This window comes from Kitasatospora paranensis (genome assembly GCF_039544005.1).
Classification (GTDB): domain Bacteria; phylum Actinomycetota; class Actinomycetes; order Streptomycetales; family Streptomycetaceae; genus Kitasatospora; species Kitasatospora paranensis.
The window spans coordinates 6,717,147-6,831,007 of sequence record NZ_BAABKV010000001.1 but is presented as its reverse complement, the minus strand read 5'-3'; the positions used below and the strand labels follow the sequence as shown (position 1 = coordinate 6,831,007).

Annotated in this window: 88 protein-coding genes, 1 tRNA gene, 16 pseudogenes and 1 riboswitch (2 of these 106 cut by a window edge); of the genes and pseudogenes, 49 read left to right on the top strand and 56 right to left on the bottom strand. The window is 74.0% G+C overall.

All coding sequences use genetic code 11. The features are described 5' to 3' along the window. The 3 genes from ABEB13_RS32430 to arc form a co-directional block, all read right to left on the bottom strand. On the bottom strand, positions 1–160 hold the 5' portion of the coding sequence (locus tag ABEB13_RS32430; RefSeq protein WP_100887536.1) for a ubiquitin-like protein Pup. Its footprint begins 59 nt before the window's first position; 160 of the gene's 219 nt are visible here — the first part of the coding sequence; its start codon is at positions 158–160; the stop codon falls past the left edge of the window. 136 nt (positions 161–296) lie between these two features. Further along, positions 297–1,808 carry a depupylase/deamidase Dop gene (gene dop / locus ABEB13_RS32425; protein WP_345708328.1) on the bottom strand — a complete coding sequence of 504 codons (1,512 nt, stop codon included), beginning with the start codon at positions 1,806–1,808 and terminating at the stop codon, positions 297–299. A gap of 91 nt (positions 1,809–1,899) precedes the next feature. Beyond that, entirely contained in the window at positions 1,900–3,666 is a 1,767-nt protein-coding gene (arc, locus tag ABEB13_RS32420; protein WP_345708327.1) for a proteasome ATPase, read from the bottom strand. A gap of 245 nt (positions 3,667–3,911) precedes the next feature. Here arc and ABEB13_RS32415 point away from each other — a divergent pair, with 245 nt between their 5' ends. Next, a complete protein-coding gene (locus ABEB13_RS32415) occupies positions 3,912–4,199 on the top strand; it encodes a ferredoxin (RefSeq protein ID WP_345708326.1) in 288 nt (95 codons plus the stop codon). Positions 4,200–4,223: 24 nt separating this feature from the next. On the opposite strand, the gene ABEB13_RS32410 is transcribed toward ABEB13_RS32415, so the two are convergent. From ABEB13_RS32410 to ABEB13_RS32400, 3 genes are all read right to left on the bottom strand, one after another. Then, positions 4,224–4,850: a hypothetical protein gene (locus tag ABEB13_RS32410; protein WP_345708325.1), complete on the bottom strand. Its 627-nt coding sequence runs from the start codon at positions 4,848–4,850 to the stop codon at positions 4,224–4,226. A 189-nt stretch (positions 4,851–5,039) separates the two neighbouring features. Beyond that, positions 5,040–6,002 carry a tRNA (adenine-N1)-methyltransferase gene (locus tag ABEB13_RS32405; protein ID WP_345708324.1) on the bottom strand — a complete coding sequence of 321 codons (963 nt, stop codon included), beginning with the start codon at positions 6,000–6,002 and terminating at the stop codon, positions 5,040–5,042. Positions 6,003–6,094: 92 nt separating this feature from the next. After that, a complete protein-coding gene (locus ABEB13_RS32400; RefSeq protein ID WP_345708323.1) occupies positions 6,095–7,291 on the bottom strand; it encodes a site-2 protease family protein in 1,197 nt (398 codons plus the stop codon). Positions 7,292–7,479: 188 nt separating this feature from the next. Here ABEB13_RS32400 and ABEB13_RS32395 point away from each other — a divergent pair. Next, positions 7,480–8,375 (top strand): annotated as a pseudogene (locus ABEB13_RS32395) (RecB family exonuclease). Beyond that, positions 8,376–9,047, top strand: a complete 672-nt coding sequence (locus tag ABEB13_RS32390) for a response regulator (RefSeq protein WP_100887543.1) — start codon at positions 8,376–8,378, stop codon at positions 9,045–9,047. A 63-nt stretch (positions 9,048–9,110) separates the two neighbouring features. Here the strand turns inward: ABEB13_RS32390 and ABEB13_RS32385 are convergent, their stop codons facing one another. The 3 genes from ABEB13_RS32385 to metH all read right to left on the bottom strand — a co-directional run bounded on the left by ABEB13_RS32385 (position 9,111) and on the right by metH (position 15,391). Continuing rightward, positions 9,111–10,718 carry an ABC transporter substrate-binding protein gene (locus tag ABEB13_RS32385; RefSeq protein WP_345708322.1) on the bottom strand — a complete coding sequence of 536 codons (1,608 nt, stop codon included), beginning with the start codon at positions 10,716–10,718 and terminating at the stop codon, positions 9,111–9,113. Positions 10,719–11,044: 326 nt separating this feature from the next. Further along, positions 11,045–11,746 carry an HAD family hydrolase gene (locus ABEB13_RS32380; RefSeq protein WP_100887545.1) on the bottom strand — a complete coding sequence of 234 codons (702 nt, stop codon included), beginning with the start codon at positions 11,744–11,746 and terminating at the stop codon, positions 11,045–11,047. Between the two features lie 138 nt (positions 11,747–11,884). Further along, a complete protein-coding gene (gene metH, locus ABEB13_RS32375) occupies positions 11,885–15,391 on the bottom strand; it encodes a methionine synthase (RefSeq protein WP_345708321.1) in 3,507 nt (1,168 codons plus the stop codon). Positions 15,392–15,550: 159 nt separating this feature from the next. Between metH and ABEB13_RS32370 the strand changes: the two genes are divergently transcribed. Then, complete coding sequence (locus ABEB13_RS32370; RefSeq protein WP_345708320.1) at positions 15,551–16,633, top strand: hypothetical protein; 1,083 nt, start codon at positions 15,551–15,553, stop codon at positions 16,631–16,633. 3 nt (positions 16,634–16,636) lie between these two features. On the opposite strand, the gene ABEB13_RS32365 is transcribed toward ABEB13_RS32370, so the two are convergent. The 8 genes from ABEB13_RS32365 to ABEB13_RS32330 form a co-directional block, all read right to left on the bottom strand. After that, a complete protein-coding gene (locus ABEB13_RS32365; RefSeq protein WP_345708319.1) occupies positions 16,637–17,194 on the bottom strand; it encodes a TetR/AcrR family transcriptional regulator in 558 nt (185 codons plus the stop codon). Then, entirely contained in the window at positions 17,191–17,553 is a 363-nt protein-coding gene (locus ABEB13_RS32360; RefSeq protein WP_345708318.1) for a DUF1304 domain-containing protein, read from the bottom strand. The genes ABEB13_RS32365 and ABEB13_RS32360 overlap by 4 nt, the downstream gene beginning before the upstream one ends. 34 nt (positions 17,554–17,587) lie before the next feature. Then, positions 17,588–19,201 carry a glycoside hydrolase family 13 protein gene (locus ABEB13_RS32355; RefSeq protein ID WP_345708317.1) on the bottom strand — a complete coding sequence of 538 codons (1,614 nt, stop codon included), beginning with the start codon at positions 19,199–19,201 and terminating at the stop codon, positions 17,588–17,590. Positions 19,202–19,233: 32 nt separating this feature from the next. After that, positions 19,234–20,118, bottom strand: a complete 885-nt coding sequence (locus ABEB13_RS32350; protein WP_345708316.1) for a carbohydrate ABC transporter permease — start codon at positions 20,116–20,118, stop codon at positions 19,234–19,236. 13 nt (positions 20,119–20,131) lie between these two features. Further along, positions 20,132–21,076 carry a carbohydrate ABC transporter permease gene (locus ABEB13_RS32345; protein WP_345708315.1) on the bottom strand — a complete coding sequence of 315 codons (945 nt, stop codon included), beginning with the start codon at positions 21,074–21,076 and terminating at the stop codon, positions 20,132–20,134. 79 nt (positions 21,077–21,155) lie between these two features. Beyond that, positions 21,156–22,559, bottom strand: a complete 1,404-nt coding sequence (locus ABEB13_RS32340; protein WP_345708314.1) for an extracellular solute-binding protein — start codon at positions 22,557–22,559, stop codon at positions 21,156–21,158. Between the two features lie 548 nt (positions 22,560–23,107). Further along, on the bottom strand, positions 23,108–27,403 hold the full coding sequence (locus tag ABEB13_RS32335; RefSeq protein WP_345708313.1) for a discoidin domain-containing protein: 4,296 nt from the start codon (positions 27,401–27,403) through the stop codon (positions 23,108–23,110). Positions 27,404–27,936: 533 nt separating this feature from the next. Then, positions 27,937–28,950 carry a LacI family DNA-binding transcriptional regulator gene (locus ABEB13_RS32330; RefSeq protein ID WP_100887553.1) on the bottom strand — a complete coding sequence of 338 codons (1,014 nt, stop codon included), beginning with the start codon at positions 28,948–28,950 and terminating at the stop codon, positions 27,937–27,939. 91 nt (positions 28,951–29,041) lie between these two features. Here ABEB13_RS32330 and ABEB13_RS32325 point away from each other — a divergent pair, with 91 nt between their 5' ends. From ABEB13_RS32325 to ABEB13_RS32310, 4 genes are all read left to right on the top strand, one after another. Next, positions 29,042–29,875: an SGNH/GDSL hydrolase family protein gene (locus ABEB13_RS32325; RefSeq protein WP_345708312.1), complete on the top strand. Its 834-nt coding sequence runs from the start codon at positions 29,042–29,044 to the stop codon at positions 29,873–29,875. Between the two features lie 156 nt (positions 29,876–30,031). After that, positions 30,032–31,039 carry a PAC2 family protein gene (locus ABEB13_RS32320; protein ID WP_345708311.1) on the top strand — a complete coding sequence of 336 codons (1,008 nt, stop codon included), beginning with the start codon at positions 30,032–30,034 and terminating at the stop codon, positions 31,037–31,039. 200 nt (positions 31,040–31,239) lie between these two features. Continuing rightward, positions 31,240–31,881, top strand: a complete 642-nt coding sequence (locus tag ABEB13_RS32315; RefSeq protein ID WP_345708310.1) for a hypothetical protein — start codon at positions 31,240–31,242, stop codon at positions 31,879–31,881. Continuing rightward, entirely contained in the window at positions 31,836–32,327 is a 492-nt protein-coding gene (locus ABEB13_RS32310; RefSeq protein WP_345708309.1) for a TolB family protein, read from the top strand. Before ABEB13_RS32315 ends, ABEB13_RS32310 begins: the two co-directional genes overlap by 46 nt. Before the next feature lie 93 nt (positions 32,328–32,420). Here ABEB13_RS32310 and mshC read toward each other — a convergent pair whose 3' ends face one another. The 4 genes from mshC to ABEB13_RS32290 all read right to left on the bottom strand — a co-directional run bounded on the left by mshC (position 32,421) and on the right by ABEB13_RS32290 (position 35,947). Continuing rightward, positions 32,421–33,650, bottom strand: coding sequence for a cysteine--1-D-myo-inosityl 2-amino-2-deoxy-alpha-D-glucopyranoside ligase (mshC, locus tag ABEB13_RS32305; RefSeq protein WP_345708308.1), 1,230 nt, complete (start codon positions 33,648–33,650; stop codon positions 32,421–32,423). A 108-nt stretch (positions 33,651–33,758) separates the two neighbouring features. Continuing rightward, positions 33,759–34,556: an SCO1664 family protein gene (locus tag ABEB13_RS32300; protein WP_345709899.1), complete on the bottom strand. Its 798-nt coding sequence runs from the start codon at positions 34,554–34,556 to the stop codon at positions 33,759–33,761. Positions 34,557–34,612: 56 nt separating this feature from the next. Then, a complete protein-coding gene (locus tag ABEB13_RS32295) occupies positions 34,613–35,179 on the bottom strand; it encodes a DUF3090 domain-containing protein (protein ID WP_345708307.1) in 567 nt (188 codons plus the stop codon). Positions 35,180–35,257: 78 nt separating this feature from the next. Then, positions 35,258–35,947: a histidine phosphatase family protein gene (locus ABEB13_RS32290; RefSeq protein ID WP_345708306.1), complete on the bottom strand. Its 690-nt coding sequence runs from the start codon at positions 35,945–35,947 to the stop codon at positions 35,258–35,260. 132 nt (positions 35,948–36,079) lie between these two features. Between ABEB13_RS32290 and ABEB13_RS32285 the strand changes: the two genes are divergently transcribed. Next, the gene (locus ABEB13_RS32285; RefSeq protein WP_345708305.1) at positions 36,080–37,069 is read left to right on the top strand and encodes a magnesium and cobalt transport protein CorA; all 990 of its coding nucleotides are present in this window, start codon (positions 36,080–36,082) and stop codon (positions 37,067–37,069) included. 78 nt (positions 37,070–37,147) lie between these two features. On the opposite strand, the gene ABEB13_RS32280 is transcribed toward ABEB13_RS32285, so the two are convergent. Continuing rightward, complete coding sequence (locus tag ABEB13_RS32280) at positions 37,148–38,194, bottom strand: LLM class F420-dependent oxidoreductase (protein ID WP_345708304.1); 1,047 nt, start codon at positions 38,192–38,194, stop codon at positions 37,148–37,150. Positions 38,195–38,392: 198 nt separating this feature from the next. On the opposite strand from ABEB13_RS32280, the gene ABEB13_RS32275 reads away from it, so the two are divergent. Both ABEB13_RS32275 and ABEB13_RS32270 read left to right on the top strand, forming a co-directional pair. Then, complete coding sequence (locus ABEB13_RS32275) at positions 38,393–39,373, top strand: aldo/keto reductase (RefSeq protein ID WP_345708303.1); 981 nt, start codon at positions 38,393–38,395, stop codon at positions 39,371–39,373. Positions 39,374–39,699: 326 nt separating this feature from the next. Next, positions 39,700–41,460 carry an ATP-binding domain-containing protein gene (locus tag ABEB13_RS32270; RefSeq protein WP_345708302.1) on the top strand — a complete coding sequence of 587 codons (1,761 nt, stop codon included), beginning with the start codon at positions 39,700–39,702 and terminating at the stop codon, positions 41,458–41,460. A gap of 87 nt (positions 41,461–41,547) precedes the next feature. Here ABEB13_RS32270 and ABEB13_RS32265 read toward each other — a convergent pair. Then, positions 41,548–42,164, bottom strand: a pseudogene (locus ABEB13_RS32265) (hypothetical protein). Between the two features lie 336 nt (positions 42,165–42,500). On the opposite strand from ABEB13_RS32265, the gene ABEB13_RS32260 reads away from it, so the two are divergent. Further along, positions 42,501–42,695 (top strand): DUF5703 family protein, encoded by a 195-nt coding sequence (locus ABEB13_RS32260; RefSeq protein WP_100892454.1) that lies wholly within the window; start codon positions 42,501–42,503, stop codon positions 42,693–42,695. Positions 42,696–42,820: 125 nt separating this feature from the next. On the opposite strand, the gene ABEB13_RS32255 is transcribed toward ABEB13_RS32260, so the two are convergent. The 3 genes and pseudogenes from ABEB13_RS32255 to ABEB13_RS32250 all read right to left on the bottom strand — a co-directional run bounded on the left by ABEB13_RS32255 (position 42,821) and on the right by ABEB13_RS32250 (position 44,097). Then, complete coding sequence (locus ABEB13_RS32255) at positions 42,821–43,399, bottom strand: chaplin (RefSeq protein ID WP_425559924.1); 579 nt, start codon at positions 43,397–43,399, stop codon at positions 42,821–42,823. Positions 43,400–43,449: 50 nt separating this feature from the next. Beyond that, positions 43,450–43,629: pseudogene (locus tag ABEB13_RS40825) on the bottom strand (chaplin); the annotation flags it as partial. Positions 43,630–43,854: 225 nt separating this feature from the next. Continuing rightward, positions 43,855–44,097 carry a chaplin gene (locus ABEB13_RS32250; RefSeq protein ID WP_345708301.1) on the bottom strand — a complete coding sequence of 81 codons (243 nt, stop codon included), beginning with the start codon at positions 44,095–44,097 and terminating at the stop codon, positions 43,855–43,857. A gap of 488 nt (positions 44,098–44,585) precedes the next feature. Here ABEB13_RS32250 and ABEB13_RS32245 point away from each other — a divergent pair, with 488 nt between their 5' ends. Together ABEB13_RS32245 and ABEB13_RS32240 are read left to right on the top strand one after the other, a co-directional pair. After that, the gene (locus ABEB13_RS32245; RefSeq protein ID WP_345708300.1) at positions 44,586–45,572 is read left to right on the top strand and encodes a sensor histidine kinase; all 987 of its coding nucleotides are present in this window, start codon (positions 44,586–44,588) and stop codon (positions 45,570–45,572) included. After that, on the top strand, positions 45,569–46,237 hold the full coding sequence (locus ABEB13_RS32240) for a response regulator (RefSeq protein ID WP_345708299.1): 669 nt from the start codon (positions 45,569–45,571) through the stop codon (positions 46,235–46,237). Before ABEB13_RS32245 ends, ABEB13_RS32240 begins: the two co-directional genes overlap by 4 nt. 87 nt (positions 46,238–46,324) lie before the next feature. Here the strand turns inward: ABEB13_RS32240 and ABEB13_RS32235 are convergent. After that, a pseudogene (locus ABEB13_RS32235) lies at positions 46,325–47,658 on the bottom strand (M20/M25/M40 family metallo-hydrolase). 261 nt (positions 47,659–47,919) lie between these two features. Between ABEB13_RS32235 and ABEB13_RS32230 the strand changes: the two are divergent. The 3 genes from ABEB13_RS32230 (at position 47,920) to ABEB13_RS32220 (ending at position 50,152) form a co-directional block, all read left to right on the top strand. After that, positions 47,920–48,005: transfer RNA gene (locus ABEB13_RS32230), tRNA-Leu, on the top strand. 224 nt (positions 48,006–48,229) lie between these two features. Next, entirely contained in the window at positions 48,230–49,285 is a 1,056-nt protein-coding gene (locus tag ABEB13_RS32225) for a GlxA family transcriptional regulator (protein ID WP_345708298.1), read from the top strand. Between the two features lie 120 nt (positions 49,286–49,405). Next, the gene (locus tag ABEB13_RS32220; protein WP_345708297.1) at positions 49,406–50,152 is read left to right on the top strand and encodes an MBL fold metallo-hydrolase; all 747 of its coding nucleotides are present in this window, start codon (positions 49,406–49,408) and stop codon (positions 50,150–50,152) included. 144 nt (positions 50,153–50,296) lie between these two features. Here ABEB13_RS32220 and ABEB13_RS32215 read toward each other — a convergent pair whose 3' ends face one another. The 6 genes from ABEB13_RS32215 to ABEB13_RS32190 form a co-directional block, all read right to left on the bottom strand. Beyond that, complete coding sequence (locus ABEB13_RS32215) at positions 50,297–51,118, bottom strand: hypothetical protein (RefSeq protein ID WP_345708296.1); 822 nt, start codon at positions 51,116–51,118, stop codon at positions 50,297–50,299. Between the two features lie 241 nt (positions 51,119–51,359). Beyond that, on the bottom strand, positions 51,360–52,748 hold the full coding sequence (locus ABEB13_RS32210; protein WP_345708295.1) for a cytochrome P450: 1,389 nt from the start codon (positions 52,746–52,748) through the stop codon (positions 51,360–51,362). Between the two features lie 144 nt (positions 52,749–52,892). Beyond that, a complete protein-coding gene (locus ABEB13_RS32205; protein WP_345708294.1) occupies positions 52,893–53,531 on the bottom strand; it encodes a GTP-binding protein in 639 nt (212 codons plus the stop codon). After that, positions 53,512–53,871, bottom strand: coding sequence for a DUF742 domain-containing protein (locus tag ABEB13_RS32200; protein WP_100887572.1), 360 nt, complete (start codon positions 53,869–53,871; stop codon positions 53,512–53,514). Before ABEB13_RS32200 ends, ABEB13_RS32205 begins: the two co-directional genes overlap by 20 nt. Further along, a complete protein-coding gene (locus ABEB13_RS32195; RefSeq protein WP_100887573.1) occupies positions 53,868–54,275 on the bottom strand; it encodes a roadblock/LC7 domain-containing protein in 408 nt (135 codons plus the stop codon). Before ABEB13_RS32195 ends, ABEB13_RS32200 begins: the two co-directional genes overlap by 4 nt. A 53-nt stretch (positions 54,276–54,328) precedes the next feature. Further along, complete coding sequence (locus ABEB13_RS32190) at positions 54,329–55,780, bottom strand: sensor histidine kinase (protein WP_345708293.1); 1,452 nt, start codon at positions 55,778–55,780, stop codon at positions 54,329–54,331. A gap of 461 nt (positions 55,781–56,241) precedes the next feature. Between ABEB13_RS32190 and ABEB13_RS32185 the strand changes: the two genes are divergently transcribed. The 8 genes and pseudogenes from ABEB13_RS32185 (at position 56,242) to ABEB13_RS32145 (ending at position 67,367) form a co-directional block, all read left to right on the top strand. Then, positions 56,242–56,796 carry an NUDIX domain-containing protein gene (locus tag ABEB13_RS32185; protein ID WP_425559923.1) on the top strand — a complete coding sequence of 185 codons (555 nt, stop codon included), beginning with the start codon at positions 56,242–56,244 and terminating at the stop codon, positions 56,794–56,796. Next, a complete protein-coding gene (locus ABEB13_RS32180; protein WP_345708291.1) occupies positions 56,793–57,371 on the top strand; it encodes a polyprenyl synthetase family protein in 579 nt (192 codons plus the stop codon). The genes ABEB13_RS32185 and ABEB13_RS32180 overlap by 4 nt, the downstream gene beginning before the upstream one ends. After that, on the top strand, positions 57,368–57,877 hold the full coding sequence (locus ABEB13_RS32175) for a polyprenyl synthetase family protein (protein ID WP_345708290.1): 510 nt from the start codon (positions 57,368–57,370) through the stop codon (positions 57,875–57,877). Before ABEB13_RS32180 ends, ABEB13_RS32175 begins: the two co-directional genes overlap by 4 nt. Before the next feature lie 204 nt (positions 57,878–58,081). Further along, positions 58,082–61,954 carry a Pls/PosA family non-ribosomal peptide synthetase gene (locus tag ABEB13_RS32170; protein ID WP_345708289.1) on the top strand — a complete coding sequence of 1,291 codons (3,873 nt, stop codon included), beginning with the start codon at positions 58,082–58,084 and terminating at the stop codon, positions 61,952–61,954. Between the two features lie 2 nt (positions 61,955–61,956). Next, positions 61,957–63,312 carry a M1 family metallopeptidase gene (locus ABEB13_RS32165; protein WP_380230674.1) on the top strand — a complete coding sequence of 452 codons (1,356 nt, stop codon included), beginning with the start codon at positions 61,957–61,959 and terminating at the stop codon, positions 63,310–63,312. A gap of 97 nt (positions 63,313–63,409) precedes the next feature. Beyond that, positions 63,410–64,956 (top strand): annotated as a pseudogene (locus ABEB13_RS32155) (MFS transporter). A 216-nt stretch (positions 64,957–65,172) separates the two neighbouring features. Beyond that, positions 65,173–66,231, top strand: coding sequence for a right-handed parallel beta-helix repeat-containing protein (locus tag ABEB13_RS32150; protein ID WP_345708286.1), 1,059 nt, complete (start codon positions 65,173–65,175; stop codon positions 66,229–66,231). A 59-nt stretch (positions 66,232–66,290) separates the two neighbouring features. After that, positions 66,291–67,367 (top strand): methyltransferase, encoded by a 1,077-nt coding sequence (locus tag ABEB13_RS32145; protein WP_380230671.1) that lies wholly within the window; start codon positions 66,291–66,293, stop codon positions 67,365–67,367. A gap of 190 nt (positions 67,368–67,557) precedes the next feature. Here ABEB13_RS32145 and ABEB13_RS32140 read toward each other — a convergent pair whose 3' ends face one another. The 7 genes and pseudogenes from ABEB13_RS32140 to ABEB13_RS32110 form a co-directional block, all read right to left on the bottom strand. Then, entirely contained in the window at positions 67,558–67,887 is a 330-nt protein-coding gene (locus tag ABEB13_RS32140; RefSeq protein ID WP_100887580.1) for a TcmI family type II polyketide cyclase, read from the bottom strand. Positions 67,888–67,892: 5 nt separating this feature from the next. Beyond that, on the bottom strand, positions 67,893–68,348 hold the full coding sequence (locus ABEB13_RS32135) for an SRPBCC family protein (RefSeq protein WP_100887581.1): 456 nt from the start codon (positions 68,346–68,348) through the stop codon (positions 67,893–67,895). 3 nt (positions 68,349–68,351) lie between these two features. Next, positions 68,352–68,606 (bottom strand): acyl carrier protein, encoded by a 255-nt coding sequence (locus ABEB13_RS32130; RefSeq protein WP_345708285.1) that lies wholly within the window; start codon positions 68,604–68,606, stop codon positions 68,352–68,354. Between the two features lie 58 nt (positions 68,607–68,664). Next, positions 68,665–69,912: a beta-ketoacyl synthase N-terminal-like domain-containing protein gene (locus tag ABEB13_RS32125; protein ID WP_345708284.1), complete on the bottom strand. Its 1,248-nt coding sequence runs from the start codon at positions 69,910–69,912 to the stop codon at positions 68,665–68,667. Next, entirely contained in the window at positions 69,909–71,174 is a 1,266-nt protein-coding gene (locus ABEB13_RS32120) for a beta-ketoacyl-[acyl-carrier-protein] synthase family protein (protein ID WP_345708283.1), read from the bottom strand. The genes ABEB13_RS32125 and ABEB13_RS32120 overlap by 4 nt, the downstream gene beginning before the upstream one ends. Before the next feature lie 151 nt (positions 71,175–71,325). Then, positions 71,326–71,475: pseudogene (locus ABEB13_RS40820) on the bottom strand (cupin domain-containing protein); the annotation flags it as partial. 188 nt (positions 71,476–71,663) lie between these two features. Next, positions 71,664–72,758: a SchA/CurD-like domain-containing protein gene (locus ABEB13_RS32110; RefSeq protein WP_100887586.1), complete on the bottom strand. Its 1,095-nt coding sequence runs from the start codon at positions 72,756–72,758 to the stop codon at positions 71,664–71,666. A 335-nt stretch (positions 72,759–73,093) separates the two neighbouring features. On the opposite strand from ABEB13_RS32110, the gene ABEB13_RS32105 reads away from it, so the two are divergent. After that, positions 73,094–74,722: an FAD-dependent oxidoreductase gene (locus ABEB13_RS32105; protein WP_345708281.1), complete on the top strand. Its 1,629-nt coding sequence runs from the start codon at positions 73,094–73,096 to the stop codon at positions 74,720–74,722. Between the two features lie 96 nt (positions 74,723–74,818). Here ABEB13_RS32105 and ABEB13_RS32100 read toward each other — a convergent pair whose 3' ends face one another. The 3 genes and pseudogenes from ABEB13_RS32100 to ABEB13_RS32090 form a co-directional block, all read right to left on the bottom strand. Then, positions 74,819–75,721, bottom strand: a complete 903-nt coding sequence (locus tag ABEB13_RS32100) for a metallophosphoesterase (RefSeq protein WP_345709896.1) — start codon at positions 75,719–75,721, stop codon at positions 74,819–74,821. A 272-nt stretch (positions 75,722–75,993) separates the two neighbouring features. Further along, a pseudogene (locus ABEB13_RS32095) lies at positions 75,994–76,146 on the bottom strand (fibronectin type III domain-containing protein); the annotation flags it as partial. 308 nt (positions 76,147–76,454) lie between these two features. Beyond that, positions 76,455–78,557 (bottom strand): MMPL family transporter, encoded by a 2,103-nt coding sequence (locus ABEB13_RS32090; RefSeq protein WP_345708280.1) that lies wholly within the window; start codon positions 78,555–78,557, stop codon positions 76,455–76,457. A 166-nt stretch (positions 78,558–78,723) separates the two neighbouring features. On the opposite strand from ABEB13_RS32090, the gene lpdA reads away from it, so the two are divergent. The 4 genes and pseudogenes from lpdA to ABEB13_RS32070 all read left to right on the top strand — a co-directional run bounded on the left by lpdA (position 78,724) and on the right by ABEB13_RS32070 (position 83,669). Continuing rightward, positions 78,724–80,130, top strand: coding sequence for a dihydrolipoyl dehydrogenase (gene lpdA / locus ABEB13_RS32085; protein ID WP_345708279.1), 1,407 nt, complete (start codon positions 78,724–78,726; stop codon positions 80,128–80,130). Between the two features lie 148 nt (positions 80,131–80,278). Next, positions 80,279–80,773: pseudogene (locus ABEB13_RS32080) on the top strand (carboxyl transferase domain-containing protein); the annotation flags it as partial. A 251-nt stretch (positions 80,774–81,024) separates the two neighbouring features. Next, positions 81,025–81,780: a carboxyl transferase domain-containing protein gene (locus tag ABEB13_RS32075; protein WP_345708278.1), complete on the top strand. Its 756-nt coding sequence runs from the start codon at positions 81,025–81,027 to the stop codon at positions 81,778–81,780. 68 nt (positions 81,781–81,848) lie between these two features. Next, the gene (locus ABEB13_RS32070; protein ID WP_345708277.1) at positions 81,849–83,669 is read left to right on the top strand and encodes an alkyl/aryl-sulfatase; all 1,821 of its coding nucleotides are present in this window, start codon (positions 81,849–81,851) and stop codon (positions 83,667–83,669) included. Here the strand turns inward: ABEB13_RS32070 and ABEB13_RS32065 are convergent. The 3 genes and pseudogenes from ABEB13_RS32065 to ABEB13_RS32055 form a co-directional block, all read right to left on the bottom strand. Beyond that, on the bottom strand, positions 83,659–84,369 hold the full coding sequence (locus ABEB13_RS32065; RefSeq protein WP_345708276.1) for an ABC transporter ATP-binding protein: 711 nt from the start codon (positions 84,367–84,369) through the stop codon (positions 83,659–83,661). The genes ABEB13_RS32070 and ABEB13_RS32065 overlap by 11 nt on opposite strands. Further along, positions 84,366–87,081 (bottom strand): annotated as a pseudogene (locus tag ABEB13_RS32060) (ABC transporter permease subunit). Before ABEB13_RS32060 ends, ABEB13_RS32065 begins: the two are co-directional and overlap by 4 nt. After that, entirely contained in the window at positions 87,078–87,611 is a 534-nt protein-coding gene (locus tag ABEB13_RS32055; RefSeq protein ID WP_345708275.1) for a hypothetical protein, read from the bottom strand. Before ABEB13_RS32055 ends, ABEB13_RS32060 begins: the two are co-directional and overlap by 4 nt. Before the next feature lie 204 nt (positions 87,612–87,815). Between ABEB13_RS32055 and ABEB13_RS32050 the strand changes: the two genes are divergently transcribed. From ABEB13_RS32050 to ABEB13_RS32035, 4 genes and pseudogenes are all read left to right on the top strand, one after another. Next, the gene (locus ABEB13_RS32050; RefSeq protein ID WP_345709895.1) at positions 87,816–88,406 is read left to right on the top strand and encodes an MTB12 C-terminal domain-containing protein; all 591 of its coding nucleotides are present in this window, start codon (positions 87,816–87,818) and stop codon (positions 88,404–88,406) included. After that, positions 88,397–88,894, top strand: a pseudogene (locus ABEB13_RS32045) (ABC transporter substrate-binding protein); the annotation flags it as partial. The gene ABEB13_RS32050 and the pseudogene ABEB13_RS32045, both read left to right, overlap by 10 nt. Positions 88,895–88,947: 53 nt before the next feature. Further along, a complete protein-coding gene (locus ABEB13_RS32040) occupies positions 88,948–89,490 on the top strand; it encodes an ABC transporter substrate-binding protein (protein ID WP_345708274.1) in 543 nt (180 codons plus the stop codon). Further along, the gene (locus ABEB13_RS32035; protein ID WP_345708273.1) at positions 89,391–89,756 is read left to right on the top strand and encodes an ABC transporter substrate-binding protein; all 366 of its coding nucleotides are present in this window, start codon (positions 89,391–89,393) and stop codon (positions 89,754–89,756) included. Before ABEB13_RS32040 ends, ABEB13_RS32035 begins: the two co-directional genes overlap by 100 nt. On the opposite strand, the gene ABEB13_RS32030 is transcribed toward ABEB13_RS32035, so the two are convergent. Together ABEB13_RS32030 and ABEB13_RS32025 are read right to left on the bottom strand one after the other, a co-directional pair. After that, positions 89,744–90,565, bottom strand: coding sequence for a hypothetical protein (locus ABEB13_RS32030; RefSeq protein ID WP_345708272.1), 822 nt, complete (start codon positions 90,563–90,565; stop codon positions 89,744–89,746). The two genes, ABEB13_RS32035 and ABEB13_RS32030, sit on opposite strands and share 13 nt — an antisense overlap. Positions 90,566–90,663: 98 nt before the next feature. Beyond that, positions 90,664–91,077: a hypothetical protein gene (locus ABEB13_RS32025; protein ID WP_345708271.1), complete on the bottom strand. Its 414-nt coding sequence runs from the start codon at positions 91,075–91,077 to the stop codon at positions 90,664–90,666. Positions 91,078–91,243: 166 nt separating this feature from the next. Between ABEB13_RS32025 and cbiE the strand changes: the two are divergent. Both cbiE and cobM read left to right on the top strand, forming a co-directional pair. Beyond that, positions 91,244–92,460: pseudogene (gene cbiE, locus ABEB13_RS32020) on the top strand (precorrin-6y C5,15-methyltransferase (decarboxylating) subunit CbiE). After that, positions 92,457–93,214, top strand: a pseudogene (gene cobM, locus ABEB13_RS32015) (precorrin-4 C(11)-methyltransferase). Before cbiE ends, cobM begins: the two co-directional pseudogenes overlap by 4 nt. Positions 93,215–93,235: 21 nt before the next feature. Here cobM and ABEB13_RS32010 read toward each other — a convergent pair. Genes ABEB13_RS32010 through ABEB13_RS32000 form a run of 3 tightly spaced genes read right to left on the bottom strand, consistent with a single transcriptional unit; the run spans position 93,236 to position 95,525 of the window. Beyond that, on the bottom strand, positions 93,236–93,757 hold the full coding sequence (locus tag ABEB13_RS32010; RefSeq protein ID WP_345709894.1) for a bifunctional 4-hydroxy-2-oxoglutarate aldolase/2-dehydro-3-deoxy-phosphogluconate aldolase: 522 nt from the start codon (positions 93,755–93,757) through the stop codon (positions 93,236–93,238). Further along, a complete protein-coding gene (locus ABEB13_RS32005) occupies positions 93,718–93,927 on the bottom strand; it encodes a hypothetical protein (RefSeq protein ID WP_345708270.1) in 210 nt (69 codons plus the stop codon). Before ABEB13_RS32005 ends, ABEB13_RS32010 begins: the two co-directional genes overlap by 40 nt. Further along, positions 93,927–95,525, bottom strand: a complete 1,599-nt coding sequence (locus tag ABEB13_RS32000; RefSeq protein ID WP_345708269.1) for an N-acyl-D-amino-acid deacylase family protein — start codon at positions 95,523–95,525, stop codon at positions 93,927–93,929. Before ABEB13_RS32000 ends, ABEB13_RS32005 begins: the two co-directional genes overlap by 1 nt. 145 nt (positions 95,526–95,670) lie before the next feature. Between ABEB13_RS32000 and ABEB13_RS31995 the strand changes: the two genes are divergently transcribed. From ABEB13_RS31995 to ABEB13_RS31975, 5 genes and pseudogenes are all read left to right on the top strand, one after another. Beyond that, the gene (locus ABEB13_RS31995) at positions 95,671–96,126 is read left to right on the top strand and encodes a PfkB family carbohydrate kinase (RefSeq protein WP_345708268.1); all 456 of its coding nucleotides are present in this window, start codon (positions 95,671–95,673) and stop codon (positions 96,124–96,126) included. 107 nt (positions 96,127–96,233) lie between these two features. Then, positions 96,234–96,419, top strand: a complete 186-nt coding sequence (locus tag ABEB13_RS31990) for a hypothetical protein (protein ID WP_345708267.1) — start codon at positions 96,234–96,236, stop codon at positions 96,417–96,419. Further along, positions 96,383–96,532, top strand: a pseudogene (locus ABEB13_RS31985) (PfkB family carbohydrate kinase); the annotation flags it as partial. The gene ABEB13_RS31990 and the pseudogene ABEB13_RS31985, both read left to right, overlap by 37 nt. A 208-nt stretch (positions 96,533–96,740) precedes the next feature. Further along, positions 96,741–97,487 carry an IclR family transcriptional regulator gene (locus tag ABEB13_RS31980; protein WP_345708266.1) on the top strand — a complete coding sequence of 249 codons (747 nt, stop codon included), beginning with the start codon at positions 96,741–96,743 and terminating at the stop codon, positions 97,485–97,487. Between the two features lie 26 nt (positions 97,488–97,513). Continuing rightward, a complete protein-coding gene (locus ABEB13_RS31975) occupies positions 97,514–97,912 on the top strand; it encodes a RidA family protein (protein WP_345708265.1) in 399 nt (132 codons plus the stop codon). On the opposite strand, the gene ABEB13_RS31970 is transcribed toward ABEB13_RS31975, so the two are convergent. Beyond that, the gene (locus ABEB13_RS31970; protein WP_345708264.1) at positions 97,902–99,032 is read right to left on the bottom strand and encodes a cobalt-precorrin-5B (C(1))-methyltransferase; all 1,131 of its coding nucleotides are present in this window, start codon (positions 99,030–99,032) and stop codon (positions 97,902–97,904) included. The genes ABEB13_RS31975 and ABEB13_RS31970 overlap by 11 nt on opposite strands. A 20-nt stretch (positions 99,033–99,052) precedes the next feature. Here ABEB13_RS31970 and ABEB13_RS31965 point away from each other — a divergent pair, with 20 nt between their 5' ends. Together ABEB13_RS31965 and nadE are read left to right on the top strand one after the other, a co-directional pair. After that, positions 99,053–99,787 carry a cobalt-precorrin-6A reductase gene (locus ABEB13_RS31965; protein WP_345708263.1) on the top strand — a complete coding sequence of 245 codons (735 nt, stop codon included), beginning with the start codon at positions 99,053–99,055 and terminating at the stop codon, positions 99,785–99,787. Between the two features lie 85 nt (positions 99,788–99,872). After that, positions 99,873–100,700, top strand: a pseudogene (nadE, locus tag ABEB13_RS31960) (ammonia-dependent NAD(+) synthetase); the annotation flags it as partial. A gap of 23 nt (positions 100,701–100,723) precedes the next feature. Here the strand turns inward: nadE and polX are convergent. Then, on the bottom strand, positions 100,724–102,448 hold the full coding sequence (gene polX / locus ABEB13_RS31955) for a DNA polymerase/3'-5' exonuclease PolX (protein WP_345708262.1): 1,725 nt from the start codon (positions 102,446–102,448) through the stop codon (positions 100,724–100,726). A gap of 56 nt (positions 102,449–102,504) precedes the next feature. Here polX and ABEB13_RS31950 point away from each other — a divergent pair, with 56 nt between their 5' ends. The 4 genes and pseudogenes from ABEB13_RS31950 to thrS form a co-directional block, all read left to right on the top strand. Continuing rightward, positions 102,505–103,101, top strand: a complete 597-nt coding sequence (locus tag ABEB13_RS31950; RefSeq protein WP_345708261.1) for a TetR/AcrR family transcriptional regulator — start codon at positions 102,505–102,507, stop codon at positions 103,099–103,101. Further along, positions 103,098–103,310, top strand: a pseudogene (locus ABEB13_RS31945) (SDR family NAD(P)-dependent oxidoreductase); the annotation flags it as partial. The gene ABEB13_RS31950 and the pseudogene ABEB13_RS31945, both read left to right, overlap by 4 nt. A 104-nt stretch (positions 103,311–103,414) precedes the next feature. Beyond that, positions 103,415–103,936, top strand: a complete 522-nt coding sequence (locus tag ABEB13_RS31940; RefSeq protein ID WP_345708260.1) for an SDR family NAD(P)-dependent oxidoreductase — start codon at positions 103,415–103,417, stop codon at positions 103,934–103,936. Between the two features lie 128 nt (positions 103,937–104,064). After that, a pseudogene (gene thrS / locus ABEB13_RS31935) lies at positions 104,065–105,354 on the top strand (threonine--tRNA ligase); the annotation flags it as partial. Positions 105,355–105,361: 7 nt separating this feature from the next. Here the strand turns inward: thrS and ABEB13_RS31930 are convergent. From ABEB13_RS31930 to ABEB13_RS31920, 3 genes are read right to left on the bottom strand one after another with little or no spacing between them, the layout of a single operon-like run. Continuing rightward, entirely contained in the window at positions 105,362–106,891 is a 1,530-nt protein-coding gene (locus tag ABEB13_RS31930; protein ID WP_345708259.1) for a precorrin-2 C(20)-methyltransferase, read from the bottom strand. After that, positions 106,888–107,514, bottom strand: coding sequence for a precorrin-8X methylmutase (locus ABEB13_RS31925; protein WP_345708258.1), 627 nt, complete (start codon positions 107,512–107,514; stop codon positions 106,888–106,890). The genes ABEB13_RS31930 and ABEB13_RS31925 overlap by 4 nt, the downstream gene beginning before the upstream one ends. Next, complete coding sequence (locus tag ABEB13_RS31920; RefSeq protein ID WP_345708257.1) at positions 107,511–108,722, bottom strand: cobalamin biosynthesis protein CobG; 1,212 nt, start codon at positions 108,720–108,722, stop codon at positions 107,511–107,513. The genes ABEB13_RS31925 and ABEB13_RS31920 overlap by 4 nt, the downstream gene beginning before the upstream one ends. Before the next feature lie 141 nt (positions 108,723–108,863). Beyond that, positions 108,864–108,935, top strand: a riboswitch (cobalamin riboswitch). A gap of 229 nt (positions 108,936–109,164) precedes the next feature. On the opposite strand from ABEB13_RS31920, the gene cobN reads away from it, so the two are divergent. Further along, positions 109,165–112,911 carry a cobaltochelatase subunit CobN gene (gene cobN / locus ABEB13_RS31915; protein ID WP_345708256.1) on the top strand — a complete coding sequence of 1,249 codons (3,747 nt, stop codon included), beginning with the start codon at positions 109,165–109,167 and terminating at the stop codon, positions 112,909–112,911. A gap of 161 nt (positions 112,912–113,072) precedes the next feature. Then, positions 113,073–113,861, top strand: partial view of an apolipoprotein N-acyltransferase gene (gene lnt / locus ABEB13_RS31910; RefSeq protein ID WP_345708255.1) — the 5' portion only. 756 nt of this gene lie beyond the right edge of the window; 789 of the gene's 1,545 nt are visible here — the first part of the coding sequence; it begins with the start codon at positions 113,073–113,075; its stop codon lies off the right edge, out of view.

Below are 113,861 nucleotides of genomic sequence, written 5' to 3'. Positions count from 1 at the left end.
CCTCGTCGATTTCGTCCAATACCGCGTCGACGTCGTCGCTGAGCTTTTCCTGGCGCTCCTTGAGGTCGTCGGAGGCCTGTGCTTCCGCGCCCTGCTCCTCGACCTCCTCCGAGGAGCGGTTCGCCCGCTGCTGGCCACCGCCGGTGTCGTTGCCCGCCATTTCCCTCACCCCGCTCGCTCTGTTGGTCAGACCCTATCCGCCGGGTACGGCATTCGCGCCCGGTTCTGCTTCAACGCTCGGCGCTCACCCGAATGATTCCCTCTTGAGCAGGGATTCACCCCAAGTGATCGAAAAATTACCCTCCGGACAGTACACGAACCAGGTCCTCCGCGGTCCGGCACCGGTCCAGCAGCTCCTTGACGTGCTCGCGCGTGCCGCGCAGCGGCTCCATGGTGGGCACCCGCTGGAGCGAGTCGTGCCCGGGCAGGTCGAAGATGACCGAGTCCCAGGAGGCCGCGGCGACGTCGTCGGCGTACTGCTCCAGGCAGCGCCCGCGGAAGTACGCCCGGGTGTCCTCCGGCGGCTTGCCGACCGCCCGGAGCACCTCCTCCTCGGAGAGCAGCCGATCGAACCGGCCACGCGCCACGAGGCGGTTGTAGAGGCCCTTGTCGGGCCGTACGTCGCTGTACTGGAGGTCCACCAGCTGCAGCCGGGGGTTGTCCCACTCCAGGCCGTCGCGCTGGCGGTAGCCCTCCAGCAGCTCCTTCTTGGCGACCCAGTCGAGCTGCTTCGACAGGCTCATCGGGTCGCGCTCCAGCCGGCCGAGCACGTCCTCCCAGCGGGCCAGCACGTCCATGGTCTGGTCGTCGGCGTCCTGCCCCCAGCGGTCCTCGACGTACTTGCGGGCCAGCTCGCAGTACTCCATCTGGAGCTGGACGGCGGTCAGCTTGCGGCCGCTGCGCAGCTGGATCCGGTAGTCCAGCCCGGGGTCGTGGGAGACCCGGTGCAGGGTGCGCACCGGCTGGTCGACGGCCAGGTCGACGGCGATGAAGCCGTCCTCGATCATGGCCAGGACCAGCGAGGTGGTGCCGAGCTTGAGGTAGGTGGAGATCTCGGAGAGGTTGGCGTCGCCGATGATCACGTGCAGCCGGCGGTACTTCTCGGCGTCGGCGTGCGGCTCGTCGCGGGTGTTGATGATCGGGCGCTTGAGGGTCGTCTCCAGGCCGACCTCGACCTCGAAGAAGTCGGCGCGCTGGCTGAGCTGGAAGCCGTGGGCGTTGCCCTCCTGGCCCAGCCCCACCCGGCCGGCGCCGGTCACCACGGGGCGGGAGACGAAGAACGGGGTGAGGTGGCGGACGATGTCGGCGAACGGCGTCGCCCGCTTCATCAGGTAGTTCTCGTGGGTGCCGTAGGAGGCGCCCTTGTTGTCGGTGTTGTTCTTGTACAGGTTGATCCGCTGCCCGTTGGGCAGCTCCAGGGCGCGGGCGGCCGCCTCGGCCATGATCCGCTCGCCCGCCTTGTCCCAGAGCACCGCGTCGCGCGGGTTGGTGACCTCGGGCGAGCTGTACTCGGGGTGGGCGTGGTCCACGTAGAAGCGGGCGCCGTTGGTGAGGATGATGTTGGCGAGGCCGATGTCCTCGTCGGTGAGCTGGCTGGCATCGGCGACCTCGCGCGCGAGGTCGAATCCCCGGGCGTCGCGCAGCGGGTTCTCCTCCTCGAAGTCCCAGCGGGCCCGGCGGGCCCGGTGCATCGCCGCGGCGTACGCGTTGACGATCTGGGACGAGGTGAGCATGGCGTTGGCGTTCGGGTGCCCGGGAACGGAGATCCCGTACTCGGTCTCGATGCCCATCACGCGCCGTACGGTCATGCGGCCCTCCTTGCCCGAAGTGATGCCTGTGGAGACGCGCCGTCCGGCTGCGGGCGGGTGGGCACCGCAGCCGGACGGAGGGTACGGCGTCCTACAGGTACTGCCCCGTGTTGGCGACGGTGTCGATGGAGCGGCCGGACTCGGCGCCCTGCTTGCCGGTGACCAGCGTGCGGATGAAGACGATCCGCTCGCCCTTCTTGCCCGAGATCCGGGCCCAGTCGTCCGGGTTGGTGGTGTTGGGCAGGTCCTCGTTCTCCTTGAACTCGTCGACGCAGGCCGCGAGCAGGTGGGAGACGCGCAGGCCGCGCTGGCCGTGGTCGAGGAAGTCCTTGATGGCCATCTTCTTGGCACGGTCGACGATGTTCTGGATCATGGCGCCGGAGTTGAAGTCCTTGAAGTACAGGACCTCCTTGTCGCCGTTGGCGTACGTGACCTCCAGGAAGCGGTTGTCCTCGGTCTCCGAGTACATCCGCTCGACCACCGACTGGATCATGGCGTCGACCGTGGCCGGCAGGGATCCGTCGTGCTCCTTGACGTCGTCCGGGTGGAAAGGCAGCGACTCCTTGAGGTACTTGGAGAAGATGTCCTTGGCCGCCTCGGCGTCCGGCCGCTCGATCTTGATCTTGACGTCCAGGCGGCCGGGCCGCAGGATCGCCGGGTCGATCATGTCCTCGCGGTTGGAGGCGCCGATGACGATGACGTTCTCCAGGCCCTCCACGCCGTCGATCTCGGCGAGCAGCTGCGGGACGATGGTGTTCTCCACGTCCGAGCTGACACCCGAGCCACGGGTGCGGAAGAGCGACTCCATCTCGTCGAAGAAGACGATGACGGGCGTGCCCTCGCTGGCCTTCTCACGGGCCCGCTGGAAGACCAGGCGGATCTGCCGCTCGGTCTCGCCGACGTACTTGTTCAGGAGCTCGGGGCCCTTGATGTTGAGGAAGTAGCTCTTGCCCTGGGGCCGGCCGGTGACCTCGGCGACCTTCTTGGCCAGCGAGTTCGCGACCGCCTTGGCGATCAGCGTCTTGCCGCAGCCGGGAGGGCCGTAGAGCAGGACGCCCTTGGGCGGGCGGAGCTCGTACTCCTTGAAGAGGTCGGCGTGCAGGTAGGGCAGCTCGACCGCGTCGCGGATCTGCTCGATCTGGCCGGCGAGGCCGCCGATCTGCCGGTAGTCGATGTCCGGGACCTCCTCGAGGACCAGCTCCTCGACCTCGGACTTCGGCACGACCTCGTAGACGTAGCCGGAGCGGGGCTCCAGCAGGAGGGCGTCCCCGCTGCGGAGGGTCAGCTCGCGCAGCGGCTCGGCGAGCCGGACGACGCGCTCCTCGTCCGTGTGGCCGATCACCAGCGCACGCTCGCCGTCCTCGAGGACCTCCTTGAGGGTGACGATGTCGCCGATGCTCTCGAAGGCCATCGCGTCCACGATGTTGAGTGCCTCGTTGAGCATGACCTCCTGCCCGCGGCGCAGTTCCTCCAGCTCGACGCCGGGGCTGACGTTCACGCGCAGCTTGCGGCCGCCGGTGAAGATGTCGGCGGTGCCGTCCTCGTTGGCGGTGAGGAAGGTGCCGAATCCGGCCGGAGGCTGGGCCAGGCGGTCGACCTCCTCCTTGAGGGCCACGATCTGGTCGCGGGCCTCGCGGAGGGTGCTTGCGAGCCGCTCGTTCTGGGCGGTCACACCGGCCAGGTTGGTCTGGAGCTCGACGACGCGCTCTTCGAGGATTCTCGAGTTGCGCGGCGACTCGGCGAGCTTGCGACGCAGAACGGCGATCTCCTGCTCGAGGTACGAGACCTGCGCGGCCTCGTCGGAACCACGAGCGGGCCGGCCGGCGCTGCGGTTGTAGTCGTCATCGTGGGCTGCCACGGTCCTCACCTCCTCCTGGGGGAGCTGGACGACCCAAACCTACCTGGACCCAGGGGTCTGTAAACCCCTAGATCAGAAAGATGGATCGGGCGTGTCCGATCTTCGCCCTTGCGTTGCTTCCCCTCTGGTAGTGGATGTGCCCACCGCTCATCGGTTCAAAGCAGACCAGGGGTAAGGTCGACCCAGGATCGAGGGCGGAAATGCCACGCAAAGCGGGGCGTTCCGGGACAGAAACGGCAGGAGACATGGCGGCGACCGGCGAAGAGCTTGAGGTCTGGATCGACCAGGATCTGTGCACCGGTGACGGCATCTGTGTGCAGTACGCGCCCGAGGTCTTCGAGCTGGACATCGACGGCCTGGCGTACGTGAAGGGCGACGACGACGAGCTGCGCCAGCAGCCGGGCGAGACCGCGCCGGTGCCGCTGACGCTGCTTCAGGACGTGGTGGACTCCGCCAAGGAGTGCCCGGGCGACTGCATCCACGTGCGCCGCGTCCGCGACCGGGTCGAGGTCTACGGACCCGACGCGGAGTGAGCCCCCGACGGGCCTGAGCGGGGCTCAGGCCCGGATCGCGGGCGCCGCGCTCTCGGCCCGCACCCAGCGGTCGCCGCGCCGGCTCCAGTTCAGTTCCAGCGAGCGGTCGGGGCAGCAGCGCGGCACGTCCACCGAGGAGTAGCCGCGGGCGAGGCCGTGCACCGTGCCGTCGCTGCGCACCGTCAGCACCGTGACGGTCAGGTTGTCCTTGAGCGGGTCCAGCAGGGTCGCCGCCACCACCGGGCGGCCGCCCAGGCCGGCGGTCAGCACGAAGACGCCGTCCGGCGGCGTGCCGTTGTCCGCGGCGCAGTGCGCGGCGACGATCGTGGCCGGGGTGCCGTCACCCAGGTCGGCGGTCACCTTCAGGGCGACGGAGACCGGGAACGGTCCGCAGTCAAGGGGAAGTTCGGCCTTCGCCGGATCGGGCGCGGCGGCCGGCGGCGCGGCCTTCGCGGTGGGGTGGACCGGCGTCGGGCTGCCCTCGGCCGGATCGGCGGCTATCGCGCCGCCGACCACCGCGGCACAGCCTGCGGCGACCAGCGCCCAGTGCCGGAGCCCGCCTCGGGCGTGCGCCGGGGCTTTCGCCCCGGCCTCCGCGGCCTTCGCGCCCTCGGCGCCGACCAGCACGGGGGTGTCGCTCGCAGCATCCACCAGGCAGTCCCCTCCACGGTTCCGGGGCCGCCGCGGCAGGCGCGGCGGGTGTCGTGAGCGAGCATCGTCCCACAGGCCGGACGGCCCGGACCCACCGGGTCGGACGGAAAACCGGCAGGCAGCACAGAGGGGCGGCACGCCGGTTCGTCGTCCGGTGCGCCGCCCCTCGGCGGTGCTGCTGTCGCGGTGTCAGGGCAGGTCGACGCCGTCGGCCGCGGCCGACTCGCGCGAGGCCCGGCGGGCCGCGGCCCGCTCGGCCAGCGAGGGCTCGGGGGCCCCGTTGTCGTACTCCTCGCCGTAGGCGCCCTTGGCCGGACGGCGACGGCGCAGCGGCGGCTCGACACCGTCGGCGAGGCGCCGGGCGGTGAGCAGGAAGCCGGTGTGGCCGATCATCCGGTGGTCCGGGCGGACGGCCAGGCCCTCCAGGTGCCAGGTGCGGACCATGGTCTCCCAGGCCTGCGGCTCGGTGAAGGTGCCGTGGTCGCGCAGCGCCTCGACGGTCTTCGACATCTGGGTGGTGGTCGCCACGTAGCAGCAGATCAGACCACCGGGGACGAGCGCCTTGGAGGCGACGTCCAGGCACTCCCAGGGGGCGAGCATGTCGAGGATGACGCGGTCGACGTCGGCCTCCACCAGGTTGTCCTGGAGGTCGCCGATGGTGAGCTTCCACGCCGGGTGCGGGCCGCCGAAGTAGCGCTCGACGTTGCCCTTGGCGATCTCGGCGAAGTCCTCGCGGCGCTCGTACGAGGCCAGCATGCCGGTGTCGCCGACGGCTCGCAGCAGGTAGGTGGAGAGCGCGCCGGAGCCGACGCCGGCCTCGACCACGCGGGCGCCCGCGAAGATGTCCGCCATGGCCAGGATCTGGCCGGCGTCCTTCGGGTAGATCACGGCTGCGCCGCGGGGCATGGACAGGACGTAGTCGGGGAGCAGGGGGCGCAGCGCGAGGTACGGGACGTTGCCCGTGGTGCGTACGACCGTGCCCTCGGGGGCGCCGATCAGCTCGTCGTGCGGGAACGCACCCTTGTGGGTGTGGAACTGGTTCCCGGCCTGGAGCGTGAACGTGTAGTGGCGGCCCTTGGGGTCGGTCAGCTGGACCTGGTCCCCGACCTGGAAGGGCCCGCGTCGGCGGGTGGCACCGGTCGGTTCGGACATGCCGACAATCCTAAGGGAACAGCGGCCCTCCCCGACCAGCCGGCCCCGCCGCCCGCCCGGGGGCGGTGGGCGGCGGCGCCGGGCGGCCGGGATCAGCGCCTGCCGAGCGCCGAGCTGAGCCGGCGCTCCAGGTCCGCGAGGGCCAGCACCCCGTACGAGGTGCCGTCCGGGCGGACGATCAGGTACTCGCTGGACGGCGTGCGGCGCAGCGCGTTCAGCAGGTCCTCGCCGGCCAGGGCCACGTCCAGGCGCAGCCCGGGCTCCAGGTCGCGGGCGGCGGCGCCGACCGCGACCCAGGGGCGGCGGTGCTCGGGCACCGCGGAGACGGCGGCCTCCTTGACCAGGCCGATCGGGTCGCCGCGGCCGTCGACCACGACGATCGCGCCGGCCTGCGCCTCGCGGGCGCGGCGCAGGGCCTCGCCGAGCGGGGTGTCGGAGGGCACCTCGATCGAGCGGCGGGCCAGCTCCTTCACCGTGATGCCGGGCAGTACCTCGCGCAGCCGGGCGTTGCGGACGCTGGCGGTCGCCCCGTTCCAGATGATCACGGCCAGCACGGCGGCGAGGACACCGTCGATCAGGCTGTCGCCGGTGGACTGCCCGGGGTTCTGCGCGGCGCTGAACAGCGGCAGGCCGAAGAGCACGACGAGGGCCAGCCCGCGGCCGACCCAGGCCGCGGCGACGGTGCCGGCCATCGGACGGCCGGTGACCGCCCAGACGACGGCCCGCAGCATCCGGCCGCCGTCCAGCGGCAGGCCGGGCAGCAGGTTGAAGGCGGCGACGACCAGGTTGCTGACCATCAGCCCGGCCAGCAGGACGCCGGGCACGGTGTCGGACTCGACGCCGTCCAGGGCCAGGTAGAAGACACCGCCGAGCAGCAGCGACAGCAGCGGTCCGACGAAGGCGAGCCAGAACTCCCGCGCCGGGGTCGAGGCCTCCCGCTCGATCTCCGAGACGCCGCCGAAGAAGTGCAGCTGGATGCGGCGCACCGGGAGCTTGTACCGCAGGGCGACCACGGTGTGGGCCAGTTCGTGCACCAGCACCGAGGCGTAGAAGGCCACCGCGAACGAGAACGACACCAGGTACCGGGAGGCCCCGAGGTCGGGCAGCACGTCGGAGAGCCGGCCGCCGAAGATCCAGGTGATCAGGGCCGCGATGACGAACCAGGACGGGGTGACGTAGATCGGCACGCCGAACGGCCGGCCGACCAGGATGCCGCCGCGCGGGTCACCGTCCTGCGGCCCTCCCGTCGACGGCTGCTCGGAGGTCTGCTGCCCCCTGGTGTCGGTCACCGCTGCCCCTTCGCCGTGGTCCGCCCCTGCCGTCCGGCCCGGGCGGGTGCGGCCCACGCTACGTGATCTCCGCGGGGAATCCCCGCGCGCCCCTCGTACCGTGGTCCCGCACAGGAGTCATACCCGCGCGGCGGGTTTGTGAGCGGCCCGGCAGCGAGATGTGAGCGGCGGGCAATAGGGTCGAGGGCATGCACCAGAACGAGACCGTGCCGGCGCCCCGGCGGGCCGCCGCGCCGACCGGCCTGTCGCCGTCGCGGGCGGGGGACTTCATGACCTGCCCGCTGCTCTACCGGCTGCGGGTGATCGACCGGCTGCCGGAGCCGCCGAGCCCGGCGGCGACCCGGGGCACCGTGGTGCACGCGGTGCTGGAGCGGTTGTTCGACCACCCGCCGACGGAGCGCACGGCGGAGCTCGCCCGGTCGCTGCTGCGCCCGCAGTGGGAGCGGCTGCTGGGCGAGCGGCCCGAGCTCGCGGAGCTGTTCCCGGACGACCCCGGGGCGCGGCGCTGGCCGGCTGGCTGGGCGACGCAGAGAAACTGGTGGACCGGTGGTTCCGGCTGGAGGACCCGACCAGGCTGCACCCGGCGGAGCGCGAGCTGTACGTCGAGACGTCGCTGGAGTCGGGCCTGCTGCTGCGCGGCTACATCGACCGGGTGGACGTCGCGCCGAGCGGCGACGTCCGGCTGGTGGACTACAAGACCGGCCGGGCGCCCTCGCGGGACTTCGAGGGCAAGGCCATGTTCCAGATGAAGTTCTACGCCCTGGTGGTGTGGCGCTGGAAGGGCGTGATCCCCAGGCGCCTGCAACTGGTGTACCTGGGCGGCGGCGGCGACGTGGTCACGTACGACCCGGACGAGGCGGATCTGCTGGCCGTGGAGCGCAAGCTCCTGGCGCTGTGGGAGACGATCTCGCGGGCGGTGGAGACGGGCGACTTCCCGGCGACCCGCAACCGGCTCTGCGACTGGTGCGACCACCGGGCGAGCTGCCCGGAGTTCGGCGGCACTCCCCCGCCGTACCCGCTGCCGTCGGCGAGACGGTCCGAGGACGATCCCGCGGGGGATCCCATGCTGAGCAAGGAGTCGTAGGTGACGATCCGAGTGCTGCTGGTGGACGACCAGCCGCTCCTGCGCACCGGTTTCCGGATGATCCTGGAGGCCGAGTCCGACCTGGTGGTGGTCGGCGAGGCGGGCGACGGTCAGCAGGCGCTGGAGCAGGTCCGGGCGCTCCAGCCGGACGTGGTGCTGATGGACATCCGGATGCCGCGGATGGACGGGGTGGAGGCGACCCGGCGGATCGCGGGCCCCGGCCGGGACGGTCCGGCGAAGGTGCTGGTACTGACCACGTTCGACCTGGACGAGTACGTGGTCGAGGCGCTGCGCGCCGGGGCCAGCGGCTTCCTGCTCAAGGACGTGCCCGCCGAGGAGCTGGTGCAGGCGATCCGGGTGGTCGCGGACGGCGCGGCGATGCTCGCGCCGTCGGTGACGCGCCGGCTGCTGGACATGTACGCCACCAAGCTGCCGTCCGGCGACGAGGCCCCGCCGCAGGCGCTGGGGGCGCTGACCGAGCGCGAGCTGGAGGTGCTGCGGCTGGTCGCCCGCGGGCTGTCGAACGCGGAGATCGCCGCGGAGCTGTTCGTCAGCGAGACGACGGTGAAGACCCACGTCGGCCACGTACTGACCAAGCTCCAGCTGCGCGACCGGGTGCAGGCCGCCGTGTACGCGTACGAGTCCGGTCTGGTCCGCCCCGGCGCGCTCTGACCCCGGACACGCCGACGGCCCGTCCCCCCACCGCTGAGCGGGGGACGGGCCGTCGGCGTACGGTCAGTTCTTGGCGGCGCGGCCGATCGCCCACAGGCGGACGACGCCGGTGGTGTCGACGGTGGACTCGACGCCCGTGATGTCGTTGCGCGAGGCGTAGAACGACTTCGCCTGGAAGATCGGGATCACCGGCGCGGCCTCCGCGACCAGGTTCTGGATCTGCGCGTAGGCGCCACCGGCCGAGCGGTCGGTCAGCTTGATGCTGTCCGGCACCAGCTTGCCGCTGATCCGCGGGTCGTCCCAGCTGTTGTGGAAGGCGCCGCCGTCGACCACGATCGGGCTGACGAAGTCGTCCGGGTCGGCGTAGTCCGGGGTCCAGCCGACGGTGTAGGCCTGGTAGCTGCCGGCCTTCCAGCCCGCCTGGTACTTCTTCCAGTCGGGCTCCTGCTTGACCGTGACGTCGAACAGGCCGCTGGCGTCGAGCTCCTTCTTGAACTCGTTCATCTCGGCCGCACCGGCGCGCGCCCGGGACCAGGTCAGGGTCAGCTTGACCGGGGTCTGCACCTTGGCGTTGCCGAGGAGCTTCTTCGCCTTCGCCACGTCCGGGTCGCCGTAGCGGTCGGCGAACGCGGTGTTGTGGCCGGTGATGCCGACCGGCACCAGCGAGTACAGCGGCTGGACGGTGCCGGCGTACACCGAGCGGGCCAGCGTCTTGCGGTCGATCAGCTGGGCGATCGCCTGGCGGACGGCGGGGTTGCCGGTGACCGCGTCCTTGGTGTTGAACACCAGGTAGCGGGTCTCGGCGCTCTCGCCCTCGGCGACCTTGAGGTCGCCCTTGCCGGACAGCTGGTCGTCCTTGATCTTGGCGGCGGCGGTGGGTTCGAGGCTGTTGTCGGCGAGGTCGACCTGGCCGCCCTCCAGCGCGCTCTTCAGCTCGTCCGGGGTGTTGAAGTACCGGATGTCGACCTTGTTGGTCTGCGGCTTCGCGTCACCGGTGTACTGCGAGTTGGCCGACAGGCTGATCTTGCCCGGGGTGCCGTTCCCGCCGTCCATCTCCGCGATGCTGTCGATCTTGTACGGACCGGAGCCGACCAGCTTGTCGTTGGCGAGCAGGCCGTCCGCCGGGAAGACGGTGTGGTCGACGATCGAGCCGGCCGCCGAGGCCAGCTTGGCCGGGAGCACCGCGTCCGGGGCGTTGAGGCGGAAGACCACCTGGGAGTCGCTCTTGGCCTGCACCGACTTGATCGTCGACAGCAGCGACGCAGGGCCGCTCGGGTCGTTGATCTTCAGCATGCGGTCGATCGAGAAGACCACGTCCTGCGCGGTCATCGCGTGACCGTTGGAGAACTTCAGGCCGCTGCGCAGCGTGCACTCGTAGGTCTTGGCGTCGGTGCCGGTGAAGCCGCAGGACTGCGCGGCGTCGGGCTGCGGGACGCTGGCACCGGGCGGGAAGCTCAGCAGCGACTGGAAGGTGTTGTTCAGCACCAGCCAGGACCCCGCGTCGTACGCGCCGGCCGGGTCCAGCACGCTGGTCACGTTGACCGTGCCCATGGTGAGCGTGGAGGGCGAGTCCCCGCCCGTGACGACCTTGGTAGCGGAGGCGCAGCCGGCGGCCGTGGTGGCCACGACGGCGGCGCAGCCGAGCGCGGCCAGGCGGTTGGCAGAAGACATGCGGGATGGGTTCCTTCTCCGTACGGCAGGCCTGTGGGAGGGCGCCGGTGGGCCGCCGTTCGGCTGGGCACGGGTGGTGCACGCCGCTGCGGACGGTCCGTTCGACCCCGTTTCGGGGACTTACCGGAGAAGCCTGTCACGAGCGGACGCCCCGCTCCGCTGGCCGGACGGAGGCCCGCCGCGGGCGGACCGGCGGAGCGGGCCCCGCAACCCGACGATCTGTCAGCCGTTGTCCGCTTTGTCGCTCGCGTCCCGTACGGACCGTTACGACCACACTGCTGTCCGGAAACATCCCGTGCCGGAAGAGAGACCGATCTCACACCGCGTCACACCCGTGCCGCCACCACCGAGCGCAGCAGCTCCAGGTCGACGAGCTCCAGCGAGGGCAGCACGGTACGGCCGGGGGCGGGCTCGATCGGCGCCACCGACGGCACCGCGATCACCGGGCAGCCGGCCGCCTCCGCGGCCCGCACACCGGTCGGCGCGTCCTCGATCACCACGCAGCGCGCCGGGTCGGCGCCGAGCCGGGCGGCGGCCGCGAGGTAGGGGTCGGGGTGCGGCTTGGTCCGCGGCACCTCGTCGCCGGCCACCGAGAACGCGAAGTGCTCGGCACCGAGGCTGCGCAGCACGATGTCGATGATGTGCCGGTGCGAGGCGGAGACCAGCGCGGCCGGGACGCCGTGCGCGTCGAGGGTGTTGAGCAGCCGCTCGGCCCCCGGCATCAGCGGCACCCCGTCGGCCAGCAGGTCGACGAACCGCTGGTTGATCAGAACGGTCAGCTCCGCGGGGGCGAGCGGGACATCGGTGCGGGCGAGCAGGTAGTCGATCACCCTGGTCATCGGCCCGCCGACCACGTGCGCCCGGTCGGCCTCGTCCAGGACGTGGCCGAACTCCGCGAAGAGCGACCGCTCGGCCTGCCACCAGAAGTCCTCGGTGTCGACCAGCGTGCCGTCCATGTCGAGCAGAACGGCCTGGAGGCCTCCGCCGGTGCCTTCGAGACTCGTGGTGGGGGTCGAGATGGTCGTCATGGCTGTCCTTTCGCCTGGTGGCCGGACATGTCCGGGGATGGCACAGGCCGGCCCGCTGGTGAGCGGACCGGCCCGTTCAGGATCATCAAGAATACGCCCGCCCCGCCGGATCCTGCCGAACGGAGCGCAGCGGACGGGTTACCTCGCGTTGAAGTACTTCGCCTCGGGGTGGTGGATCACGATGGCGTCGGTGGACTGCTCCGGGTGGAGCTGGTACTCCTCGGAGAGCACCACGCCGATCCGCTCGGGCTTCAGCAGCTCGGCGATCTTGGCGCGGTCCTCCAGCTCCGGGCAGGCGCCGTAGCCGAGCGAGAAGCGCGCACCGCGGTACTTGAGGGCGAACATGTCGCGGACGTCCTGCGGGTCCTCGTCGCCGAAGCCCAGCTCGAAGCGGACCCGGGCGTGCCAGAACTCGGCCAGCGCCTCGGCCAGTTGGACGGACAGGCCGTGCAGCTCCAGGTAGTCGCGGTAGGCGTTCGCGGCGAACAGCTCGTTCGCGGCCTCGGAGATCCGGTTGCCCATGGTGACGACCTGCAGGGCCACCACGTCGCGCTCGCCGGACTCCTCCGGGCGGAAGAAGTCCGCCAGGCAGAGCCGGCGCCCCCGGCGCTGCCGCGGGAAGGTGAACCGGGTGCGCTCGGAGCCGTCGTCGTTGAAGACGACGAGGTCGTCGCCCTTGGAGTTGGCCGGGTAGTAGCCGTAGATCACGGCCGGCTCCAGCCAGCCCTCGGTCTGCAGGCGGTCCAGCCACATCCGCAGCCGCGGCCGGCCCTCGGTCTCCACCAGCTCCTCGTACGACGGGCCGTCCCCGCTGCGCGAGGCCTTCAGGCCCCACTGACCCTTGAACAGCGCGTCCTCGTCCAGCCAGGAGGAGTAGTCCGCGAACGGGATGCCCTTGACGATCCGGTCGCCCCAGAACGGCGGGGTCGGCACCCGGTTGTCGACGGACACGTCGGAGCGGACCTGGCCGAGGTCGACCTCCTCGGGCTCCTGCACCTCGACCCGGGCGTGGCGGCGCTGCCGCAGCTCGGGCAGGGCGGCGCCGGGGACGCCGCGCTTGACGGCGACCAGCGCGTCCATCAGCTTCAGGCCCTCGAAGGCGTCCCGGGCGTAGCGGACCTCGCCCTGGTAGATCGCGTGGAGGTCCTGCTCGACGTAGGCCCGGGTGAGGGCGGCGCCGCCGAGGATCACCGGGAAGTCCGCCGCCAGGCCGCGCTGGTTCAGCTCCTCCAGGTTCTCCTTCATGATCACCGTGGACTTCACCAGGAGGCCGGACATGCCGATCACGTCGGCCTTGTGCTCCTGCGCGGCGTCCAGGATCGCCGACACCGGCTGCTTGATGCCGAGGTTGACGACGGTGTAGCCGTTGTTGGACAGGATGATGTCGACCAGGTTCTTGCCGATGTCGTGGACGTCGCCCTTGACGGTGGCCAGCACGATCGTGCCCTTGCCCTCGTCGTCGGACTTCTCCATGTGCGGCTCCAGGTGCGCCACCGCGGTCTTCATCACCTCGGCGGACTGCAGCACGAACGGCAGCTGCATCTGGCCGGAGCCGAACAGCTCGCCGACCACCTTCATCCCGGCCAGCAGCGTGCTGTTGACGATCTCCAGCGCCGGACGGGACGTCAGCGCCTCGTCCAGGTCCGCCTCCAGGCCGTTGCGCTCGCCGTCGATGATCCGCCGCTGCAGCCGCTCCTCCAGCGGCAGCGCCGCCAGCTCCTCCGCCTTCGAGGCACGGGTGGACGACGCGGTGACACCCTCGAACAGCTGCAGCAGCTTCTGCAGCGGGTCGTAGTCCTCCGTGCGCCGGTCGTAGACCAGGTCCAGCGCCACCTCGCGCTGCTCCTCGGGGATGCGCGCGATCGGCACGATCTTCGCCGCGTGCACGATCGCCGAGTCCAGGCCGGCCTCCACGCACTCGTGGAGGAAGACCGAGTTGATGACCACCCGGGCCGCCGGGCTGAGGCCGAAGGAGATGTTGGACAGGCCGAGCGTGGTCTGCACCGCCGGGTGGCGGCGCTTCAGCTCGCGGATCGCCTCGATCGTCTCGATGCCGTCCCGGCGGGACTCCTCCTGTCCCGTGCCCAGCGTGAACGCCAGGCAGTCCACCAGGATCGAGCCCTCGTCGACGCCGTACTCGCCGGTCAGCTGACCGATCAGCCGCTCCGCGATCGCGACCTTCTTGTCCGCGGTGCGCGCCTGGCCCTCCTCGTCGATGGTCAGCGCGATCAGGCCGGCACCGTGCTCGCGCGCCAGCGACGCGATCCGCCCGAACCGGGTCTCGGGGCCGTCGCCGTCCTCGTAGTTCACCGAGTTCAGCACCGCACGGCCGCCCAGCAGCTCCAGACCCGCGCGCAGCACCTCCGGCTCGGTGGAGTCCAGCACGATCGGCAGCGTCGAGGCCGTCGCCAGCCGCCCCGCCACCTCCCGCATGTCCGTCACACCGTCCCGGCCGACGTAGTCCACGCAGAGGTCCAGCAGGTGCGCGCCCTCGCGGATCTGCTCCCGCGCGATCTCCACGCAGGCCTGCCAGTCCTCGGCGAGCATCGCCTCGCGGAACTTCTTCGACCCGTTCGCGTTCGTCCGCTCACCGATCGCCAGGTACGACAGGTCCTGCCGGAACGGCACCGACTGGTACAGCGACGCCGCCGCCGACTCCGGCCGCGGGTCGCGCACCGTCACCGGACGGCCCTGCACCCGCTCCACCACATGCCGCAGGTGCTCCGGCGTCGTCCCGCAGCAGCCGCCCACCAGCGACAGCCCGTACTCCGTCACGAACGTCTCGTGCGCGTCCGCCAGCTCCGCCGGCGAGAGCGGATAGTGCGCGCCGTCCTTGCCGAGGACGGGCAGGCCGGCGTTCGGCATGCAGGAGAGCCCCACCTTGGCGTTCTTCGCCAGGTACCGCAGGTGCTCGCTGTACTGCTCCGGGCCGGTGGCGCAGTTCAGGCCGATGTAGTCGATGCCCAGCGGCTCCAGCGCGGTCAGCGCCGCGCCGATCTCCGAGCCGAGCAGCATGGTGCCGGTCGTCTCGACGGTCACCTGGACGAGCAGTGGCAGGTCGAGCCCGGCCTCCGCCAGCGCCCGCTTCACGCCCAGCACCGCGGCCTTGGTCTGCAGCAGGTCCTGGCTGGTCTCGATCAGCAGCGCGTCCGCACCGCCCGCGATCAGGCCCGCCGCATTGCGCTCGAACCCGTCCCGGAGCAGCTCGAAGGGGGCGTGGCCCAGCGTCGGGAGCTTGGTGCCCGGGCCGATCGAGCCCAGCACCCAGCGGGTGCGGCCGTCGCCGGCCGTGAACGCGTCCGCGACCTCGCGGGCGATCCGCGCGCCCGCCTCCGACAGCTCGAACACCCGCTCCGGGATGTCGTACTCCCCCAGCGCCGCGTGGTTCGCACCGAAGGTGTTCGTCTCCACGCAGTCCACGCCCACCGCGAAGTACGCCTCGTGCACCGACCGGACGATGTCCGGCCGCGTCACGTTCAGCACCTCGTTGCAGCCCTCCAGCTGCTGGAAGTCCTCCATCGACGGGTCCTGCGCCTGGAGCATCGTGCCCATCGCACCGTCCGCCACCACCACCCGGGAGGCGAGGGCCTCGCGCAGGGCGTTCGCGCGGTCTTGCGATGTGGACGAGGGGACGGCTGTGGCCATGGGGCTACTCCCTGGGTGCGACGGCTGTCGGCTATGCGTCCCCATCCGGACAGGGGAGGCACCTCGCCAGGGTATCCGGACACCCGTCCGGGTACGGAACCCGTTCCGCATCCTGGGCGTCTTCTCCACCTGAACGGAGGCGACGGGAGGGGTGTCGGGGTGCGCTTTCGCCGGATCGGTGCCGCCGGCCTGCGGGCCCGGTGGCGCGGCCTGCGGGGCCGGTGGCGCGGCCTGCCCGTTCGGCGGCCCGCGGTGCGGGCCGCCGCCGCCGTCCTGGCGGCAGCCGTGGTGGCGGCCCTGCTGGCGGTGGCCGGCTGCGCCGCCGCCCTGCGCCTGGAGTACGCCGGGGACCCGTCCGCCGAGGCCCGGACGAGGGGGCGGGACGCCGTCTGGCTCGGCCACGCCTGGGTGGACGGCCGCAGGGGCGAGGCCGACCTGACGGCCCTGGCCGCCCGCCTCGACGGCACCGGCGTCCACGACCTGTACGTGCACACCGGGCCGCTGGAGCACGACGGCTCGCTGCGGGCCGGCCTCGCCCCGCGGGCCGCCCGGTTCGTCGCGGACGTCCACCGGCGGCTGCCCGGCATACGGGTGCAGGCCTGGCTCGGCGACGAGGTCGAACCGGAGAAGGACGCACTCGACCTGGACCGCGCGGACGTCCGGGAGCGCGTGGCTGGCTCGGCCCGGCAGACCCTCGCGCTGGGCTTCGACGGCGTGCACCTGGACCTCGAACCCGTCCGGTCCGGCTCCGCGGGGTTCCTCGCGCTGCTCGACGGGGTGCACGCGGTGACCGCCGCCGCCGGGGTGCCGCTCTCGGTCGCCGCCCCGCAGATCGACCCGCTGCCCGGCCTGCACCGGGTGGGCGTCGTCGCCGCCGGCCACGGCAAGTGGTGGTCGCAGGCGTACTTCGGCCGGGTCGCCGCCCGGGTCGAGCAGATCGCCGTGATGACGTACGACACCGCGATGCCCGTCGAGGCGCTGTACGGCGGGTACGTCGCGCAGCAGACCGGGCTGGCGCTGGCCGCCACGCCGGCCGGCGTGGACCTGCTGATCGGCCTGCCCGCCTACCGGGAGGACACCTTCTCCCACCGCGGCTCGGCCGAGACGGTGGCGGCGGCGGTGCGCGGCGCCCGGCTCGCGCTCGGGGGCCGCGACCGGCAGGCGTTCGGCCTCGCCCTGTACGTGGACTACACCGCCACGCCCGCCGACTGGGCGGCGTACCGCGGCGGCTGGTGCGCCTGACGCTCAGCCGTCCAGCGGGACCCGGTGGAGGGCGACCAGCAGCCGCCAGGCGCGGGCCGCCAGGGTGGCCGGGTCGGCGTCGATGAGACCGTGCAGCCAGTCGGCCAGCAGCCCGGTGAAGGCGGCGGCGACCGCGGAGGCCACCGTGTCCGGGTGCGGCGCGCCGGCCCGCAGGCGCTCCGTCCGGCTGCGCTCGCGCAGTTGACGGTGCATCAGGTCGCCGAGTGGTCCGCCGCCGCCGGGCGTGAGCAGGGTGCGGTAGAGCGCGGCGTGCTCGGCTGCCGCCGCGAGGAAGGCGGCGAGTGCGTCGGGCGGCCGCGCCGGGTCGACCGGGCCGCGCCAGTCGTGCAGGGCTTCCACCGCGTCCCGGACGACCTCGCCGCAGGCGTCGACGGCGAGCGCCTGGAGGTCCTCGTAGTGGAGGTAGAAGGTGGCCCGGCCGAGCCCGGCCCGGCGGACCACGGCCGATACGCTCACCTCGGCGAGCTGCCGCTCGCGGCATTCGGCGACCAGGGCCGCCCGCAGCCGCGCCCTGGTGCGCTCGGCGCGCGGGTCGGTCATCCGGCGGCCAGCACGGCGGCGAGGGCGAGGGCGCCGGGCAGCGCCTGGGCGAAGAGGATCCGCCGGTTGGCGGTGGCGGCGCCGTAGAGCCCGGCCACCACCACGCAGGACAGGAAGAACACCTGGGCGTCGTGGCCGACCGGGTCCGCGGCGATCAGGCCCCAGACCAGGCCGGCCGCCAGGAACCCGTTGTAGAGGCCCTGGTTGGCGGCGAGCGGGGCGGTGGTGCGGGCGAGCTCCGCGTCGAAGCCGGAGAGCGACCGCCCTGGGGAGCGCTCCCAGAGGAACATCTCCAGGACCAGGATGTACGCGTGCAGTGCGGCCACCAGGCCGACCAGGACGTTCGCCACCGCTTGCATGATCACTCCGAGTTCGTGGACAACTGTCCAGTAATCATAGACGACTGTCCAGGAACTCCAGCCACACGGCCGTGTCCGACGGCAGGCCGTCCTCCGCCAGCGGACCACTGGCGAGCACCGGCCGCGCCCCCTCAGGCAGCGGCACCGGGGCTTCGCCCAGGTTGACCAGGCAGCCGAAGCCGTCCGCGCGGCGAAAGGCCAGCACGTCCGGCGCGGACGGCAGCCAGCCGAACTCCCCGGTGATCCGCTCCCGGCGGATCCGCAGCGCCGCCCGGTACAGCTCGAGCATCGAGTGCGCGTCGCCGGTCTGCGCCTCCACCGTCAGCGGCGCCCAGTCCGCGGGCTGCGGCAGCCACGGCTCCACGCCCGCGGGTGCGAAGCCGTACGGCGTCTCCCGGCCGGACCAGGGCAGCGGGACCCGGCAGCCGTCCCGGCCGGGGACGGTGCCGCCCGAACGGAAGTGCATCGGGTCCTGCATGCGGTCCAGCGGCAGGTCCTCGACCTCCGGCAGACCGAGCTCCTCGCCCTGGTACAGGTAGAGCGAACCGGGCAGCGCCATCGACAGCAGCGCCGCCGCACGGGCCCGGCGCAGGCCGAGCGCGAGGTCGGTGGGGGTGCCGAACGCCTTGGTGGCGAACTGGAACCGGCTGTCCTCCCGGCCGTACCGGGTGACCGTCCGGGTCACGTCGTGGTTGCACAGCACCCAGGTGGCCGGCGCACCGACCGGGGCGTGCGCGGCGAGCGTGCCGTCGATCGAGGACCGCAGCTCCGCGGCGGCCCAGGGCCGGGCCAGGAAGTCGAAGTTGAACGCGGTGTGCAGCTCGTCCGGGCGCAGGTAACGGGCGAACCGCTCGGTGTCGGGCACCCAGATCTCACCGATCAGGACGCGCGGCTGCTCGTAGGAGTCGGCGATCGCACGCCACGAGCGGTAGATCTCGTGCAGGTCGTCGCGGTCCACGAACGGGTGGACGTCGACGCCGAGTTCGAAGTCCGGCAGGCCCGGCTCCTTGGTGAGCAGGCCGGCCGAGTCGATCCGGACGCCGGCGGCGCCGCGGTCGAACCAGAACCGCAGGATCTCCTCGTGCTCCCGGCGGACCTGCGGGTGGGCCCAGTTGAGGTCGGGCTGCTCGGTCGCGAACAGGTGCAGGTACCACTGCCCGTCCTCGATCCGCGTCCACGGGCAGCCACCGAACTCCGACTGCCAGTCGTTGGGCGGTAGTTCACCGTTCTCGCCGCGGCCCTCGGTGAAGTGGAAGAGGTCGCGCTCGGGGCTGCCGATGCCGGCCGCCAGCGCCGCCCGGAACCACGGGTGCTGGTCCGACACGTGGTTGGGCACGATGTCCACGATGGTGCGGATGCCGAGGTCGGACGCCTCGGCGATCAGCTTCTCGGCCTCCTCCAGCGAGCCGAAGACCGGGTCGATGGCGCGGTAGTCCGCGACGTCGTAGCCGCCGTCCTTGAGCGGCGACGGATACCACGGGTTGAACCAGACGGCTTCGACGCCGAGTTCGGCGAGGTACGGGAGCCGGGTGCGGATTCCCGCCAGGTCACCGGTGCCGTCGCCGTTGCCGTCGGCGAAACTGCGCGGGTAGACCTGGTAGATCGCCGCGTCTCGCCACCAGTCAGGGCGGTCGGGCTGCTGTACCACGGTACGTAGTCCTTTCGGAAAGGGGTGGGCCGTCAGCCCTTGAGCCCGCCGGAAGTGAGGCCGGCCATGATGTTGCGCTGGAAGATCAGGAAGAACACGATCGTCGGCAGCGAGGCGATCGCCAGTGCCGCGATGACGACGTTCTGCGGGACACCGATCGACAGCGAGTTGATCCCGATGTTGAGCGGCTGGTTCCGCGGGTCCGGCTGCACCAGCATCGGCCACAGGAAGTCCTTCCAGACGTTCACCACGGCGAAGATGGACACCACGCCCAGGATCGGCCGGGACATCGGCAGGACGATCGACCACAGAGCCCGCGTCGGCGATGCGCCGTCGATGGCCGCGGCCGCCATCAGCTCCTCCGGAACGGAGTCGAAGAACCGCTTCAGCAGGAAGATGTTGAAGGCGTTCGCCACGGTCGGCAACCAGATCGCCCAGGGGGTGTTGATCAGGTTGACGTGCAGCAGCGGCAGGTCCAGCACGGTGAGGTACTGCGGCACGATCAGCACGGTCGACGGGATCATCAGCGTCGCCAGCATCATGCCGAGGATGGCGTTGCCGAGCACCGGCCGGAGCTTGGACAGCGAGTAGGCCGCCGCCACGTCGAAGACCAGCTGGAAGGCCAGCGCCCCGAAGGCGTAGTACAGCGTGTTGAACAGCAGCCGCCCCATGTTGAGCTTGGACCACGCCTCACTGTACGTGTCGGTGTGGATGTGGGACGGGAAGAAGGTCGGCGGGTTCTGGATGACCTCCTGGGTGGACTTCAGGCCGCCGGTCACCAGCCAGTACAGCGGGCCGAGGAAGACCAGGGTGAAGCCGAGCACCACCAGGGTGAGGACCGTCCAGTACACGGCCTTGCCGAGCGGGCGGCTCAGCTGAGTCTCGGAGATCAGCGTCCGGGTCGAGGTGTCTGCCATGGCGGGCTCCGTCCTAGTCGGTGGTGCGGCTCAGGCGCACGTACAGCGCGGAGAAGCCGGCGAGTACGAGCAGCATGACCAGGCCGAGCGCGGAGGCGCTGCCGTAGTTGTTGAAGCTGAAGGCGTACTGGTAGATGAGGTTGACGACGGTCAGCGTCGAGTTCTGCGGGCCGTTGCCGCCGGTCAGCAGGTAGGGCTCGACGAAGACCTGCATGGTGGCCACGACCTGGAGGAGCAGGAGCAGCGAGAGGATCAGCCGGGTCTGCGGGATGGTGACGTGCCAGATCCTGCGCAGCAGGCTCGCGCCGTCGAGTTCGGCGGCCTCGTACAGCTCGCCGGGGATGCCCTGCAGGGCGGCGAGGTAGATCAGGGTGGCGCCGCCCATGTTCATCCAGGTGGCCGCGATGACGACCGAGAGCATGGCCATGTCCGGCGAGTTGAGCCAGGCCGAGGTCGGCAGGTGCAGCGCGTGCAGCACGTTGTTGAACAGGCCGTAGCTGGGGTTGTAGAAGTACTTGAAGAGCAGGACCGAGGCCACCGGCGGCATCATCACCGGCAGGTAGACCAGCACCCGCAGGTAGGACTTGGCGTGGCGGAGCTCGTTCAGCAGCACGGCGACGGCGAACGGGACGGCGAAGCCGAGCACCAGGGCGAGCACCGTGAACAGCAGGGTGTTGCGCCACGCGTGCCAGAAGTCGGGGTCCTGGAAGATGCGGTCCAGGTTGTCCATGCCGACCCAGGTGGTCTTGCCGCGCTTGGTCTTCTGGAAGCTCATGATGACTTCTCGGACCATCGGCCACCACGAGAAGCACGCGAAGCAGAGCAGGGCACCGAGCAGGAAGCCATGGCCGGTGAGATGCCTGCGGAGGCGCTGACGGAGGGCGGCGCGGCCCTGGGAGGGGTTTTCCTGCGCCGGTGGCTCGGTCTTCCGTCGGGCGGAGACACTGATCGCTGCCATGGGGAGTACTCCTGGTCGGTCGGACGGTGTGGCTCGGGCGTGCGTGGGGGCCGGCCCGCCGGCCGGCCCCCACGGGCCGTTACTGGAGGTTCGCCAGCACCTGGTTGACCTGGCTCTCGGCGTCCGAGAGCAGCTTGTCGACGTTGGCGTTCTTGTCCGTCAGGACGGAGGAGACGGCGTTGTCCAGGACCTTGTAGATCTGCTGGGCGTTGGCGGGCTCGGTCTTGCCGGGCACCTGGACGGCCAGGTACGGGGCGTAGTTGGCGACCGGGACGGTGGCGCTGGCGGCCTTGGCCTTGTTGTCGGCGTCCAGGGTGGCGCCGCCGAAGAAGAACGGCTGCGGCAGACCCACCGGGAGGCCGTCGGCCTTGGTGCGGGCGTAGTCGAACTGGCCCTTGCCCATGGTCAGGTACTTGAAGTTGATCCAGGCGATGCCGGCCTTGATCTGGTCCGGGGTCGAACCCTTCTTGAACATGTAGTCGGCGCCGCCGAGCAGGGCCGCCTTCTGGCCGGGCATCGGGCCCATGCCGTAGTCCTCGTAGCTGCCCTTGAGGGTCTGCACCATGTAGGTGATGTCGTCCGGGGCGCCGATGTACATGCCGAGCTTGTTGGTCGACATCTGGGTCATCAGGTCGGGCCACTTGAGGCTCTGGGTGGCGCCCATGGTGTTGTCGGTCCAGCGCATGTCCTTCAGGTTCTGCAGGACCTGCTTGCCCTCGGGCGTGTTGAAGGCGGCCTTCTTGCCGTCCTCGGTGGTCATCGAGCCGCCCAGGCCGTACAGCTCGGCGGTGTAGTGCCAGCCGCCCTGGTTGGTGGCGCTGTAGTCGCCGTAGCCGTTGACGCCGTTGCCGAGCGCGGCGATCTTCTTGGCGTCCTCGCGGATCTCGGCCCAGGTCGTCGGCGGCTTCTCGGGGTCGAGGCCGGCCTGCTTGAAGAGCTTGCGGTTGTACAGCAGGCCCATCTTGTAGTTGGTGGTGGGCAGGCCGTACAGCTTGCCGTCCGACTTCAGGGTGGCCATGACCGAGGGGTCGATGTCCTTGAGGGCCGGCACCGTCTGGTCGTTGACGTAGGCGGAGATGTCCTCGGCCTGGTCGGCGTCCAGGACCTGGCTCAGGTCGGTGAAGTAGGTGTAGAAGGCGTCCGGCTGGGTCTTGCCCTTGAGCTGGGCGGTGAAAGCGGCCGGGTCCTCGCAGGGCGAGGCGTCCTTGGCATTGATCGTGACGTTCGGGTACTGCTTGTTGAACGCCGCGATGTCGTCCGCCCACTCCTTGCGCTCGGCAGGCTTGGTGGTCGGCGGCTGACAGTCGATGCTGATGGTGACCTTGGTGTTCGGGTCGAGCGCGGCGCCGGCGGACGCCTTGCCGGAGTCTCCGGAGTTGCCCGAGCTGCTGCTGCCGGACGACGAGCAGGCGGCCGCGGTGAGCGCGAGACCCGCAGCGGCGGCGAGGGCGACGGTTCTGCGGAGGAGCCGGTCTCTGTTCATTCGGGTGGACCCTTTCAAGCACGGTGGGCTGCGCCGGGGCGCGGGAGAGCCCGTGGGATTTCCGGTGGGGGTCGCCCCTGGAGCCGTCCGGGGGCGGGGAACGTGCGAGGCCGAGTCGCGGACACTGCCTCTCTGGCTGCAGCGCCGGCTGGTGTCGACTACTTAACCAGTCTCGACAGATGTCCACAAGATGTCGACGAGATTTCGCAAAAACTCGACTCATCCTTGCTGTGCCCGCATGGCTGCGCCGACGCCCCGGGCGCCCGGCTGGCCTGCGGAACGACCCCGGAGGCCCGTGGCGGGCCCCTGGTGGGCCGCTGCGGGGCCCGCCCGGCCGGTGCACCCGGGGTGGCCTGGAAACCGGCCCCTGCAGGGCGGTTGGGCCGATTCGGCGACCGCGGGGCCGTGTCCCGACCGTGTCCTGACCGACTCCCGGCCGTGTCCGCCGCGCGGCCCGGCAACGACTGTCAAGAACACCGCAAGCGGCCCCGGAGAACGCCGAAGCAGGACGAGCCCCGAGGGCCCGCCCTGCTTCGTTTGCGCGATCGTTACGGGTTGACGGTGATGTGGAACGTGGACGTGGTGTTCTGGATGTCCTTGTAGTTGTTGCTCAGCGTCAGGTGGTTGAAGGTGACCGAGCCGACCGCCGGGCCCTGGCCCGCCTCGGGCATCTCGTTGGCCCAGATTCCGTAGCCGGACTTGGCGTCGAAGGCGTCACCGCTCTTCTGCGCCCCGGTGATGGAGATGTTGGTGAAGACGGTGTCCGTGACCGGGTTCTGCGGCTGGCCGCCGGAGTAGTTGGTCTGGAACATGATGCCGCTGTACGTCGGGTCGGTGATGTCGACGTCGCTCACCCGGATGCCCTGGAACACCTTGGAGGCCGAGAAGACCCAGATCGCCGGGAAGACCTGCGAGCCCCAGAAGTGGCCGCCGCCGCGGACGATCGAGATGTTCTGCAGGTCGGTGGTCGGCGAGGCGCCGAAGCCGTTCATCGCGTAGCCGAAGTCCAGCGACGAGATGGTGATGCCCGAGTAGCAGAGGGTGTCCGCGATGTAGATGTTGCGGAAGGTGTTGGCGTAGCCGCCGTACACCGCGATGCCGGCCGCGCGCCAGGTCAGCAGCGCGGTGAGGTTCTGGAACACGTTGTTCTTCTCGTCGGCGCCGCCGGCGTCGATCGCGGAGAACAGCGCGAACGAGTCGTCGCCGGTGGCCCGGGCCTCGTTGTTGGAGACCAGGTTGTCCGTGGAGCCGTTGGTCATGTTGATGCCGTCGGCGAAGGTGTCACGGATCCGCGAGTTGGTGATCGTCATGCTGTCGGTGTTGGCACCCCAGTACATGCAGACCATGTGCTCGACCCAGATGTTGTCGATGGTGTCGTTCGCGACGTTCGCGAAGTCGAACACCTTGCCCGGGCCGTCGATGCGCGAGGTGTAGTTGCCGAAGTAGGCGAACCCGGAGAAGGTCGAGCCGTTGGCGGTCGAGTCCGCGCGGAAGCCCACGTCGGTGTTGCTCTGGTCCTGCGGCGCGTAGAAGCGGGTGAACCACGGGCCGGCGCCGACGATCTTGATCGCCTTGCCGTAGACCTGGAACTTGTTCGCGGTCTGGTAGTCGCCCGGGGGCAGGTAGACGCCGACCAGGGTGCCGGTGGTGTCCATCCGGACCTTGTCGAGAGCGGCCTGCACGTCACCCTGCGCGAAGCCGGTCGGCACCACGTACTTGGCCGGGTCCGGGTTGGCGATCTGGGTGGCCTGCTCCAGGCTCACGAAGTCGATCGCGTACTGGCTGGTGTTGGACGAGTCCTTCTGAAGCCTGATCTTGTGGCCGGCCGGCACGTTGGTGCCGAGCAGGAGGTTGGCCTCGTCGTAGATGTGCCGCTGGCCGCCCGAGCTCGGCGAGTTGCCGGGCGCGGTCTCGCTGCCGTACAGCCAGGCGTACTTGGACGACAGGTTGATGGCCTTGAGGAAGGTGCCGTCGACGTAGACGTCGAGGGTGGCACTGGTGCCGTCACCCGCGGCCGAGTCCGGGATGGAGAACCGGGTCACGAGCGAGTCGGTCGGCGCCTTGGTGGTGAACTCCACCGAGGAGCCGGTCGAGTTGAGCGTCACGGCCTTGCGGCCGGAGGCCTCGCCGGCGATGTCGCCGATCGTCCGGTTCGGGCCGACCACGGCCGCCCCGCCGGCCAGCACGCCGTCCTCGGCCTCGTACGTGTCGTACGGCATGTTGGCGCCGCGGCCGATGTACAGCGACTGGTTGGTGGTGTTGTTGGCCTGCTTGACCGGCAGTTCGTTGCTGTCGGTCGCGATGACCGTCTTCACCGTGTACTTGCCGTTGACCGCCGTCCAGCTGCCCAGCGACACCGGGGAGGTGGTGGCGCCCGGGGCGATGGCGCCGCTGTACGAGCCGGTCAGCGTCTTCACGACACTGCCGGTCGTCGCGTCGGTGACCGTCAGGGTGACGCCGTGGCTGCCGGAGGCGGCCGCCGAGGTGCCCTGGTTCTTGATGGCCACCGAGAAGTTGACCGCGTTGCCGGCGGCCGGGTTGGACGGCGACCAGGCCACCGGGGAGGCCACCAGGTCGGAGCTCGCCACCTGGGCGACGACCAGGGCGGACGGGCTCGTCCAGGTGTTGTTGGTCTCGTCCTGCTCGATGACCGCATTGGCCTCGTCGACCTTGGCGGAGAGCTGGTAGCTGCCCGCGTTCTGCGCCGGGACGCCGGCCGTCACGGTGCTGGAGGCACCGGCCGCGAGGGCGCCCACCTGGGCGGTGCCGACCTTGGTCGAGCCCAGGTACAGGTTGACCGAGGTGGCCGCGGCGGCCGCGGTGCCCTGGTTCTTCACCGTGGTGGAGAGGGTCAGGTTGTCGGTCTCGACCGGGTTGGCGGGCGACACCGTGGTGCCGGTGACGGTGAGGTCCGGGTTGGGCGCCGGGGTGCCGACCACCTGGAACTCGGCCACCTGGCCCGCACCGGAACCGGTGTTGCTGGTGATCTTCAGCTGGACGTCGGCGACCCGGGCGGAGACCGGGATGGTGACGGTGTTGCCGGAGGCCGGGTCGAAGGTGTACGCCTTCGCGGCCACCAGGCTGGTGAAGGTCGAGCTGCTCTGCTCGCGGCCCAGCACCTCGATGGTCTGGGTGCGGGCGCCCCAGGCGGAGGCCGGGTTCAGCTTCACGACCACCGAGCCGGTGTCGGCGTTCGAGCCGAGCGCCACCGTGAGGGTGTTCGGGTAGCTGCCGCCCGCGCCCTCCCAGTAGGTGGTGGTGTCGTTGTCGTTGGCGTTGGCCGCCACGAAGGTGTAGATCGACGAGTTGGCCGTGATCGGCTTGCCCGCCGCCAGGTTGGTGCCGGTGCCGCCGGTCTGGCCGGTGCGGATGACCGTGTTGCTGGTGTCCGACTGGTTGCCGGCCGCGTCCTTGGCCTTGACGTAGTACGAGACGGTGGCGGTGTCCGCCTGGCTGTCGGTGTACGTCAGCACACCGGCGCCGACGCTCGCCCGCAGCGATCCGTTGGCGTACACGTCGTAGCCGGTGACGCCGACGTTGTCGCTCGACGCGCCCCAGGTCAGCTTGATCTGGCCGGAGGCCGGCTGGGTGTACGCCAGCGAGGCCGGGGCACTGGGCGCCTGGGTGTCACCGGTGGCACCGGTGCGGGTCACCGTGTTGCTCGCGGTGGACTGGTTGCCCGCGGCGTCCTTCGCCTTGACGTAGTACGAGACGGTGGCCCCGTCCGCCTGGCTGTCGGTGTAGGTCAGCACGTTGCCGGCGACGCTGGTCAGCAGGCTGCCGTTGGCGTAGATGTCGTAGCCGGTGACGCCGACGTTGTCGGTCGCCGCGTTCCAGGTCAGCTTGATCTGGCCGGAGCCCGGCTGGGTGTACGCCAGCGAGGCCGGGGCACTGGGTGCCTGGGTGTCGCCGGTGGCGGGGCCGTAGACCTCGAACTCGGAGAGCTGCGCGGCCGACCACTGGCTGTTCGCGGTGAAGTTGAGGCGCACGTACCGGGCGGTCGCGGTGCTCACGTTGACGGTGACCGAGTTCCCGGTCGCCGGGTCGAACTGGTAGCCGGCGGAGGCGACCAGGTCGGTGAAGTTCGTGCCGTCGGTGGAGCTCTGCACCTTCAGGGTCTCGGTGCGGGACTCCCAGCCGGCGGGCAGCTTCAGGACCAGCTTGTTGAACGGGACCGCGGAGCCGAGGTCGGCCTGGAGCCACTGCGGGAAGGCGTTGTTGGCGCTCTCCCAGTAGCTGCCGGCGTTGCCGTCGGCCGCGTTGCCCGCCGTGTAGGGCGAGTTGGCGCTGCTCGCGGTGACCGAGCGGACGAGGTTGGAGGAGGCGCTGGTCGCCCCGTACACCTCGAGCTCGGAGACCTGGGCGGCCGGCCAGCCGGAGTTGGCGGTCACGTTGACGCGCACGTAACGCGTGCTGGTGGCGGCGAAGTTGAGCTTGACCGTGTTGCCGGAGCCCGGGTCGAACGAGTAGCCCGTGGAACCCAGGATGGTGGAGAAGTTCGAGCCGTCGGTCGAGCCCTGCAGGCTGAGCGTCTCGTTGCGGGAGCCCCAGCCGGCCGGGAGCTTCAGCACGACCTGGTCGATCGCGGTGGCGGAGCCCAGGTCGACCTGGACCCACTGCGGCAGCGCGTTGTTGGTGGACTCCCAGTAGGTGTCCTGGCTGCCGTCGTTGACGAGCGCGACCGCCTGGGCGCCGGTGGCGCTGCTCGCGGTCACGGTCCTGCCGGCCGCGAGGTTCGGACCGCCGGCGGCGTGGGCCGGGACGACCGGCCCGACCACCATCAGCAACAGCCCGGTCGCGACCGTCGCGGCGCTCAGCCGCGGCAGTGTACGCGTGGTTCTCATGACGTCCCTCTGTCTCATCGGTTCATGACGGTGCGCGGCGAGGTGTCCCCCGGCTCCGCCGCGCGCACCCCGCAGGGGTGCGCCGGGGCGTGGGACGGCCCCGGCTCGGACCGCCGGAGTGTGGCGGCGGCCCGAATCCTTCGGCGGCGTGGGCCGACTAGCGGGTGGAGCTCCGGGGGACCGGGGTCGCGGCGGTCCACCGCGTCGACCGGATCCGAGTGGTGACGGTCTGTCGGCGCTGCGCGGTGGGGGGCACGACGGCCGGGCCCGCGCCGGGTGCGGCGGGGGCTGCGGGGAGGTGCGGGCTGCGCGGGTGTCCCATCCCTGGTCCTGCCTCTGTGGGGGAAGTTGCAGTGGGATTGAGCGGAAGGCATCGCGAAAATGACGTTGATCTGTCGAGCATTTGCGCGATGGCAGCCAAGAGTTACAGAGGTGCTACAAGCATGTCAACGGATGGTGCCGAAGGTGGGCATACGAAAAGGGCGGGCACCGAAGTGCCCGCCCTCAGCCGAAGGGTCGTCAGAAGTCCGCGGTCAGCCCCGCGCGCGTGCCGGGGCCGTCGACCCCCGCACCACCAGCTCCGGCTCGAACAGCAGCTCGTCGTGGGTCACCTTGACCCCGGCGATCTCGCCCACCAGCAGCTCCACCGCGGCTCGCCCCATCGCCTCGATGGGCTGGCGCACGGTGGTCAGCGGCGGATCGGTGCACATCATGAACGAGGAGTCGTCGTAGCCGATCACCGACACGTCGTCCGGCACCGAGAGCCCGGCCCGCCGCACCGCGCGCACCGCGCCGAGCGCCAGCGGGTCGCTCGCGCAGACCACGCCGGTGACGCCCTGCCGCAGCAGCCGGGTGGTGGCCGCCTGCCCGCCCTCCAGGCTGAACAGCGCGCGCTCCACGTGGATGTCGGGCAGCTCCAGGCCGACCCGGCCGAGCGCGGCGCGGGCCGCGGCCAGCTTGCGCTGGGACGGCACGTGATCCGCCGGGCCGAGCACCAGACCGATCTTGCTGTGGCCGAGTTGCCGCAGGTGGGAGACGGCCTGCTCGACCGCGACCGCGTCGTCGCAGGAGACCCGCGGGAAGTCGAGGTCCTCGATGGCGCCGTTCAGCAGCACCGTCGGGAGACTGCGCTCGGCGAGCCGGTCGTAGTGCTCGTGCGGGGCGTCGCCCTGGGCGTACAGGCCGCCGAAGAACACCACGCCGGAGACGTGCTGCTCCAGCAGCAGGTCGACGTAGTCCGCCTCGGAGACGCCGCCCGCGGTCTGGGTGCACAGCACCGGGGTGAAGCCCTGGCCGGCCAGCGCGCCGCTGACCACCTCGGCGAAGGCCGGGAAGATCGGGTTCTGCAGCTCGGGCAGGACGAGTCCGACCAGCCGGGCCCGCTCCCCGCGCAGCTGGGTGGGCCGCTCGTAGCCGAGGACGTCGAGCGCGGTGAGCACAGCCGCGCGGGTCGCCTCGGAGACGCCGGGCTTCTCGTTCAGCACTCGGCTGACGGTGGCCTCGCTCACCCCGACCTTCTTGGCCACCTCGGCAAGTCGTCGTGTCATGGGTGCGAGTGTACGGCAAAAAACGCAAACCGCTTGCGTGAATTTGCAGAGCAAGCCGCTCTCTCGTTCCGTGCGCGAACGGCTACGATGCGTGACGATCCGTCCCCGCTCCGACCGGAGATACGACCGTGCGCTCCCCCTGATCGCCGCCCTGACCGCCGCCCCGCTGCTGATCGCCGCGGCCCCAGCCCAGGCCGCCCCCGGGCCCGTCCGGTACGCCGCCCTCGGCGACTCCTTCGCCGCCGGCGCGGGCGCCGGCCAGTACGACCCGGCGAGCGGCGCCTGCCACCGCTCCGCCCGCTCCTACCCGCAGTTGTGGAGCTCCGCGCACGGGCCCGCCGACTTCCTGTTCGCCGCGTGCAGCGGTGCGCTCACCGCGGACGTGCTGCGCGACCAGGTGCCGCGGGTGCCGGCCGACGCCGGCCTGGTCACCCTCACCATCGGCGGCAACGACCTGGCCTTCGGCGACGCGGCCGTGGCGTGCCTCCAGCCCTTCACCACCGACGGCCACTGCGACCGGGCGCTGGACGAGTCGGAGCGGCGGCTGCGCGAGGAACTGCCCGACCGGCTCGCCACGCTGTACCGGGCGCTGGACGCGCAGGCCCCGGCCGCCCGGGTGGTGGTCACCGGCTACCCGCACCTGCTCGGCGCGGGCGCGTCCTGCCCGGTCGCGCCGGAGCCGCGCCGGGCGCGCTTCAACGCCCTCACCGACCGCCTGGACGACCTGATCGAGGCTCAGGCCGCCAAGCAGGGGTTCCACTATGCCGACGTCAGGGCGGCGTTCGACGGCCACGAGGCGTGCAAGGGGGCGGCCGGCGAGTGGATCCACCCGGTCACGCTGCCGCTCTGGGAGTCGTTCCATCCGAAGGCCGAGGGGCAGGTCGGCGGCTACCTGCCGAGCGTGTCCGACGCCGCGCTCGGATAGGCTTCGCACTCCGGCCTGGGAAGGCATCAAAGCCCGTAGGCTGGGCAGGTAGGACCGTGGAACAGGGCGTTCCACGCGAGGTTCGACAGGCCGGCAGCCGGCCACCGGTCCGCGGACCGGGAGGGGGCGGCACCGGTCGACGGAGGGAGACGCTGGGTGATCGAGCTGGAGGACGTCCCCGAGTTGATCGACCCGGTGATGATCTGCGCCTTCGAGGGGTGGAACGACGCCGGCGACGCCGCCTCCGCGGCCGTCGGCCACCTGGACGAGACGTGGGGCGGCAAGGTCTTCGCCGCCCTCGACGCCGAGGACTACTACGACTTCCAGGTCAACCGCCCCACCGTCTGGCTCGACGGCGGGGTGCGCCGGATCACCTGGCCGACCACCCGCCTGTCGGTGGTCCGGGTGAACGAGCCGAAGACCCGGGACCTGGTCCTCGTCCGGGGGATCGAGCCGAGCATGCGCTGGCGCTCGTACTGCAACGAACTGCTCGGATTCGCGCACGAACTCGGCGTGGAACTGGTGGTGATCCTCGGCGCGCTGCTCGGGGACACCCCGCACAGCCGGCCGGTACCGGTCAGCGGGGTCACCTCGGACGCGGCCCTCGCCCGCTCCCTCGACCTGGAGGAGAGCAAGTACGAGGGCCCGACCGGGATCGTCGGCGTGCTCCAGGAGGCGTGCGCGCACGCCGGGGTGCCGGCCGTGACGCTGTGGGCCGCGGTGCCGCACTACGTGGCACAGCCGCCCAACCCCAAGGCCACCCTGGCGCTGATCAACAAGCTGGAGGACCTGCTGGACCTGCGGATCCCGCCGGGCGAGCTCGGCGAGGACTCCCGGGCCTGGCAGCTCGGGGTGGACCAGCTGGCCGCCGAGGACAGCGAGGTGGCCGAGTACGTCCAGCAGCTGGAGGAGGCCCAGGACACCGCGGAGCTCCCGGAGGCGTCCGGCGACGCGATCGCGCGCGAGTTCGAGCGCTACCTGCGGCGCCGGGAGAACCTCGGCCCGACCGGCGAGAAGCCGGTCACCGGCGGCCACGCCACCGAGCGGCCGGAGTCCCGGCCCGACGAGGAGGAGAAGGCCGAGGACGGCGAGGACCCCAAGGACGCCGGGGACGCCGGGGACGCCGAAAAGGACGGGGACGGGGACGGCGGCGCCGAGGAGTAGCGCGCGCACGGAGGGCGTTCCCTGGGGGCTAGTTGACAGCCCGCCAGGCTGTTGCAAGCCGGTGACATCCGACGCACTGTTCGGGGACGTTCGACTGACAGAGTCCTCCCATCGCACGGACGAGGGTCGACCGGGGGGATCCCGGGCACGCACACCGCTCACGGCGTCCAACCGTCACACCACACTCCGGGGAACTCCTCATGTCCGCTCGTGCCCGCCGTCACGCCGCCGCCGCACTCGTCTCCGCCCTCACCGTCGGGAGCACGCTGCTGCTGTCCGCCTGCGACCCGCAGGCCGCCACCGGGGTGGCCGCCGGCAATGCCGCACCGGCCACCGCCGCGAAGCCGTCGGACGCGGCCTCCTCGGCCGCTCCCGCGCTGTCCGGCGCCACCGCTTCCGCCACGCCGTCCGCGCCGCCGAGCCCCACCGCTCCGGTCACCGCGTCCGCCGCCGGCCGGACCACCGCACCTGCCCGGAACGGCGCCGTTCAGGGCCTCACCATCAGCAACGGGACCAACCTGGTCCTGATGAACGGCACCAGCGTCGACTTCCACACCGCGGTCCGCGACCTGGCCTGGTCCCCCGACGGCGGCCGGGCAGCCTTCATCGACGGCGCCGGCGACCTGTCGGTGTCCCGTGCCGACGGCAGCCACCGCGTCGTAGTCGCGCGCAACCCCGGGGGCAGACCTGGTCCCACCCCACCTGGCAGGTCGACGCTGCCGACCCCGTCGGCCTCCCGGCGAAGAACAACATCCTCTTCACCGTCGGACAGGGCACCGGCGCCCGGCTGGTCGGTGTGCCCGCGACCGCCATCGGGGCCACGCCGAAGCCCCTGTCGCTGAAAACCTTCTCCGACGACAACGCGAAGCCGCTGCCGACCACCGGGAACGTCTGGATCAGCGGCGGCGGCATGCAGCACGGCAGCACCGTCTACGCCAACACCACCGACCACGAGGTCTACATCCGCGACGACTACATGCGCCAGCAGGGCGCCGCGATCGCCACCGGCTCCGAGCCGGCGCTCTCCCGGGACGGCGACGAGGTGGTCTTCGTGCGCTCCGTCGCGGGCCACGACCACCTCTTCGTGCAGGATGTGCACAAGGAGAACCCGGTCGCCCGGGACCTCACCCCGCACGCGACCACGGACTACACCGAGCCGGCCTGGTCGCCGGACGGCCGGACGATCGCGGCCCGCACCACCGCCGGCGTGGTCACGCTGCCGGTGGACGGTTCGTCCGCGCCCGTGCTGGTGGTCGCCGGCCCCGGTATGCCCGCCTACCGGCACTGACCGGCACGCCGCTCGCACCGTGGGGCGGCACAGCGACGGCCGGGCACGTCACCGTGCCCGGCCGTCCTGTTCCGTCAGAACCTCAGGTGGTGGTCACAGCGCCACGCCGAGGAGGGCGTCGACCGTCCGGGAGACCAGGCCGGGGGCGCCGATGTCGTCGCCCCCGGCCGCGTTCTGCGCGGCGGCCCAGCGGTCGACCGCGGCGAGCGCGGCCGGTGCGTCCAGGTCGTCGGCGAGTGCCGCACGGACCTCGGCGAGCATGCCCTCGGCGCGCGTCCCGTCCGGGCGGGAGACGGCGGCGCGCCACAGCGCGAGGCGCTCCTGGGCCTGCGCGAGGTCGCGCTCCGTCCACTCCCAGTCGGCCCGGTAGTGGTGCGCCAGCAGGGCCAGCCGGATCGCCGCCGGGTCGACGCCCTCGCGGCGCAGGGCCGACACGAAGACCAGGTTGCCGCGGGACTTGGACATCTTGTGCCCGTCCAGGGCGACCATCCCGGCGTGCACGTACGCCTGCGCGTACGGGTGCTCGCCGGTGGCGACCTGGGCGTGCGCGGCGCCCATCTCGTGGTGCGGGAAGGACAGGTCGCTGCCGCCGCCCTGGATGTCGAAGGACATCCCGAGGAACTGCAGGGCGATCGCCACGCACTCGATGTGCCAGCCGGGCCGGCCGTGGCCGAGCTCGGTGTCCCAGGCGGGCTCGCCCGGCCGGGCGGAGAGCCACAGCAGGGCATCCAGCGGGTGCTTCTTGCCGGGGCGCTGCGGGTCGCCGCCGCGCTCGGCGAAGACCGGCATCATCGCGTCGCGGTCGAGGCCGGAGACCTCGCCGAAGTGCGGGTCGGCGTCGACCGAGAAGTAGATGTCGCCGTCCAGCTCGTAGGCGGCGCCGCTCGCCAGCAGCTTCTTCACCAGCGGGACGATCCACGGGATGGACTCGACGGCGCCGATGTAGTGCGCCGGCGGGAGCATCCGCAGGGCCGTCATGTCCTCGCGGAAGAGCGCGGTCTCACGCTCGGCGAGGGCCGTCCAGTCCTGGCCGGTGGCGACGGCCCGCTCCAGCAGCGGGTCGTCGACGTCGGTGACGTTCTGGACGTAGAGGACGTCGTGACCGGCGTCCTTCCAGACCCGCTGCACCAGATCGAAGGTGTTGTAGGTGGCGGCGTGGCCCAGGTGGGTGGCGTCGTACGGGGTGATGCCGCAGACGTAGAGGCGGGCGGTCGGGCCCTGGGGCACGACCTCCCGGACACTGCTCGTGGCTGTGTCGAAGATACGAAGGGGGAGCCCCTGACCAGGCAGGGCGGGAACCTCGGAGGCGGGCCAGGCATGCATGGTTCCGACTTTAACCTTGCGATCATTTGAAAGGCTAACCAGTCGGCCGGATCGGCCGGAAACCTCCCCGTGCCGGGACGCCCCGGCCGCCGCCGCACCGTGGTCCGCTCAGAGCGGCGGCCAGGGGATCGACGGCCAGTCGGGGGACGGCAGCGGATGGCGTCCGGCGGCCAGCAGCGCGGCCACCCGGGCCCCGGTGGCGGCCAGTTCGGCCGGGGTGAGGTGCGGGGCCAGCCGCTCCCCCAGCGGCCCGGCGAGGTCGCCGGCCAGCCGGCCGAGCACCTCGCGGGCGTCCTCGGGCAGCGGCCGTTCGGCCCAGCCCCACAGCAGGGTGCGCAGTTTGTCCTCGACGTTGAAGGTGACGCCGTGGTCGATGCCGTAGAGCCGGCCGTCGGCGGCCGGTATCCAGTGCCCGCCCTTTCGGTCGGCGTTGTTGATCACCGCGTCGAGGACGGCGAGGCGGCGCAGCCGTCCGTCGTCGCGGTGGACGAGGAGCGCGGTGCGGCCGCCCTCGATCTCGGCGCGGACGATCGGCAGCCAGCCGGCCGCGGGGCCGGCCGGGTCCTGGAGGTCGAGCAGTTCCGGGGCGTCCGGATCGGGCTCGACCCAGAGCTGGACCATGCCGGGGCCGTGCGGCCCGTCCCGCAGCACGGTGGGCGGGATCAGCGCCCACCCGGTGGCGGCGGAGACCTCGTAGGCGGCGACCTCGCGGCCGGCCAGGTTGCCGTCCGGGAAGTCCCACAGCGGCCGCTCGCCGGCGACCGGCTTGTAGACGCAGGGCGCGGTGACGCCGTCCAGCTCGGCGGTGCAGTAGAGCACCGCGTTGGAGGCGTCGGTGAGACGGCCGTGCACGGTGAGCGTGCCCTCGCGCAGCAGGCCGAGGGCGGCGGGGACATCGGCCGCCAGCGCGGCGCTGGTGGCCGGGTCGGTGCCGGGGACGGTGTCCGCGGCCTGGTCCTCGCTCAGCGTCGGTACCCGTTCGCGCGCGGGCACAGGTGGCCCTCCGGGTCGAGCGGCAGGTTGCAGAACGGGCAGGGCCGGCGGCCGGCGGCCACCAGGTCGAGGGCGCGCTTGGCGAAGACCCGGGCCATCGGGCCGGTCAGCCGCACCCGCAGCATGTCGGGGCCGTTCTCGTCCTCGTCGTCGAAGACCGCCGCCTCCTCGCCCTCGGCGTCCTCGACCACGGCCTGCGCCTCGACGACGAGGCGCTCGTCGACGCCGTCCCAGGCGAGGGCCATGGTGCCGACCCGGAACTCCTGCTCCAGCGGGAGGTCCAGCGGGGCGCTGTCGAGCAGCTCGGCGGGGGCGACGGCGGGGATCGCGACGGAGCCGGAGCTGCGCCGCAGGGCCTCGTCGAGCACCTCGTCGACCCGCTCGGCGAGCGCGGCCACCTGGGCCTTCTCCAGCAGCACGCTGGTGATCCGGCCGCGGGCGCTGGCCTGCAGGTAGAAGGCCCGCGATCCGGGCTGGCCGACGGTACCGGCCACGAACCGCTCGGGCTGGTCGTAGAAGAAGACCTGACGGGGCACTCTCTCGCTCCGGATGGTTTCGGACGGGGGCTCACCGGCCACCCTACGACGTGCGCCGCAGCCGTGCGGCGACAGGTGTCAGCTCGCGCCGCCGACCATCGCGTCGCCGGCGGGCACCGGGTGCGGGGCGGCCTTGGGGGCGAGCGAGGCCAGGGCGCCGGTGTCGCCGAGGCGCAGCAGGAACGGGCGGTGCGGGGTGTAGCGGATCGCGGTGACCGAGCAGGGCTCGACGGAGATCCGCTGGAAGTGGTCGAGGTGCAGGCCGAGCGCGTCGGCGACGACCGCCTTCACCACGTCGCCGTGGGTGCAGGCGATCCAGACGGCGTCCTCGCCGTGCTCGGCGGCGATCCGGGCGTTCCAGTCGCGGACGGCGTCGACGGTGCGGTGGCTCAGCTCGCGCAGCGACTCGCCGCCGGGGAAGGCGGCGGCCGAGGCGTGGTCCTGCACCGTCCGCCAGAGCGGCTCCTCGGCGAGCTCGCGCAGCGGACGGCCCGTCCAGTCGCCGTAGTGGCACTCGCCGAGGCGCTCGTCCACGGCCGGCTCCCCGAGTTCGGGGCGCTCGGCGAGCAGCGGGGCCAGGGTCTGCCGGCAGCGCTCCAGCGGGCTGCTGACGGCCCGGGCCAGCGGAATGCCGTCGAGCCGGCCGGGGAGCGCCTTCGCCTGGCCGCGTCCGGTGTCGTCGAGGTCCACGCCGGGTGTCCAGCCGGCCAGGACCCCGGCGGTGTTGGCGGTCGATCGGCCGTGGCGGACGAGCAGCAGCGTGGGCATGGCGCCCAGCCTACGGCCTCGCACCACCCCCGCGGCGGCCCGGATCCGGCCCGGCCGGCCCGGCGCGGGCGCGGTGCCCATCGGGTGTGCTTTCGGCGGAGGTGGCGCGGGCCGCCCGCCGGGCAGGCGAGAATGTCCGGCATGATCGTCGATTGTGCCGTCTACCGGGACGGGCAGCGCACCGAGGGCCCGGCCGACTTCTCGGACGCCCTGGACGCCGCCCGCGCCGACGGGGACGCCTTCGTGTGGATCGGGCTCCATGAACCGACGTCCGAGGAACTCGACCTGGTCGCCTCCGAGTTCGGCCTGCACCCGCTGGCCGTCGAGGATGCGCTGACCGCCGCGCACCAGCGGCCGAAGCTGGAGGTGTACCCGGAGTCGCTCTTCACGGTGGTGAAGACCGCCGGGTACCACGCGGCCGAGCGGGCGGTCGAGGTGGGCGAGGTGCTGGTCTTCATCGGCGACGCGTTCGCGATCACCGTCAGGCACGGGGCGGTGAGCCCGCTGGCCTCGCTGCGCAAGGACCTGGAGGCCCAGCCCGACCTGCTGCGCCACGGCCCGGCGGCGGTGCTCTACGGGGTCTGCGACCGGGTGGTGGACGACTACCTGGATCTCGCCGCCACGCTCCAGGGGGACCTGGACGAGCTGGAGGCCGAGGTGTTCGCCCCTGGGCGCTCGCGCGGCGTCGCCGAGCGGATCTACGGCTTCAAGCGCCAGGTGGTGGCGTTCCGCCGGGGCACGGCGCCGCTCCAGGAGCCGGCGACCCGGCTGGTGCGGGCCGACGTGCCGTACGTGCAGGAGGGGCTGCGCCCCTACCTGCGGGACGTGCTGGACCACCTGACGAAGGTGAACGAGCTGGTCGACGGCCTCGACCGGCTGCTGTCCGACATCCTCAGCGCCAACCTGGCGCAGGTCAGCGTGCAGCAGAACGACGACATGCGGAAGATCTCCGCGTGGGCGGCACTGGCGGCCGTGCCGACGCTGATCGCCGGCATCTACGGCATGAACTTCGACCACATGCCGGAGCTGCACGAGGTCTGGGGCTACCCGGCGGCGGTGGCTCTGATGGTGGGGGTCTGTGCCGTGCTGCACCGGTTCTTCAAGCGGGCCGGCTGGCTCTGAGACGCCGCGGGCGGCCCGGGCGCGCCGGGGCTTGTCGGACAAGCCCCGGGCACCCGGGCCGCCCGGGCGACGGCGCGGTCAGGCCAGTCCGGCGCGCTCCAGCGCCTCCACGCCGGTGCGCAGGGCAGTGATCCGCTCGGCCAGGGTGAAGCCCGCGGGGGCCAGGGTCAGCGTGGTGACGCCGGCGTCGGCGTAGGCCTGCATCCGGTCGGCGATCCGGGCGGTGTCGCCGAGCAGCGAGGTGGCGTCGATCAGCTCGTGCGGGACGGCGGCCGCGGCGCCCGCCTTGTCACGGGCCAGGTACCGCTCCTGGATCTCGTCGGCGGCCTGCTCGAAGCCCATCCGGCGGGTGAGCTGGTTGTAGAAGTTCTTCTCCTTGCTGCCCATGCCGCCGATGTAGAGCGCCGCGTAGTCGCGCTGCAGGTCGGCCGCGGCCTTGACGTCGTCGCCGACCGCGATGGTGACGGTCGGGCACAGGTCGAAGCCGTCCAGGGTGAGCCCGGCCTTGGCGCGGCCGGCCTTCAGCGGGTCGACGGAGAGCGCGGCGTGCTCGGGGGCGAAGAAGATGCCGAGCCAGCCGTCGGCGATCTCGCCGGTCTGCTCCAGGTTCTTCGGGCCGATGGCGGCGATGTAGAGCGGGATGTGCTCGCGCACCGGGTGCACAGTGAGCTTGATCGGCTTGCCCGGGCCGCCGGGCAGCGGCAGCGTCCAGTTGGCGCCCTCGTGGACGAGGCGCTCGCGGGCCATCGCCTTGCGGATGATCTCGACGTACTCGCGGGTGCGGGCCAGCGGCTTGTCGAACTTGACGCCGTACCAGCCCTCGGAGACCTGCGGGCCGGAGACGCCGAGACCGAGCCGGAAGCGGCCGCCGGAGAGGGTGTCCAGTGTGGCCGCGGTCATCGCGGTCATGGTGGGGGTGCGGGCCGGGATCTGGAAGATCGCCGAGCCGACGTCGATCCGCTCGGTCTTGGCCGCGACGTAGCTGAGCACGGTGGCGGCGTCCGAGCCGTACGCCTCGGCCGCCCAGCAGACCGCGTAGCCGAGCCGGTCGGCCTCCTGCGCGACCGCGATGTTGTCGGCGTCCATGCCGAGTCCCCAGTAGCCGAGGTTGATGCCGAGTCGCATAGGGGTGACGCCTTCCAGTCGGTCCGTAGGGCGAGGGTAGCCCCGCCGCCGCCCGCCATGCTACTGGCCGGTAGCTGTGGCCTGCGTCACCCGTACGCGCGGGTCGCGCCTACGCTTCGTGTCGCTGCCGCTACGCTCTGCCGACGTGGGGGCTCCCTGCCCACCTGCGGATTTACCAGCCTTCGGAGGGCCGTCCCGATGGAACAGCGCCACCTCGGCCGGACGGGCCTGAAGGTCTCCCGGCTCGGCCTCGGCACCATGACCTGGGGCCGCGACACGGACGAGCACGAGGCGGCCGAGCAGCTCAAGGCGTTCGTCGACGCCGGCGGCACCCTCGTGGACACCTCCGACGGGTACGCCGACGGCGGCGCCGAGTACCTGCTCTCCCGGCTCACCGACGGCCTGGTCGCCCGCTCCGAACTCGTCATCGCCACCAAGGCCGGCGCGCTGGGCGGCCCCGGCCCCCGGCACGACACCTCCCGCGGCCACCTGCTCGCCGCCCTCGACGCCTCGCTGCGCCGGCTCGGCACCGACCACGTCGACCTCTGGCAGGTGGCCGGGTACGACCCGACGACCCCGATGGAGGAGACCCTGCACGCCCTCGACCTGGCGGTCGGGTCCGGGCGGGCCCGCTACACCGGGTTCTGCGACTACAGCGGCTGGCAGCTCGCCAAGGCCGCCGCCTGGCACCACGGCGACCCCTCCCGGGTGCCGCCGGCCGCCGCCCAGCTCGAGTACTCGCTGCTCCAGCGCGGCCTGGAGCGCGAGGTGCTGCCCGCCGCCCAGGACACCGGCATCGGCCTGCTCGCCTCCTCCCCGCTCGGCCGCGGCGTGCTGACCGGCAAGTACCGGCACGGCGTGCCGCCCGAGTCCCGCGGGGCGTCGACCTACCACGCCGCCGTCGTCCAGCCGTACCTCGGCGAACGCTCCCGGCGGATCGTCGACGCCCTCGCCACCGCCGCCGACGGCCTCGCCAGCAGCCCGCTCAAGGTCGCCCTCGCGTGGGTCAGGGACCGGCCCGGGGTGGCCTCCGCCCTGGTCGGCGCCCGCACGGCCGCCCAGCTGCAGGCGGCGCTGTCGGCGGAGGCCCTTACGCTTCCGGGTGAGATCCGCGGTGCGCTGGACGACGTCTCGGCGCCGGTGCACCGCTACCCGGACCAGGGCTGGACGGAGCTGTGACGCCGGCCGTGAGGAGCTGACATGACGCAAGCGGAGCACACCGCCCCGGACCGGCAGGCCGAGGCGGTCGCCGCGCTCGCCGAGGCGATCCGCGCGGCGGGCTCGTCGTCCGGGCCCGCCGCCCCTGATGCCGGGGCGGCCACCGACGCCGGTGCCGCGGCCGGTGCCGCACCGGCCGGCCCCGCCGGTGACGAGCAGCGCGCGGCCGCCCTGGCCGCCGCCGCCGAGCTCCTGACCGCCGGCGGCGCCCCGCGGCGCTGGCCGAGCCCGCCGTCGCCGCCCTCGGCGAGGGCGCCGCGGAGCAGCTGCGCGAGGACCCGTGGGCCGTGCTGGCGCTGCCGGACGTCCGGCCGGAGCAGGCGGACGGCTTCGCCCGCGGCCTGCTCGGCCCGGCCGCCGGCCCCGGCGACCCGCGCCGCGCCCGGGCCCTGGTGCCCTGGCTGCTGGAGCAGGCCGCGCTGCGCGGGCACTCCGCCCAGGAGATCGGCGAGGTCGCCGCGGGCCTCCAGCGACTCGGCCTGCCCGAGCCGGCCGCGGCCCTCCAGGAGGTCGTCGTGGACGGCCTGGTGATGGCCTTCCAGGAGGAGCTGCCGGGCCACCACGGCTCCGACGAGGAGGAGCCGCCCACCCGGACCCTGCTCGCCCTGGAGCGCCTCGCGCTCGCGGAGGAGAGCCTCGGCGAGGGCCTCGTCCGGGTGCTGTCCACCCTCGTCCCGGGCACGGACGACGACGCGGACACCGTCGAGGGCACCCCCGAGGACGCCGGTACGGACGAGGACGCGGGCACGGCCGACGCTGCGGGGGACGCCGAGGAGGAGGGGGACGCCGCAGGCGGCGTCGAGGACGGCGGGAGCGGGCAGCCGACCGCCGCCCCCGCCTACGTGCCCGTCCGACCCGGCCCGGCCGCCTGGGCAGCCGCCGCCGAGGCCGCGACGTCCTCCTCGGCCACCGCGCTGATCCGCGCCGTCGCCGACAGCGCCCTGGTGGTGCACACCGGCGGCGAGGCCTCCCGCGCCGAGCTCGCCGCGCTGCTCACCGCCGCCGACGGCCTCGGCCTGCAGGCCTGGGCCGCGCCCTGGACGGACCACGGGTGCCGCGCCCTCGCCGCGGCGGCACCGGGCTCCGCCGCCGGGCGGATCGCCGTCCTCGGCGACCTGCTGACCGGCCGTACCGGCCCCGGCCGCGCCGTGGACGGCACCCTCGCTGCGGACCTGCTCGTCGTCCCCGAGGCCCACCTGCTCGACGTCGAACTCGCCGCCACCCTGCTGGAGGCCGTCGCCGACGGCACCCGCCTGGTGCTCAGCGTCGACCCCGGGCAGCTGTGGTCCGCGGGCCCGGGCCGCTTCGCCGCCGACCTGCTGGCCGCCAGGTTCTGCCCGGTGGTCGCCTCCCGCACCCCCGACCCGGGCCCGATCGGCGAGCTGGTCTCCGGCGTCTCGATCGGCGAGCTGCAGCCGGTCGAGGCCCCGGAGAAGGAGGTCGTGGTGCTGGCCGCGCAGACCCCGGACGAGGCCGTCCACCGCGCCGTCCAGCTGCTCGCCGACTCCATCCCGCGGGCTCTCGGCATCCCCGCGGAGGAGGTGGTGCTGGTGACTCCCGGGCACGCCGGCAGCGCCGGCACCCGGGCGCTCAACGCCGCGGCCAAGGCCCGGCTGAACCCGGGCCCCGGCGTCTTCGGCGGCTTCGACCCGGGCGACCGGGTGGCGTGGTCCCCCGCGCCCGGCACCACGCTGCCCGGCCGGGTGCTCGACGGCGACGCCGCCGGTCTCCACCTGGAACTGTCGGACGGCGCCCGGCTGACCCTGTCGCCCGCGCAGACCACCCGGCTGCGGCACGGCTGGGCGCTCACCGCCCACCAGGCCGTCGGCCGCCGCTGGCCCGGCGTGGTCGCCGTCGTCCCCGGGGACGCCGTCGCCGGACTCACCCGGCAGTGGGTGTACACCGCCTTCGGCCGCGCCGAGCGCCACCTGTCGGTGATCCACGGCGGCGGCCCGGCGCTGGCCCAGGCCGTCGCGGAGCGGCCCGCCACGGACCGCACCACCCGGCTGCGAGCGATCCTCGCCGAGCACGCCGGCCAGGAGTTCTGAGCCGCACCCGACAGCCGCACACGGAAACGGCCGGGGGCGGAGGCGCAATGCCTCCGCCCCCGGCCGCGCTGCCGCCGGGCGTCCGGGTCAGGACTCCGGACCGAACGCCTCCGCTTCGTCGTCGTAGACCTCGCTGACGTCGAACCGGCAGATCAGCAGGGAGGGGTCGGCGCCGTCGAAGGGCTCCGGCAGCCACTCCCCGGGTCGGTCGGCTCGGACGCCGACACCCAGAGCGTCGAGTCGCCCTCCTCCAGGCCGAACTCCTCGCAGCGCGCCGCGATCTCGTCCGGCTCGAACTCCCCGAACAGCACGCCGATCGCCGCGTTCACGCCGCCCGCGGTGCCTCCGCCGGGGGTGAGCGAGGCCTCCACCCGCTCGGCCTGGGCCCGCAGCCGCTTCGGGTCGGCGACCAGGTAGTCGCGGCGGATCAGCACGCTGATCGCCTCGGGCTGCTCGGGGCCGTGGTACCCGCCCGAACCCTCGTCGCCGGGCACCTCGAACGGGGTCACCTCGTCGAAGACCTCGTACAGCAGCTGGTCGTAGGTGATCGCCGCCGAGGCGAGCTCCTCGTAGGCGGCCACCACGGCCGGATCGCTCTCCTCGGTGGTGCCGGCGACGGCCTCCAGGTGCCGGTCGATGGCGGCCTTGACCGCCTCGGCGGCGGCCCGTACCTCGTTGATGGTGACCTGCGCGGCATCAGACATGGTGCAGACGCTATCCCCACCCGGTGACGACACGCACAGGGGTTGTCACCTCGGCCCACGAATTCACGACAAGTTCCCCCTGATGTCCGATCCGCGTGGATCTGTGCCATCCGGACGTGTCCGGAACACCCGGTTCCCGCTTCACCCGGCCGACGCGGGGGTATCGCTCCGGCTACCGGAACTGATCGCCCGTCACGCGGCTCCCGGACCGTCCGCACCCGCCGCCACCGGGGCCGGACGGCCCGCCGCCCACCGGGTTCGGCCGTCGGTGGCAGGCCGTAGGCTGGCGTTCAGGCGGATGGCACGAGGCAGGAGGAAGACTTGACCCCACCGAAGCTGGTGCAGCAACCCGAGTACGAGTACCAGTCGCTGCGCCTGCCGCGCGGAACGAGCCGCAATGCGGCCAGGCAGTTGCTGACCGACCACGCCGAGTACGGCAACTGGGAGCTCGACCGCCTGCGGCTCTACCCGGACGGCAGCCGGACCGTCCGGCTGCGCCGCCGCATCATCCGGCAGGTCCGCAGCTGGTGACCGCGGTGCGCTGAGCGCCCGGCCGGTGCCGCCCGCAGCGACGGCGCAGCCGCCCCGGCCGCACGGTGGCGGCCGGGGCGGGCATGCGCGGTGCGGCACGCGTCAGCGGGCGAGGGGGACGGGCGTCAGCGGGCGCCCGCCCGGGAACGCCGGTAGAGCACGCCACCGCCGAGCAGCAGGGCGGCACCGGCCGCGGCGAGACCGCCGATGTCGGAAGCGCCGGTGGAGGCCAGCCGCGCGGCCTGCACGACCGGGACGGCGGGCGCCTGGCCGACCGAGTCACCGGTGCGCCCGGTGCCGGTGGGCGGCGGGGGCGTCTGCTCGCCGGTGGTCGGCGGGACGGGCGGGGTCTCCGAGCAGCCGCAGTGCTCCGGCGGGGTGGTCGGCGGGTGCGCCACGGAGTGGTTGCCGCAGCTGTTGCCGAAGGCCGGGTTGGCGAGACCCACCACGTCCAGGGTGTTGCCGCAGGCGTTGACCGGGGCGTGCACGGGGACGCTCGCGGTGTTGCCGGAGCCGACGCCCGGGGAGCCGTGGCTGCCACCGCTCGCCGAGGAGCCGCCGCCGCGGGTGCCCCCTCGTGGCCGCCGGCCTGGTGGTCGCCGCCGGCGCCCCCGGGGACACCCGCCGCGCCGCCGCCCGGAGCGGTCTGCCCCGACCCGCCCGCGGCGGACCCGCCGTGGTGGCCGGTGGAGACGTTGCCGCACTGGTTGCCGTAGGCGGGGTTGAGCAGCCCGATGACGTTGACGGTGTTGCCGCACGCGTTGACGGGGATGTCCACCGGAACCTGCACCGAGTTCCCGGAGCCGACGCCGGGCGAGTTCGCCGCGCCGCCCTGGGCCTCGCTGCCGGCCGCGTAGGCGTAACCCGAGGCGGAGGCCAGGACACTGCCCGTGGCGACGGCGGTGAGGATCCCTCTCTTTGCGACCTGTCGCATAACTCCCCTGATTCCTCTGATAGTCCGAATTCCTGACGAGATCTTCGCCCGTACACCACTCAACGAATGGAAAGCCCGAAGGTTGAGCCGGACGCAGCATCTTCATCCGATCGAGTGGGCCCGGGAACGGCCGCTGGACGGCGCCCGGACACAGACGTGCCCCCGAGCGGGGATCCACCGCTCGGGGGCACCGTCAGAAGACCGGGATCAACGCCCCGGCACTGCTCAGATGTTCGCGCAGCTGTTGCCGAACGCGGGGTTGAGCAGGCCGATCACGTTGATCGTGTTGCCGCAGACGTTCACCGGGATGTGCACCGGCACCTGGATCAGGTTGCCGGACAGCACGCCCGGGGAGCCGGCCGCGACACCCTCGGCGGCGGCGCCGCCGTGGGCCGAGGCGGCACCCGCGCCGACGAGCACGAGCCCACCGGTGGCGGCGACGACGGCGGCGATCTTCTTGGCCTTCATGAGTCCTCCTGGTCGATTCCGCAGCCCGTTCCCCCGGACTGCACCCGGTTGAACGACACTGCGGCAAACGGGGTACGGCGCGGATCGTCCATTCACCCGCAACGGTGATGCCTCGAACGTCAGATCGGCCCGAAAAATAGGGGAAGAATCGTTTTTCCGGGCGCGATTCCGGCTGTCCCAAATCATTCCCTCGGACAATGCGGACGGCCCGGCTCCGGCCACCGCCCGCGGCCTCCCCGACCGCCCCGTTCCGAACGCACCGACCACCCCGGGTCCTCGTACTTTCGGTCGATCCGCGGCACCGGCCGGCGCTCGTACGATGACCCGATGCGCGAACTTCTGCGGGCCGTGCGGACCGCACGGGCCGAGCCCCGGCCACCCCGCATCCCGCCGCCCGGCCGACGGGATGTGCTGCTCGCCGGGCTGCTGGCACCGGCAGCGGTGCTGGAGGGCGTGCTCCGGCCGGACCTCCCTGGCGGTGGCTCTCGGTGGCCGTCGTGGTCGCGCTGGTGCCCACCCTGGTGTGGCGCCGACAGCAGCCGCTCGCCATGGTGGCCGTCGCCTTCGCCGGCACCGCCCTCGTCCCGCTGATCACCGGCGGCGGCATGCCGGAGCTCTACTCCATGGCCTACCTCGTCGTGCTGCCGTACGCGCTGCTGCGCTGGGGCTCCGGGGCTCAGGCCCTGGCCGGCGCCGCGGTCATGGTCGGCAAGGTCGGCCTGGCGAGTGCCCTCCACTGGACGGGCCCCGGCGACCTGGTGGCACGGTTCGCCGTGCTGCTCGCGGCCGGCGCCCTCGGGGTCGCCGTGCGCTACCGGGCCGGTGCACGACTGCGCGAGCTCGACCGGGTCAGACTCCTCGAACGCGAACGGCTGGCCCGCGAGCTCCACGACACGGTGGCCCACCACGTGTCCGCGATGGCGATCCGCGCCCAGGCCGGCCTGGCCACCTCCGGGCTCCGCCCGGACGCCGCCACCGACGCCCTGCGGGTGATCGAGACCGAGGCCTCGCGGGCCCTCACCGAGATGCGCGGCATGGTCCGGGTGCTGCGCCGGGACCGGCCGGCCGACCTCACGCCCGGCCCCGGACTCGCCGACCTCGAACGGCTCGGCGGGGACGCGCAGCCGGGCCCGCCGGTCGACGTGGAGGTCGACGGTGCCACCGACGGCCTCCCGCCCTCGGTGGCGGCCGCGCTCTACCGGCTGGCCCAGGAGTCGGTCACCAACGCCCGTCGGCACGCCCGGCACGCCACCCGCATCGAGGTCCGGGTCACCGTCGGCGCCGAGCAGGTCCGCCTGCGGGTCAGCGACGACGGCGAGGCGGGCCACGCCCGCCCGGCCGGGTCGCCCGGCTACGGCCTCACCGGCATGGCGGAGCGCGCCGACCTGCTCGGCGGCACCCTCCGGGCCGGGCCCGGGCCGGGCCGGGGATGGACCGTGACCGCGGTGCTGCCGTGCCGTCCGGTGGCGGTATGAGCATCCGGGTGCTGGTCGCCGACGACCAGGAGATCGTCCGCACCGGGCTGGTGATGATCCTCGACGCGCAGCCGGACATCGAGGTGGTCGCGGAGGCCGCCGACGGCCTGCGCGCCGTCGAACTCGCCCGTCGGCTGCGCCCGGACGTATGCCTGTTCGACATCCGGATGCCCGGGCTGGACGGCATCGGCGCGACCCTGGCGCTCGCCGGGCCGACCGTCGGCGACCCGCTCGCCGTCGTCGTCATCACCACGTTCGACCTCGACGAGTACGTGCACGCCGCGCTGCGGGCCGGCGCCCGGGGCTTCCTGCTCAAGGACGCCGGGCCGGCCCTGCTCGCGCAGGCCGTCCGGGCCGCCGCGCACGGCGAGGCGCTGATCGCGCCCAGCGTCACCACCCGCCTGCTGCGGGCCTTCGCCGGCACCGCGCCCGCCGGCGCCCGACGGCAGCCGGTCGACCCGCTCACGGAGCGGGAGGAGCAGGTGCTGCTGACCGTGGCCCGCGGGCGGACCAACCAGGAGATCGCGGGTGAGCTGCACATCGGCCTCAGCACCGTGAAGACCCACCTCGCCAGCCTGATGGGCAAGCTCGGCGCCCGGAACCGGGTGGAGGTCGCGATGTGGGCCTACGAGACGGACCGCGTCCGGTCCGGGCCCCACACCTGAGGAGTTCGTGCCAGCGGACGCCGCGGCACCCCGGCCGTCTGCGGGGCCGGGGTGCCGCGGCGGGGCGGCGGAGGTCCTACGGCGCCGTCAGCAGGCGTCCAGGAAGCGGTCCAGCACCCGCACCCCGAACTTCAGCCCGTCCACCGGCACCCGCTCGTCCACGCCGTGGAACATCCCGGCGAAGTCGAGCTCCGGCGGGAGCTGCAGCGGCGCGAAGCCGAAGCAGCGGATCCCGAGGTCCTGGAAGGACTTGGCGTCCGTGCCGCCGGAGAGGCAGTACGGCACGGCGCGGGCGATCGGGTCCTCGGCGCGCAGCGCGGACTGCATGGCGTCCACCAGGGCCCCGTCGAAGCTCGTCTCGATCGCCCGGTCCGAGTGCACGCTCTCCCGCTTGACCCGCGGGCCGAGCACCGAGTCCAGCTCCGCCAGGAACTCCTCCTCGTAGCCGGGCAGGAAGCGCCCGTCCACGTGGGCGGTGGCCTGGCCGGGGATCACGTTGACCTTGTAGCCCGCGCCCAGCATGGTCGGCTGCGCGGTGTTGCGCAGCGTGGTGCCGATCATCTTGGCGATGCCGCCGAGGACGCGGAGCGTCTCGTCCATGTTCTCCGGGTCGAGCTCGACGCCGAGGGCGTCGGACAGCTCGTCCAGGAAGGCCCGCACGGTCTTGGTGATCCGCAGCGGGAACCGGTGGCGGCCGAGGCGCGCCACGGCCTCGCAGAGCTCGGTGATGGCGTTGTCGTCGTTCTCCATCGAGCCGTGGCCGGCGCGGCCCTCGACGGTGAGCCGCATCCAGTGCATGCCCTTCTCCGCCGTCTCGACCAGGTACAGCCGGACCTGGTCGTTGACGGTGAAGGAGAAGCCCCCGACCTCGCCGATGCCCTCGGTGACGCCCTCGAACAGCTCGGGGTGCTTGTCGACCAGGAAGCGGGCGCCGTAGGTGCCGCCGGCCTCCTCGTCCGCGACGAAGGCGAGGACGAGGTCGCGCGGGGCTTGCGGCCGGTGCGCAGGCGGTCGCGGACGACCGCCAGGGTCATCGCGTCCATGTCCTTCATGTCGACCGCGCCGCGGCCCCAGACGCAGCCGTCGGCGATCTCGCCGCCGAACGGGTCGTACGTCCAGTCGGCGGCGTTGGCCGGCACCACGTCGGTGTGGCCGTGGATCAGCAGGCCGGGGCGCGAACGGTCCTCGCCCTCGATCCGGACGACGGTGGAGGCCCGCCCCTTGGCCGACTCGTAGATCTGCGGTTCGACCCCGAACTCGGCGAGCTGCTCCGCGACGTACTCGGCCGCCTTGCGCTCGCCGGGCCCGGAGCCGTCCCCGTAGTTGCTGGTGTCGATGCGGATCAGGTCACGGCAGATCTCGGCGACCTCCGACTCGGCCGTCACCCGCGGGGTACCCGACCCTGCCTTCGACTCACTCACGGCCACTCCTCGTATCCGGCCCGCCCGGCGTTCCTCGACGCCACCCCCGGCCCGGACCGGGCGTGCGGGCACCGTTCCGCCATCCTCCCCCAGCGGCCGCGCCACCCCAAGCCCCTCCGGCCCCCGGGCACCGTCCGGTCGGCCCGCCGACCCGGCCGATCGAAGCCCGGCGGGCGCCCGGGGGCCGGTTTTGGGATCCGAAGCGGATCTTTGCTACTGTTATCCATGTCAGCGCGGGGACACGCCGCGCGGACGACACCCCGTCCGGGTGGCGGAATGGCAGACGCGCTAGCTTGAGGTGCTAGTGCCCTTTATCGGGCGTGGGGGTTCAAGTCCCCCTCGGACACAGAGCATCTCCCCACGGGGAGATGAAGCAGTGACAAGGTGCGGATCGAGGCAGTCCTCGGTCCGCACCTTTGCATGCCCCGGGCGCGCGGCACCGCAGGGCGGACCGCGCGGTGGCCGCGCGGCGGGGTGCCCTGCGCCGCTCGGATCCATGGCCGGATCCATGGCCGGATCCTGCAGAGTCGCGTCATTGCGGACGGATTCGCGGCAGGCGAGAGTGGCGGGCATGGACGCTTCGCTTCGTGATCCCCACCTCGTGGTGATCGCCGTGTTCCCCGGAATCGACGCGCTGGATGTGGCCGGCCCCGCCGAGGTGTTCGCCACCGCGGACCGGATGCTGCGATCGAACGGGCGGCGTACGGGCTACGACGTGCGCCTGGTCGCCGAGCGACGCGGCCCGGTGCCGACGTTCTCCGGCGTGCAGCTCTACGTCGAGCACGAGTTCGCGGAGTACGGGTTCGCGGAGTACGGGTTCGACGAGCGCGACGTCGCCGGGCAGCCGGACCCGATCGGGACGCTGGTGGTGCCCGGCCGGGTGGACGTCGGCGCGGGCAGCGCGGTGCCGCGCGTCGACCCCGGGGTGGTGAGGTGGCTGCGCGAAGCGGGGCCGGCCGCAGGGCGGGTGGCGTCGGTGTGCGCGGGTGCGCACGTCACCGCGGCCGCCGGGCTGCTCGACGGCCATCGGGCCACCACCCACTGGGCGACGGCCGCGCGGCTCGCCTCGGACCACCCGGCGGTCGAGGTCGACGCCGACCCCATCTTCGTGCGGTCCGGGCGGATGTGGACCAGCGCCGGGATCACCGCGTCGATCGACCTCGCCGTGGCGCTGGTCGCCGCGGACCACGGCGACCAGGTCGCGCTCGACGTCGCCCGCGCGATGGTGATGTACATGCAGCGGCCGGGCGGACAGAGTCAGTTCAGTGTCCCCCTGGCACAGCTCCCCGGCACCCGTGAGGACATCCGCGGCCTGCGGCGCTGGATCGGCGAACACCTCGACGGCGATCTGTCGGTGCCGGCGCTGGCCGGCCGGATGGCGATGAGCGAACGGCACTTCGCCCGCGTGTTCCTCGCCGAGACCGGCAGCACACCCGGTGCCTTCGTCGAGCAGATGCGGCTGGAGGCCGCCCGCCGCCTGCTCGAACGCACCGACCGGCTGACCGCCGACATCGCCAGGACCTGCGGCTCTGGCTCGGTCGAGACCTTGTACCGCGTCGTCCGCGACCGCCTGGGCACGACCCCCGGCGACTACCGGGAGCGCTTCCGGATCTCCGCCCCGGCCTGACACCCGATCCCCGACCCCCGACCCCCGGCCCCCGTCCCCGGTACGGCGCGACCGCGCGCCGCGCCGACCCCCGGCATGCCCGGAGCACCCGGGCACGCCCCGACCAGGAGAACGACCACCATGAAGATCACCGTGACCCACATCGGCACCGCGACCGTCCTGCTGGAGATCGGCGGGTTGCGCCTGCTCACCGACCCCGTCTTCGACCCTGCGCAGTCCACCTACCCGTACGGCCCGGTCGTCCTGCGCAGCACCGCCGGCCCCGCGGTCGCCGCCCGCGACCTACCGCGGATCGACGCCGTCCTGCTCAGCCACGACGAGCACGCCGACAATCTCGATGTCACCGGCCGGACGCTGCTCGCCGGACGCCCGGTCGTCACCACCGTCAGCGGCGCCGAGCGCCTCGGCGACGGCGCGATCGGACTCGCCCCGTGGACCACCCACGAACTCACCGTGGCAGGCACCACCCTCCGCATCACCGGGACGCCCGCCGAGCACATCGGCGACGTCGTCGGCTTCGTCCTGGAGGTACCCGGCGAGAACGATGCCGTCTACATCTCGGGCGACACCGTCCACATCGCCGAACTCGACGAGGTCGGGCGCCGGTTCACCATCGGGACCGCCCTGCTGCACCTCGGCGCCGCCCGCTTCGAGGAGTACCGGGACGGCCGGCTGATCAGCATGGACGGCGACCAGGCCGCCGCGCTCAGCCGCTCCCTCGGCGCGCGCACCGTCGTGCCCGTCCACTACACCTCGTGGCAGCACTTCACCGAGGATCGCGAGGACGTCACCGCCCGCTTCGCCGCGGCCGGGCTCGCCGACCGCCTCCACTGGCTCACTCCCGGCATCCCTGAGGTTCTCGGCTGACGTCCGCAGGAGCGCCGGCCGCCGCACGGCGGGCTCGCCCGGACCGGGCACAGGATCCGCCCGGCCCGACACCCGACGCCCGACCCGCGCCCCGCATCCAGCGCCTGGGGCCCGGGGCCCGGGGCCCGGTACGGTCCGGTCCGGTCAGACGGCGGCGCCGGCCGCTCCGCCGCCGGCCGTCGGCGAGGGCGTCGCGCCGGTCAGCACCTGGGCGGCCTTGTCGGAGGCCTGCCGGTACAGCGCGGCGGCGAGCTGCGAGGACGCGCTGTCGACCTGGAGGTACCAGTAGGTGAGGAAGGCCGGGCCGACGCGCTCCACCGCGAGGTAGCCGTTCAACGCGGTGCCCTGGAGGTCCCCGTCCATGCGGACGGCGGACACCCCGGGCCCACCGAGCCCGGTCGGGGTGAGCGCGAAGGTCACGCTGCCGTCCGAGCCGGTGAAGGTGACCGAGCGGCAGGTGGTGAGGGCCTGCACCGCCTTCCCGTACTCGTCGGTCAGCGCAGCCTCGTCCTCCGTGGTGAGTGTCTCCCCGACGTACGGGGTGGCGTCGGCGGTGGTGAACTCGGTCTCGACGTGCACCCGGCCGGGCCGGCTGTCGTCCCCGCCGCCCAGCAGGTCGCCCAGCGCCGGGCAGCCGGTGGTCGTGGAGCTGCCGCTGCCGGACTGGCCCTCGTCGGGCGGCGCCAGGAACGCGGGGCCCAGGTCGTCGGCGGTGAGCAGCGCAGTGCCGAGCTGTTCGGCCGAGGGCAGCGGCGAGGTCTGCGAGGGCGCCGGCGAGGGGGACCCGGCCGCCGGGCTGCCGGATGCGGACACCCCGGTGGCGGTGGCCGCGGCGGGTGGCGCGGCGGGGCCCGGCGGCCCTCCGCAGGCGGCAGCGCCCGCCACCAGCAGGGCGGCGGCCGGAGCCGCGAGGAGTCTCGGCCCGAGGCGCGCACGTCGGTGGCCGGGGGTCGGTGTGGAACCCATCCTGGTCCCCCTTCCGGGGGTGTCGGGGCTGTCCTGTCCCCGATCGTCGCACCGTGCACCAGGTGCTGCCCCTCGGCGCAGCGCCCGGCGGTACGCCTGCCCCGGCGGCCCGGTCCGGGCGTTCGGCCGGCCGGGTGGGCGGCGCTCCGGACGCGAAGGTGCCCGGGACGACCGAGGTCGTCCCGGGCACCTTCGCAGCGCCGTGGCGCGTTGCCGTGGCGTGTCGGCCCCGGCGGACGCGTCAGCCCCGGCGGAGCAGCCGGGCGAGGAAGCCGCGGCGCTGCGGCGGCACCGGCGCGGCCTGGCCGGCCGCGGCGGGCCGGGCGGCCGGGCCGGGCGTCGGCATCAGGGGCTGGGCCGCGGCCGGTGCGGCCGGGGCCGGTACGGACACCGGCGTCGGCGCCGCGCCGACGGGCGCGGGCGGCTCGGGCGTGGACGGCGCCGGGCGGGCCGGGCGGGCCGGCTGCGGCCGGCCCTCGTCCGGCGACCGGCGGGCGAACGCGACGGGCAGGGCGTTCAGGTGCCGGGCCCAGGACGAGGACGTCCAGCGCAGCTCGTCGTCCGTGACCGCGAGGTGGATGTCCGGCAGTCGGTTGAGGAGGGTCTCCACCGCGGCATCCGTGATGGCCCGGCCGACGTCCTGGCCGGGGCACTCGTGCGGGCCGCGGCTGAACGCCAGGTGCGAGCGGTTGCCGTGCAGGCGGGCGGCGGGGTCGGGCCGCACCGCTGGGTCGACGTTGCCCGCGGCGAGGCCGAGCAGCAGCAGGTCGCCGGCCTTGATCTGCTGGCCGGCCAGCTCGGTGTCGCTGGTCGCCCAGCGGCCCGGGCAGACCATCAGCGGGGGCTCGTCCCACAGGACCTGCTCCACGGCCTCCGCGATGGTCAGCAGGCCACCGGTGAGCGAGGCGTGGAAGCGCGGGTCGGTGAGCACCATCCGGAGCGTGTTGACGATCAGGTTGGTGGTGGTCTCGTTGGTGGCGAGCATGACCAGGCGCAGGTGGTGCTGCACCTCGTCGTCGGTGAGCCCGGCCTGGTGCGAGATCAGCGCGGTGGCGAAGTCCCGGCCCGGTGCGGTCTTCTTGTCCTTCACCAGCTGTTCGAGGGTGTCCAGGATGAACTGGTTGCCGGCGACGGCCTTCTCGGTGCCTTTTATGAGGGCGGCGGCGGCCTCGACCAGGCCCGGTCCGTCCTCCTCCGGCAGGCCGAAGAGGTGGGTCAGGACCAGCATCGGCACGTGCTGGGCGTAGCGGCTGAGCAGTTCCGTGCTGCCGTCCGCGCAGAAGCCGTCGATCAGCTGGTTGGCGTAGCGCTGCACGTGGCGGCGGATGCCGCGGCGGTCGAACTGGGCGAGGCTCTCGGTGAGCGCGGCGCGCAGCCGCTGGTGCTCGGGGCCGTCCGCGGAGACGCAGTCGGGCCGCCAGCCCATCATCGGCAGCAGCGGGGAGTCCTCGGCGATCATGCCCTGCTGCCAGTCGCGCCACAGCCGGGGGTCGCGCGAGAAGCGGCTGGGCGCCCGGGTGACCTCGACGTTCTCGCGGTAGCCGAGCACCAGCCATGCGGGCACCTCGCCGTCGAGCAGGACGGGTGCCACCGGGCCGTGCTGCGCGCGCAGTTGCTCGTACAGGCCCATCGGGTCGGACTCGGCGAGCGGGCCGTAGAGGGGGTCACGCCGAGGCTGCCCGGGGTGGGTGCGGCCGGCGGGCCGCCGGCGTGGGCCGGGCAGCCGGGGGCGGGACGAGCCCGGCTGTGTCCAGGGGGTTGGGGGGCAGGGTGGTCACTTTTGCTCCGGGGAGGCGGCGAGTGAGTGCAGGTAGCGCATCAGGGTGAGCAGGACGTCCCGGCTGGAGCCGCGGTCGCGGGCGTCGCAGTCGACGATCGGCACCGAGTCGGGCAGGTCGAGGGCGGCGCGCAGGTGCGGGACGGGGTGAACGGGCGCCTGCGGGAAGGCGTTGACCGCCACGACGAACGGGACGCCGCGCTCCTCCAGGCGTCCGATCACGTCGAAGCTGACCTCCAGCCGGCGGGTGTCGACCAGGACGACCGCGCCGAGCGCGCCGTGGAACAGGCCGTTCCACAGGAACCAGAAGCGCTCCTGACCGGGGGTGCCGAACAGGTACAGGACCAGCTGCTCGTTGAGGCTGATCCGGCCGAAGTCCATGGCGACGGTGGTGGAGGTCTTGCGCTCGACACCGGCCACGTCGTCCACGCCGACCCCGGCCTGGGTCATCGTCTCCTCGGTGGTGAGCGGCCGGATCTCGCTCAGGGCGCCGACCAGGGTGGTCTTGCCCACGCCGAAGCCGCCGACGATCACCACCTTGACGGCGGCGGTGGTGGTTTCGGCGAGCGCCTGCACCGGGCCGGGCTCCGCGTACGCCCGGGTCCCGGCGTACGTGTCAGAGCTTCTGGAGTCCATGCATCACCGCTTCCAACAGTTCGAGGTCCGGCAGTCTGGCCGCCTGGACGGGGGCTCTGGCCTCGACGCTCTCGGAGGCCAGCAGGTCGGCCAGCAGCACGGCCACCACGCTCATCGGCAAGGAGAGGTGGGCCGAGATCTCGGCCACCGAGAGCGGGGCCTGGCACATCCGCAGGATCGCGACGTGCTCGGGCGGCATGCTCGGCTGGGGTGCGGCACGGGCCACGATCAGCGTCACCAGGTCGACTTCGGCCTCAGCCTCCGGGCGGCTGCGTCCGGCGGTGATGACGTAGAGCCGCTCGGGCCCGCTGTCCTGCCATCGTTGGTCCTTTAACGTCATCCCACCAACCCGTCGACGCGGGGCGGGCTTGTCAGATGGGCGCCGATCCTGGCCACCAGGTCGCGCATCCGCTGCCCGATGAGCCCGGGGTCGACCCCCTCGTCGGCGAGCACGGCCAGGTAGGCGCCGGCACCGGCGGCCATCAGGTAGAAGAAGCCGCCGCCCACCTCGATCACCACCATCCGCATCCGGCCGTCACCGTGCGGGAACTCGCTCGCGACGGCGGTCGACAGGCTCTGCAGGCCGGCGCAGGCGGCGGCCAGGCGGTCCGCGGTGTCGTGGTCGGTGCCGTACTGGGCCATCCGCAGGCCGTCCGCGGACAGCACGACGACGTGCCGGGTCTGCGGGACGCTCTCCGCGAGATCCTTGAGCATCCAGTCGATGTTGGGCCGGTGGTGCATCATTTGCTATTCACCCTTGTCTGACGAGTCGTCGCCGGTGGCGCGGACGTCGACGGTCACCGTGCTCTCGCCGGAGATGGCACTCTGGAAGGCCCCCATCCACAGGCCCGGTTCGACCGCGGGAGCGGCCGGTGCGGGTGTCGCGGGCACGGCCGGCGCGACGCGGGGGCGGTACGGGTGGCCACCGGGGCGGCAGCCAGGTTGCGGCGGCGGCGCTGCGGCAGCCCGTGGGCGTTGCGCTCCACCTCGGCGGCCTCGTCGAGCGGCTCGCCGGCCATCATCGGCTGCGGCGCGGTGAAGCGGCGCGGTGCCGGGACGTTGGTGCCCTGGGCGGGCGTGCTGGGTGCCGGGACGGTGGTGATCAGGTCCGAGGGGATGACCAGCACCGCGCGGACCCCGGCGTACGCGGAAGGGCGCAGCGAGACACGGAAGTTGTTGGCCTGCGCGAGGCGGCCGACCACCGACAGGCCGAGCCGCGGCGCCTCGCCGAGGTCGGCGAGGTCGAGGCCGCTGGGCGCGTCGGAGAGCACGCGCTCGGCCCGCCGCCGGGCCTCCTCGCTGAGGCCGACGCCGCTGTCCTCGATCTCCACCGCGATGCCCGAGGGGATCTCGATGGCGGTGAGGTGGACCCGGGTGTGCGGCGGGGAGTAACGGGTGGCGTTGTCGAGGAGTTCGGCGAGCGCGTGGATCAGCGGTTCGACGGCGGGGCCGACGACGGCGACCTCGGAGACGGAGTGCAGGTCCACCCGCTGGTAGTCGACGATCCGGGACATCGCGCCGCGCAGGACGCTGAACATCGGGACGGCCCGGTGCCACTGGCGGCCGGGGCGGGCGCCGCCGAGGACGGCGATGCTGTCGGCGAGCCGGCCGATCAGGGCGGTGCCGTGGTCGAGGTGCAGGAGGTCGCCGAAGACCTCCGGGTCGCGGCCGTGCCGGTCCTGCATCTGCCGCAGGTCCTGGGCCTGCTGGTGGACGATGGACTGGACGCGGCGGGCGATGTTGACGAAGGAGCGCTGCGCGGAGTCGCGCAGGTCCTCCTCGGCCTGGACGGCGTCCACCACGGCGTGCAGCACGCGCCGGTGCGCGGACTGGAGTTGGGGCTGACCGTCGGCGCCGGGCGCGGAGGAGCGGAGCACCTCGTCGGCGGTGGTGCCGGTCTGCAGGCGGGTGATCGCCTCGGGCAGCACGACATCGGCGAGCCGGGCCGTCTCGGCCTCCTGCTCGATCAGTCTGCGCTGCCACTGGTCGTCCAACGCGGCGAAGCGCTGCTGGAGTTCGGCGGCCCGGGCCAGGGAGCGCGCGTTGGCGCGTGCACGCCGGGTGGCTTCGGCCACGGTGAGGGCGACGACGACGGCCGCGGCGGTTCCGCACCACAGGACGGCGGTGCGGGTCTGGCCGTGCGCGGCGTAGGCCGCAGCGGCGAATCCGGCCAGGACGGCCGGGGGAAGCAGCCAGAGGGCAGCGGTGGCGAGTCGTTCGCTTCCAGGTGGTGATCCAGCGCGAACCATCTGCATCCTTGGGGGTTGACGACGATCGGGGAGGCCTGTCGGCGCAGGTCTCGGGGGTCGACGAGGAGCGGCGCGGCCGCGGGTCGGCCGCCCTGCGGACCCGGGCCGAATGCGGGGACAATACGGCCCAATCGGGACAAGACATAAGCGCCGTAGGGATCATAGCCTGATACGTGCGGCCGGATCCCCCAATCAGCCATGTCCACATCCACTCTGACAAAGAGTCACAAGCGGTGCAGGTGGGAGCCTTTGGAGGTATCACGGCCGTGGCCTCCGCGCGACCGCATGTGGCTTGATCCTTTCGGTTTCGAGCACCTGCGGTCAACTACTGTCCAGTTTCTCTGGTGAGAACTGTTTCTGACATGACGTAATGGGAAACGACTCCGACGATCAAGAACGAAGGGAACCGTCCGATCGTGAACCCGGCCACGCAGGACTCGACTTCACTCGGCGTCAATCTGATGCTCTATCGGGATGACGGCCACGTCCTGCTGGCCCTGCGCTCCGGAACCCGCTGGGCCGACGGCTACTGGAGCGTCCCGGCCGGTCATCTGAAGGGCGGCGAGACGCTCCCCGAGGCCGCGGTGCGCGAGGCCCGCGAGGAACTCGGCATCGGCATCGACCCCGACGACCTCGCGCACGTCGTGACGGTCGACTACCGCGAGGGTACGGAGATCAGGGCACTCACCGCCTTCTTCACCGCCCGGCACTGGACGGGGGCGCCGGACAACCTGGAGCCCGACCTGTGTCGGCGCCTCGCCTGGTTCCCCCGGACGGCCTTCCGCAGCCGATCTCCCCGATCAGCGCCGCCGCCATCGCGGCCCGGGCCGACAGCCGGACCTTCGAGACCTGCTGGCTCGACGGCCCGCTGGCACCCGTCTGACCCGCCCGGGCACCTCTCTCCCGCTCTCCCCCGTACCGCCGCTCCCCCGCGGCATGCATCAGCACGCCCGTCCCCCCGCACCCACAGGTGCCCCTGCCGCCGGTCGTGCACCGGCCACGAGGAGCCACGATGACGCTGTTCCCCACCACGCAGGCCAGGAACATACCGTCCCGAGTCGACGCCGAACTGACCCGCTTCCTGGACCGGAAGATCGCCGAACTCGGCGACCTGCGGGCCGGCGAGGCCGCCCACCTGATCAAGGAGTGCGTCCTGGAGGGCGGCAAGCGGCTCCAGGGCATGTGGGCCTACTGGGGCTGGCAGGCCGGCGGCCGCCCCGACGGCCCCGAGATCATCGCCATCGGCGCCGCCCTCGAACTCTTCCACTGGGCCGCCCTCATCGTCGACGACATCTTCGACCAGAGCGACACCCGCCGCGGCCTGCCCGCCCTCCACCGCAGACTCGCCGACCTGCACCGCGAGCGCGGGTGGCGCGGCGACAGCGACCACTACGCCCTCGTGCAGACCCTCTGCCTCACCGACATCGCCTGGGCCTGGTCGGACGAGCTGATGTTCGCCAGCGGCATGGACCCGAAGCAGCTCGCCACCCGCCGGCTGCCCAACGACCTGCTGCGTTCCGAGGTGTGGCTGGGCCAGTACCTCGACATGGAGGAGCGGGCCCGCCGCTCCCCTCGATCGACCAGGCGATGAACGTCGCCCTCCTCAAGACCGCGCGCTCGAACACCATGTACCCGCTCCAGTTCGGCGCCGCCCTCGCGGACGCCCCCGAGGAGGTCCTCGACGCGTTCAAGCGCTTCGGCGAGGCGGTCGGCGAGGCATACCAGCTCCAGGACGACCTGATGAGCGTGTTCGGCGACGAGCGGGTCACCGGCAAGTCCAGCACCGACGACTTCCGCAACGGGTGCATGACCGTCCTGCTCTCCTGGGCGATGGAGAACGCCACCCCGGCCCAGCTCGCCGTCTTCGAACGCCACCACGGCGACCCCGACCTCGACGAGGCCGGGGCCGCCGCGCTGCGCCGGGCCATCGAGGAGACCGGCGCCCGCACCGCGATCAAGGCGATGCTCGACGCCCGGCGGGCCGAGGCGGTCGCCATCCTGGCGGAGACCGAGCTCACCGACGAGGTCCGCACCGCCCTGACCGAGCTGGCGACCGCCGACCCGGTGCGCGCCGGATCCGTTCCCGCGGCGGCCTGAGCACGCTCCGGAGGGGCGGGGCCGGCCCGCCCGCCCTCGCCCGAGCGGGCGCAACCGGGCCGGCCGAGGCCTTCAGGTCCCGCCCGACGACAACCCCGCCGATAGAATCGGCGGGGTTGTCCTGCTTCGGGTCGACGTGAGCGGCGCCGGTGCGCCGCCTCGTGCGGAGCGGGCCACGCGATGCGGGGACGAGGACGAGGACGGATGGCTGTCACGACGAGGGAAGGTGCGCCGAGCGAAGGCGCCCCGTCCGCAGGCACCGACGCACCCGGGCACGCCGCGCTGTTCCCCGGCCGGGCCGCACCCGCGGCCCGCACCCTGGTGGACATCCTGGCCGCCACCACCGCGGCGCACCCGCACGAGCCCGCCCTCGACGACGGCACGACGGTGCTCAGCTACGCCGCCCTCGCCGCCGAGATCGAGGACCTGCGGGCCCGGCTGGCCGCGGCCGGGGTGGGCCTGGGCGACCGGGTCGGGGTCCGCGTGCCGTCCGGCACCAACGACCTGTACGTGGCCGTGCTGGCGGTGCTCGCGGTCGGCGCCGCCTACGTGCCGGTGGACGCCGAGGACCCGGACGAGCGCGCCGAGCTGGTGTTCGGCGAGGCCGGCGTGAAGGCGGTGCTCACCACCGGCCTGGCCCTCACCGACCTGCGGATCGGGCGGACGGAGCCCGGCCGCCCCACGCCGGGCCACGACGCCTGGATCATCTTCACCTCCGGCTCCACCGGCCGGCCCAAGGGCGTCGCGGTCACCCACCGCAACGCGGCCGCGTTCGTGGACGCCGAGGCGGCGATGTTCCTCCAGGACGAGCCGATCGGGCCCGGCGACCGGGTGATGGCCGGGCTGTCGGTGGCGTTCGACGCCTCCTGCGAGGAGATGTGGCTCGCCTGGCGGTACGGCGCCTGCCTCGTCCCGGTGCCCCGCGCCCAGGTCCGCAGCGGCGCCGACCTCGGCCCCTGGCTGGCCGACCAGGAGATCTCGGTGATCTCCACCGTCCCGACCCTGGCCGCGCTGTGGCCGTCGGAGGCACTGAACGAGGTCCGGCTGCTGATCTTCGGCGGCGAGGCCTGCCCGCCGGAGCTGGTGGAGCGGCTGGTCACCGAGGGCCGCGAGGTCTGGAACACGTACGGCCCCACCGAGGCCACCGTGGTCGCCTGCGGGTCGCTGCTGACCGGGGAGGGCCCGGTCAGGATCGGTCTGCCGCTGGACGGCTGGGAGCTGGCCGTGGTCGACGGCGCGGACGAGCCGGTGCCGATGGGCGGCACCGGGCAGCTGGTGATCGGCGGTGTCGGCCTGGCCCGTTACCTGGACGAGGTGAAGGACGCCGAGAAGTACGCGCCGCTGGCCTCGCTCGGCTGGGAGCGCGCCTACCGCAGCGGCGACATCGTCCGCGCGGAGCCGGAGGGGCTGGTCTTCCTCGGCCGCGGTGACGAGCAGATCAAGCTCGGCGGCCGCCGGATCGAGCTCGGCGAGGTCGATGCCGCCCTCCAGGCGCTGCCCAAGGTGGCGGGCGCGGCCGCCGCGGTGCGCACCGCGCGCAGCGGCAACCAGCTGCTGGTCGGCTACCTGGTCGTCCAGGAGGGCTTCGACCGGGCCGGCGCCGTCGAGCGGCTGCGCGCCGAGCTGCCGGCCGCGCTGGTACCGCTGCTCGCCCCGGTCGACGAGCTGCCGACCCGCACCTCCGGCAAGGTCGACCGCGACGCGCTCCCGTGGCCGCTGCCCGACCTGGAGCAGGACGGCCCCACCGAACAGCTGTACGGCACCGAGGCCTGGCTCGCCGAGCAGTGGGCCGAGATCCTCGGCACCCCGGTGCGCGGCGCGGACGACGACTTCTTCGCGATCGGCGGCGGCAGCCTGGCCGCGGCCCGGCTCACCACGCTGCTGCGCGGCCGCTACCCGTCGGTCTCCGTGATGGACGTCTACCAGCAGCCCACCCTGCGCAAGCTGGCCCGGCTGCTGGAGCGCTCCGGGCCGGAGGACGGCACCGCCCGGGTGATCGCGCCGGTGCCCGCCCGGGCCAAGGCCGTGCAGCTGGCGGCGCTGCTGCCGCTGTTCTCGCTGGTCGGGCTGCGCTGGACGGTGGCCCTGCTGGCGCTCGGCAACGTGCTGGCCGCCGTCGGCGACTACCCGTGGGCGCCGACCGCGTCCTGGTGGGCGGTCGGCGCCGGCGCACTGCTGCTGTTCACCGCACCGGGCCGGCTGGCGATCGCCGCCGGCGGTGCCCAGCTGCTGCTGCGCGGGGTCCGCGCGGGCACCCACCCGCGCGGCGGCTCGGTGCACCTGCGGCTGTGGGCGGCCGAGCGGCTGGCCGAGACCAGTGGCGCGACCGGGCTCTCCGGCGCCTGGCTGATCCGCTACGCCCGGGCGCTGGGGGCCAGGGTCGGCCCGGAGGTGGACCTGCACGCGCTGCCCCCGGTGACCGGCATGCTGCGGCTGGGCAAGGGCTGCGCGGTGGAGAACGAGGTCGATCTGTCGGGCTACTGGCTGGACGGCGACCGGCTGGAGATCGGGGCCGTCCGGATCGGCGCCGGTGCGGTGATCGGCACCCGGTCCACGCTGTTCCCGGGGGCGCGGGTCGGCAAGCGGGCCGAGGTGGCGCCCGGCTCGGGCGTGGCCGGCCAGATCCCGACCGGGCAGCGCTGGGGCGGCGCGCCGGCGGTCAAGCTCGGCAAGGCCGAGCGCGGCTGGCCCAAGCAGCGGCCGCCGCGCACCCCGCGCTGGGCGGCGGTGTACGGGCTGACCGGCTTCGGGCTGAGCACGCTGCCGGTGCTGGCGCTGCTCCCGGCGCTGCTGACCGCGGGCCGGTTCGTCCACCCGGGCGACGGCCTGGGCCAGGCCCTGCGCGGCGCCCTGGTCGCGGTGGTGCCCGCCACGCTGGTGTACGGCCTGGTGTACGCGGCACTGGTGCTGCTCTTCGTGCGGCTCCTGAGCACGGGCCTGCGCACCGGCTACCACCCGCTGCACGGCCGGGTCGGCTGGCAGGCGTGGACGGTCAGCCAGCTGATGGACGCGGCCCGCGAGACGCTCTTCCCGCTGTACGCCGGGCTGATCACCCCGGTGTGGCTGCGGCTGCTCGGCATGCGGGTGGGCCGGCGGGCCGAGGTGTCGACGGTGCTGGCGCTGCCCAGCCTGACGAAGGTCGGCGACGGCGCCTTCCTGGCGGACGACACCCTCATCGCCCCGTACGAGCTGGGCGGCGGCTGGGTGCGGATCGGCAAGGCGGAGATCGGGCGGCAGGCGTTCCTGGGGAACTCCGGCATGACGGCGCCCGGCCGGTCGGTGCCCGACCGGGGGCTGGTCGGAGTGCTGTCCGCGGCCCCGAAGAAGGCCAAGCGCGGCAGCTCGTACCTGGGCATGCCGCCGGTGCGGCTGCCGCGCGCGGCCGACACCGGCGACGTCAGCCTGACGTACGAGCCGCCCGCCCGCCTGCTGTGGGCGCGCGGGCTGGTGGAGCTGGCCCGGCTGGTGCCGGTGCTGGCGTCGTCGGCGCTGGCGGTGCTGACCGCGGCGGCGCTGTGCGCCCTGGACGCCCCGCTGCTGGCGGGGCCGGTGCTGCTCGCCGCCGGGGTGGCGGCCTGCGCGGTGGCGGCAGCCGCGAAGTGGCTGCTGGTCGGCCGGTACCGGGCGGTGGAGCACCCGCTGTGGAGCGGCTTCGTGTGGCGCAACGAGCTGGCGGACACCTTCGTGGAGGTCCTGGCGGTGCCGTGGCTGATCGGCGCGGTGCCGGGCACCGGCGTGATGGACGTCTGGCTGCGGGCGCTGGGGGCGCGAATCGGCCGCGGCGTCTGGTGCGAGAGCTACTGGCTGCCCGAGGCCGACCTGGTCACCCTGGGGGACGGGGTGAGCGTCAACCGGGGCTGCGTGCTGCAGACCCACCTCTTCCACGACCGGATCATGAGGCTGGATACTGTGGTCCTCCGCGAGGGTTCCACGCTGGGCCCGGGCGGAATCGTGCTGCCGGGCAGCACGGTCGGGGAGCGTTCCACGCTGGGGCCGGCGTCGCTGGTGATGCGTGCGGAGACCGTTCCCGCCGACAGCCGCTGGCTGGGCAACCCGATCGAGGCCTGGCAGCAGTGATCATGCCCCAGTCCGCGCAGGGAGTGACCGAGCCGGTGAGCACCAAGCAGGCCGTTGCGACGGACCCGTACTTCCCGAACAACGGGGACGGCCGCTACCGGGTGCACCGCTACGAGCTGACCCTGGACTACCGGCCCGCGCCGAACCGGCTGGCCGGCAGCGCCCGGATCGTGGCCATAGCGGGACCTGCCCCGCTGCGCGAGTTCGCCCTCGACCTCGCCGACTTCAAGATCGGCCGGATCCTGGTCAACGGCAAGGCGCCCCGCTGGTCGCACCGGGCCGGCAAGCTGCGGATCCGCCCCGAGCGCGCTCCGGCGGCGGGCACCGCCTTCACCGTCGAGGTGCACTGGTCGGGCAACCCCAGACCGGTGCGCAGCCCGTGGGGCGGCCTGGGCTGGGAGGAGCTGACCGACGGCGCCCTGGTGGCGAGCCAGCCGGTCGGCGCGCCCTCCTGGTACCCGTGCAACGACCGGCCCGCCGACAAGGCGAGCTACCAGGTGTCGGTGACCGTGCCGTCGGCGTACACGGTGGTGCTGGGCGGCCGGCTGCTGACCCGCACCACCCGCTCCTCCAGCACCACCTGGGTGTACGAGCAGTCCGCGCCGACGGCGAGCTACCTGGTGGGGCTGTCGATCGGCCCGTACCGGGAGGTCAGGCTGCACGAGGCGCTGCCGGGCGGCGTGCCGCAGAGCGCCTACCTGCCGGCCAGGCTGCTGCCGCAGTTCGAGTACGACTTCGGGCGGCAGCCGGAGATGATGCGGCTGTTCGAGACGCTGTTCGGGCCGTACCCGTTCGGTGAGTACGCCGTGGTGGTGGCCGACGAGGAGCTGGACGTCCCGGTGGAGGCCCAGGGGCTGGCCACCTTCGGCACCAACCACCTCGACGGGGTGCGCGGCTCGGAGCGGCTGGTCGCCCACGAGCTGGCCCACCAGTGGTTCGGCAACAGCGTGACGGTCGCCGACTGGCGCCACATCTGGCTGAACGAGGGCTTCGCCAAGTACGCGGAGTGGCTCTGGTCGGAGCGCTCCGGCGGGCCGTCCGCGCAGCACCGCGCGGCGATCGCGCACGGCAAGCTGGCCCGGCAGCCGCAGGACCTGCTCCTGGGCGACCCGGGCCGGCGGCTGATGTTCGACGACCGGCTGTACGACCGGGGCGGGCTGACCGTGCACGCGCTGCGCCGGGAGCTCGGCGACGACGCCTTCTTCCGGATGGTGCGCGGCTGGGTCGCGGCCGGCCGGCACTCGTCGGTGACCACGGCCGACTTCACCGCGCACGCCGGCCGCTACGCGGACCGCCCGCTGGACGGCCTCTTCGACGCCTGGCTGCGCCGGACGGAGCTGCCCGCGCTCCCCGTCTGAGCGGTCCGCCGCGACGCGCCCGCGCTCCGTCCACGGGTCACGGCCCGCGGTCGCCTACGGTCGTAGCGGTGACGACGGACGTGAGCGAGGAGATGCCGTGGAACGCCGGTGGTGGACCCTGCTCACGGTGTCGGTGGCGACCTTCATGCTGCTGCTCGACATCACGGTCGTCAACGTGGCGCTGCCGTCGATCCGCAAGGACCTGAACGCGAGCTTCACCGACCTCCAGTGGGTGTTCGACGCGTACGCCCTGACGCTCGCGGCCCTGGTGCTGACGGCCGGCTCGCTGGCCGACCGGCTCGGGCGGCGGCGGATGTTCGTGTTCGGACTGGTGGTCTTCTCGGTGGCGTCGCTGCTCTGCGCGGTGGCCCCGAACCCGACCTTCCTCAACCTGGCGCGCGCCCTGCAGGGGTCGGCGGCGCGGTGATGTTCGCCGTGTCGCTCTCGCTGATCGCCCAGGAGTTCGCCGCCGGACGCGAGCGCGGCACCGCGATGGGCGTGTACGGGGCGACGATCGGTGTCGCGGTGGCGGTCGGACCGCTGATCGGCGGCGTACTGACCGACTCCCTGGGCTGGGAGTCGATCTTCTACCTGAACGTGCCGATCGGCGCGGCGGCGGTGGTGCTCACCTTCCTGAAGCTGCGGGAGAGCCGCGACCCGAACGCGACCGGGATCGACTGGGCCGGCGTGGCGACCTTCAGCCTCGCGCTCTTCCTGCTGGTGCTGGCCCTCGTCCGGGGCAACGCCGAGGGCTGGGGCAGCGCGCTGATCGTCGGGCTGTTCACCGGCTGCGCGCTGCTGCTCGGCGCGTTCGTCGCCGTCGAGCTGCGCGTCCCGCAGCCGATGCTGCCGCTGGGCCTGTTCCGGCGGCCGGCCTTCACCGGGGTCCAGCTCGCCGCGTTCGCGGTCTCCAGCTCGCTGTTCGCGCTGTTCCTGTACCTGACGCTCTATCTGCAGAACTACCTCGGGCTGTCCCCCTTCCAGGCCGGCCTGCGCTACCTGCCGACCACCGTGCTGAGCTTCGTGGTGGCGCCGCTCGCCGGCGCGCTGCTGACCCGGGTGCAGGCCCGGCTGATGCTGGGCGTCGGCCTCGCCGCGGTCGGCGTCGGCCTGCTGCTGATGGGCGGCATCACCGCGGACGACACCTGGACGACCCTGCTCGGCGGCTTCCTGGTCGCCGGTGCGGGGGTCGGCCTGGTCAACCCGGTGATCGCGGACGTGGCGGTGAGCGTGGTGCCGAAGGAGGCCAGCGGCATGGCGGCGGGCGTCAACGACACCTTCCGGCAGGTCGGCATCGCGGTCGGGATCGCCGTGTGGGGTGCGGTCTTCGTCGGGCGCGGCACCGAGCGGGTCACCGCGCTGACCGCCGGCACCCCGGCCGCCCAGGCGGCGCACCCGCGCCAGCTGGTGGAGGTGGCCTCCTCGGGCAGCCTCCCGGAGGTGCTCGCGGCGGCCCCGGCCGCCTCCCGGCAGGCGCTGTCGGACGCGGCCCGGGCCGGCTTCCTGTCCGGGCTGAACACCGTGCTGCTGATGGGCGCCGTGGTGAGCCTGGCCGGTGCGGCGCTGGCACTCTGGCTCGTCCGGGAGAGCGACATCGACCGCTCCGGCGCGGACACCGCGGTCGAGACCCCCGCCGACGTCTAGGGCTCGTCCGACAGGTTTCGGGCCGCGTCGCGCGCGGCGGGAGGCGGGACATGACGGACCGCCACGGACGCCACCCGCCCGGCCGAGCGGAACGCACCGAACCGGCTACCACCGGTGGCGGCCCACCCGGGGCGCTCCTAGCGTCGACGGGGGCGGGTCGTGCACGTGCCGATCCGCGCCCTCGGACTCCCACCCCGGAAAGCAGGCCACAGCTCCATGCCCATGCGACGGACCCACTACCTCGCGGGCGGCCTCGCCGCCCTGGTCGCGAGCCTCTGCGCGGCCCCGCCCGCCCACGCCGCGACCGTGCTCACCGTCAACCCCGGCGAGTCGATCCAGCAGGCCGTCGACGCGGCGGCCCCCGGCGACACCGTCCAGCTGACCGCCGGCACCTACCACGAGAGCGTGCTGATCACCCGCTCCGACCTGACGCTGCGCGGGGTCGGCGAGCGGACGGTGCTGATGCCGGCCGCCGGCACGGCGGCCGGCGCGTGCGCCGCCGCCGGCCACGGCGTCTGCGTCCGCGGCACCGCCGCCCAGCCGCTCACCGGCGTCCGGATCGCCTCGCTGAGCGTCAACGGCTACCCGAAGAACGGCATCGACGTCTCCGCCACCGACGGCCTGCGGGTGGTCGGCGTCGGCGTCCACGACAACGGCCAGCAGGGCATCAGCGAGGAGCTCTCCGTCCGCTCCGTGCTCTCCGGCAACGACGCCACCGGCAACGGCCAGTCCGGCATCTTCCTGGCCAACTCGGTCGCCAACGAGGGCGGTGCCATCGACACCGGCGGCACCGTCGTCCGCGGCAACCACCTGGAGGGCAACCGGATCGGCGTCACCGTCCGCAGGCTGCGCGACCTCGCCGTCGACGCCAACGACATCACCGGCAACTGCGGCGGTGTCTTCGTGGTCGGCGACGAGGGCGTGCCGCGGGCCGGCGCGCTGACGGTCAGCAACAACAACGTGCACGAGAACAACAAGTACTGCGCGCCCACGCCGCGGCTGGCCGCCATCCAGGGCACCGGGATCCTGTTCACCGGCGCCGAGGACTCCCGGGTGACCGGCAACCGGGTCAGCGACAACCACGGCTCGTCGCCGATGTCGGGCGGCGTGGTGCTGTTCGCCAGCCTGGTCGGCGTGCCCAACTCCGGGATCGCGATCAGCGACAACCTCGTGACCGGCAACGGGCCGGCCGACCTCGCCGACCGCGACACGGGCACCGGCAACACCTGGACCCGCAACACCTGCCAGGTCTCCGAGCCCGCCGGCCGCTGCTGAGCGTCCGCACCCCTCCCCCTCGCCGGGCACATCCCCTGCCCCCGTACGAAAGGCGCCCGATGTCCCTCACCGCACCACCCACCGCGCACTCCGCGGCCGCACCCGCCGCGCCCGCGCCCGCCGCTTCGCCGCCCGCCGTGATGCGGCTGCGCGAACTGGTCTTCGGCGCCGCGTGCGCCGCGGCCATCCGCGCCGCCGCCTCGCTCGGCGTCGCGGACGCGGTCGGCGACTCCCCCACCGCCGTCCGCGACGCGGCCGCCGCCCTCGGGGTCGAGCCGCGGCCGCTGCGCCGCCTGCTGCGCGCGCTCAGCAGCTACGGCATCTTCACCGAGACCGGCGACGACCGCTTCGCGCACACCGACATGTCCCGGATGCTCCGCGAGGACGCGCCCAACAGCCTGCGCAACATCGCCCTGTGGTGCACCGAGCCGTGGACGTGGCAGGTCTGGCCGCAGCTGGACGAGGCCGTCCGCACCGGCCGGAACGTCTTCCCCGAGGTGTTCGGCAAGGAGTTCTTCCCCTACCTGCACGACGACGCCCCGGAGTCCGCCCGGGTCTTCGACAAGGCGATGAGCAGCTCCAGCCGGCAGTCCGCGGCCGACCTGGTCGCCTTCCTGGACGTCACCGGCGTCTCCCGGGTGGTCGACATCGGCGGCGGTCAGGGCCTGGCGCTGGCCGGCCTGCTGGAGAAGCACCCGCAGCTGCACGGCACCCTGCTCGACCTGCCGCAGGTGGTGGCGGGGGCGGACGCCCGGCTGCGCCCCGGCGGCGTGCTGGCCGACCGCGCCCGGCTGGTGCCGGGCGACTGCCGGGTGGACATCCCGGTGGAGGCCGACCTCTACCTGATCAAGAACATCCTGGAGTGGGACGACGAGTCCACCCGCCGCACGCTGGCGAACGTGGTCAAGGCGGCCCGCCCGGGCGCCCGCGTCGTGGTCGTCGAGAACCTGGTCGACGACAGCCCCTCGATGCGCTTCACCACCGCGATGGACCTGCTGCTGCTGCTCAACGTCGGCGGCGCCAAGCACACCCGGGAGAGCATGCTCTCGCTGATGTCGGAGGCCGGCCTGCGGGTCGACGAGGTCCGCCCGGTCAATCCGTACCTGCACGCCTTCGAGAGCGTCGTCGAGGCCTGAGCCCCGATCAGCTCCCGCTCTGCGGCCCGCCGGTCCCCCACCGGCGGGCCGCCGGCCTTCCCGGCCGCACCCGCCCCCACAACCGCATCTCGCATCCCGCACCGGGACGGGACAGGACAGGACGTCGAACAGCCGGCCCCGGTGGGGCCGGCTGTTCGAGTTCCGCGGAGCGCGGCGGGCGGGACGGGGATCAGCCCGCAGCCCGCTCCCAGCGGTAGAACTCCCGCGCCATGGCGTCCTTGGGCTCCCGCCAGGTGTCCGGGTCGTACGCCTGGACATGGGACAGGAGCCGGTCGCTGACCAGGCGGAACTCGGGGTGGCGGACGTGCTCGGCAACGGCCGGGCCGGGCGGGCGCTCGGCCTCGATCAGGTGCAGGTACAGGTCGCCGAACTGGAACAGGCTCCGGCCGGTGACCCCGATCAGTCCGGGCAGCTCACCGCGGTCGGAGTCCGCGAAGATGCCGGCGATGTCCTCGGACGACCCGGGGCGCATCCGGGCGACGATCAGCGAACGGTGCATGCCGCTCACTCCTTGCCCGCCCGCAGCTCGACCTTGTCCCGGATGAGCTCCATCTGGACCCGCGAGTTGCGGTTGATGTGGTTGGTCATCCCGTGGTCGTCGACCGGCGCGGTGGGCTTCATCGCGAAGTCCTGGATCCAGCGCATCAGGGTGCCGCCCGGGTGCTCGGTGTACTCCCAGCGGATGTTCATGAACTCGAACGGACCGGGCTCGACCCGCCGCGCCTTGACCGTCAGGCCCGGGCGGTCGGTCTCCCGCTCGGACACCCAGCTCCAGACCGTGCCGTTCTCGTCCGGGTGCATGGTGAGCCGGAAGGTCGTCTTCGGGCCCACCCGGTCGAGCACCTCGACGGAGGCGTACTCGCTGAACAGCTGCGGCCAGTTCTCCAGGTCGTTGGTGACGTCCCAGACCAGGTCGAGCGGCGCGTTGATGAGGATCTCGTTGTCGGTGTGGCCGGGCATGGGTCAGGCTCCCGTCTTGACGGAGGAGTTGACGGCGTCGAGGAAGTCCTGCGGGGTCTTGGACATCTCCGCGCCGGGGACGATCGGGCTGCCGAACTGGTTCTCCAGTTCGCCGACGATGCCGAGCAGTGCGAGCGAGTCGACGCCGAACTCCTCGAAGGTGGCGTCGGGGCGCTCCAACTGCTCGGGGGCGACCGCGATGCCGGCCCGGGCGCGGATCAGCGCGGCCAGTTCGGCGTGGGTGAGGCGGTGGTTCATGGTTGCTCCTGTGTTCGTGCGGGCTGTCTTCATGAGGCCGGCCGGTCAGGACGGCCGGTCAGGACGGCCGGCCGCCGCCGGCGCGCAGCACCAGGGCCGCGTTCGAGCCCATCAGCCCCCGGCTGAGCACCAGGGCGGTGCGCAGCTCGGCCGTGCGGCCGTAGCCGCAGACCAGGTCGAGGTCGTGGGCCGGGTCGGCGACGTTCGGGGTGGGCGGCACGAAGCCCTGTTCCATGGCGAGCACCGCGGCGGCCGTGTCCAGCAGCGGCGCACCGCAATAGGCCCGGCCCGTCCCGGTCTTGGGGGCCGTGACGGGCACCCGGCCGGCGTGCGCGCCGAGCGCGTCGGCGAGCGCCTGCACCTCGGCGAGGTCGGCCTCCGGGACGCCGAGGGCGTCCGCGAAGACCACGTCGACCTCGTCCGGTGCGCAGCGGGCCTGTTCCAGGGCCTGGCGGATGGCGTGGGCGAGTCCGTGCCGGGACTCCGCCCACCGCGAGGCGCCGGTGAAAGTGGCGGCGTGCCCGGCCACCTCGGCCCTGATCCTGGCGCCGCGCCGGCGTGCCGTCCGCTCGTCCTCCAGGACGAACATGGCGCCGCCCTCCGCCGGGACGAAGCCGTTGGCCTCCCGGGTGAACGGCAGGTAGGCGCGGGCCGGGTCCTCGACGAGGCTGAGCTCGGGGTAGCCGAGCTGGCAGACCATCGAGTACGGGGCCAGGGGCGCCTCGGCGCCGCCGACCACCACGGTGTCCGTGCCGCGGGCGATGCTCCGGGACGCGTGCGCCAGCGCGTCCAGCCCGCCGGCCTCGTCGCTGGCGACGACCCCGCACGGGCCCTTGAAGCCGCCGCGGATGGAGATCTGGCCGGTGCTGGCGGCGTAGAACCAGGCGATCGACTGGTACGGGCCGACGAAGCGCGAGCCCTGGCCCCAGAGGTTCTGGAGCTCGCGCTGGCCGAACTCGCCGCCGCCGGAGCCGGCCGCGGTGACCACGCCGGTGGAGAACGGCGCGTTCTCGTCCGGCCGGTACCGGGCGTCCTCCAGCGCGAGGTCGGCGGCGGCCATCGCGTAGTGGCTGAACCGGTCGGTCTGGACGAGGTAGCGGCCCTCGACCGTCCGCTCCGGGTCGAAGCCGCGGATCTCGCCGGCCACGCGCAGCGGCAGCTGCCCGCAGCCCTCGCGGGTGATCGGACCGAGGACGGCGGCACCCTCGCGGGTGGCCTTCCAGAAGTCGTCGGCTCCGACACCGTTGGGTGCGATCACCCCGATGCCGGTCACCACCGTCCGCCGGTCCGGTCGGGCTCGGGTCATGTCCGTGCCCCCTCTCTGCTGAGCACGACCGCGGACTGGAAGCCGCCGAAGCCGCTGCCGACCGAGAGCACGTGGCGCAGCGGTATCTGGCGGGCCGTCCTGGGCACGTAGTCCAGGTCGCACTCCGGGTCCGGGGTCTCGTAGTTGGCGGTGGGCGGCACCACGCCGTGGGCCAGCGCGAGGGCGCAGGCCACCAGTTCGATCGCTCCGATGGCGCCGAGCGAGTGCCCGACCATCGACTTGATGGAGCTCATCGGTGTCCGGTAGGCGTGGGCGCCCAGCGACCGCTTGACGGCGGCCGTCTCGTGCCGGTCGTTCTGCTTGGTGCCCGAGCCGTGCGCGTTGACGTAGTCGATGTCCGAGGCGTTCAGCCGGGCGTGGGCGAGGGCGCTGTCGATCGCCTCCGACATCTCCCGGCCCTCCTGGGTGAGCCCGGTCATGTGGTACGCGTTGCCGAAGGTGGCGAACCCGCCGATCTCGCAGTGGATCCGCGCCCCGCGGCGGCGGGCGTGCTCGTACTCCTCGAGGAGGAGCACGGCGCCGCCCTCGCCGAGGACGAAGCCGTCCCGGCCGGCGTCGAACGGCCGGGAGGCGTGCTCCGGGTCGTCGTTGCGCTCGGAGGTCGCCTTGATGGCGTCGAAGCAGGCGACCGTGATCGGGGAGATCGGCGAGTCGGAGGCTCCCGCGACGCAGATGTCGACCCGGCCGTCCTCGACCGCCTGCAGGGCGTACCCGACCGCGTCCAGGCCGGAGGTGCAGCCGGTGGAGACGGTCTGCACCGGGCCCTGGGCGCCGGCCTGTTCGGCGACGGCCGAGGCCAGCGTGGCCGGGGTGAACGCCCGGTGCAGGTGCGGATCGGCGGCCCGGTGGTCGACGTCCCAGCGGGCACCGTGCGCGCTGACGCCGACGTAGTCGTGCTCCAGCCGGGTGGTGCCGCCGACGGCGGTGCCGAGCGAGACGCCGATCCGCCACGGGTCCTCGGCGGCGAGGTCGAGGCCGGCGTCGCGGACCGCCTCCGCGGCGGCGGCCAGCGCGAACTGGATGTACCGGTCGGAGCGGGCCACCTGGTCGGCGTCCAGCCCGGCCGCGTACGGGTCGAAGTCGCACTCGCCGGCGATCCGGGAGCGGAACTGCGCGGGGTCGAAGAAGGTGATGCCGCGGGTCGCGGTCCGGCCCGCGGTGAGCAGGTCCCAGAAGGCCGGGACCCCGTTGCCGCCGGGCGCGACCACGCCGAGCCCGGTGACCACCACCCGCCGCGTCACGAGGTGATCCCGGCGGGTTCCGGGGCGCCGGCCAGGGTCTCCTCGGTGTCGACGTGGCCGATCTCGGGCCGGGGGCCAGCGGGCCGAGGTGGAAGACCATCCGGGCCTCGTCGCTGCCGACGTTGCGGAAGCGGTGGCGGACGTTCAGCGGGATCAGCAGGCCCTGGTCCCGGCGGAGCCGGTGCGGTTCGCCGTCGAGGTCGACCTCCAGGTCGCCCGCGACGACGAAGACGAACTCCTCGGAGTACGGGTGGTAGTGCTCGGCGATCCGGTCCCCCGGCTGGATGATGGCCAGGCCCATGAAGCCGCTGGTGGCCCCCACCGTCGCCGGGGTGAGCATGGCGCGCAGATCGCCGCCGCGGCGGACGTTCGGCGGTGCCTCGTCGACGTGCACGATCCGTGGAAACTCCGTGGTCATGGTTGATGCCTCCAAAAGGCTTGGCAAGGAGAGGAAGTGACCGGCGGTCGGACGCCGGGGGCGGATCGGGCTCAGGCGTCCTGGGCCGACCGGTCGGTGACCAGCTGCATGCCGATGTCGGACAGGCAGCGCGTGATCCCCGCCGAGGTGCGCAGGTCGTGGTGCTCGTCCAGCTCGACGAGGCGGGCGAGCACGCCGGCCGCGCGGGGGCCGACCACGCCGAGGGCGAGCGCCGGCTCGGCTTCGGCCGGCACGGCCAGGTCGATCACCCGGACGACCACGTCGTCGCGGTGGAAGACGGTGCTCGCCACCAGCGCGGTGCGCTCCTCGACGGCGAGCCGGTCCTGACGGGCCAGCAGGCCGGCCGCGGCGGCGCCGTGGCCGGGCCGCACCGGGTAGCGCAGCGCGTACCGGTGGACGGCGCCGGAGGGCTTGCCGGAGGACGCGATGTGGTGCACCGCCGGCAGCGCGGCACGCATGAAGAAGGCGCGTGCCGAGTCGGGGTTGTTCAGGTCCCGGGCCTCCTCCAGGTACGGGTTGATGGCCTCCTCGACCGCCCGTACCTCCGGCTGCTGGGCGACGTGGCGCAGCGCCGCCCCGAGGTCGCCGGAGACCTCGACGGCCCGGACGACCCGGTTGCCCTGCATGAACAGCGAGGTGCGCAGGAGCCGGGTGTGCGCGTCGACCCGGGCCTTGGGCGAGGTGTAGCCGGCCAGGATCCGGGCGACCTCGGCCTCGCTGCCGGGCTTCACGGTGAAGGTCAGGGCGTGCCGGACGGTGCCGTCCGCGACCGGGTCCGGGCCGTCGTAGGTGTAGTCGCCCGCGGTCTCCCGCATGATGCTGAAGCGCAGCGAACGGGTGTCGCGCACGCAGCCGTGCAGCGGCTTGACCATCTCGCGGTGCGCCTCGCTGTCCACCCAGGACAGGAACGGCTGGGCGCTCTCCCACTCGCTGGTGATCAGCCACTGGGACGGGTCCTCGATGGACTGGCACAGCTGGTCGCTGACGTGGCCGGGGACGGCGGCGACCTGGTGCCGCAACTGCTCGTAGGCGCGCAGGAAGCGGTCCTGCTCGCCCGCCATGACGTCGCACATCAGGACGACGCGCAGCCGCGGGACGTCGAGGGCGGTGCTCTGGTCGGACACGGGTTCGGTGAGGGTCGTCATCTTCACTCGTTCTTCTCGAGGGGTGAGCGTCGCAGGCCTTCGCACCGCGTTCCGGCGCCCGGGAACCGGGGCCGGGAGGAGGCGGCCGGCGGGGCCGGGGCGGCCGGCCGGCGGTCGTCACTCGCGGCGGTCCGGTGCTGGTGGCAGCGGGCCGTGACCGAGAACGGTCACGAGGACTGAGTCCGAGCGTGGCGGTCCGTCACCGATCGTGCGAGGGCAGGAACCCATCCGGGCGAAAAGGCTGGGCCATGGGCGCCACAGACCGCGCGGGCACGGACGACCGGTGGGGACATTGAGATCGGACCCCGACCTGCTCGACCGACTGGAGTGACCGAATGAACCGAACCGCCGACGGCCGGCTGCCCGTCCTGATCGTGGGCGGCTCCCTGGTGGGCCTGTCCATGTCCCTCTTCCTGGGACGGCTGGGGGTGCCCCACCTGCTGGTGGAGAAGCACTCCGGCACCTCGCACCACCCGCGCGGGCGTGGCAACAACGTCCGGACGATGGAGCTGTTCCGCGTGGCGGGGGTGGAGCCGGCGATCCGCGAGGCCGCGTCCGTGCTCGCCGAGAACCACGGCATCCTGCAGGCCGACACGCTCACCGGCTCCGACCAGGAGTGGCTGTTCAAGGAGATCGACCCGGGCGGCGCGCTGAAGCGCTTCAGCCCGTCCGGCTGGTGCCTGTGCAGCCAGAACGACCTGGAGCCCGTCCTGCTGCAGCACGCGAAGTCGCTCACCGGCGAGCTGCGGTTCTCCACCGAGCTGCTCTCCTTCGAGCAGGACGCCGACGGGGTGACGGCCCTGCTCCGCAACCGGGAGACCGGCGAGGAGCAGACCGTGCGGGCCCAGTACCTGGTGGCGGCCGACGGCCCGCGCAGCCCCGTCCGGGAGCGGCTGGGGATCGGCCAGACCGGCCCCGGCGACCTGTTCCACAACGTGTCGATCACCTTCCGGGCGGAGCGGCTGGCCGAGGTGGTGGGTGAACGGCGCTTCATCGCCTGCTACCTGACGGACCCGCAGGGCGCTGGTGCGCTGCTCCCGGTGGACAACCGGGCGCACTGGGTCTTCCACGCGCCGTGGCACCCGGAGCGGGGCGAGGCGCTGGAGGAGTTCACCGACGAGCGCTGCATCGCGCACATCCGGGCCGCCGCGGGCGTGCCCGACCTGGAGGTGGAGATCACCGGCCGGGCGCCGTGGCACGCGGCGCAGCGGGTCGCCGAGCGGTACCGGGTGGGCCGGGTGTTCCTGGCCGGCGACTCGGCGCACGAGATGTCGCCGACCGGCGCGTTCGGCTCGAACACCGGCATCCAGGACGCGCACAACCTGGCCTGGAAGCTGGCGGCGGTGATCGGCGGCTGGGCCGGACCCGGCCTGCTGGAGTCGTACGGGCGCGAGCGGCGGCCGGTGGCGGTGGCGACCGGCGAGCGGGCGACGGCGCGTTCGGCGGAGCACCGCCACCCGGGGTACGACGTGACGCCGGGCACCGGCCGCCAGCGCGGCGTGCTCGCGGTGGCCCTGGGCTACCGCTACCCGGCGGGCGCGGTCGTGGGCGCGGACCCGGACGGGCCGGCGGTGCCGGAGAACTTCGCGGCGGACGGCTCGCCGGGCGGGCGGGCGCCGCACGTGGCGCTGCGCCGGGCTGGGGTGTCCATCTCCACGCTGGACCTGTTCGAGACGGTGCCGGTGCTGCTGGCCGGCCCGGACGCGCACGCCTGGCACGGTGCGGCGGAGCTGGTCGGCAAGCGGCTCGGTGTGCCGCTGACGGCGTACCGGGTCGGTACCGGGACCGAGCACGAGCTCGCGCCGGAGGCGGACGCGGACTTCACCGCCGCGTACGGGATCGCTGCGGACGGCGCCGTGCTGGTGCGTCCGGACGGGTTCGTCGCCTGGCGGTCGGCGGACGCGGCGCGGGACCCGGAGACGGAGCTGACCCGGGCCCTGGAGGCGGTGCTCTGCCTGCGCTGAGCCGGCACGCGGCGGCGCACCCCGGGCCGTGCCCGGGGTGCGCCGCCGCGTGGTCGACGAGCGGTCAGCTCCGCCGCCCGCGGCCACGCGGCCGGGTCAGGGTGAACCGGTCGACCGGCAGCAGGTCGCCGAACGGCCCGCTGACGGCGTAGTAGGTGACGGCGATGGTGGTGTCGGCCCGGCCGTGGCCCGGGTCGACGGTGAACGCCGCGAAGCCGTAGGAGTGGTCGGCGTCCCGGACGGCCGACCAGGGGCGTCCTCCAGCACGTACTGCGGCGGCCGCTTGCCGGTGGCCGGGTCGGGGGCGCCGACGCCGGTGATGACCCGGGCCCGGGCGGGGCTGAAGAACAGCTGGTTGGACGGGGCCGAGGTGCCGCCGCCGCCGATCACCATGTGGACGGTGCCCCGGGTGGTGTCGATGACGTCCGTGGCGGTGGCGACCGGGATCGGGGTGCGGGTGTCGGTGGGCTGCTGGCCGCGGATGGGGTGGGAGCGCTCGTAGTGGTGCTCGTGCCCGCAGACCACCAGGTCGACCCCGTACCGGTCGAACAGCGGCACCCAGCGTTCGCGGATACCGAGGTCGGCGCCGTTGAAGCGGTCCGCGGTGGAGATCACCACCTGGTGCATGCAGACCACGATCCAGTCGATCCCCGGGTCGGCGTCGGCCGCGGCGAGCTCGCGCTCCAGCCAGCGCTCCTGGGCGCCGCCGGAGTACCCGTGGACGTAGGAGTTGCCGCCGTCCTGGTAGGCGACGTCGTCGTTGTGGAGGCTGATCACCCGGACGGCGCCGGCGGTGAAGGCGTACCAGAGGCCGTGCAGCTGCTCGTCGGCGCCGGCGTCCGGGAGGGTGAAGTAGGCCTGGTAGGCGCCGTAGCCGAGCGGGCCGTTGCCGAGTTCGTTCTCGTGGTTGCCGGCGGCGGGCATCCACGGGCGGTGGCGGGCCGAGCGGGTGTTGTTCTCGAACCAGTCGGACCAGGTGCGGACCCGGTCGTTCGCCAGGTTGGCGTAGCAGAGGTCGCCGTTGAGCAGGTGGAACAGCGGGGCGATCCGCTCGACGCCGGCCGTGGTGTCGCCGGCCGCCGGGCTGCCCAGGTTGTCGTTGACCCAGGTGGTGCCGGAGAGCCGGCCGGTGGTGGGGGTGCCCTGGTCGCCGAAGCTGGTGAAGGTGAAGGCGCCGCGGCCGCGCGGGGCGGTGCGGACGGTGCCGAGCTCGGGGTGGCGCCGTCGTGGACGGCGGCGTAGACGTGGTCGGTGTCCGGGTGCAGTCCGGTGAGGCGCGCGTGGTGGACCCGGACCTCGGTGCCGGACTTGGCGTCGCGGTAGGTGGTGGTGTCGGCGGGGACGGTGCGGCCGAGGCCGCCGGCCGCGGTGCCGTACACCACCCGGGGGCGGGAGACGGAGGCGGTGGTGTGCCAGGAGACCACCACCTCGCGGGAGGCGTCGGCGCCGAACTGCAGGTGGAGCCCGCCCACCCGGGGCGCGCCGAGCCGGCCGGGCCGGTCCTGGAGCAGCGGGCTCGCCGCGGCGGCGGGGGCGGCCCCCGCGAGGAGACGGCGCCGCCGAGCCCGGCGCCGGTGGCGCCGGCCAGCAGGCCGCGCCGGGAGAGGGTTGAACGACCGTCGGAATGCGAAGCGCTCATGGCCCGCCAGCCTGGCGGAGCCCGGCTGAACGGCGCGCCCACCCGGGCGTGAACAGCTCCCGACGCGCGGGCGAGCGCCGACCGGCCCCGGCCTCACGGGTGTTCGGAGCCGACCGCGACCTGCGGCGGGGACTCCGCCCGGGGGCCGACCCGGCTGGGCCACCACATCCGGTGGTCGAGGTCCATGGTGATGGCGGTGACCAGCACCGAGCGCACGACCAGGGTGTCCAGCAGTACGCCGAGGGCCACCGCGAAACCGATCTCGGTGAAGGCGACCACCGGCAGGGTGCCGAGCACCGCGAAGGTGGAGGCGAGGATCAGCCCGGCCGAGGTGATGACGCCGCCGGTGGCGGCCAGGCCGGCGATCGCGCCCGCGCGCGTCCCGCGGTGCGCGGCCTCCTCCCGCACCCGGGTCATCAGGAAGATGTTGTAGTCGATGCCGAGCGCGACCAGGAAGACGAACACGAACAGCGGGAAGGCGTTGTCCTGCCCGGCGAAGTGGAAGAGGTGGGTGAAGACGAAGACGCTGATGCCCAGCGCGGCGGCGTAGGAGAGCACCACGGTGGCGATCAGCACCAACGGTGCCACCACGGCGCGCAGCAGGGCCCCGAGGATCAGCAGGACGACGACCAGCACCAGCGGGATGACCACCCGGTTGTCGTGCGAGGCGGCCCGGCCGGCGTCCAGGATCACCGCGGTGTTGCCGCCCACCCGGGCCTGGGCTCCGGGCACGGCGTGCACGGCGCTGCGGACCCGGTCGACGGTGTCCTTGGCGGCCTGGCTGTCCGGCGGGTCGGTCAGCGTCGCCTGGAAGATCGCCTGGCCGTTCTTGACCAGCGGCGGGGTCGTCCCGGACACGCCGGGGGTGGTGGCGGTGGTGACCCGCACCCGGGCGACGCCGTCGGCGGTGGAGACGATCGTCAGCGGCGCACCGGTGCCGCCCGGGAAGTGCGCGACCAGCACCTGCTGGCCGACCACCGAGTCCGGCTTGTTGGTGAAGGTGTCGGCGGTGGACAGCCCGTTGGCGTTCAGCGAGACCAGGCCGAGGCTGCAGACCGCGAGCGCGAGGCCGGTGCCGATCCAGACCTTGCGGGGGCGTTGCCCGATCCAGCCGCCGATGTGCGCCCAGCGCCCGGTGCGGGTGGGCTCCGCGGTGCCGTACGCCGGGCGGACCGGCCAGAACACCCAGCGGCCGACGATCACCAGCGCGGCGGGCAGCAGGGTGAGCATGGCGGCGAGCGCCACCAGGACGCCGATCGCGCAGACCGGCCCGAGGCCGCTGGTGGAGTTCATCTCGGCGACCAGCAGGCAGAGCATGGAGACGATCACCGTGGCGGAGCTGGCCAGGATCGCCGGGCCGGCCCGGTGCAGGGCGAACGCCATCGCCTCGTGGCGGTCGTGGTGTCTGCGCAGCTCCTCCCGGTAGCGGGCGGTGAGCAGCAGCGCGTAGTCGGTGCCGGCGCCGAGGACCAGGACGATCAGGATGCCGGCGCTCTGCGCGTTGACGGTCAGCCCGGCGTGCGCGGCCAGCAGGTAGATGACCGCCTCGGCGACGAACAGCGCGATGCCGGCCGACAGCAGGGGCAGCAGCCACAGCACCGGGCTGCGGTAGGTGAGCAGCAGCAGGATGATCACCACGGCCACGGTGGCGAACAGCAGGGTGCCGTCGATGCCCGCGAAGGCCTCCGACTCGTCGGCCCCGATGCCGGCCGGGCCGGTGACGTGGGTGGTCATGCCGAGGCTGTTCTCGGCGGCGGTGGCCCGCAACGAGTCGACGGCGGGCTTGAGGTCGTTGAAGCCGCCGGTGCCGATGTCGATCGGGACGACGGTCTGCATCGCCTTGCCGTCGGCCGAGACCTGCGGGCCGATGACGGGGCCGGCCACGTGCGGGGCCTGCGCGAAGGCGGCGGCGTCCCGGACGGCCTCGGCGCGGTCCGCGACGGTGATGCCGCTGTCGCGCTGATAGACCACCACCGCCTGGGCGGTGTCGGTCGGGAAGAAGGCCCGCTGGGCGTCCAGCACCTCGGTCGACTCCGCGTTGCCCGGCAGCCAGCTGGTGGCCTCGTTGTTCTCTGCGCCGGTGAGCTTGCCGGCCAGCGGCACGGCGGCGATCAGCAGCACCAGCCAGACGACCAGCACGATCCACTTGCTGCGGCGGCCGCACGGCAGCGCGGCGAGCTTGGCGGACGGACTCATCGGGCAACCCCTTGCGGACCCTGGAAGCGGCCTGACCTGCGGCGCACCACGACCGGGCGGCGGCACGGCCTCTCCCAGGATGCCACCGCCTCCCGGGCCGCGCGGCCCGGGAGGCGCCGACCGGGGCCCGGCCCGCGGACGGCGGGCGGGGTCTATCGTGTGGCTCATGAGCTCACACTTCGACGTCGTGGTCCTGGGTGCGGGCCCGGGCGGGTACACCGCCGCGGTCCGGTCCGCGCAGCTCGGGCTTCGCACGGCGGTCATCGAGACCAAGTACTGGGGCGGGGTCTGCCTGAACGTCGGCTGCATCCCGTCCAAGGCGCTGCTGCGCAACGCCGAGCTGGCGCACATCTTCACCAAGGAGGCCAAGACCTTCGGCATCAAGGTCGAGGGCTCGGTCAGCTTCGACTACCGCGAGGCGTACCTGCGCAGCCGCAAGGTGGCGGAGGGCCGGGTCGCCGGCATCCACTACCTGACGAAGAAGAACGGGATCACCGAGTTCGACGGCTGGGGCACCTTCGTCGACGACCACACCCTGCAGGTCTCGCTGACCGCGGGCGGCGTCGAGACGGTGACCTTCGACCACTGCATCATCGCGGCCGGTGCCAGCACCCGGCTGCTGCCCGGCACCTCGCTGAGCGAGCGGGTGGTGACGTACGAGGAGCAGATCCTCACCGACACCCTGCCGGAGAGCATCGTCATCGCCGGTGCGGGCGCGATCGGCGTCGAGTTCGCCTACGTGCTGCACAACTACGGCGTGAAGGTCACGATCGTCGAGTTCCTCGACCGGATGGTGCCGCTGGAGGACGCCGAGGTCTCGGCGGAGCTGGCGAAGCGGTACAAGCGCCTGGGCATCGAGGTGCTGACCTCCACCCGGGTGGACGCGATCGACGACTCCGACCCGAACGCCAAGGTGCGGGTGACCGTCACCCAGAAGGGCGAGCAGAAGGTGCTGGAGGCCGACAAGGTCCTCCAGGCGATCGGCTTCGCGCCCCGGACCCAGGGCTACGGCCTGGAGGTGACCGGGGTGAAGCTCACCGAGCGCGGCGCGATCGCGGTGGACGGCCGGAGCCGCACCAACATCCCGCACATCTACGCGATCGGCGACGTCACCGCGAAGCTGATGCTGGCGCACGCCGCCGAGTCGATGGGCGTCATCGCGGCGGAGACCATCGCGGGCGCGGAGACCATGGAGCTGGACTTCGTGATGATTCCGCGCGCCACCTACTGCCAGCCGCAGATCGCCAGCTTCGGCTGGACGGAGGCGCAGGCCCGCGAGCAGGGCTTCGACGTCAAGGTGGTGAAGTTCCCCTTCACCGCGAACGGCAAGGCGCACGGCCTGGGCGACGCCGCGGGCTTCGTGAAGCTGATCAGCGACCGGAAGCACGGCGAACTGCTCGGCGCGCACCTGATCGGCCCCGAGGTCACCGAACTGCTGCCGGAGCTGACGCTCGCCCAGCAGTGGGACCTCACCGTCCACGAGGTGGCCCGCAACGTGCACGCGCACCCGACGCTGGGCGAGGCGGTCAAGGAGGCCGTGCACGGCCTGGCCGGACACATGATCAACTTCTGACCGCAGGGCGCCGCGGCACCTCCGCGGCACTCCCCGCAGCCGGCGGTGACGGCCCACCGGGCCGCCACCGCCGGCCGGTTCCGCGGCCCGTACCCTGGGCGCACAGCGGGTGCCGGGCAGCAGCACCCGCCGGAGCACGGGGGTGCGCATGGGCGAGGAACGCGGTCCGACGGCGGGCCGGCTGATCGAGCTGGTGGCCGACCCGGGCACCTTCCGGTGCTGGGACGAGCCGGTGGCGCACCCCGGCGCCGACCCGGCGTACACGGCCTCGCTGGCCCGTGCCCGCGCCCGGACGGGCCTCGACGAGGCGGTCACCACGGGCCGGGCCCTGATCGACGGGGTGCCGGTCGCCCTGATCGCCTCGGAGTTCGGCTTCCTCGGCGGCTCGATCGGGGTGGCGACCGCGGAACGGATCACCCGGGCCGTCGAGCGCGCCACCGCCGCCCGGCTGCCGGTGCTCGCCCTGCCGGTCTCCGGCGGCACCCGGATGCAGGAGGGCGCCGCCGCCTTCCTCTGCATGGTCCGGGTGACCGCGGCCGTCCAGGCCCACCAGGCCGCCGGGCTGCCCTATCTGACGTATCTGCGCAACCCCACCATGGGCGGGGTGTTCGCCTCCTGGGGCACGCTCGGCCATGTCGTCCTGGCCGAGCCCGGCGCCCGGCTCGGCTTCCTCGGCCCCCGGGTGTACGAGGAGCTGCGCGGCGTCCGGCTGCCGCCCGGCGTCCAGCGGGCCGAGACGCTCGCCGCCCGCGGGCTGGTGGACGCGGTCGTCCCGCCGGAGCAGCTGCGCGGGCAGCTGCGGCGGGTGCTGTCGGTGCTCGGCACCCGGCCCGTCCCCAGCCGGCGCCGGCCCCCGGCCGGCCGGCCGGCACCGCCACCGACGCCTGGGACTCGGTGCGGCGCACCCGCCGCGAGGACCGGCCCGGCGTGCGCGAGCTGCTGGAGGCCGGCGCCGACGAGTACGTGCTGCTCGGCGCACCCGGTGGCGAGCGCGGCGCGCTGCTGCGCGCTCTCGCGGTGTTCGGCCGCTGCCCGGCCGTGGTGGTCGGCCAGCAGCGCGGCGGGGACCGCCCGTTCACCGCCGCCGACCTGCGGGCCGTGCGGCGGACCGCCCGGCTCGCCGAGCAGCTGCGGCTGCCGCTGGTGACGGTGGTCGACACGGCCGGCGCCGAACTCTCCGTGCAGGCCGAACTCGACGGCGTGGCGGTGGAGATCGCGCACTGCCTGAACCTGCTCACCGCGCTGCGCACGCCGGTGCTGGCGGTGCTGCTGGGCCAGGGCTCCGGCGGGGGCGCGCTGGCCCTGCTGCCCGCCGACCGGGTGATCGCGGCGGAGCACGCCTGGCTGTCGCCGCTGCCGCCGGAGGGCGCCTCCGCGATCGTCCACCGGGACGGCGGGCACGCGGCCGAGATGGCCCGCGCCCAGGGCATCGGGGCGTACGACCTGGCGGCGGTGGGCCTGGTGGACCAGGTGGTCACCGAGCGGCCGGACGCCGCGGACGAGCCCGCACCGTTCTGCTCCCGGGTCGGCCAGGCCGTCGCACTCGCCCTCGGCGCGCTGACCGGCACCTCCGCCGAGCAGCGGCTGCGGGACCGCGCGGCCCGCAACCGGCGGCTCGGCGACCGCACGCAGGAGCCCCCGGCGGGCTGAGGCCCGGGAGGGGGCCGGGCGGGTGCACCGAACGCCCGGAATGCCCGGGTTCCGCTTATCGTGCCGATATGACCGAACTGCCCTTCGAGGACACCCGGGACTTCGACAACGCGGACCGCGGCTTCGTCGCGGGCGCCCCGGCGGGGCCGGTGACCGGCGCCGACGGCGCGCCGGTGTGGGACGCCGCCGCCTACGGCTTCCTCGCCGAGGAGTGCCCGCCGACCGCGCACCCCGGTCTGTGGCGGCAGAGCCGGCTCTGCGCCCGGCACGGGCTGTACGAGGTCGCCGACGGCATCTTCCAGGTCCGCGGGATGGACCTGTCCAACATGACGCTGATCGAGGGCGACACCGGCGTCGTCGTGGTCGACCCGCTGATCTCCGTCGAGACCGCCGCGGCCGCGCTCGCCCTCTACCGTGAGCACCGCGGGCCCCGCCCGGTCACCGCCATGGTCTACACGCACTCGCACGGCGACCACTTCGGCGGCTCCCGGGCGATCGTCCCGCACGGCTCCGCGCCCGTCCCGGTGCTCGCGCCCACCGGCTTCCTCGCGCACGCGGTCAGCGAGAACGTCTACGCCGGCGCGGCCATGACGCGCCGTGCGGTCTACATGTACGGCTCCGCACTGCCCAAGGGCCCGGCGGGCCAGATCGGCTGCGGGCTGGGCACCACCACCTCCACCGGCACGATCAGCCTGGTGCCGCCGACCCTCGACATCACCCGCACCGGGCAGGAGGAGACCGTCGACGGTGTGCGGATGGTCTTCCAGCTCACCCCGGGCACCGAGGCGCCGGCGGAGATGAACTTCCTGCTCCCCGACCGGCGGGCACTGTGCATGGCGGAGAACGCCACCCACACCCTGCACAACATCCTGACGCTGCGCGGCGCCGAGGTCCGCGACCCGCGGATCTGGGCGCACTACCTGGACGAGACGACGGTCCTGTTCGGCGGCCAGGCCGACGTCGCCTTCGCCTCGCACCACTGGCCGACCTGGGGCGCCGCGGAGATCCACGACTTCCTCACCGGCCAGCGCGACCTGTACGCCTACCTGCACGACCAGACGCTGCGGCTGCTCAACCAGGGCCTCACCGGCCCCGAGATCGCCGAACAGTTCGCCCTGCCGCCCGCCCTGGAGCGGACCTGGGCCGCCCGCGGCTACTACGGCTCGGTCAGCCACAACGTGAAGGCCGTCTACCAGCGGTACCTGGGCTGGTTCGACGGCAACCCCGCCCACCTGTGGGAGCACCCGCCCACCGCGCTCGCCACCCGCTACGTCGACCTCGCCGGCGGCCGGGACGCCGCCCTGGTCAAGGCGCTGGGCTACGCCGAGGACGGCGACCTGCGCTTCGCGGCCACCCTGCTCAACCACCTCGTCTTCGCCGACCCGGACGACGCCGACGCGAAGGCGGCGCTGGCCGCCGTCTACGACCGGCTCGGGCACGGCGCGGAGAACGGCACCTGGCGGAACTTCTACCTGACCGCCGCGATGGAACTGCGCGGGACCCACGCCGAGGTGGCGGTGGACACCGCCAACCCCGAGATGACCGCGGCGCTCACCGTCGACCAGCTGATCGACTCGCTGGCGATCCGGATCGACGGGCCGCGCGCCTGGGACACCCGGCTCACCATGGACTGGCACCTGACCGACGAGGACCGGATCTGGCGGCTCACCCTCTCCAACGGCGCGCTCACCCACCGGTCGGCCCCCGCCGGCGAGCCGCACCCGGGCCCGGCCGACACCACGCTGACCCTCACCCGGCCGCAGCTGATCGGACTGCTCGCCGGCGGCTCTCCGAGCGGGGTCACGGTCGGCGGTGACCCCGGCAACCTGCCGCGGCTGGTCGGGCTGCTCGACGACCCCGACCCGGGATTCGCCGTCGTCACCCCGTGACCGGCCCGCCGGGTGCGTCGGCTGCGGCCGGGCCGGCCGTCCCGGCGAACTCGGCCGGCTCCCCGGCGAACGCCACCCGCCCCCGGCGCAGCACGTACACCACGGCGGCGCCGGCCAGCGTCGGCGGCAGCGACCCGGCGGACAGCACGACGGCCGGGCCGCCGGTCGCCGCCGCGGCCAGCAGCCGGGCGTGGATCCGGGCGGCCACGGCCGGGGCGAGGCCGCGGTCCGGCTCGTCGAGCAGCAGCAGCTCCGGCCGGGCCGCGAGCCCGCGGCCGAGCGCGACCATCTGCTGCTGACCGCCGGAGAGGGTGCCGGCCCGGCGTTCCAGCAGCGGACCCAGCTCGGGCAGGTACGTCCGCCACTCCCGCTCGTCCGCGCCGCGGCCGAGCCCGGCGGCGAGGTTCTCGGCGACGGTCAGCGCACCGAACACCGCCTGCTCGGAGGGGACCAGGGCGACGCCCAGGCGGGCCCGGCGGTGGCCGCCCAGGGCGGTGACGTCCCGTCCGCGCCAGGTGACCCGGCCGGCGGACGGCCGGAGCTCACCGGCCAGGGTGCGCAGCACGGTGGTGCGGCCGGAGCCGTTGCGGCCGAGCAGGACGGTCACCCGGCCCGCCGGGAAGGCCAGGTCGACCCCGTGCAGCGCCTCCAGCAGGCCGTACCGGACACGGACGCCGATCAGCTCGGCGGCGACGGTCACGATCCGCCCCAGGCTGCCCTGACCCGGCGGTCGGCGAGGACGGCGGCCGTCGGTCCGCGGGCCAGGATCCGCCCGTCCGCCATCACGTACACCGCGTCGGCCAGCGCGCCGACCAGCTGGACGTCGTGCTCCACCAGCAGCAGTGCCATGCCGTCGGCGGCCAGCGCCCGCAGCACCGCGGCCAGCCGCTCGGTCTGGGCCAGGTCGAGCCCGGCCGCGGGCTCGTCCAGCAGCAGGACCCGGGGGCGGCGGCGAGCGCCCGGGCGAGTTCCAGCATGCGCAGGGCGCCGGTGGGCAGCCGGTCCGCGGGCCAGTCCCGGACGGCCTCCAGCCCGAACAGCCGCAGCGCCCGGTCGGCGGCCGCGCGGCTCGCGGCCCGGCCCGGGGCGGGCAGGCCGAGCAGCCCGCGGACGGTGCCGCGGCGGCCGGGGTCGGCGCCGATCCGGACGTTCTGGCCGACCGTCAGCCCGGGGAAGACGGCGATCTGCTGGAAGGTCCTGGTCAGGCCGAGCCCGGCCCTGGCGTGGTCCGGCAGCCGGGTGACGTCCCGGCCGGCCAGCAGGACCCGGCCGGTGTCCGGCCGGGCGGCGCCGCTGAGGCAGTCGAACAGGGTGCTCTTGCCGGCGCCGTTCGGGCCGACCAGCGCGGTGATCCGGCCCGGCGGCACGGCCAGGTCGACGCCGTCCACCGCGGCGATCCCGCCGAAGCGCCGGACGAGCCCGCGGGCGGTCAGACCGGCGCTCACGAGGGCGGCTCCGAGCCTGCCGCACTGTCGACATGACGACTGGTCGACTGCGTGCCGTGCGCCCCGCCCGCCGCGAGGCCGCGGCGCACCCGCTCGCCGAGCGGGGTCAGCCGGGGCCCGGCGGCCGGACGGCCGGTCAGCCGCCGAACGCCACCGGCCAGGCCGCCCGGGATCCGGCCGATCCCGGTGGCCAGGGCGCCGACCACCACGGCGGAGACGCCCGCCGCCGTCCCGCTGTCCAGGCCGACCAGCAGCGCGGCGGCGAGCACCGCGCCCGCCGCGCTGTCCGCCCCCGCCACGACCACGGTGGCGAACCAGAGCAGGCCCTGGACGGGATCGAAGGCGTCCGCCGAGAACGCCCGTCCGCCGAGCGTCAGCAGGCCGCCGCCGAGCGCCGCCAGGCCCGCCCCGGCCATGAAGACCAGCAGTTTGAGCCGGGGCACGTCGACCCCGGCGGCCGACGCCCCCGCCTGGTGGTCGCGCATCGCGGTGAGCGAGCGGCCCAGGATGCCGCGGTGCAGGTTGCGGACGAGCAGCAGCCCGAGCCCCAGCAGGACGAGCTCCGCGGCGTAGAAGGCGCCGTCACCGGCCAGGAACGCGGGCCGGTCGACCGCCAGGCCGTCCGTCGCGTAGGGCTGTTCGAAGACCAGCCGGCTCAGCGCCGTGCCGACCGCGAACGTCACCAGGGCGAGCGCCAGCCCGCGGCGGCGGATCGCCGGACCGCCGGTGAGCAGGCCCAGCGGCACGGTGGCGGCGACGGCGAGCAGCAGCGCGGGGGCGGCGGGCAGCGCGGGCAGGCCCGGGATCCGCCCCGACATCAGCAGCGCGGTACCGAGGCCGCCGAGCCCCGCGTACCCCGCCTGGCCCAACGAGACCTGCCCGCCGTACCCGGTGACCACGACCACCGAGAGCAGCACCAAGGCCAGGGCGGGCACCGTCAGGGCGTGCCGCAGGTCGTCGCTGCGGAAGCCGAACGGCAGCAGCAGGAGCACCGCGCACAGCGCGCGCACCGCCGTGGAGCCGCGCGCGCCCGGTGGTCCGCCCGCGGCGGCCAGCCCGGTGTCGGGCGGCGCCGGGCGCCACGGCAGCAGCGCGGCGACCAGCAGCGCCACCGTGAACAGGTTGGCCTGCACGGCCTGCACCAGCGGCAGCAGCTGCCCGGCCGGGCGGAACCGGGTGAGCTCGCTCTGGGCGACGCCGAGCGCCAGCCCGGTCGCCACCGCCACCGGCAGGCTGCGCAGCCGGGCCGCGACGGCGACCGCCATGGTCGCCATCACCAGCAGCGGCAGCCCGTACGGGTCGAGGAGCAGGAAGGGTGCGAGCAGCACGCCCACCAGACCGGCCGTGAACGAGCCGAAGGCCCAGCCGGCGGCCGAGACCCGGTCGGCGTCGATGCCGGACAGGGCGGCCAGGGCGGGGTTGTCGACGACGGCGCGCAGCCCGGCGCCGAACGGGGTGTACCGGGTGACCGCGCCGACCGCGCCGGCCAGCAGCAGGACGCTGGCCAGCTGCACCGCGGTGTCCAGCCGCAGCACGTGCCCGCCGAGGTCGGCGAGCCGGTCGGCGGGCACCAGGGCGGGGGCGTCGCCGTGCGGCTCGCTGCCCAGCAGCAGCACGACGGCCCCGATCAGCAGCACGAACACGCCGATGCCGGCGACCATGGTCTCGCCGGCCCCGGCACCCCGGCGCCGCAGCGGGCGGAACACCGCGCGGTCCAGCAGCACCCCGAAGGCGGGCGCGACGACCAGCAGGCAGCAGACGGCTGCCGCCCACAGCGGCCAGCCGTCCACCACGACGAGCTCGCGCAGCAGGTAGGCCACGGCCATCGCCTGGGCGCCCTGGGCGAGGTTGAGCACGCCGGTGGCGCGGTGGGTGACGACCAGGCCGACACCGCTGAGCGCCGCCGCGCTGCCGACCGACAGCCCGGCCAGCGCAAGGTCGGCGGTCAGGCCGGCGGCGCCGGTCACGGCCCCGGGCCTGGGGCCGGCGTGGGCCCGGCGGCCGGCGGCGGGCCCGCTCCGGCGGGCGGCTCCGGGTCGCAGACGGGGCAGGGAGCCAGCCCGCGCGCCCGGACGGCCGCCGCGTCGACCGGTGCGGCACCGGGCTTGCCCGCCGCCAGCGGGCAGTCCGGCCGGTGGTAGAGCGTGCCGTCCGGCAGGCCGACCGGAGGCCCGGCCGCGACCCGGCCGGGCTCCGCGGCCGGCGCCTCGGTGACCAGCAGCGCGTACAGCTGGTCCAGCCGGCGGTCGGCCGGCGCGCCGCCGGCACCCCGGCCCGGGCGACCGGCGATCAGCACCGCACCGGCGACGATCAGGGCCGCCCCCGGTGCGGTCGCCGAGGCCAGGTACGGCAGCTGACGGGCGGCCTGGCTCTCCCCCGACACGCCGTACCAGCCGAGGACGCAGAGCACGGCGCCGCCCGCGAGCGTGAACCAGCCGGGCCACTCGCGCAGGGCGCGGAGCAGGCCCGAGGCACTCGGCCTGGGCAGCCGGTTCATCGCGATGTCCCCGCCTTCTCCTGTCCAGCGCCGCCGCCGACCGTTTCGTTCGGTTTGACGGTGATTCGTCCGCTGATCGGCCTTCACAGTGTGACGTGCGGCGCACGGCGTCGCAGCATGGACACAGAGCGGTTTCGGGACGAGTGACCGGGCCCGACAGCGGGAGGGCCGGCCCTCCGGTCGGAGGAGAACGCGGTGAGCGAGATGCAGACCACCCAGAGCGAGTCCACGCAGGCGGCCGACCGGCACCCGGACGGGCGCCCGCCGGTGCGGTACCGGGCACGGGCGGGCACCGCCGCCCGGATCGGTGCGGTGCTCGCCGCCCTGGTCCTGGCGGCGGCGTGCAGTTCGTCCTCGTCGTCGTCCTCCTCCTCGCCGTCGGCCTCGGCCCCGGCGTCGAGTGCCGCCCCGGCGTCACCGAGCGGCAGCGCCCCTGCCGACCCGGCCGCCGCGAAGGCGGAGATCACGACGAACTGGCAGAAGTTCTTCGACCCGGCGACCTCCATCCAGGACAAGGCGGCGCTGCTGCAGAACGGCCAGGCACTGTCACCGGCCCTGCAGGGCTTCGCCGCCGACCCGCGGGTCGGCCAGGTCAAGGCCGAGGTGAAGGGCGTCGAGTTCACCTCCCCGACCACCGCCACCGTCACCTACACGCTCTCCCTGCAGGGCAACGTGGTCGAGCCCTCGGCCACCGGCCAGGCCGTGCTCGACGGCGGGACGTGGAAGGTCTCCACGAGCACCCTGTGCGGGCTGGTCGCCCAGGCCGGCAGCAGCGCCGTACCGGGATGCAGCTGACCGGGCCGGCACGGGCGGCCCGGCGCGCACGCCGCGCCGGGGCCGCCCTCGGCGCCGCGCTGCTGCTGACCGTCGCGGGCTGCGGCACCCGGCTGCCGCCGAGCGCGTTCGGCGGCCCCGCCGCCGCGGGCAGCGGCGGGGCCGCCGACACCGGCGTGACCCGCGGCAGCATCAAGGTCGGCGTCATCACGTCGCTGACCAGCCCGGTCGGGTCGGAGACCTTCGCCGGGCCGCGGTACGGCGCACTGGCGTTCTTCCGGGCGCTGAACGACGCCGGCGGGCTGCACGGCCGCAGCGTCCAGGTGGTGACCTGCGACGACGGTGGCAGCGGCATCGGGAACCAGGACTGCGTGCACCGGCTGATCGACCGCGAGCAGGTGTTCGCCCTGGTCTCGGGCAGCGTGCTGGACTACGCGGGCGCCCCCTACGTCAGCTCCAAGGGGTCCCGGACGTCGGCGGCCAGCCGATCGGCACCGAGTACGAGCGCTGGCCCCACCTGTACGGCATCTACGGCAGCAGCGCCCCGCGCGACGGCCGCGCGGTGGGCTGGGACGGCACGCTGTACCAGAGCACCGAGGTGTACCGCTTCTTCAAGGAGCGGCTCGGCGCGCGCAGCGCCGCCGTGGTCTCCTACGACCAGGCCGACTCGGCGCGCTACGCCCGGCAGATCGCGGACGGCCTGCGGGCCGAGGGGTACCGGGTGCTCACCCAGACCGTCGACCTCGCGGTGCCCGGCTTCCAGGCCGTGGCGGCCGCGATGAAGGCCGACGGCAGCGAACTGCTCTTCGACGCGATGGACACCCGCGGGAACGCGGCGCTCTGCCAGGCCCTGGACGCCGCCGGGGTGAAACTGAAGGCCAAGGTCACCAACGTGCAGAACTGGACGGCGACGGTGGGCACCGACTACCGGGCCTCCCCGGCTGCCGGAACGCGCTGTGGGCCACCTCGGCGAGCCGCAACTACGAGGACGTCCGCTACCCGGCCGTGCAGGCCTTCCGCAACGCGATGGCCCGGTACTACCCCGAGCGACAGGGGCTGCTCTCCGCCTGGGAGTTGGAGGGGTGGGCCGGCGCCCAGTGGCTGACCGACGCGATGGACCCGTGCGGCAGCGACCTGACCCGGGCCTGCGTGGAGCACTTCATGAACAGCGGCACCCCGTACGACGCGCACGGGCTGCTGCTGCCCGCCGCGTTCACGCACGCGCCGCGCCCGAGCGGCCCCACCCGCGCCTGCCTGGACGCGGCCCGCTGGGATGACTCCGCGAACGACGGCCGCGGCGGTTGGGTGACCCAGGTGCCCGACATGACGACCACCTGCTTCGAGGTGCCGCAACTGCCCTACCGGCCGTAGGCGGCGAACTCCCGTCGGGCGGCGGTCACCGCCCGGAGGCGGCCGACGGTGACCTGGAGGGCCAGGGTGCAGACGACGGCGACCCCGAAGGCCTGGCCACCACCGAGGGGTTCGACGAGTTCGGCCACGAGGAAGCAGAAGGCGGCGAAGCCCCACAGGCCCAGCAGCACGCCGCGCAGCGTCGCCATGGCGACCGTTGCTCCGCCCTGGGCCAGCGCGAAGGCGGCGACCACGCTGGTGCCGATCGGGAAGGGCGCGAGGACACCGGTCAGGTCGGGGCCGAGATGCGCCGCCGCCGTGGTCACCGCGGTGACCAGCAACGCCGTGGCCGCGGCCCGCGCCGGCAGGTCCCACCACGGGGTCCGCCGGGCCGCCGACCCGGTCACCCCGGCCGCCGCTCCGGCCGCCGATCCGCTCCGCGTGCGGGCGAGGGCCTTCGCGCCGGCGACCGTCGCGGCGAGGGACAGGCACAGCGCGACGACGGGCGGCACCGGGAGCCGCGACAGCGCGAGATCCGCGATCAGGCAGACGAGCCACGCCAGCGGCAGCGCGACAGCCCAGTGGCCGGTGCGCGGCGCCCGGGCCAGCAGGGCGAAGACGACCGCGAACAGGGCGAGCGTGACCAGGCCCAGCAGCGAGGCCGCCGCGGCCCGCGCGGCGAACACCCGGCCGTGCTCCAGGCAGGTGATGGCGAGGATGGGGCCGGCCACGATCGGCAGTGCGACCAGGGTGCCGGCCAGCGCGGGGCCCCAGCGCCGACCGGCCAGGGACGAGGCGACCACGAGCGCGGGCGCGAGAAGCAGCTTCACGATCAACATCGACACTGGCGGCATTCTCGCACGATCCCCTGCCGCCCCGTCAGGCCCGGCCCGGAGGCCCGGCGTGCCCACGATCCGCGCCCGGAGCATCAGGGCAGCACCTCCGTCCACCACCGCTCACGGCCGTTGTGCCGCGGGTCGGGGCGGAGCCGGGCGAGGTACTCCGCGTCCAACGGGGCGAGGACGGCGCGCAGTTCGCGGACGGCCCGGCCGGGGAGGGCGTGCAGGGCCCGCTGCAGCAGCACGCGCTCCGCCCCGGTGTCGCAGCAGGGCAGGTCGTCCGGCGGGCCCGGCTCGTGCACCCGGCGGCCGTGCACCCACGCGGCCCAGCGGGCCACTGCGAGCGCCACCGAGCCGGGGCCCGGGCCGGTGCGTTCGAAGTCCGCGACCTGGCGCCGGGCCGGTGCGGAGAGGCCGGGCACCACCCGGCGCGGTGCGGTGTCGTACGGGCGCGGAGCCCGGGCGAGGCCCGCGCGGACGCGGGCGGGCGGCCTACGCGCCATGGGCCTTTCGAAGGTTCGTCATGGCGGCAGTGTGGCGAACGTCGCAGGTCGCGGGCAACGGGTTTGCCGCTCGGGACAGCCCCCGGCCCGGGGTGGGCCGGTAGGCTGCCGCTGCCCGTCCGAGCTGCAAGGAGTCCCGTTGACCGCCCTCGTCCCCGCGTCCGAGATCGCCGTCGTCGGGGTCGGTGCCGACGGCTGGGCGGGCCTGGCCCCGGCGGCCCGGGAGGCGCTGGCCGCGGCCGAGGTCGTGATCGGCGGCCCGCGGCAGCTGGCGCTGCTGCCCGCCGGGGTGACCGCCGAGCGCGTCCCCTGGCCCTCGCCGCTGCGGCCCGCGGTACCCGGCCTGATCGCCGCCCACGCGGGCCGCCGGATCGCGGTGCTGGCGAGCGGCGACCCGCTCTTCCACGGCATCGGGCGCACCCTCGCCGAGACGGTCGGCGCCGACCGGCTGCGGATCCTGCCCCACCCCTCCTCGGTGTCGTACGCGTGCGCCCGGCTGGGCTGGCCGCTGGAGGACACCGAGGTGGTGAGCCTGGTCGGGCGACCGCTCGCCGGGCTGACCGCGGCGCTGTCCGACGGCCGCCGGCTGCTGGTGCTGAGTGCCGACGCCGACGGCCCGGCCCAGGTGGCGGCCCTGCTCGCCGACCGCGGCTTCGGCGCCAGCCGGCTGCGGGTGCTGGAGCAGCTCGGCGCCGACCGGGAGCGGATCGTCGAGGGCACCGCCGCCGCCTGGTCGCACCCGGCCGGGGACCCGCTGAACATCGTCGCCGTGGAGTGCGCCGGGCCGCGCTCCCCCTCGTGCCCGGCCTGCCGGACGACGCGTACGAGAGCGACGGACAGCTGACCAAGCGTCACGTCCGGGCCGCGACCCTGGCCGCGCTGGCGCCCGCCCCCGGCGAACTGCTGTGGGACGTCGGCGGCGGCTCCGGCTCCATCGCGATCGAGTGGCTGCGGGCGCACCGCAGCTGCCGGGCCGTCAGCGTGGAGCGCGACCCGGCGCGCGCCGCGCGGATCGGGCGCAACGCCGACACCCTGGGGGTGCCGCGGCTCCGCGTGGTGACCGGCCCCGCGCCTGCGGCGCTGGCCGGACTGCCGGTGCCCGACGCGGTGTTCGTCGGCGGCGGGCTGACCGCGCCGGGCCTGCTGGAGGCCTGCTGGCAGGCGCTCGCGCCGGGCGGCCGCCTGGTCGCGAACACCGTGACCCTGGAGTCCGAGGCGCTGCTGTTGACCTGGTACCGCCGCCACGGCGGGGAGCTGGTCAGGCTGGCCGTGGCACACGCCGTCCCGGTGGGCGGCTTCACCGGCTGGCGCCAGGCCATGCCGGTGACGCAGTGGTCGGCCGTCAAGCCGGCGGCGGAGTCGATCGAGGAGGAAGTGCAGTGACCGTCTACTTCATCGGGGCCGGCCCCGGTGCCGCCGATCTGATCACCGTGCGCGGCCAGCGCACGCTGGCCGCCTGCGGCGTCTGCCTGTACGCGGGCAGCCTGGTGCCCCGCGAACTGCTCGCCGAGTGCCCGCCCGGCGCCCGGCTGGTGGACACCGCCGAGCTGAACCTCGACCAGATCACCGCCGAGTTCGTCCGCGCCCGGGACGAGGGCCTGGACGTGGCCCGGCTGCACTCCGGCGACCCGTCGGTGTTCAGTGCGGTCGCCGAGCAGATGCGGCGGCTGGACGCGGCCGGCATCCCGTACGAGGTGGTGCCCGGCGTGCCGGCGTTCGCCGCCGCGGCCGCCGCCCTCAAGCGGGAGCTGACCGTACCGACGGTCGGCCAGACCGTCATCCTCACCCGGGTCGCCCGGCAGGCCACCCCGATGCCCGAGGGCGAGGACCTCGCCACCCTCGGGCGCAGCGGCGCCCTGCTGGTGCTGCACCTGGCCGCCCGTTACGTGGACGGCGTGGTCGAGGAGTTGCTGCCGCACTACGGCGCCGACTGCCCGGCCGCGGTGGTCGCGATGGCGAGCCGCCCCGAGGAGCTGGTGCTGCGCGGCACGCTCGGCGACATCGCCGGGCAGGTGAAGGAGGCCGGGTGCTGCGCACCGCCGTCATCCTGGTCGGCCGCACCCTGGGCGCCGAGCAGTTCCGCGACAGCCACCTGTACTCGTCCGAGCGCGAGCGGCCGCACGAGCCCTGCGGCTGAGCCGCGGGCCCGGCACCGGGCCTACGCCGCGGGGCGGCGGCAGGCGGCGGTGAAGGCGGCGGCCAGCCGGGTGATCCGGGCCCAGTCGCCCGCCGCCACGGCATCGGCCGGCACCACGTCGCTGCCGGCGCAGACCGCGAGGGCGCCGTGCGCGAGGAAGTCGGCGGCGTTGCCCGCGTTGACCCCGCCGGAGGCCACCAGCGGGACGTCCGGGTACGGGCCGTGCAGATCCCGGAAGTAGCCGGGACCGAACGCCCGCGCCGGGAAGACCTTCACGGCCGCCGCGCCGAGGTCGACGGCCTCGGCGACCTCGGTGGGGGTGAGCGCCCCGAGGACGGCCGGGACGCCGGCGGCTTGGGCCGCCGCCGCGACGGCGGGCCGGCAGCCGGGTGTGACCAGGAACGCCGCGCCGGCGGCGACCGCCCGCTCGGCCTGGTCGGCGGTCAGCACCGTCCCCACGCCGACCCGGTGCCCGGCGGCCGCGGCCGCGGCCAGGTGGACGGTCACCTCCGGTGTGGTGAAGGTGAGTTCGACCCGGTGGATGCCGCCCTCGGCGAGCGCCGCGCAGAGCGCGGCGGCGTCGGGTATCCGGGGGCGCGCACGACGGCGATCACCGGGTCGGCGGCGAGGTCGGCGCGGAGCGCGGCGGTGGCGGAGGCAGGGGCGGTGGCGGTGGCGGTGGCGGTGGCGGTGACATTGGCAGAGACGGTCATCAGGCGGTGGTCCCTCGGTCGGTGCGGCGCAGGGCGCGGCCGGGCAGCGCCCCGGTGGTGCGGCCGCGGTCGATCACCGCGGTCCCGTTGACGTAGACGTCGGCGATGCCGGCGGCGGGCCGCCGGGGGTGGTCGTAGGTGGCGGTGTCCCGGACCGTCCCGGGGTCGAACAGCACCAGGTCGGCGTGGTGGCCCGGCCTGATCAGCCCGCGGCGCTCCAGCCGCAGCCGGCGGGCGGGCCGCCCGGTCATCCGGGTGACCGCCTGCTCCAGCGTGAGGACGCCCTCCTCGCGGCCGTAGTGGCCCAGGTAGCGGGGGAAGGTGCCCCAGGCCCGCGGGTGGGGGCGCGCGCCGACGAGCAGCCCGTCGCTGCCTGCGGTGTGCACGCGGTGGCGCATGATGGCGCGGACGTTCTCCTCGTCGCCGACGTGCTGCAGGACGGTGGTGGCGAGCCGGTCGCGGACGAGCAGGTCGAGGAAGACCTCGGTGCCGCCGGTCCCGGCGGCGGCCGCGAGGTCGGCGACCGTCCGGCCGACCCGGTCCGCGAGGGCCGGGTCGCCGACACCGGAGATCTGCACGGTGGCCCAGTCGGCGACGACGCCGTGGCAGCCGTCGCTGCCGTGCACCTCCAGGTCGGCGCGGATCCGTTCGCGGGCGGCCGGGTCGGCGAGCCGGGCGAGCGCGGCGTCCGGCCCGCCCTCGAAGGCCCAGCCGGGCAGCAGCGCCGCCAGGGTGGTGGAGCCGGGCAGGTACGGGTAGCTGTCCAGGCTGACGTCGAGGCCCTCGGCGAGCGCGGCGTCGACGAGGGCCAGCAGTTCGCCGGCCCGGCCGCGGTTGAGGTCGAAGTTCATGGTGGCGTGGGTGAGGTGCAGCGGGCAGCCGGAGCGGCGGCTGATCTCGACCATCTCCGCGTACCCCTCCAGGGCGCCCCTGCCGTAGGAGCGCTGGTGCGGCGCGTGGAAGCCGCCGTGGGCGGCTACCACGGCGCACAGGGCGGCGAGTTCGGCGGTGTCGGCGTACATCCCGGGGGTGTAGCTGAGCCCGCTGGAGAGGCCGACGGCGCCCTCGCGCAGGCCCTGGGCGAGCAGGGCGCGCATCCGGTCCAGTTCGGCGGGGGTGGGCGGGCGGTCGTCCCAGCCGGTCACCAGCATCCGCAGACTGCCGTGCGGCACCAGGTAGCAGGCGTTGACCCCGATGCCGGCGTCGAGCCGGTCCAGGTACTGGCCGACGGTGCGCCAGCTCCAGTCGAAGCCCGCCGGGTCACCGTTCCAGCCGGCGAGCTGGCGGCGCAGCGCGGGCAGCGTGGTGTCGTCGACGGGCGCGTAGGAGAGTCCGTCCTGGCCGAGGACCTCACAGGTGACGCCCTGGGTGACCCGGGACGGGTGTGCCGGATCCACCAGCAGGCGCAGGTCGGAGTGGGCGTGCATGTCGATGAATCCGGGGGCGAGGACGAGGCCGTCGGCGTCGACGGTGCGGGCGGCGCGCAGGCCGCGGCCGATGCCGTCGATGACGCCGTCGGTGACGGTCACATCGGCGCGGTAGCGGTCGGCGCCGGTGCCGTCGACGACGGTGGCACCGCGGAAGAGCAGATCGGCCATCGGTCCGTCCCTCGATCCGCAGAACACTCATGAGCTGCGGAGTTGCGACATACGCAACCCCTGTTGCGCATCCTGGTGGCACGGTTCTAACATTCCCGGCGGACGGCGGTCAACGACGCCACCCACGACCGGAGGAGAGCGGCGGATGGCGGAGCAGGACGGCACGGCCACCCCGCACGCGGTCTGTCTCGGCGAGTCGATGGCCGCGCTGCTGCCCGACCGGGCCGGGCCGCCGGAGACGGTCGGCGGCTACCGCCCCGCGGTGGGCGGCGCGGAGTCCAACACGGCCTGCGCGCTCGCCGCGCTCGGTGTGCCGACCGCCTGGATCGGCCGGGTCGGCGACGACGGCTTCGGCCGCCGCCTCACCGCCGAGCTCGCCGGCCACGGGGTGGACGTCTCCGCGGTCGCCGTCGACCCGCACCGACCCACCGGTCTCTTCGTCAAGGAGACCGGCGGCTCGGCCCTGCCGCACGACCTCGGCGCGGGCCGCAGCCGGCTGCACTACTACCGCACCGGATCCGCCGCCTCCACCCTCTCCCCGCCCTGCTGGCCGATCCGGCGGCGGCCCGGCTGCTCGACGGCGCCCGGCTGCTGCACCTGACCGGCATCACCCCGGCGCTCTCGGACGGCTGCCTGGCCCTCGTCCGCGCCCTGCTCGCGGACCGCCGGCCGGGCCGGCTGGTCAGCGTCGACCTCAACTGGCGCCCGGTGCTGTGGCGCGGGCGCGACGCGGGTGTGCTGCCCGCCCTGCTGGACGCGGCCGACGTGCTGCTGCTCGGCGCGGACGAGGCCGAGGCCGCGTTCGGCACCGGCGACCCGGCGGCGCTGCGGGCCCGCTTCCCTCCCCCGCCACGATCGTGGTCAAGGACGCCGAGCACCGGGCGACCGCGCTGACCCGGGGCGGGCCGGTGGTCGAGCCCGCGCTCGCCGTCGACGTGGTCGAGCCGACCGGGGCCGGCGACGCGTTCGCCGCCGGATACCTCGCGGGCACCCTGCGCGGGCTGGACGAGCGGCGCCGGCTGCGGCTCGGCCACCTGTGCGCGGCGGTCGCGCTCACCGCGGCGGCCGACCAGGGCCGGCCCCCGCGCCGGCCGTCGTCGAGGCCCTGCTCGCCGCGTCGCCGCGCGAGTGGGCGGCGACCCGGGTGTCCGCGGACGGCATCATGTCCCCGGTACTCGGCCGACCGGCCGCACCGCTCGGAGCACCAGGAGCACCATGAGCCAGACCGTCACCCGCGCCCTGCGCCTGCTGGCCGAACTCGGCGAGGGCGAACGCTCGCTGGACCAGCTGGCCGAGCTGCTCGGGGTGCACAAGACCACCGTGCTGCGGCTGCTGCAGTCGCTGGAGGAGGAGCGGTTCGTCCACCGGGACTCCGCGTTCCGCTACCACCTGGGCGCCGGCCTGTTCGCGCTGGCCGGCCTCGCCCTGGAGCAGCGCGGCATCCGCCGCATCGCGGCGCCGCACCTGGCCGAGCTGAACGCCGCGACCGGCCAGACCGTGCACCTGGCGGCCTACGAGGGCGGCGAGGTGGTCTACATCGACAAGTACGACTCCCGCCAGCCCGTCCGGATGTACTCGCGGATCGGGCTGCGCGCCGCGCTGCACTCCGCCGCCGTCGCCAAGGTGCTGCTGGCGGACCTGCCGCCGGCCGAGCGCCGGCGGGTGGCGGCCGGGATCGAGTACACCCCGTACACCGCCCGCACGCTCACCGGGCCGAAGGCCCTGCTGGCCGAGCTGGAGCAGGTCGCCGCCCAGGGCTGGGCGCAGGACCACGCCGAGCACGAGTCGTTCATCAACTGTGTCGCGGCGCCCGTCCGGGACGCCACCGGGCGGGTCGTGGCGGCGGTGTCGATATCCGTCCCGGACGTCGTGCTGCCCTACGAACAGGTGCTGGAGCTGCTGCCGCGGCTGCTCGCCACCGCCCGGGCGGTCTCCGGCGACGCCGGGGCACCCGCCATCTGACCGACCGTCACCACTGAGGAGAGACCGTGGACAAGACCGAGATCCGTACCGAGGGCGCGCCCGCCCCGGCCTGGATGTTCTCGCAGGGCGTGCGCAAGGGCCCGATCCTGCAGGTCTCCGGGCAGGGCCCGCAGGACCCGGCGACCGGCGCGTACGTGCACCACGGCGACGTCCGGGCGCAGACCCGCCGCACGCTGGAGAACGTCAAGGCGATCATCGAGGCCGGCGGCGGCACCGTGGAGGACGTGGTGATGTTCCGCGTCTACCTGACCAAGCGGTCCGACTTCGCGTTGATGAACGAGGTCTACGCCGCGTTCATCGAGGAGAACGTCAAGGGCGTGAAGCCCTGCCGGACGACCGTCTTCGTCGAACTCCCGCAGGAGCCGATGCTGGTGGAGATCGACGCGCAGGCCGTCATCGGCTGACGCCGGGCCCGGCGGGAGCGGCCCGGCCGACGACCGTGCCGGCCCGGTCGATGCACAGGACGTCCACCGCGACCGGCGAGCCGGTCAGCACGCCGAGCGCGGTGGCCCGCGCCTCCTCGGCCACCAGATCGCCCAGCGGCACCCCGGCGGCGGCGCACAGCTGCAGCGCCTCCAGGCCGGTGTTGGCGGTCGCGACCGCCGCGGCCAGCGCGTCGTCGGCGCCGCCGCGGCGGGCCAGCGCGGCGAGTCGGCCCTTGTCGACCTGCGAGCGCGCCGAGTGCAGGTCGAGGTGGCCGGCCGCCAGCTTCGACAGCTTGGCGAAGCCCCCGGCGATGGTCAGCCTCGGCACCGGGTGGCGCTTGAGGTACTTGAGCACCGCGCCCGCGAAGTCGCCCATGTCGAGCAGCGCGTCCTCGGGCAGCCCGTGTTCGGCCACCGCGACCTTCTCCGAGGTCGAGCCGGTGCACCCGGCGACGTGGGTGTGCCCGGCGGCCCGGGCCACGTCCACCCCGCGCCGGATCGAGTCGATCCACGCGGAGCACGAGTACGGGACGACGATCCCGGTGGTGCCGAGGATGGACAGGCCGCCGAGGATGCCCAGGCGCGGGTTCCAGGTGGAGCGGGCGATCTCCTCGCCGTCGTCCACCGACACCTCCACCACCACGTCTCCGCTGCCGCCGTACCGGGCCGCGACCCCGGCGACGGCGTCGCGCATCATCTGCCGCGGCACCGGGTTGATCGCGGGCTCGCCGACCGCCAGCGGCAGGCCGGCCTTGGTGACGGTGCCGACGCCGGGCCCGGCCCGGAAGACCACCCCCGTACCCGGTTCGCCCGGCGAGACGGTGGCGCGGACGAGCGCGCCGTGCGTCACGTCGGGGTCGTCGCCGGCGTCCTTGACCACGCCGGCCGTCGCCCGGCCGCCGGCCAGCTCCTCGACGGCCAGCGCGAACGCCGGCTGCTGCCCCTTCGGGAGCGTGATCGTCACCGGGTCGGGGAACTCGCCGGTGAGCAGCGCGGTGTACGCGGCGGTGGTGGCCGCGGTGGCGCAGGCACCCGTCGTCCAGCCGTGCCGCAGCCCGCTACTCTTCAGCTGCGCCGCCCGGCCGCCCGCCTCAGCCACGTCCGCCTCCTGGAGTCCCCATGCACGTCCTGATCCTCGGCGGCACCACCGAGGCCCGGCGGCTGGCCGCCGACCTGGCCGCGGACGGGACGCACCGGGTGACCAGCTCGCTGGCGGGCCGGGTCGCCGAGCCGCGGCTGCCCGTCGGCGAGGTGCGGATCGGCGGCTTCGGCGGCCCCGCGGGGCTCGCCGCCTGGCTGCGCGAGCAGCACGTGGACGCACTCATCGACGCCACCCATCCCTTCGCCGAGCGGATCAGCCGGAACGCGGCCGCGGCGGCCGCCGAGGTCCATGTTCCCCTGCTCGCGCTGCGGCGTCCCGGTTGGGGGCCGGTCGACGGGGACGACTGGCACTTGGTGGGCTCGCTGGCGGAGGCGGCACGGGCGCTGGACGGGCTCGGCGAACGGGTCTTCCTGACGACCGGACGGCAGGGGCTGGGCGCCTTCGCCCACCTGGAGCAGCACTGGTTCCTGGCCCGCTCGGTGGACGCGCCGGACACCCCGCTGCCGCCGCGGACGGAGCTCCTGCTCGACCGCGGCCCGTTCACGCTGGAGGGCGAGCGCGCGGTGCTGCGCGCGCACCGGATCGACGTGCTGGTGACCAAGGACAGCGGCGGCGCCGCCACCGCGCCCAAACTCACCGCCGCCCGCGAGCTCGGGCTGCCGGTGGTGGTCGTCCGCCGGCCCCCGGCCCCGGCGGGCGTGCCGGTCGCCGCCGACGTGGCCGCCGCCGCGGCCTGGCTGGCCGTCCTCTAGAGTGCTTCCGTCCCCCGCACGCGCCCGTGGCCCCGGCCCGGCGGCGCGTGCCGATTGTGCCCACGGGCCCGGCTGAGGAGCAAGCGTGACCGACGTGGCGTCCACATCCCTGCAGCAGGAGATCGCCCGCGATCTCCAGGTGAGCGCGTCGTTCGACGCACGGCAGGAGATCGAGCGCCGGGTGGCCTTCCTCGCCGACCGGCTGACCTCCACCGGCCTGCGCTCGCTGGTGCTGGGCATCAGCGGCGGCGTCGACTCCACGACGACGGGCCGGCTGTGCCAGCTCGCGGTCGAGCGGGTCCGCGCCGGGGGCGGCGAGGCGACCTTCTTCGCCATGCGGCTGCCGTACGGTGTCCAGGCCGACGAGAAGGACGCGCAGCTCGCGCTGGAGTTCATCCGGGCCGACCGGGTCCTGACCGTCGACGTGAAGCCGGCCGCCGATGCCGCGCTGGAGGCGGCGCTGGCCGGCGGCACGGAGTTCCGCGACGCGCGCCACCAGGACTTCGTGCACGGCAACATCAAGGCCCGCCAGCGCATGGTCGCCCAGTACGCGGTGGCCGGCGCGCAGGACGGCCTGGTCGTGGGCACCGACCACGCGGCCGAGGCGGTGTCGGGCTTCTTCACCAAGTTCGGCGACGGCGCGGCCGACGTCGTCCCGCTCACCGGCCTCACCAAGCGCCGGGTGCGCGCGGTGGCGGAGCTGCTGGGCGCGCCGGCCGAGCTGGTCCACAAGACCCCGACCGCGGACCTGGAGACGCTGAACCCCGGCCTGCCGGACGAGGACGCGCTCGGCGTCAGCTACGACGAGATCGACGACTTCCTGGAGGGCCGGCCGGTCGGCGAGGCCGCCTTCGGGGCGATCGTCCGCCGCTACCGGGTCACCGAGCACAAGCGGCAGCTCCCGGTCGCTCCTGACGGCCGCCCGCCCGGCGCGCGTCAGCGGGCCTTCGCCCGCAGGAAGGCGCGCAGCCGGGTCAGCGGCCAGGTGTTGACCACCTCGTCCGCCGTCAGCCCGCCGCGTCTGGCGGTGGCGACGCCGTAGCGCAGGTTGCCGAGGTGGCCGACGGCGTGCGCGTCGCTGTCGATCGCGAACCGGACCCCGTGCCGGCGGGCCGCCGCGATCCGTTCGTCGCCCAGGTCGAGGCGCTCGGGCGAGCCGTTGACCTCCAGGGCGGTGCCGGTACGGGCGCAGGCCGCGTACACCGCCTCCCAGTCGGCGTCGATGCCGTCGCGCCGCCCGAGCAGCCGGGTGGCGGGGTGCCCGATGACGTGGACGTACGGGTTCTCGCAGGCCCGCAGCAGACGGCGGGTCTGGGCGTCGCGGTCGAGGCCGAAGTGCGAGTGGATCGACGCCACGCAGATGTCGAAGCCGGCGAGGAAGGCGGCCGGCCAGTCGACGCCGCCGTCCGGCCCGATGTTCAGCTCGGTGCCGTGCAGCAGTCGCATCCGCCCGTGGCGGCCGGCCTGTGACCGCAGCTGCTCGCGCTGGGCGAGCATCTTGGCGTCGGTCATGCGCTGCATGCTGAGGTCCGGCGCGTGGTCGGTGACCGCGTAGTAGGCATGGCCGCGGGCGTGCGCGGCGGCCAGCATCTCCTCCAGCGGGGCCAGGCCGTCGGTCAGGTCGGTGTGCGTGTGCAGGTCGCCGCGGAGGTCGGACTCCTCGACCAGGACGGGGAGTCCGCCGGCCAGGGCGGCCTCGATCTCGCCGCGGTCCTCGCGCAGTTCGGGCGGGATCCAGGGCAGGCCGAGCGCCGCGTAGACCTCCTCCTCCGTCCGGGAGGCGATCCGGCGGCCGTCGCCGGCGTCGAAGAGCCCGTACTCGGACAGCTTGAGGCCGGCCTTGACCGCCCTGCCGCGCAGCTTGATGTTGTGGGCCTTGGAGCCGGTGAAGTAGACCATGGCGGCGCCCCAGTCCTCGGGCGGCACGACCCGCAGGTCGACCTGGACGCCGGTGGTGGTGCGGACCGAGGTCTTGGTCGGCCCGCCGACCAGCACCTCGGCGGTCAGCGGGAGTCCGGTGAGCGCGGCCATCAGCGGGGCGGAGTCGTGCGCGGCGGCCAGGATGTCGACGTCGCCGACGCTCTCCCGCATCCGGCGCAGCGAGCCGGCGTGGGCGCAGCGCTCGCAGCCGGGGGCGGCCCGGACGGCGGCGGCGATCTCGGCGGCGAGCGCGAGGGCCGCGTCGAGCAGGCTGCGCCCGGCGCCGCTGCGGAGGACCTGGATGCCGCGCACGATGTTCCCGGCGGTGCGGGCGCCGAGACCGGGGAGGTCGTCGAGGCGGCCGGTGCGGGCCGCGTCGAGGAGTTCGTCGACGGTGGAGACGCCCAGTTCGCGGTGGATCAGGGCGGCCTTCTTGGGGCCGACGGTCGGGATGCCCATGATCTCGCGGACGCCGGGCGGGATGTCGGCCCGCAGCGCTTCCAGGGCCTGGATCCGGCCGGTGCCGAGGTACTCGGCGATCTTGCCGGCGGTGGACTTCCCGACCCCGGGAATGGTCTGGAGGCCCTTGGCGTCGAGGCCGTCGAGATCCCCGGCGTGGCCGGCCACGGAGCGGGCGGCCTTCTCGTAGGACCGCGCCCGGTAGGCGTCGCCGCCGGTCAGCAGGAGGAGGTCGGCGTACTCCTGGAGCAGCGCGCCGACCTGGTCGTTGAGCCGCGCCATGGCCCCAGTCTAGGAGTCGCTTGACATCCGCGTCGCGCGGAATGAACATTCATTCCGTGACACCACGCAAGCCCGACCTCGCCCGGCAGCTGCTGGACGCCGCGACCGCCCTGTTCGCCGAGCGCACCTACGAGGGCACCCAGATGCCCGCGGTCGCCCAGCGCGCCGGGGTCGGCGTCGGCAGCATCTACCGGTACTTCCCGAGCAAGGAGGCGCTCGGCAACGCCGCCTTCCAGCACGCCAAGCGCGGCCTGCTGGACGAGCTCGCCGACGCGCTCGGCGACGGCGGCCCGGGCGCTTCCACCCGCGAGGAGTTCGGCCGCTTCTGGTGCGGCTTCACCCGCTTCGCGAGCAGCCGTCCGGACGCGTTCGTCTTCCTGGAGCACCAGCAGCACGACACCTTCCTCGATCCCGAGAGCCTGGCGCTCGCCGCCGAGATCGACCGGATCGCGGCCGACTTCATCGCGCGCGGCCAGCAGGCCGGCGCGATCCGCGACGGCTCGGCCGAGCAGCTGGTCGCCCTCGCCATCGGCGCCTTCACCGGCCTGGTCAAACTGCACCGCACCGAGGGGCTCGGCGGCATCTCCCCCGACGCCCTGGCCCAGGCGGAAGAGGCCGTCTGGGATCTCCTGCACCGAAAGGCCCCGCGATGACCACCCCCAGGACCGTCCTGATCACCGGCTGCTCCTCCGGCATGGGCCGGGAGGCCGCCCTCGCGCTGCACGCCGCGGGCCACCGCGTGTACGCCTCCGCCCGGCGCCCCGAGACGCTCGCCGACCTCGCCGCCCGGGGCATCGCCACCCTGGCGCTGGACGTCACCGACGAGCAGTCGATGGCGGCGGCGGTGGCCGCCGTCGAGGAGGCGCACGGGCAGGTCGACGTACTGATCAACAACGCCGCCTACGGGCTGCACCAGCCGGTGGAGCTGGCCTCCCCGCCGAGGTCCGCACCCAGTTCGACACCAATGTGTTCGGGCTCGTCCGGATGGCCCAGCTGGTGCTGCCCGGCATGCGCCGCGCCGGCCGCGGACGGATCGTCAACATCTCGTCCATGGGCGGGCGCTTCTCCCCGCCCGGCGGCGCCTTCTACCACGCCAGCAAGCACGCGGTGGAGGCGATCAGCGACTCGCTGCGCCTGGAGGTCGCGCCGTTCGGCGTCGAGGTCGTGGTGGTGCAGCCGGGCCCCACCATCACCGGCTTCGGCGGCACCGCGGTCGCGACCATGCCGGACGGCTCCGGCCCGTACGGCTCGTTCACCACCGCACTCGCCGACATGTACGCCAACAAGGCCTTCACCCGGCGCAGCGGCGCCGTGACGGCCGAGGCGGCCACCAAGGTGATCGTCCGGGCCGCGACGGTGCGCCGGCCGCGGGCCCGCTACGCGATCGGGGCGATGGCCCGCGGCACGATGATCGCCAAGCGGCTCCTCCCGGACGCCGCCTTCGACGCGGTGATGCGGGCCAACTTCCCGCTGCCGAAGGCCGGTTGAGGACGGCCGGGCAAACCGGATGCGGACGTCTCCCGTCCCGGGTTAGCCTGGCGCCATGAAGCCTGTCTGCGCAGCCGCGACGACGACGCCGGAGAGAGTCCCGGCGCGCTGACACCTGCTGTCGAAAGCCCCGGGGCGAGTGCCCCGGGGCTTCGTGCTGTGCGGTCACTCGTCCCTCCCCCGTTCAGGAGACCGAGGAGACCGCGATGCACGACCACCGCAGGCTGGGCCGCGAACTGGACCTGTTCGACACCGATCCGCTGATCGGCGCCGGGCTGCCGTACTGGCTGCCGGACGGCGCCGCCGTGCGGCACGCCCTGGAGGAGTACGTCCGGGAGGCCGAACGCCGCGCCGGGTACCGGCACGTGTACTCGCCGGTGCTGGGCAAGCGCGAGCTGTACGAGATCTCCGGGCACTGGGCGCACTACGCCGAGGACATGTTCCCGCCGATGGACCTCGGCGGGGAGCAGTTGGTGCTGCGGCCCAGCCTCTGCCCGCACCACGCGGTGGTGTTCCGCTCCCGGCCGCACAGTCACCGCGACCTTCCGCTGCGGATGGCCGAGCTCGGCGGCATGTACCGCTCCGAACTCTCCGGGGTGCTCGGCGGGCTGACCCGGGTCCGGGCGATCCAGCTGAACGACGCGCACATCTTCTGCCGCCCCGACCAGGTCGCCGACGAGGTGCGGGCGGCGCTCGCGCTGATCCGCGAGGCGTACGCGGCACTCGGCATCGAGGCGTCGCGGTACCGGCTGTCGCTGCCGGGCGACGGCGGCAAGTACGTCGCCGACCCCGCCCTGTGGCGGCGCGCGAACGCCGTGCTCACCGAGGTCCTCGACGACGCCGGGGTGCCGTACGAGGAGGGTTCGGGCGAGGCCGCGTTCTACGGTCCGAAGATCGATGTGCAGATCGCGGACGCCGCCGGGCGCGAGGCGACCCTGTCCACCGTCCAGGTGGACTTCCACCAGCCCGAGCGGTTCGACCTCGGGTACACCGGGCCGGACGGCGCCCGGCACCGGCCGGTGATGGTGCACCGGGCGGTGATCGGCAGCGTGGAACGCGCCGTGGCCCACCTGATCGAGGTCCACGGCGGGGCGTTCCCGGCCTGGCTGGCGCCCGTCCAGCTGGTCGCGCTGCCGGTCTCGGACGCCCAACTGCCCGAGGCCCGTGCGCTGGTACGGCGGTGCACCGAGGCCGGGCTGCGGGCCGAGCTGGCCGGCCCCGAGCACGGCACCCTGGGGGCCAGGGTGCGGGCCGCCCGGCTGGTGCCGTACCAGGCGGTGATCGGCGCGGCCGAGGCGGCCGACGGCCGGGTGGCGCTCCGGCTGCGCGACGGTCACCGGCCGGACGCGCTGCCGGCGGCGGCCGCGGTCGAGCGGGTGCTCGCCGCGGTCGCCGCCCGGAGTGCCGAGCTGTGGTGAGCGGCCGTCAGTCCTCGGGGTAGCGCCGCGGCGTCCAGACCACCTCGGTGCCGTTGTCCCGGGCGACCACCCGGGTCTGCGAGGAGCCGATCAGCAGCAGGGTGCGCATGTCGACCTCGGCCGGGTCGAGGTCGACCAGCCGCACGGTGCGCACCCGCTCCGTCGGGCCGCCGACGTCGCGGGCCATCACCACGGGGGTGTCCGCGGCGCGGTACTCCAGCATCAGGTCGCGGGCCAGCCCGACCTGGGTCGTCCGGGACTTGGAGCCGGGGTTGTAGAGGGCGAGCACCAGGTCCGCCTCGGCGGCGGCGCGCAGCCGCCGGGCGATGACCTCCCAGGGCTTGAGCCGGTCGGAGAGCGAGACCACCGCGTAGTCGTGGCCGAGCGGCGCGCCGGCCCGGGAGGCCGCGGCGTGCGCGGCCGTCATGCCCGGCAGCACCCGCACCGGCACCGAGCGGTACGGGTCGGCGCCGGCCGCCTCCAGGACGGCGGTGGCCATCGCGAAGACGCCCGGGTCGCCGGAGGAGACCACGGCGACCCGGCGGCCGCGCCGGGCGAGGTCGAGCGCGAACTCGGCCCGCTCCGCCTCGACCTTGTTGTCCGAGCCGTGCCGGATCTGGCCGGGGCGGACGGGCACCCGGTCCAGGTAGGTGGTGTATCCGACCAGGTCAGTGGCAGCGGCGAGGGCGCCTCGCGCCTCCGGGGTGAGCCAGAGCGGCCCGGCGGGGCCGGTGCCGACGACGACGACCTCGCCCCGGCCGGCCGCGGCGGACCCGGCGGGCTCAACGGGCTCGGCGGCCTGCAGCGGCGCGACCTTGCTGGGCAGCACGGCCACCGAGAAGTACGGCACCGAGTCGGCGTCGACCTCGGCGAGCGGCAGGGTGCGCTCGCCGTCCATGAAGGCCCGCTCGACGTACTGGGCGTCGGCGAGGCGCCCGGCCCGCTCCAGGGCGCGGCGCACCGCGGGGAAGGTCCGGCCGAGCTTCATGATCACGGCGGAGTCGGCGGCGGCGAGGCGGGCCGTCAGCTCCTCCTCCGGCAGGGTGCCGGGGATGATCGTCAGCGTCTCCTCGGCCTCCACCAGCGCGCTGCCGAGCCGGGCCGCGGCGGCGCTGACCGAGGTCACCCCGGGCACCACCTCGGTCGGGTAGCGGTGCGCGAGCCGCTTGTGCATGTGCTGGTACGACCCGTAGAACAGCGGGTCGCCCTCGGCGAGCACGACGACGTCGCGGCCGGCGTCCAGGTGGGCGGCGAGCCGGGCGGACGCCTCCTCGTAGAAGTCGTCGAGCGCGCCGCGGTAGCCGCCGGGGTGGTCGGTGGGCTCCACGGTGATCGGGTAGACCAGCTTCTCCTCGATCTGACCACCCGTCAGGTAGCGGTCGGCGATGGAGCGGGCGATGGACCGGCCGTGCCGGGCGCTGTGGTAGGCCACCACGTCGGCCTTGCCGATGAGTTCGGCGGCCCGCACGGTGAGCAGCGACGGGTCGCCGGGGCCGAGCCCGACACCGTACAGTCGGCCGGTCTGACGTTCCGTCACTCTTCTTCACTCGCAATCGCGTTGATGGCTGCGGCGGCGATGGCGCTGCCGCCCCGGCGGCCGCGGACGACCAGGTGCTCCAGGGCCGCCGGGTGCTCGGCCAGCGCCTGCTTGGACTCGGCGGCGCCGATGAACCCGACCGGGACGCCGATCACCGCGGCCGGCCGGGGCGCGCCGGCCTCGACCATCTCCAGCAGTCGGAACAGCGAGGTCGGCGCGTTGCCGACGGCGACCACCGCGCCCTCCAGGCGGGGCAGCCACAGCTCCATGGCAGCGGCCGAGCGGGTGGTGCCCAGCTCCTTCGCCAGCCCGGGGACCGCCGGGTCGGTGAGGGTGCAGAGCACCTCGTTGTCGGCGGGCAGCCGCTTGCGGGTCACCCCGCTGGCCACCATGTTGACGTCGCAGAGGATCGGCGCCCCGGCGTGCAGGGCGGCGCGCGCCGCGGCCACCACGCCGGGCGAGTACAGCAGGTCCGCGACCAGATCGGTCATCCCGCAGGCGTGGATCATCCGCACCGCGACCTGCGAGACGTCGGCCGGCAGGTCGGCCAGGTCGGCCTCGGCCCGGATGGTGGCAAAGGACTGGCGGTAGATGGCCGCGCCGTCCTTCTCGTACTCGATCACGTGGTCCTCCGGGCCTCGGCGACCGCCTCGGCCATCTCGTCCGTCGTCACTTCCACAGGGGGCGCCGGTGTCCCGACCGGCGTCACCCGATAGCCCTGCCCGGTTGCCAGCACATCCACCCACCGGCCGGCGGGGTGACCGCAGCGCCGCTCGCAGCCCGACCAGTGCACCGGCAGTCCGGCATCCTCCGCACGTCCCAGCGCGAGCACGGCGTCCGTGCGCACGTCGGCGAGCGACCGGGCGCAGCCGGGCAGCCCGGTGCAGGCGGTGGCCCGGTCCCAGGCGGTGCCGGGCCGGGTGAGGAACCCGGCGCGGGCGAGCTCCGGCAGCAGTCCGGGGGCCGCACCGGGCAGCACGGCGCCGCGCCACGGGGTCAGCCGTACGCCGTCGGGTGCGGCGGCGGCCAGCGTCCGCCACCGGTCGGCGTCCGCGCGGCCGAAGCGCAGGCCGACGGAGAGTCCGCCCGGCAGGACGCCGGGCGCGGGGTGGGTGCCCGGCAGGTCGGGCAGTTCCTCGCCGCCGGGCGGCAGCAGGTCGGGCACCTCGCGCAGGTGCCAGGCGGCGAGGCCGCGCTCGCGCAGGGCGGCCAGGAAGTGGCGGGCGGCGTCGAGGGCCGCGGTCACGGCCTGCCCGGCGGGGACGGCCCGGGCGGTGGCGGACCGGCCGAGCCGCAGCAGGGCGGTGCCGCCGGGCCTTGCGATCAATGTCACATCGGCGTCGAGGGCGGCGACGTCGCCGCGGCCGTCGTCGAGCGCGAACAGGAACTTGCCGGACAGGCCAGGCGCCCAGTCGGCGCGGCACAGCCGTGCGTCGAGCTCGCGCACCCAGGCCTGGACGTCGGCGTACCCGGCGCCGTCGAGGCCGGCGAGCGGCGAGGCGACGATGTTGCGGACCCGCTCGTGGGTCTCCGAGGGCAGCAGGGCGACCGACCGCAGGCGCTCGGCGAGCTCGGCGCCGCAGTCGGAACGAAGGCCCCGCAGCTGGACGTTGCCCCGCGAGGTGATCTCCGGCGCGCCGTCGCCGAGCAGCTCGGCCGCGTCGGCCAGCGCCGTTACCTGACGGCTCGTCAGCAGACCGCCGGGCAGCCGGATGCGGGCCAGGGCGCCGTCGTCGGCCGGATGCAGACGAAGGGCCCCTGGGCAGGCGTCCGCACGGCCCCGGTCGGGCCCGGCGGAGCCCGGCGCGGCGGCGTCGGGTGTCGAGGGCATGGCGGCGAGCATACAGATTGTCCGACCGCCCGCCCCGTCTCGTAGATCACAGTCCGCAGGCCGCCCCGCCGCCCGACGGCACCCCGTACGATGCTGCCCGGGCGGTCCGTGCGGGCCGCCCGACGCCAGCGACGGCAAGCGGAGGAAACCGGTGCAAATCCGGTGCGGTCCCGCCACTGTAACCACGGCTCAGCGCCGTGGAGCCAGGAACTCCCGCCGACGCCCGCCCTCCCCGGCCACCGCCGGGGGACGACCGCCACGGGGCGCGGACCCCGAGGAAGGCCAGACCTGTGCGCTGCCGCATGCCCGGCTCCGCCGTCCGAACCGGACGCGCCGAGCCCGCGCCCGCCGTCCCCGCGACGCTGCCGACGGCCCCCCGCCGCACGACCCTCCTCGCAGCCCGTACGCCACGGAACACCGACCCGGCCGGGAGGCCCTCCGCATGATCCTGCTGCTGTCGACCTCCGACACCGACCTGCTCAGCGCCCGCGCCGCGCAGGGCCCGGTGCCCTTCCGGCTGGGCAACCCGGCCCGGCTCGCCGCCGAGGACCTGCCCGCCCTGGTCGAGGGCACCGACCTGGTGATCGTCCGCCTCCTCGGCGGGCGCCGCGCCTGGGAGGACGGCCTGGACGCCCTGCTGGCCGGGCCCCGCCCGGTGATCGTGCTGACGGGCGAGCAGGCCCCGGATGCCCAGCTGATGGAGCTCTCCACCGTCCCGGCCGGCATCGCCGCCGAGGCGCACGCCTACCTCGCGCACGGCGGCCCGGCCAACCTGGCCGAACTCGGCGCGTTCCTCTCCGACACCGTGCTGCTCACCGGCCACGGCTTCGCGCCGCCCGCCTCCGCGCCCGCCTGGGGCCGCCTGGAGCGCTCCGCCGCACCGACGGACGGCCCGCTGATCGCGGTGCTGTACTACCGCGCCCACCACATGAGCGGCAACACCGCCTTCGTCGAGACGCTCTGCCGGGCCGTCGAGGCGCACGGCGCGCGGGCCCTGCCGCTGTACTGCTCCTCGCTGCGCGGCGCCGAGCCGGAGCTGCTGGCCGAGCTGGCGCAGGCCGATGCGATCGTCACCACCGTGCTCGCCGCCGGCGGCACCCGCCCGGCCGACGCCCAGGCCGGCGGCGACGAGGAGGCCTGGGACGCCGGTGCGCTCGCCGCCCTCGACCGCCCGATCCTGCAGGCGCTCTGCCTGACCTCCTCGCGCGCCCAGTGGGAGGCCAGCGACGACGGGCTGTCCCCGCTCGACACCGCCACCCAGATCGCCGTGCCGGAGTTCGACGGCCGGCTGATCACCGTGCCGTTCTCCTTCAAGGAGCTCGACGAGGACGGCCTCACCGTCTACCGCGCCGACCCCGAGCGGGCCGCCCGGGTGGCTGGCATCGCGGTGCGGCACGCCCGGCTGCGGTACACGCCCGCCGCCGAGCGCCGGCTCGCGCTGGTCCTCTCCGCCTACCCGACCAAGCACGCCCGGGTCGGCAACGCGGTGGGCCTGGACACCCCGGCCAGCGCGATGCGGCTGCTGCACCGGCTGCGCGCGGAGGGCATGGACCTGGGCACCGACCTGCCGGGGTTGGACGGCCCGGAGGCGAACGGGCGGGCCGTACCGCCCCGAGCCGAAGGGCCCGCCGGTGCCGAAAGGGAGGCGCGAGGGAGCGACGCAGGAGCGACGGAGCAACGACCGTCGGCGCCGGGCCAGGAGGGCCCGGAGGCGAGCGGGCGAGCAACACAGCACGAGGGCGACGCGCTCATCCACGCGCTGATCGCGGCCGGCGGGTACGACCAGGACTGGCTGACGGAGGAGCAGCTCGCCCGCAACCCCGTCCGGATCCCGGCCGCCGACTACCGGCGCTGGTACGCCGGGCTGCCCGAGCAGCTGCGCGCCGACGTCGAGGAGCACTGGGGGCCGCCGCCCGGCGAGCTGTACGTCGACCGCTCGCAGAACCCGGACGGCGACATCGTGCTCGCCGCGATCCGCTCCGGCAACCTCCTCGTGCTGATCCAGCCGCCGCGCGGCTTCGGCGAGAACCCGGTCGCGATCTACCACGACCCCGACCTCCCGCCGAGCCACCACTACCTGGCCGCCTACCGCTGGATCCAGGCCGCGCAGGAGGACGGCGGGTTCGGCGCGCACGCCGTCATCCACCTCGGCAAGCACGGCAACCTGGAGTGGCTGCCGGGCAAGACCGCCGCGCTGTCGGCGTCCTGCGGCCCGGACGCCGTCCTCGGCGACCTGCCGCTGATCTACCCGTTCCTGGTCAACGACCCGGGCGAGGGCACCCAGGCCAAGCGCCGGGCGCACGCCACCCTGGTCGACCACCTCGTGCCGCCGATGGCCCGCGCCGACAGCTACGGCGACATCGCCCGGCTGGAGCAGCTGCTCGACGAGTACTCCTCGATCGCCGCGATGGACCCGGCGAAGCTGCCGGCCATCCGGGCGCAGATCTGGACGCTCATCCAGGCCGCCCGGCTCGACCACGACCTGGGCCTGGACGAGCGGCCCGAGGACGACGGCTTCGACGACTTCCTGCTGCACGTCGACGGCTGGCTGTGCGAGGTGAAGGACGCCCAGATCCGCGACGGCCTGCACGTGCTGGGCCAGGCCCCGGCCGGCACCGACCGGGTCAACATCGTGCTCGCCATCCTGCGTGCCCGGCAGATCTGGGGCGGCGTCAGCGCACTGCCCGGCCTGCGCGAGGCGCTCGGCCTGGACGAGGCGGCGCTCACCCTCGGCGCCACCGACGCGGCCGAGGCGCAGGCCCGCGCCCTGGTCGAGGCGATGGAGGCCGAGGACTGGTCGCCGGAGGCGGTGGAGAAGGTCGCCGCCGGGCACCCCGGGCCCGTCCGCGAGGTGCTGGACTTCGCGGCCCGCCAGGTGGTGCCGCGGCTGTCGGCGACCACCGACGAGCTGGACGCGGTGCTGCACGCGCTGAACGGCGGATTCGTCCCGGCGGGCCCGTCCGGCTCGCCGCTGCGCGGACTGGTGAACGTGCTGCCGACCGGCCGCAACTTCTACTCCGTCGACCCCAAGGCGGTGCCGAGCCGGCTCGCCTGGGAGACCGGGCAGGCGCTCGCCGCCTCGCTGGTGGAGCGCTACCGCGCCGACAACGACGGCGCCTGCCCGCCGTCGGTCGGCCTCTCGCTGTGGGGCACCAGCGCGATGCGCACGGCCGGCGACGACATCGCCGAGGCGTTCGCGCTGCTCGGGGTACGCCCGGTCTGGGACGACGCCTCGCGCCGGGTCACCGGCCTGGAGGCGATCCCCCTGGCGGAGCTCTGCCGCCCCCGGATCGACGTCACGCTGCGCATCTCGGGCTTCTTCCGGGACGCCTTCCCGCACGTGGTCGCCCTGCTGGACGACGCGGTGCGGCTCGCGGCCCGCCAGGAGGAGGACCCGGCGGACAACTTCGTCCGGGCGCACGTCCAGGCCGACCTCGCCGAGCACGGCGACGAGCGGCGGGCGACCGTCCGGGTCTTCGGCTCCCGCCCCGGTACCTACGGCGCCGGCCTGCTCCAGCTGATCGACAGCCGGGACTGGCGCACCGACGCCGACCTCGCCGAGGTGTACACCGTCTGGGGCGGCTACGCGTACGGCCGGGGTCTCGACGGGCGGCCGGCCCGCGAGGAGATGGAGAGCGCCTACAAGCGGATCACGGTGGCCGCCAAGAACACCGACACCCGCGAGCACGACATCGCCGACTCGGACGACTACTTCCAGTACCACGGCGGCATGGTGGCCACCGTCCGGGCGCTCACCGGCAAGAACCCGGCGGCCTACATCGGCGACTCCACCCGCCCGGAGACCGTCCGCACCCGCACCCTCACCGAGGAGGCGGCCCGGGTCTTCCGCGCCCGGGTGGTGAACCCGCGGTGGATGGAGGCCATGCGCCGGCACGGGTACAAGGGCGCCTTCGAGATGGCCGCGACCGTCGACTACCTCTTCGGCTACGACGCCACGACGGGCGTGGTCGCGGACTGGATGTACGAGAAGCTCACCGAGGAGTACGTGCTCGACCCGGTCAACCGGGAGTTCCTCAGCGAGGCCAACCCGTGGGCGCTGCACGGCATCAGCGAGCGCCTGCTGGAGGCCGCCGACCGGGGGCTGTGGGCCGAGCCGGACGCGGCGCTGATCGACGCGCTCCGCCAGGCCTTCCTGGAGACCGAGGGCGACCTGGAGGGCGAGGAGTAACCGACCCGTTCGGGTGACGGCCGGGGGCGCGGGGATCCGCGCGGGCGGAGCGGTGCGGCGCCGCGCCACCGCCTCGCGCAGTTCCGCGCGCCCCCTCCGTCCGTCGGGCCCGCTGCGCGCACGGCACGTCTGCGGACGCGTTCGCGGGGGACAATCTCGGCATGACGCTGCGCACCGCCCTCACCAGGCCCGCCCGTTACGCCTCGCTCGCCGCCGGCGGGCTGCCGGTGCTGGCGTTCCCCGGAGCGGGCTGGGACTGGCTGGCCTGGGTCGCCCTGGTGCCCGGCATGCTGCTGATGCGGGCCGCCGGGAGCGGCCGGGAGGCGGCGGTGCGGGGCTGGTGGTTCGGGGCGGGCTTCATCCTGGTCGCGATGTACTGGCTGGTGCCGTCGATCGGCCCGGGGCTGCCGGCCCTGGCCGTGCTGTTCGGCGCCCTGCAGGCCGCCCTCGGGTACACGGTCTGGCGACTGCTGCACGGGCGGGTGACGACGCGACGGGCCCTGGCCGCCCTGGTCGTGGTGCCGGCGGTCTGGGTGAGCTGCGAGTTCGCCCGGTCGTGGCACGCGCTGGGCGGTCCGTGGGCGTTGCTCGGGGCCAGCCAGTGGCAGCACCCGGCGGTGCTGGCGCTGGCCTCGGTCGGCGGGGTGTGGCTGGTCAGCGCGGCAGTGGCGGCGGTGAACACGGCCGTGGTGATCGCCTGCACCGGGCGGCCGCGGGCGCTGCCGGTCGCGGCCGCGGCCGCCGTGCTGGCCGCCGGCCCGGTGCTGTTCGCGGCCCTGCCGGAACCGGCCCCGGGCCGGACGGTCACCGTGGCACTCGTCCAGCCCGGCCAGACGCCGGACGACTCCTCGCGGCTCGCGGCGAGCGAGCGGATCACCGCGGGGCTGGTCGGACGACCGGTCGACCTGGTGGTCTGGGCGGAGAGCAGCACCACCGCGGACCTGGACCGC

Bases quoted from the DNA above. Each gene is read 5' to 3' on its own strand.
- dop (WP_345708328.1), bottom strand. From the start codon at position 1,808: ATGACCGTACGGCGCGTGATGGGCATCGAGACCGAGTACGGGATCTCC.
- ABEB13_RS32415 (WP_345708326.1), top strand. From the start codon at position 3,912: ATGGCGGCGACCGGCGAAGAGCTTGAGGTCTGGATCGACCAGGATCTG.
- ABEB13_RS32405 (WP_345708324.1), bottom strand. From the start codon at position 6,002: ATGTCCGAACCGACCGGTGCCACCCGCCGACGCGGGCCCTTCCAGGTC.
- ABEB13_RS32385 (WP_345708322.1), bottom strand. From the start codon at position 10,718: ATGTCTTCTGCCAACCGCCTGGCCGCGCTCGGCTGCGCCGCCGTCGTG.
- ABEB13_RS32380 (WP_100887545.1), bottom strand. From the start codon at position 11,746: ATGACGACCATCTCGACCCCCACCACGAGTCTCGAAGGCACCGGCGGA.
- metH (WP_345708321.1), bottom strand. From the start codon at position 15,391: ATGGCCACAGCCGTCCCCTCGTCCACATCGCAAGACCGCGCGAACGCC.
- ABEB13_RS32365 (WP_345708319.1), bottom strand. From the start codon at position 17,194: ATGACCGACCCGCGCGCCGAGCGCACCAGGGCGCGGCTGCGGGCGGCC.
- ABEB13_RS32360 (WP_345708318.1), bottom strand. From the start codon at position 17,553: ATGCAAGCGGTGGCGAACGTCCTGGTCGGCCTGGTGGCCGCACTGCAC.
- ABEB13_RS32350 (WP_345708316.1), bottom strand. From the start codon at position 20,118: ATGGCAGACACCTCGACCCGGACGCTGATCTCCGAGACTCAGCTGAGC.
- ABEB13_RS32345 (WP_345708315.1), bottom strand. From the start codon at position 21,076: ATGGCAGCGATCAGTGTCTCCGCCCGACGGAAGACCGAGCCACCGGCG.
- ABEB13_RS32340 (WP_345708314.1), bottom strand. From the start codon at position 22,559: ATGAACAGAGACCGGCTCCTCCGCAGAACCGTCGCCCTCGCCGCCGCT.
- ABEB13_RS32335 (WP_345708313.1), bottom strand. From the start codon at position 27,403: ATGAGAACCACGCGTACACTGCCGCGGCTGAGCGCCGCGACGGTCGCG.
- ABEB13_RS32330 (WP_100887553.1), bottom strand. From the start codon at position 28,950: ATGACACGACGACTTGCCGAGGTGGCCAAGAAGGTCGGGGTGAGCGAG.
- ABEB13_RS32315 (WP_345708310.1), top strand. From the start codon at position 31,240: ATGTCCGCTCGTGCCCGCCGTCACGCCGCCGCCGCACTCGTCTCCGCC.
- mshC (WP_345708308.1), bottom strand. From the start codon at position 33,650: ATGCATGCCTGGCCCGCCTCCGAGGTTCCCGCCCTGCCTGGTCAGGGG.
- ABEB13_RS32290 (WP_345708306.1), bottom strand. From the start codon at position 35,947: ATGCCCACGCTGCTGCTCGTCCGCCACGGCCGATCGACCGCCAACACC.
- ABEB13_RS32285 (WP_345708305.1), top strand. From the start codon at position 36,080: ATGTCCGGCATGATCGTCGATTGTGCCGTCTACCGGGACGGGCAGCGC.
- ABEB13_RS32280 (WP_345708304.1), bottom strand. From the start codon at position 38,194: ATGCGACTCGGCATCAACCTCGGCTACTGGGGACTCGGCATGGACGCC.
- ABEB13_RS32275 (WP_345708303.1), top strand. From the start codon at position 38,393: ATGGAACAGCGCCACCTCGGCCGGACGGGCCTGAAGGTCTCCCGGCTC.
- ABEB13_RS32250 (WP_345708301.1), bottom strand. From the start codon at position 44,097: ATGAAGGCCAAGAAGATCGCCGCCGTCGTCGCCGCCACCGGTGGGCTC.
- ABEB13_RS32240 (WP_345708299.1), top strand. From the start codon at position 45,569: ATGAGCATCCGGGTGCTGGTCGCCGACGACCAGGAGATCGTCCGCACC.
- ABEB13_RS32225 (WP_345708298.1), top strand. From the start codon at position 48,230: ATGGACGCTTCGCTTCGTGATCCCCACCTCGTGGTGATCGCCGTGTTC.
- ABEB13_RS32220 (WP_345708297.1), top strand. From the start codon at position 49,406: ATGAAGATCACCGTGACCCACATCGGCACCGCGACCGTCCTGCTGGAG.
- ABEB13_RS32215 (WP_345708296.1), bottom strand. From the start codon at position 51,118: ATGGGTTCCACACCGACCCCCGGCCACCGACGTGCGCGCCTCGGGCCG.
- ABEB13_RS32210 (WP_345708295.1), bottom strand. From the start codon at position 52,748: ATGGGCCTGTACGAGCAACTGCGCGCGCAGCACGGCCCGGTGGCACCC.
- ABEB13_RS32205 (WP_345708294.1), bottom strand. From the start codon at position 53,531: ATGGACTCCAGAAGCTCTGACACGTACGCCGGGACCCGGGCGTACGCG.
- ABEB13_RS32200 (WP_100887572.1), bottom strand. From the start codon at position 53,871: ATGACGTTAAAGGACCAACGATGGCAGGACAGCGGGCCCGAGCGGCTC.
- ABEB13_RS32195 (WP_100887573.1), bottom strand. From the start codon at position 54,275: ATGATGCACCACCGGCCCAACATCGACTGGATGCTCAAGGATCTCGCG.
- ABEB13_RS32190 (WP_345708293.1), bottom strand. From the start codon at position 55,780: ATGGTTCGCGCTGGATCACCACCTGGAAGCGAACGACTCGCCACCGCT.
- ABEB13_RS32185 (WP_425559923.1), top strand. From the start codon at position 56,242: ATGCTCTATCGGGATGACGGCCACGTCCTGCTGGCCCTGCGCTCCGGA.
- ABEB13_RS32180 (WP_345708291.1), top strand. From the start codon at position 56,793: ATGACGCTGTTCCCCACCACGCAGGCCAGGAACATACCGTCCCGAGTC.
- ABEB13_RS32175 (WP_345708290.1), top strand. From the start codon at position 57,368: ATGAACGTCGCCCTCCTCAAGACCGCGCGCTCGAACACCATGTACCCG.
- ABEB13_RS32170 (WP_345708289.1), top strand. From the start codon at position 58,082: ATGGCTGTCACGACGAGGGAAGGTGCGCCGAGCGAAGGCGCCCCGTCC.
- ABEB13_RS32165 (WP_380230674.1), top strand. From the start codon at position 61,957: ATGCCCCAGTCCGCGCAGGGAGTGACCGAGCCGGTGAGCACCAAGCAG.
- ABEB13_RS32150 (WP_345708286.1), top strand. From the start codon at position 65,173: ATGCCCATGCGACGGACCCACTACCTCGCGGGCGGCCTCGCCGCCCTG.
- ABEB13_RS32145 (WP_380230671.1), top strand. From the start codon at position 66,291: ATGTCCCTCACCGCACCACCCACCGCGCACTCCGCGGCCGCACCCGCC.
- ABEB13_RS32140 (WP_100887580.1), bottom strand. From the start codon at position 67,887: ATGCACCGTTCGCTGATCGTCGCCCGGATGCGCCCCGGGTCGTCCGAG.
- ABEB13_RS32135 (WP_100887581.1), bottom strand. From the start codon at position 68,348: ATGCCCGGCCACACCGACAACGAGATCCTCATCAACGCGCCGCTCGAC.
- ABEB13_RS32130 (WP_345708285.1), bottom strand. From the start codon at position 68,606: ATGAACCACCGCCTCACCCACGCCGAACTGGCCGCGCTGATCCGCGCC.
- ABEB13_RS32125 (WP_345708284.1), bottom strand. From the start codon at position 69,912: ATGACCCGAGCCCGACCGGACCGGCGGACGGTGGTGACCGGCATCGGG.
- ABEB13_RS32110 (WP_100887586.1), bottom strand. From the start codon at position 72,758: ATGACGACCCTCACCGAACCCGTGTCCGACCAGAGCACCGCCCTCGAC.
- ABEB13_RS32105 (WP_345708281.1), top strand. From the start codon at position 73,094: ATGAACCGAACCGCCGACGGCCGGCTGCCCGTCCTGATCGTGGGCGGC.
- ABEB13_RS32090 (WP_345708280.1), bottom strand. From the start codon at position 78,557: ATGAGTCCGTCCGCCAAGCTCGCCGCGCTGCCGTGCGGCCGCCGCAGC.
- lpdA (WP_345708279.1), top strand. From the start codon at position 78,724: ATGAGCTCACACTTCGACGTCGTGGTCCTGGGTGCGGGCCCGGGCGGG.
- ABEB13_RS32070 (WP_345708277.1), top strand. From the start codon at position 81,849: ATGACCGAACTGCCCTTCGAGGACACCCGGGACTTCGACAACGCGGAC.
- ABEB13_RS32055 (WP_345708275.1), bottom strand. From the start codon at position 87,611: ATGAACCGGCTGCCCAGGCCGAGTGCCTCGGGCCTGCTCCGCGCCCTG.
- ABEB13_RS32050 (WP_345709895.1), top strand. From the start codon at position 87,816: ATGCAGACCACCCAGAGCGAGTCCACGCAGGCGGCCGACCGGCACCCG.
- ABEB13_RS32025 (WP_345708271.1), bottom strand. From the start codon at position 91,077: ATGGCGCGTAGGCCGCCCGCCCGCGTCCGCGCGGGCCTCGCCCGGGCT.
- ABEB13_RS32005 (WP_345708270.1), bottom strand. From the start codon at position 93,927: ATGACCGTCTCTGCCAATGTCACCGCCACCGCCACCGCCACCGCCACC.
- ABEB13_RS32000 (WP_345708269.1), bottom strand. From the start codon at position 95,525: ATGGCCGATCTGCTCTTCCGCGGTGCCACCGTCGTCGACGGCACCGGC.
- ABEB13_RS31995 (WP_345708268.1), top strand. From the start codon at position 95,671: ATGGCGGAGCAGGACGGCACGGCCACCCCGCACGCGGTCTGTCTCGGC.
- ABEB13_RS31980 (WP_345708266.1), top strand. From the start codon at position 96,741: ATGAGCCAGACCGTCACCCGCGCCCTGCGCCTGCTGGCCGAACTCGGC.
- ABEB13_RS31965 (WP_345708263.1), top strand. From the start codon at position 99,053: ATGCACGTCCTGATCCTCGGCGGCACCACCGAGGCCCGGCGGCTGGCC.
- polX (WP_345708262.1), bottom strand. From the start codon at position 102,448: ATGGCGCGGCTCAACGACCAGGTCGGCGCGCTGCTCCAGGAGTACGCC.
- ABEB13_RS31920 (WP_345708257.1), bottom strand. From the start codon at position 108,722: ATGCCCTCGACACCCGACGCCGCCGCGCCGGGCTCCGCCGGGCCCGAC.
- cobN (WP_345708256.1), top strand. From the start codon at position 109,165: ATGATCCTGCTGCTGTCGACCTCCGACACCGACCTGCTCAGCGCCCGC.